Raw genomic sequence first — 115343 nt, forward strand, 5'->3', positions numbered from 1 at the left:
GGAGATGATCGGGCAGGGCGTCTCCAACGTGGTCGGCGGCTTCTTCCAGTGCTACGCCGGGTCCGGTTCCTTCACCCGCAGCGGCGTGAACGCGACGGCTGGGGCGGTCACGCCCATGTCCGGTATATTCGCCAGCGGGTTCCTATTGCTGATCCTGATCTTCATTGCCCCGTGGGTCGCTTATATCCCGAAACCGGCGATGGCGGGTCTGATCCTTCTGGTGGCCTACCGCCTGATCGAGTTTTCAGAACTGCGCCACATCATCACCAGCAGCCGTCCCGAGACCGTCATCCTGGTTCTGACACTCGCCGCTGGTCTGTTCATCGAGCTGGACTTTGCGATTTACGTCGGCGTGATCGCATCGCTTTGTGTGTTCATCTACGAAAGCTCCCATCCCGAATTGCCGGTAACAGCGCCGGTGCTGCAATCCGATGGCACCCGCAAGTTTCGCAACGTAGAGCATAAGGGCGTGACCGAATGCCCGCAGTTGATGATCTTCCGGCTGGATGGTCCGCTTTACTTTGGCAGCGTCGAAAACGTGGCCAAATCCTATAAGAAGAACTGCGCCCGTGATCCGCGCCAGATACACAAGATCCTGTATATGAAGGGCGTTGGCAAAACCGATCTGGCAGGGGCGGATTTCCTGATACAGGCGATACGGGATGCCAAGGCCGAAGGCGGGTCGTTCCGCATCGTCGCTCTGTTTCCGCCGCTAGTGGACAGTCTCTACCGCTTCCACGTGATCGACGAGTTGGGGGAGGAGAACCTCCACTCCAACAAGAGCGATGCGGTGAGCGCGGCGATGAATGATCTCAGCCGGAACATCTGCGAAGGGTGTTTGCGCGATGTATTCTGGGAATGCGATAACGTGATGCGCAAGGAAGACTGACCCCTGCGCATCCTCTACTGCGGCTAGAGCGCCTTGGCGATTTTGCGCAGCTCGAATTTCTGGATTTTGCCGGTGCTGGTCTTGGGCAGTTCCTGATAGATCACTGTCTTGGGGCATTTGAAGCCGGCCAAATGGGCGCGGGTGTGGGCGATGATGTCTTCCGGTGTAGGGGCTGTAGCCCCGTCTTTCAGCTCGATAAAGGCGCAAGGGGTTTCGCCCCATTGTTCATCCGGCCTTGCCACAACCGCACAAAGTGAAACGGCAGGGTGGGACATCAGCGTGTTTTCCACCTCAACAGATGAAATATTCTCGCCGCCTGAAATGATGATGTCCTTCATCCGGTCGGTGATCTGGATATAGCCGTCTGGATGGCGCACAGCGATGTCGCCGGACCGGAATGCTCCGCCCTCAAAGGCTTCGGCTGTAGCTTTGGGGTTCTTGTAATAGCCCTTCATCACCGCATTGCCGCGGATGACGATTTCCCCGATGGTTTTGCCATCGCGCGGCACCGGTTTGCGGGAGTCCTGATCCACCACGTCGATGTCTTCCATCATCGGATATTGCACCCCGACGCGGGCCATTTGTGCATAACGTTCTTCGGCAGGCAGGGTGGCCCAATCGTCCGGTTCAACGCATTCGGTGACATGGCCATAGGTCTCGGTTAGCCCGTAAACCTGCATCACACGAAAGCCCAGCGCCTCGGCCCCTTTGATGGTCGCGGGAGAAGGCGGCGCACCGGCGGTGATGACGTTGACGGTGTGATCAAACGCGGCGCGGTCTTCTGGCTTGGCGTTGATTAACGTGTTCAGAACGATGGGTGCCCCGCCAAAATGGGTGATCTTTTCCGCTGCAATGGCGGCGAAAATCGCCTTGGCCGTCATATCGCGGCAAAATGTGATCTGCCCGCCAAGGGAGGGCATCATCCATGTGTGGTTCCAGCCGTTGCAGTGAAACAACGGCACGATGGTCAGGTATTTCGGGTACAGCCCGATCTCCCAGCTGAGCGCGGTGCCCATAGTCATCAAATAGGCGCCGCGATGATGGCAAACCACGCCTTTGGGCCGCCCCGTCGTGCCAGAGGTGTAGTTCAGCGAAATCGCGTCCCATTCATCGTCCGGCAGATGCCATTTGAAGTCCGCATCGCCAGTGGCAATGAAATCTTCATATTCGGTATATTCCCCACTGGCGGGGAAGCCTGCCAGCGGGTCAGCCACTTCGATGATCTCGGGCGGGGTGCTGTCCATCAGTGCAATCGCCTCTTGTGCGGCGGGCAGGAACTGGCTGTCCACCAGCACGATTTTGGCTTCGGCGTGAGCAAAGATATAGGCGATGGTATCTGCATCCAGCCGCGTGTTGATGGTGTTCAGGACCGCACCGCACAAAGGAACGCCGAAATGGGCCTCGGCTATGGCGGGGATATTGGGGCAAAGCGTAGAGACAACATCGCCAGGTTTGATGCCTTTCGCAGCAAGCGCAGATCCAAGCTGCGTACAGCGCGCATGAAGCTCGCGGTAGCTGTGACGGCGGTCATGATAGACCGAGGCGATGCGGTCGGGAAACACATCACGCGCCCGTGCAAGATGGCTTAGCGGGGTAAGGGGGATGAAGTTTGCCGGATTTTTATCCAGTCCGGTTTCATCTGCCATCTGCGCCATATGTGTTCCTCCCAAAGCGTCGAAGTGCGAAAGCAACGATGCCCCGCGTCCGGCTGTAATTCAACAAAATTTTCGCGACGGCGCAGGGTTTTCAGGCGGTTCGGGGCGGAAACGATCCCCCCCTTTCGCGATTGCCTTGCGGTCTGCAGCGGGATCGCTAACCTGCCGCTATGATTATTTCCCACGGTCGTCAGTTCATCTTTGTGCATATCCCCAAAACAGGGGGAACTTCCCTCGCGCTTGCGCTGGAGCGAAAGGCGATGAAGGATGACATTTTGATCGGGGATACCCCCAAAGCGCAACAGCGGCGCAAGCGTTTGAAGGACGTAAAGACCAGCGGACGTCTGTGGAAGCATTCCAAGTTAGTGGATGTTTACGGTTTGGTGGAGCAGGATCAGATAGAGCGTTACTTCGTGTTCACATTGGTGCGCAACCCGTGGGACCGGATGGTAAGCTATTATCACTGGCTGCGGGGGCAGAATTTTGACCACCCCGCTATTGCGCTGGCCAAAGGGGTGGATTTTTCGGCATTCCTGAACGATCCCACCACCCGCGCGTCCCTTTCAGGGGACGGGGCAGCGCGCTATGTCAGTGACAAGGACGGGGTGGAGCGTTGCAACCTGTTCCTGCGGCTTGAACATCTGGCCGAGGATATGGCGCGGCTTGAGGCGGGGATCGGTGTCAAACTGCCCCTGCTGCCCCACGAAAACAAATCAGATCGCGGGGCCTATCAACAGTATTATAACGGCAGCGATCAGGTGTTGGTGGCGGATATCTTTGCCGAGGATATCACGCGTTTCGCCTATCGGTTTGACGAATAGGCAAAGCGGATTAATCCCCCAGTTTGGCGTGGATTTCATCCATATCCGGTTCGGAAAGAGGTTCCTTCCGGCTCGGGTCGGTGGCGTCGTATTTGAACAGAACAAAGTCCCGTTTGTAGATTTCATAGACCAGATGCATCGACAAATCGTCGAAGTAGTCTTCCACCGGATGAGCGCGTTTGGGGCCGTGGCCTTCGCTTTCGTTAAAACGGGGCATGGTGTCGATATCAAGGGGATGCTTCACCTCGATGTTTTTCATCACCTCTTTCATACCCTCTTTGAAATTCTCGGTGGTGATCACCTTGTCATAGCGCCCGCCGTTCACAATCAGCGTAGAGGCATGGCCGGACACAGCGGACCAGTGAATGTCCGGGTCCATCGGGCGGCGGTATTTGATGGTGTCCCGTGCAAACAGCAAAAAGCGGCGGAAAGATTGGATCTGGTCGAAATCGCCTTCCACTTCGACGCCGTACTTGCGGATAATGTTGGGCACCAGATTGCCGCGATAGCGTCTGCCGTTGCGCTGGATGCCGCAGATTTTGTCAAAGAACGCGGACAGCACGCGGGTGTAAGGGTTGCGCACGCAGGTGAAGGTGTAGGTGTCTTGCGCTGTGACACGATCGGTGATCGGCTGCTGGGAATAGTCCTGGCTCCACTTGTGCAGCCCTTGGGTGCTGTCGTGGATGTCGCCATCAAAATAATGCCCGTGATCGGAGTAATACATGATCTGCCCGATGGTCGAACATGCACACTTCGGAATCACGCGATACACTAAGCTTTCGCTCTCGGTCATCCAGGTTCCTGGAAAGCCCATATCTATACTACTCCTGCTGCGGCCCCTGTGGTGCCGGACCTTACGGTTTGTTGGCTGTGTCTGATCTACCTTTTGGGCGGAAGATTGCCAAGAAAAAGTGTTTATTGAGGCGATTTTTGCAGATAAACCAACCCATGAGCTAGCATGACAACAAACAGGCGCTGACACTGATGGCAAAAATTGCCTATATCCTTCTATGCCATAAAGATCCCGAGGCGATTATCCAGCAAGCCGAGGGTCTGACCTCTGCGGGGGATTGCATCGCAATCCATTTCGACGCCAGCGCAAGTGCGGCGGATTACAAGGAAATCACCCAAGCACTGTCCGCAAACTCCAATGTCACTTTTGCCAAACGGGTCAAATGTGGCTGGGGGGAATGGTCCCTTGTGCAAGGCTCGCTTAACGCGATGATTGCAGCGGATGCGGCATTCCCTGATGCGACCCATTTTTACATGGTGTCAGGGGATTGCATGGCAATCAAACCGGCCAGCTTTGCGCACCGCTTCCTTGATGAAAACGATGTGGATTTTATCGAGTGTAACGACTTCTTTGAAAGCGACTGGATTAAAACCGGTATGAAAGAGGATCGGCTGCATTATCGCCACTTCTTTAACGAGCGTAAGAACAAGGCGCTGTTTTATAACGCGTACCGGCTGCAAAAAACGTTGGGATTAAAGCGCGATGTGCCCAAGGGTATAGAGATTAAGATCGGCTCCCAGTGGTGGTGCCTGCGGCGGCGCACCGTGGAGGCTGTGTTGCGCTTTGTGCGTGAGCGCAGCGATGTTGTCAGTTTTTTCAAGACCACCTGGATACCGGACGAAACTTTTTTCCAGACCGCAGTGCTGCATCTGGTCCCCAAGGAAGAGGTGATCAACCGCACGCTGACCTTTCTGATGTTCTCGGACTACGGAATGCCGGTGACGTTTTTTAATGACCAGTATGATTTTTTGCTGTCACAAGATGCCCTGTTTGCCCGAAAGATCTCACCCGATGCGCTGGATCTGAAAGAAAAGTTGGGGCTGCTTTATGCAGGCGGCGATAAGGAACTCAACATCACCAACGAGGGGCGCACGCTGTATAAGTTCCTGACCACGCGCGGACGGGAAGGGCGCCGTTACGCCACCCGTTTCTGGGAACGCGAGAGCACGATCGGGCGGGAACGGGAATTGCTGGTGTTGGTTTGCAAGAAGTGGCACGTGGCCAAGCGTCTGCTGGAATCAGCAGAGCGGGTGGCCGGCGTTCGCGGCTTTGCTTATCTGTTTGACGAACAGGACACCGTGCTGCCCGAACTCGGCGGGATTGAAAAGACCCTCGAAAAACGCGCCCGCCACCGCCGTGCTGTTATGCGGTTGCTGTTTGAGCAGGCTTCAACCGATCGCCTGCTGATCTGCGCTGATCCGGCCAATATTGCCTTGCTTGATGATTTTTATTCCGACCGCTGCACCACGCGCGTGCTGGAAATCGCCTGTAGCTTTGATGATGATTACCTTCGGGGGCATGCCATTCGCACCGGACTTGCGGCGCACAGCAGCTCGGACGATACGTTAAAGCGGATCATCCCAACCATTCGCATGGATTTCTCGTATGAGAGCAACGCGATACGGGACAGGAACTATCCCCATTTCTACAGTATTTCGGACCGGAACGAACCCGAAGATAACATCATGCAGATATCCACCTTTATGGATGTCACCGAAGACAAAGCGCGTGAGATCGCGCATACCCCCTATTTGTTTGCAGACTAAGGACGCCAGACATGCCCTATACTTATGACGATCAGAACATCTTTGCCAAAATCCTGCGGGGCGAGATCCCCAACACCACGGTGTTGGAAACAGACCATTCGCTGGCGTTTCGCGATATTGAACCCCAAGCGCCAGAGCATGTGCTGGTGATCCCCAAGGGCGCTTATGTGACCTATGATCACTTTGCCAACACTGCGTCGGATGCCGAAATCCTCGACTTTACGCGGGCGGTTGGCAAGGTTTGTGACATGCTGGGCGTCGCGCCATCAGACGGAGAGGGCTATCGTATGATCTCCAATGCGGGGGAAAACGGCGTTCAGGACGTGCCTCATCTGCATGTGCATGTGCTGGGCGGGCGGAACATGGGACGTATGGTGGCAAAAGCAGGGTCGTGAACCGGCTTTGCTGTAACGAAGAGCGCCAGAATACCCTTTTCCTTTAGGCCGTTTGACAGTATTTGAAGGGGAACACCAATTTGCAGGAACCAGTGATATGACTATCGAAGCACCGGAAGTGAAAGAAGTAGACAGCTACCGTGTGGCCTGTGACGGCGGCATCGGCGGCCACCCCCGTGTGTGGTTGCAAATCCCGTTGGACACCGGCTGGGTTGAATGCCCCTATTGCGACTGTAAATACGTGATCAAGGAAGGCGCTGACGCCGGACACTGATCCGGCGCGCGCAGATCAGTTCGGGACAGATTGCCGGCGAGGCAGTTGGCAGGCTTCAGCTGCCTTTTTCTGTTTTGGACAGATCAGGCAGTGGCACGAAGGTTTCACCGCACTGAATGCCGGATCTGGATTTGTCGGGGTATCTGACCTGCAGATAACCCTTAAGGTCGGCCCCAGCCCATGAAATCATCCGGCGGCCTTTATTAGAAATCGCCACGCCAGAGACCACATTGAAGTCGTTGCTGCGGGCAAAATACTTGAACCGTGCGCTTTCGGGTCCGCAAGTCAGCGTGCTGGCGCCGTTGTCTTTGCCCTCTTCATTGGCCCATGTGCCAAAGCAGGTTTCCCCTGCGCTGGTGCGGCCTGACAAAGTGCCCGAAGTCTGGCCGATATAGGTTCCGTGAAAGTATTCCCCCTCATCGTCGATGCACCCTACAAACCGCGAACAGCTTTGTGGGGAATCGGGATCAAAGACGCAGCTTCTAACTTGGGTGTCCGCAAAGGCAGAAGGTGCACAAAGCAGCAAAATGGCTATCGCCTTGGAGGGGAGGTTCATCTAATCTGGTCACTGACTGTTTGGTTCATAAAAAGGTAGGGTCGTGGGTAGCATCGGTAAAGGGCATCATCTGCATTTAATTGACGGTTCGGGGTTTATTTTCCGGGCCTATCACGCGCTTCCCCCCCTTACACGTAAGTCGGACGGGCTTCCCGTCGGTGCGGTCAGCGGCTTTTGCAACATGCTGTTCAAGTTTGTCGAGGACAATAAGGGCCATGATGCCCCGACGCATTGTGCTGTGATCTTTGACGCCAAGGGCAAAACCTTTCGCAGTGATATCTATCCCGAATACAAAGCGAACCGCCCGCCAGCACCCGAAGATCTTGTGCCTCAGTTCCCCCTGACCCGAGAAGCGACACGGGCGTTTAATCTCGCCTGCATAGAAGAAGATGGGTTTGAAGCGGACGACATCATCGCGACTTTGGCGGTTCAGGCGCGGGATGCCGGTGCGCGGGTCACGATCATCAGTTCGGACAAGGACCTGATGCAGCTTGTGGGCGGGGGCGTGGAAATGCTCGACGCGATGAAGAATAAACGGATCGGCGTAGAACAGGTTGAGGAAAAATTTGGCGTCGGACCGGACCGCGTTGTGGATGTGCAGTCCCTTGCAGGGGATTCGGTGGACAATGTTCCGGGCGCACCCGGTATCGGGATCAAGACGGCTGCGCTGCTGATTAATGAATACGGCGATCTCGACAGCCTGTTGGCGCGGGCCGAAGAAATCAAACAGCCCAAACGCCGCCAGACATTGATTGATTACGCCGACCAGATCCGCGTGAGCCGCGATCTTGTGACACTGAAGCAAGATATGACCGTGCCATTCGATTTTGGCGAAATGGAGGTGCGTGATCCTGATCCTGATACCTGTCTGGGCTTTCTGACTCAAATGGAGTTCCGCACGCTTTCAGCGCGGATTGCAGGCAAACTGGGCGTGGAACCACCCGTTGTTGCGGAGCCTGAAGTACTCGGCTCTGCGCCGGTGCCAGCCTCGGCTGCTGTTGGCTTTGATGCGGATAAATACGAATGCGTGCGTGATATGGCGGCCTTGCAGGTCTGGATCGACAGGATCAGGGATAAGGGCGTCGTGGCGGTTGATACCGAAACCACCGGACTGGATGAAATGGTTGTGGATTTGGTGGGGATCTGTCTGTCGGTGGAAGCTGGTGAAGCCTGTTATATACCGCTGGCCCATAAGGATGGTGAGGGCGATCTGTTTGGCGGTGCGGCGCTGGCAGAAGGGCAGATGGATGCGGCCGAGGCGCTGGCGGCGTTGAAGCCCATTCTGGAAGACCCTGCGATCCTGAAGATCGGTCAGAATATGAAATACGATCTGAAAATCCTGCGCCGTCAGGGGATTGAGATCGGACCGATTGATGACACCATGCTTCTGTCCTATGCGCTGCATGGCGGGTTGCACAATCACGGTATGGACGCGTTATCCGAACGGTATCTGGATCACAAACCGATCAGTATCAAATCGCTGCTTGGAACCGGCAAATCCGCCAAGACCTTTGATCTGGTGCCAATCGACGAAGCGGTGAAATACGCCGCCGAGGACGCAGATATCACCTTGCGTCTGTGGCAGATGTTTAAGCCGCAATTGCACAGTGCCAAAGTGACGACGGTTTATGAAACACTGGAGCGGCCTCTGGTCCCTGTTTTGGCCAGTATGGAGATGAACGGCATCAAGGTGGACCGCGATGTTCTGAGCCGGATGTCCAATAATTTCGCGCAGAAGATGGCGGGGTTGGAAGCGGAAATTCACGAACTTGCAGGGCGGTCCTTTAATGTCGGCTCACCCAAGCAGCTTGGCGAGATCCTGTTCGACGAGATGGCGTTGGAAGGCGGCAAAAAGGGGAAGACGGGCGCCTATTCTACAGGTGTGGATATTCTGGAAGATCTGGCTGCCGAGGGCCATGACCTGCCCGCGCGGGTGCTTGACTGGCGGCAGATGTCCAAGCTGAAGTCCACATACACAGATGCGCTACAGAACCACATCAATGCGGAAACCGGGCGGGTTCACACCAGCTATTCCATCGCAGGGGCGAGCACAGGGCGTCTGGCGAGTACGGATCCCAACCTGCAGAACATTCCGATCCGCAGCGAAGAAGGACGTAAAATCCGCGAGGCTTTTGTCGCGGAAGAGGGGAATGTGTTAGTGGCGCTCGACTATTCCCAGATTGAGCTGCGAATCCTTGCCCATATCGCCAAGATCCCCCAATTGCAGGACGCCTTTGCCGAAGGAATTGACATTCACGCGCTGACCGCATCCGAGATGTTTGGCGTGCCGCTGGACGAAATGACGCCGGATGTGCGCCGTCAGGCCAAAGCGATCAACTTTGGTGTGATTTATGGTATCTCCGGTTTCGGCCTGGCGCGGAACTTGCGCATTCCGCGCAAGGATGCGCAGGGGTTCATCGACCGGTATTTCGAGCGCTTCCCCGGTATTCGGACCTACATGGATGAAACGGTGGAATTCGCCAAAGAACACGGGTTCGTGCAAACGCTGTTCGGGCGTAAAATCCACACGCCAGAGATCAATGCAAAAGGTCCGCGGGCGGGATTCTCCAAACGGGCTGCGATCAACGCGCCGATCCAAGGAACAGCGGCAGATGTGATCCGCCGCGCGATGGTGCGTATGCCTGATGCGATCAAGGATTTGCCCGCGCGGATGCTATTGCAGGTGCACGATGAACTGCTGTTCGAAGTTCCGAAGGATGCCGCGCAAGAGACCATAGAGGTGGTGCGCGGCGTTATGGAAAACGCAGCAATGCCTGCGGTGCAAATCGACGTGCCGTTGATCGTGGATGCCGGGCAGGGGGCAAACTGGGCGGAAGCGCATTAGTTAAAGTAAACGGTTTTCGTGCCTGCGCTGGCAGCGTACGGCGTGCGAAAGAGATAGGTTTTTTTTGGAGAGGCCCGCGTCCGTATTGGCGCGGGCTTATTCATGAACAAAGTCTTAACCTTGAAGCTTCATAAATGAAGCTTCATACCACACGCTTCATAAATGAAGCTTCATATAAGACGCGTCTAGTAAGACGCTTCATATTTGCAGGGTCATCGAATTTATCCCCCTAAATCAAGAATTTAGATCTTACGAAGTCGCTCGAACTATCAAGCTCGTGCCCAACTCGCAGACAAAATAACAATCCTACTGTTGATCCAGATCCAACCCTAACGCCCTTAAATTGCGATAGGTGGTGTCGGAAATAACCTCGTCCAGCCGTTCGTAATCCATACGCGCACCCGACTGCGCCAGATCCGCTGCACCGTGGATCGCAGACCAGATATACCGGTTGTCGGCCACATCCGGACAGCGCGGCAGCAGGCCGTGATGGTAAAGATCGTTGCAAATCGCCATACCCACATCAAACGGCGTGTAGCGGGTCAATTCGGGGTCTTTCACCATCTCGTCGCGACAGATCATTCCGATCCGGCCAAACATCATATGCCATAGCGCATTGTTATCGTGGGCGAAGGTGATGTAGGCGCGGGCCACTTCAAAACACCGGTCGATTGCCTGTTGTGGCGTTTGCGCCACCGCGCCTTCGGGACGCACCGCCAAAAAACGGTCGCGCAAATCGAAAAATCCGATCTTCACAATCGCCCCAAGCAACGTGTCCTTATCGGCAAAATGGCGGTAGACGGCGCCGGAACTCACCCCGAGATCACGGGCCGCCTGTCGCAAGGACATCACCTCGATGTGACCTTGGCGTGCTGCCTCCAGCGCGTAGTCGATTAACGCATCATGAAGATCACCGCGTTTGAGTTTTAGTTGGTCCGGCATAGTTTTATGTACGCATTGCCTAAGAAACGGTCAATCACACCGTAGCGGTACAGTTGCAAAAACAGTGGCTTTTGGACTGGACAAGGGGGCGCCTTTGCTTTGCACTGGCGGCAATATGAAAGGAAGCAGACTATGGCGCATGTGGGACTGGTCGGGATCGGAGTCATGGGGCGGGAATTCGCGCTCAATCTGGCGGAAAACGGTCATACCGTCAGCTTGTTGGACCGCGATATCGAAAAATCCCGCGAGGTCGTTACCGCAGGCAGCGCGCTTGACGGAGAGTTAATCGCTTGCGCAGATGAGTCCACCTTCGTGAACGGCATGGCAGCACCCCGTTCTATTTTGGCGCTGGTTCCGTCGGGTGGACCGCTTGACGCCGTCATCGAAAGCCTGACGCCGCTGCTGGACGAAGGCGACCTGATCGCCGATTTGGGCAACTCCTATTATAAGGAAACCGAGCGTCGGGTGCTCGCCTGTGAAGCTGCGGGGCTTCAGTTTCTTGGCATGGGCATCTCGGGCGGTGCGGAAGGCGCGCGTCATGGACCGTCAATCATGGCGGGCGGATCGCCGGATAGCTGGGCGCGGATCAAAGGTCCGCTGCGCGATGCAGCTGCGAAATTCGAGGGTGAGCCCTGTTGTGACTGGTTTGGTCCGGGGGGCGCCGGGCATTTCATTAAAATGCTACACAACGGCATCGAATACGCCGATATGCAAATGATCGCAGAGGCTTACGGCATCATGCGCGACGGCTGGGGAATGGACGCCCCTGCCATCGGGGACGTTTTTGCAAGCTGGATGGAAGGGCCGCTCAACTCCTATCTGGTGGAGATTGCAGCCGAAGTCGCCCGTGCCAGCGATCCCGAAACCAACAAACCGATGCTGGATATGATACTGGATCGGGCAGGGCAGAAAGGCACCGGCCGCTGGTCCGTGATCGAAGCCCTGCATCTTGGGGCACCCGCCAGCATGATGCAGGCCGCTGTTGAGGCGCGGAATATCTCTGCCGATCTTGAGGGCCGACGGGACAGCGCCCTGCTGTTTGGCGCGGCGCCGGAGGGCAAGTTCGTTGCGCAAGGAAAAGATCAGGACAGCGGGCAAGAGGCTGGTCTTAGGCAACTTGAAAGCGCAATGATCGCGGCCAAGGTTTGCGCCTATACTCAAGGGTTCGAGGTGCTTCGCCGCGCTTCGGAAGCGTTTGACTGGTCCCTCGACCTTGCCGCAATCGCACGGGTCTGGCGGGCGGGATGTATCATCCGCTCCGTGCTGCTTGACGATATCTCCGACGCCTTTGAGGAGGACGCGACACGCAAGCTCAGCCATGCGCCGAAATTTACCGACCTGTTGCGCAATAACGTAGATGGTTTGAAAACTGTGGTGGCGCAATCCGTCGGGGGCGGACTGGAAACACCCGCGCTTTACGCAGCGCTGAGCTATCACAACGCCAGTCGAACCCAGCATTCTACTGCAAATATGATCCAAGGACTGCGGGATCGATTTGGCGCACATCGGTTTGAAAGGGTGGATGCCCACGGTGAGCTGGTGAACGGTCCGTGGCACGAACGCTAACCGCCATACCTGACGTGATGTCAGGATGCCTGCGGCGCGGATATTTTCAGAAAATGGAGTCGTGAAAGCTGCGTGCTACTGCTTGTAAGTTTTGATATTGAAGCCCTCGTCTTCGACGGGACGCTGGAAATGGGCGGCAATCTGGTCGAATTGTGCGTCTGTTACTGCAAATGGGTGTTCGCCGGAAGCGTTGCGGATCTGTAGCCGCGCTTTGCACTCCTCGGGTGGCGTATCGAGGAAGTGGAGCGTATGACTGCAACCGGCCTGTTCACTCAATCCGTGCAGCCAGAGCCTTTGCTCAGGGGTGTTGGCAGGGAAATCGAGCACCAGAGTCATATCAGCCGCCAGTAGTGACAACAGATGCGGTTGCAGAACGGTCTTCAGCCGTTGGGAATAGGTGACGTAATCCCGAAGTGTTTTCATTTCCGCACCAAAGAGTGGCGAGAGCCACTCGTCCTCGGCCAAAAGAATCCCGCGCTCCTTTGCCACAAGCCCTGATGCGACTGTGGATTTGCCTGCGCACACAAGACCGCACATAAAATGGAGGTGTGCCACCTGTTCAATCCAGATCTTTGGAAGGAATGATCGGGAAGAACTGACCGCCCGAGCGCACGCCGAACCAGCTTTGACCGTCAACGTCCACATGTACGCCAAGATCGACGAGGCGGTAGAACGACTTGCGGTCGATCAGGGCTTCGAGATTGGCACGCACAAGGATATAGGGGCTCGGCTCTCCGGTTTCCGGGTCCCGTTCCACGCGGATCGGGTTGTCAGGTCCGGCCACCACTTCGTCATCGACTTGCGTGGTGAAAGTCAGGGTCTGGTCCGGTCCGCTGTCGGTTACATCAAAATCAATCGCCACAAACGGCGCGTCTTCCACTGTAATTCCGACCTTCTCGACAGGCGTAACAAGGAAATAATCGTCGCCGTCCTTGCGAATAATAGAGGAAAACAGCTTTACCAGCGGTTTCCGGCCGATGGGCGTGCCAAGATAGAACCACGTCCCATCCCGCGCGATCCGCATGTCAAGATCGCCGCAAAAGGGCGGATTCCACAGATGGACGGGGGGTGGGCCCTTTTTGGCGGCCTTTGAGGCAGATTGCGCGATGCTGTCAGCACTGGGCTGGGCGGTTTTTTCGGGCTCTTTCGGATTTGTCATTTGTCCTTGCCACGTTAATTGGTCTTTAATGGGTTTGAAGGCTTCTGTTGCCTAGAAAGGTATGTGACATGTCCGCGAATGCAAGTGAATTAGAGAGTTTAGCCCAAGAGGTGGAAACCGCTACGGCGCTGTTGGCGCAATCCAAGGCGGGGATTGCCAAAAGGATTATCGGGCAGGATACCGTTGTGGAACAGACACTTGTGGCGCTGCTGTGCGGGGGACACGCGCTGTTGGTTGGCGCGCCCGGACTGGCAAAAACGCGGCTTGTGGATACGCTTGGGACAGTCTTTGGTCTGCACACCAATCGGGTGCAGTTTACGCCGGACCTGATGCCTGCGGATATTCTTGGGTCTGAAGTGCTGGAAAGCAGCGAAGACGGTGCGCGGTCTTTCAGGTTTCTTAAGGGGCCGGTGTTCAGCCAGCTTTTGATGGCGGATGAGATCAACCGCGCCAGCCCCAGAACCCAATCCGCACTGTTGCAAGCCATGCAGGAGCGGCAGGTGACGATTGCGGGACAGGAATACGATTTGCCAGCACCGTTTCACGTGCTTGCGACGCAGAACCCGATTGAACAGGAAGGCACCTATCCCCTGCCAGAAGCGCAGCTTGACCGGTTCCTTTTGCAAATTGATGTGGACTTCCCGAGCCGCGAAACAGAGCGCGACATCCTGCTGGCAACCACCGGCGCCACCGAGGAAACGGCCATGCAGGTCTTTACCCCCGAAACCCTGATGGCAGCGCAAGCGGCTGTGCGGCGGATGCCTGTGGGCGATGCGGTTGTCGAGGCGATCCTCGATCTGGTCCGCGCAGCCCGTCCCGAAGACGAAACCGCGCCGGATTTCGTGCGCGAATCCGTCAGTTGGGGGCCGGGTCCACGGGCAGCACAGGCGCTGATGCTGGCGACACGGGCGCGGGCATTGGTGCAGGGACGTTTGGCTCCGTCGGTGGATGACGTGGTGGCGCTGGCCTATCCGGTGTTGATCCACCGTATGGCGCTTGGCTTTGCGGCGCGGGCGAGAGGTGAAAAACTCTCCGAACTGATCAGACGGCTGACCGAACGCGCCATCAGTACAGAGGCGGCTGCCTAAAGTGACCCCAGCCGAACACACCACACCGGAACAATTGCGCCATGATGCCGAGGAAGCCGCCACAGGCTTTCCCGCGTTAATGGCGGCTGCGGACCAGTTGGCCGCGACCATCAGCCTTGGCGCACACGGGCGCAGGCGCTCTGGTCCGGGGGATGAGTTCTGGCAATACCGGGTCGCTGGGGCAGGGGATTCCTTGCGCGATATTGACTGGCGCCGGTCGGCCCGCGCGGATGCGGATTTTGTGCGCCAGATGGAGTGGCAGAACCTGCAAGCGGTGCATCTCTGGGTGGATCGCTCTGCGGCGATGGGCTATCGCGGGAAGGACAGCCTACCGACCAAAGGGGAGCGGGCGCGGATACTCGGCCTTGCCACGGCAATCCTGTTGGCAAAGGGGGGCGAAAGTGTTGGCCTGATGGAAGATCCGAGCCCGCCAAAGCACGGGCGCGGGCAGATCACGAAAATGGCCATGCGCCTTGCCACAACTGGCGGACACACCGAATATGGTGTGCCGCCGGGTAAGGATATGGGGCGGGGCAACCGCGCCTTGCTGGTCAGCGATTTTCTTGGAGATTGGGACCATGTGCTCGCGGCACTGTCCCGCGCAGCAGATCAGCGGGTGCAAGGGTGCCTTGTGCAGGTGCTCGACCCGAGCGAGGAGAGCTTTCCCTTTGACGGACGCACGATATTTGAAAGCATGGGAGAGACCATCAGCTTTGAGACCCGCCGCGCGCGTGCCCTGCGGGACGATTATCTCGCGCGGCTGGCAGAACGGAAAGACCAGCTGGAGTCTTTGGCCCGTCGCACCGGATGGATGTATACCTGTCATCATACCGACCAGCCTGCACAGGCAGCTTTGATGTGGATTTATAACGCGATTGCGGGGCCGTCACGATGATCGGATTCGCGTCTTTGGGATTTCTTGCGCCTTGGCTTTTGCTGGGGCTTCTGGCGCTTCCGGTACTGTGGTGGTTGCTGCGCGCTGTGCCGCCTGCACCGCTGCGGCGGAGGTTTCCGGCTGTCACCCTGTTGTTGGGGTTGGAGGATCGTGAAACCACGCCGGATCGCACGCCGTGGTGGTTGCTGTTGTTGCGCATGGCGGCAATTGCGGCGGCTATTCTGGCGTTCGCCCAGCCTGTATTGAACCCGACGGACCGGATCACAGGGCGCGCGCCGCTGCTGATCGCGCTTGATGGCAGTTGGGCCAGCGCCCAAAGCTGGGCCGCGCGGCAGGACAAGCTGGAGGAGATCTTGCAGTTTGCTACGCAGGACGGCCGCTCTGTGGCGGTGATCAACCTGAGCGACCGGCCAAGGGGGGAAAACCCGCTGTCCTTTGACAGTGCCGACAGTTGGCGGGGGCGGATCAAGGGCGAACAACCCCGCGCTTGGGAACCGGACTATGGCCTTTGGCAGGATGTGATCGCCGTGGCAGACCCGTTCGAAACGCTGTGGCTGTCCGATGGTCTGGCGCGCGATGGTCGTGCCGCGTTGTTTGATACGCTTTCAGACAAGGGCGATGTTGCAGTGGTGCAATCGGATCGGGACGTTCTGGCCTTGCGCGGGATTGATATAGAGGCGGGCGCGCTGAGCACGACTGCGCTGCGTCTTGGGGCGGGGACTGCAGAAGCGCGGACTGTGAAACTGCTCGCCGAAGGGCCTGATCCGGCTGGGATCACCCGCAGTCTGGCACAAGGTGAAGGGGTTTTTGAGGCTGGTGAGGGTGAAACAACCGCTTCGGTAGAGCTGCCGTCAGAGCTGCGCAATCGCGTGCGGCGGGTCACACTGGAAGGTGTACGCTCTGCCGGTGCGGTGGTGCTGACCGATGACAGTATCCAGCGGCGCAAGGTGGCGCTGATTGGTGGCGGCTCGGAACAAGAGGGCGCGGTGCTGGTGTCGCCGCTGCACTTTCTGCGAAAGGCGCTGGTGCCCACGGCCGATGTGATTGAAGCAGGTCTTGCCGATAGTTTGCAAGCGACGCCCGATGTGCTGATCCTCGCAGATGTGGCCGATCTGGGTGCTTCTGAAACGCAAGACGTGCTCGACTGGGTGGAAGACGGCGGCCTGTTGGTGCGGTTTGCCGGTCCCCGTCTGGCCGCCAGTGGTATCGGCCAAAGCGAAGAACACCCGTTGTTGCCGGTCCGTTTGCGGGCTGGCGGGCGCACGGTGGGCGGCGCGATGAGCTGGGGCGCCCCCAAAGCGTTGGAAGATTTCGCGGAAAGTAGCCCGTTTTTCGGGCTTGAGATACCGGATGATGTGCTGGTGGAAAGTCAGGTCATGGCGCAGCCTGATCCCAATCTTGCAGAGCGGGTTCTGGCGAGCCTGCAAGATGGCACGCCACTTGTCACTGCCAAAGATCAAGGGGAAGGCCGCGTGGTGTTGTTCCACGTCACCGCCAATGCCGAATGGTCGAGCCTGCCGCTGTCTGGGTTGTTCGTGCAACTGCTGGAACGGCTGGCCATTTCAGCGCGGAGCACGGACCTTAACAGCACAGCGCTTGAAGGTACGGTTTGGGTGCCCGAACAGGTGCTTGACGGTTTCGGCGTGCTGCGCGATGCGCCCGCTCTGGCGGGGGTGGATGGTGCCACGCTCGCGACGCGGGGCTTTGGTGCTGAGATGCCTCCTGGTGTTTACAAAAGCGCAGATCAGAGGGTGGCGTTGAACGTGTTGGCACCGGACCGCCAGATCAGCGCGGCGAATTGGCCATCAGGAACGCAGTTTTTGTCCATGACCCGAACCGAAGAACGCCCGTTGCAGGCTTTGCTGCTGATGGCGGCGTTGATCCTGTTGTGCATTGATATACTGGCGACCTTGCTTGTCGGGGGACGTTTACGGCTGCGCGGGGCGACCGCTGCGGCGATGCTTCTGGCGCTTTGGCCGCAGGGGGATGCGCTGGCGCAAACTGCGGCGCAGGATGATGCGGCGCTGTTAAGGGCGGCGAACAACACGGTGCTGGCCTATGTGGAAACCGGCGATACGCGGCTCGACGATATTTCGCGCGCTGGTTTGCTGGGCCTGTCCACCGAACTGTTCCGCCGCACGAGTGTAGAGCCTGTGGAACCGGTTGGGGTCAATCTTGAAACGGACGAGCTGGCGCTTTACCCGTTTCTCTACTGGCCGGTGACAGATACGGTGCGGATGCCGTCCGAAGCGGCGTTTGAAAAGGTGAACGCCTTTCTGCGTGGCGGCGGGTTGATCCTGTTTGATACACGGGATTCCAACATCGGTCGCGGCATCAGTGGTGGGACGCCAAACGGCAAGATGCTGCAAAATCTGGCGCGCAATCTGGATATTCCCGCCCTTGAACCTGTGCCCGAAGACCACGTGCTGACACGGGCGTTCTATCTGCTTCAGGATTTTCCGGGCCGGTACGGCGATGCCAATGTCTGGGTAGAGGCCGCGCCGCCGGATGCGGAACAGGTGGAGGGTATGCCGTTTCGCAACCTGAACGACGGGGTGACGCCTGTGGTGATTGGCGGCAACGACTGGGCAAGCGCTTGGGCCGTGACCGAAAATGGCCGCTTCGCCTATCCGGTGGGGCGGGGCGTGGCTGGCGAACGCCAGCGCGAGATTGCGATCCGCTTCGGGGTTAACCTGATTATGCATGTGCTGACCGGAAACTATAAGTCGGATCAGGTCCATGTGCCTGCACTTCTGGACCGGCTGGGGCAATGAACATGCAGATACTGGATTATGAAATCGCCTTTACGCCGTTGATCCCGCAGCAGCTTTTGCTGATCCTTGCGCTGATTGCGCTGGCCTTCACAACGCTTGCCCTGTGGCGGCGGCTGCCGGGCTGGGCGCTGCGGGGGCTGGCGCTGTGCCTTGTGCTTGGGGCGCTGGCACAACCGGTGATCCGGCAGGAGGACCGCGAGTATCTGAGCAACATCGTCTTTGTTGTCGTTGATAAAACCGAGAGCCAGTCCGTCGACATCCGCCCCGAACAGATCGCCCAAGGGGTTGCGGCACTGCGGGCAGAAATCGGCACGCTTGAAGGGTTTGAGACGCGCTTGGTAGAGGTCGAAAATGATCCGGGCGTGGCGGATGACGGCTCGATGATGCTGGGTGCACTGGCCAAAGCGGCGTCCGAGGTAGCAACGAACCGGATTGCCGGTGCGCTTCTGGTAACGGACGGGCAGATCCATGATGCCCCCGCGCTCGACAGTTTTCCTGCCCCTGTCCATGTGTTGCTGACAGGGCAGAAAACCGATTGGGACCGGCGGTTGGTGATCACCAACGCGCCTGCGTTTGCGATTGTCGGGGAACCTGTGACCTTGCAATTGCGCGTGGAAGATCAGGGCGCGGTGCCGGCCGCTGTGCAAGGTATGGCGCATCTGTCGATTTCCGTGGACGGTGGTCCGGCGCAGGAATTTGATGTTGAAACGGGACGCCAGTTCGAACTGCCCCTGACCTTGCCTCACGGCGGGGCCAATGTGTTGCAATTTACTGTGCGCACCGAAGCCGGAGAGTTAACCGACCGGAACAATGCCGCAGTTTTGTCGATCAACGGGGTGCGGGACCGGCTGCGCGTGTTGCTGGTGTCCGGTGAACCCCACGCGGGGGAGCGGACATGGCGCAACCTGCTGAAATCCGACAGCGCGGTGGATCTGGTGCATTTCACCATCCTGCGCAGCCCCGACAAACAGGACGGTGTGCCAGTGCGCGAACTGTCCCTGATTGCCTTTCCAACCCGCGAGTTGTTCCTTGAAAAGATTGACGAGTTCGACCTGATCATCTTTGACCGCTACCGCCGCCGTGGCATTCTGCCCAACCGTTACATGCAGAATGTGGCCGATTACGTGCGCCGTGGGGGTGCGGTTCTGGTGGCATCGGGTCCGGCCTTTGGGGGCACGGAAAGTATCGCGCGGACGCCGTTGAACAGCATCCTGCCCGCCGCGCCCACTGCGCGCGTGATAGAAAAAGGATTTGTGCCGCGGATTTCAGACCTTGGCCAGCGCCATCCCGTGACAGAATCGCTCGATGATTTCGCACCTCGTCCGGTGGCCGAGGATGGAACGCCCGGCTGGGGGCGCTGGTTGCGTCTGATCGAAACGGTCGCACCGGAAGGGCAAACCGTCATGACCGGTGCGGATGATAAGCCCCTGCTGGTGCTGGATCGCGTGGACGAGGGGCGCATCGCCATGTTGATGTCGGATCATGCGTGGCTGTGGTCTCGTGGTTTTGAAGGGGGCGGACCGCAACTGGAATTGCTGCGCCGTCTCGCCCATTGGACAATGAAAGAACCCGAGCTGGAGGAGGAGCGTCTGTCCGGCACTGTCGAGGGCGACGCGATCACCGTGACACGGCGGTCTTTGACGCAAGAACAGGCGGACATTACGGTCACTGGGCCGGATGGCAGCGCGCGACCCTTGGAGACGAGCGAAGTGTCACCGGGGCGTTGGGTCGGGCGGTTTAAAGGGGAAGAAAACGGGCTCTACCGGCTGAGTGACGGGGATATGGAGGCCGTAGTGGCCATCGGCCCGACTGCACCTCGAGAGTTCGAGCAAACCATGGCGGACCTGTCCCGATTGCAACCGGTTATGGCCGCAACGGGAGGTGGTTCATTGCGGTTGGAAGATTACGCAACGCCCCAATTGCGGCAGGTGCGCGAAGGGCGAACCGCTGCAGGACGCGGCTGGCTTGGGGTCACACCGCGCAATGCCTATATCGCCACGGACATCCGCCAAACTCCGGCGTTGCCCGCGTGGCTGTTGCTGGTTCTTGTGGCCGGTGTGATGGTGGCTGCGTGGCGCTGGGAAGGGCGCTAGGGCGCGTTAATCGAGTATTTTTGGAACATTGAAGCTGGTTTCGTTCGGTTCACGATGCGAGCGCTGCGCGGGAGCGGGAGTTGAATTCCCGTCGGTAGAGCACGACCGTGGTGGTTATCGCGGCGATGATCAGGGGGATCGGGCCGATGAGCCATGTGAGTGTAGCAATCGTGAAATAGACGCTGCGCAAGCCGCGGTTGAAACTGCGGGCTGCGTGGTTTGAAATGTCGGCGGCTTTGCGCGCAGTTGGCGTGGCCTCTGGGTCATTGGGATCGTTTGGCACAGAGGCCATGACGATGGCGCAATAGCCGAACAGGCGCACAGACCAGACGAATTTCAGAAAGCCGTTGCCCAGAAATCCCATCAATACGAGGATTTTGACCTCCCAAACGATTTTCGGAACCACCAGCGCGTCCGACAGGTCAGAGGCCAGAACGGTCAGTTGTTCCGCACCGCCCAATAGGGCAACACAGCCGCCAATGGCGATCATGCAGGAACTGGCGAAAAAGGTTGCGCCGTTGCGCATGATGCCAAGGATCGCGCTGTCAAAGATACGCGGTTGGCGGGTGATCATCTGTTCCATCCAGCGGATGCGATAGGATTCCATCAGCATGTGGGTAGAGAGTTTAGCGGCGCTGCGCCGTTCGATTACATGGGCGCAATAGAACCAGCAGAGCAGCAGGCTCAGCAGGGCGATCCCGTCGAGCAGGGTAAAATGGAGTAAAAGGTCAGGTAATCTTTCGCGCATAGGCTGTCTCTAGCGCAGGATATGGTACAGAGAAAGAGGTTTTGCAGCGGGTATTGCTTGCAATTTGATGAATTGGTAATATTAAGTTACCAAAACCGCAAGGAGTGTTGATCATGGAAATGCCTGTGCCTAAGGGATCGGTGCTAAACCGGAAGCAGGAACTTGTCGCGCGGTTGCAAGCTGTGCTGCCCGATGAAGCCGTGATCCACGAACCTCATGAGACGCGGGTTTATGAGTGTGACGCCCTGACCGCCTATAAATGCGCACCTCTCGCGGCGGTTTTGCCGTCTAGCACAGGTGAAGTGTCCGAAGTCCTGAAAATCTGCCATGATATGGGTGTGCCTGTGGTGCCGCGCGGGGCGGGGACGTCCCTTGCGGGGGGGGCGCTGCCGACTGCGGATTGTGTGATCCTTGGCGTGGCAAAGATGAATGACGTGCTCGAAACCAACTACGCGGACCGGTACATTCGCGTGCAAACAGGGCGCACCAATCTGAGCGTTACCGGCGCGGTGGAGGAAGAAAATTTCTTCTATGCTCCCGATCCGTCAAGCCAGCTTGCCTGTGCCATTGCCGGAAATATCGCGATGAATTCCGGCGGGGCCCATTGTTTGAAATACGGGGTGACGACCAATAATCTGCTGGGCGTTACGATGGTTCTGATGGATGGCACCGTGATCGAACTGGGCGGTGCGCATCTGGACGCGGGGGGGCTGGACCTGCTTGGGGTTGTGTGTGGGTCGGAAGGACAGCTAGGCGTCGTGACAGAGGCGACCCTGCGGATTTTACGCAAACCGGAAGGGGCGCGGCCCGTTCTGATCGGGTTTGACAGCAACGAGGTGGCTGGCGCCTGCGTGTCTGACATCATCAAGGCGGGCGTTCTGCCGGTGGCGATCGAGTTCATGGATCGCCCCTGCATAGAGGCAACGGAAGCTTTCGCCAAAGCCGGATACCCGATGTGCGAGGCGCTTTTGATTGTCGAGGTCGAAGGCTCCGACGCGGAAATCGACATGCAGCTTGGTGTGATCAGCGGCATTGCGCGACAGCACAATCCGGTGGAACTGCGCGAGAGTACGTCTGCCGAGGAAAGTGCCGCGATCTGGCTGGGCCGAAAATCCGCATTCGGTGCGATGGGGCAGATCAACGATTACATGTGTCTCGACGGTACGATCCCAGTGTCGAGCCTGCCCTATGTGTTGCGCCGGATTTCCGAACTGTCAAAGGAGTACGGGCTGGGCGTTGGCAATGTGTTTCATGCTGGCGATGGCAATATGCACCCGTTGATCCTGTTTGATGCCAATAAGTCGGGCGATCTGGAGCTGTGCGAGCAGATGGGCGCGGATATCCTGAAGCTTTGCGTGGAGGTGGGCGGCTGTCTGACGGGCGAACACGGTGTCGGGGTGGAAAAACGCGACCTGATGCAGACCCAGTTCGACGCGGTGGATCTTGAGGCGCAGCTGCGGGTGAAGGATGTGTTTGATCCGGACTGGTTGCTGAACCCCTCCAAGGTATTCCCGCTTTCCGTCACACAAAGCCGCCGCGAGGATGCTGCCTGAATGGCAGTGCGACAGGGCACAGTAGAAAGACATCAGATGATACGGCCAGAGAACGAAGCAGAATTGAGCGCGGCTATTGCGGGGGCAAACGGCCCGTTGCGCATCATTGGCGGGGGGACGCGGACCGTCGGGCGTGCGCAGGGCGAGGTTCTGTCCACCGCCGGATTGTCCGGCATATCGCTTTACGAGCCGGGCGCTTTGACGATTGTGGCAGGGGCCGGAACCCCACTGGCAGAGATCGAAGCGGCGCTTGCAGCGGAAAACCAGCGGCTGCCGTTTGAACCTCCGGTGATGGGGGCGCTGACGGGGGCGGCAGGGGAATCGACCATAGGCGGTGTGGTTGCTGCAAATGCCTCGGGGCCGCGCCGGATACAGGCGGGTGCCTGTCGGGACAGCCTGATCGGTGTGCGTTTCGTGGACGGGCGCGGCGATATCATTAAGAACGGTGGCCGTGTGATGAAGAACGTTACCGGCTATGATCTGGTGAAACTGTTGGCCGGATCGCACGGCTCCCTTGGGGTGATCAGCGAGGTTGCGTTTAAGGTGCTTCCCGGCGTCGAGGCTGTAACAACTGTCGTGCTTCACGGGCTGGATGATCAAACGGCTGTCGCCGCCATGTCAGCAGCATTGTGTTCCCCTTACGAAGTGTCCGGCGCTGCCCACGATCCGCATCACCAAAAGACAATGCTGCGGTTGGAAGGTTTTGCGGAATCTGTGGCCTATCGGTCTGACAAGCTGTGTGAAACGCTCGCGCGGTTTGGCGATGCTGCCGTGGATGATGCTGTGGATTGGGCGGTGGTCCGTGACGCGGATATGTTTGACGGTGGCACTGGCGATTTGTGGCGTATTTCGGTGAAGCCGTCGGACGGTCCGCGCGTAGGTGCTGCCATAGGCGCAGGGCGTCGGCTTTATGATTGGGGCGGCGGGTTAATATGGGCTGAAGTGCCCGCAGGTTTTGATCTGCGCGAGGCTATTAACGGCATCGGGGGGCATGCAACGCTTGTGCGGGGGCAGGGGTGTGGTCCTGTGTTCCACCCCGAACCAGCGCCGGTTGCTGCGCTTTCCAAAAGCGTGCGGGCGCAGTTTGATCCGCGCGGAATATTAAATGCGGGGATTATGGACTGATGCAAACCACCTTCACACCGGAGCAACTGGCCGATCTTTCCACCGCGCGCAGTAACGAAATTTTAAGAGCATGTGTGCATTGTGGATTTTGCACGGCGACCTGTCCGACGTATCAGGTGCTCGGGGATGAACTCGACAGTCCGCGTGGGCGGATATACCTGATCAAGGACATGCTGGAGGCTGGCCGCCCTGCGGATGAAAAGACGGTCAAACATATCGACAGATGCCTGTCCTGTCTGGCTTGTATGACGACCTGCCCAAGCGGGGTGCATTACATGCATCTGGTGGATCACGCGCGGGCGCACATTGAAGAGACTTACAAGCGGCCATTGATGGACAGGCTGTTGCGTTGGACGCTGGCGCGGATTCTGCCTTATCCGGGGCGGTTTCGGGTGGCATTGCTCGGGGCTAAAATCGGGCGGCCCTTTGCGCGGTTCATGCCTGATCCGCGTTTGCGAGCGATGTTGGAGATGGCGCCGAAGCACATTCCGCCGGTTAGCCGGAATGACGATGCGCAGGTCTTTCCAGCCATCGGCGCACGCAAGATGCGGGTGGCTCTTATGACGGGCTGTGCGCAAAAGGCGCTGAACACGGATATCAATGACGCAACCATCCGGCTGTTGCGGCGATTGGGGTGTGACGTGGTGATTGCCAAAGGGCAGGGGTGCTGCGGGGCATTGGTGCACCACATGGGCAAGGTTGATGAAAGCCACTCGGCGGCGGCAAAGAATATTAAGGTCTGGGCGGGGGAACTGGATCGCGACGGGCTTGATGCTGTCGTAATCAATACTTCGGGGTGTGGCACCACCGTGAAGGACTACGGCCACATGTTCAGCAATGACCCGCTGGCAGAAGATGCGGCACGGATCAGCGCGCTGGCAATGGATGTGTCGGAGGTGTTGATGAAGCTGGAGATGCCAGAAACACACGAAGAAGCTGCGAAAGGGATGCGCGTCGCCTACCACGCTGCGTGTAGTTTGCAGCACGGACAGCAGATTAAAACCCATCCGAAAACCCTGCTGAAAAGGGCAGGATTTGAGGTAGTCGAACCTGCGGACAGCCATCTATGCTGTGGCTCGGCAGGCACTTATAATCTGATGCAGCCAGAAATCTCTGGCCAGCTAAAAGAGCGCAAGGTCAAAACGCTAGAAGCCAAGGCGCCGGATGTGATTTCCGCAGGGAATATCGGCTGCATGATGCAAATTGGCAGTGCTACCGGTGTGCCGGTTGTTCACACGGTAGAGCTGCTGGACTGGGCATCAGGGGGGCCGAAACCGGCTGCGCTGGGCGCGTGAAATCCCGCTGCCTGACAAGCGGGATCAACGGAACAGTCGATGTGCCCCAACCTTGACACAATTTTTGGCGGTTCCCGACATGATTTAGACCAAGTGTTCGGGCAAAGTTGCAGGGTCGAACAACGGGTAGCTGTCATGATCGCGCGTCTATTAACCATAATCTCGGTAATTTTTGCCTCGGGTGCCACCGCGCAAAACGATGATCCCTTGCGCAAACTCATGACCGCCGACGAGGCGCGCGCCTGGCAATCGGTTGGTCGTGTGAACACCGCAAGCGGCGGATTTTGCACGGGTGCTTTGATCGCGCCCGATCTGGTCCTGACTGCGGCGCACTGCGTTTTTGATCCGCGCACTGGCGATGTGCTTGATGCTGGGCAGATCACGTTCGCGGCGGGGTGGCGGCAGGGTCGTGCTGCGGCCCACGGGGTCGGACGGCGCGTTGTTGTGCATCCGGCCTACGCCCATCAAGGGGCCGCAGAATTTAACAATGTCGGCCATGATATTTCCATCATAGAATTGCAGCACCCCATTCGGAACACCACCATTATGCCCTTCGACCGCGCCCCGCGCCCGACCATTGGGACCTCTGTAAAGGTGGTCTCTTACGGCCGTGACAGGGATGACTGGCCTTCGATCGAAGAGCCTTGCGAAATTCTCGGGAAAAGCCTCTCGGTACTGGTTCTGTCCTGCCTTGCCACCTTCGGGGCGTCCGGATCACCGATTTTTGTTATGGAAAACGGCTATCCGAAGATTGCTTCTGTGATCTCTGCTAAAGCGACATGGAACAACCGCGAAGTTGCGTTGGGCACCTCTCTTGGACGGCCTTTGGAAGAACTGATGGGGCAGCTGAGATCAGACAACGGTGTTTTCAAATCCAAGCGCCCCTCTACCAAATCCCTGAGCGAACAATTGGGTCGCTCTGATCAGACAAGTTTTTTGAAATACTGATCTTGAAAGGGTGAAATCCGCCTCCTAGATTGTGTGTTACCGGATGCCCATAACGGGGTCCGGTGTCAGAAAACGGCCTGTCCATAACGGAAGGCCATACCTGAAGTATCGCTTCTCAAGGAGGATGTTTCCCTATGCGAACTTATGATTTTGCACCCCTGTACCGTTCCACCGTCGGCTTTGACCGTTTGGCGTCCATGCTGGACCGTGCCATGACTGTTGATGTCAACACAAACGGCTACCCCCCCTATAACATTGAAAAAACCGACGAAAACGCTTACAAAATTTCTGTAGCTGTTGCCGGATTCACGGATGACGAACTTTCCATCGAAATGCGCGATGGTCAGTTGGTGATCTCTGCTAAAAAAGCGGACGCCGAGGGTGAAACCACTGATGTGACCTACCTGCATCGCGGTATTGCGTCCCGTGCTTTTGAAAAGCGGTTCCATCTTGCCGATCACGTCCGTGCCACTGGCGCGAAGACGCAAAACGGTATCCTGCATGTGGATCTGGTGCGCGAAGTGCCTGAGGCGTTGAAGCCGCGGCGCATTGAAATCGCCGGTCCAGGCAAGGCTATTGAAGCCAAAGCCGACAAGAAGGTGACCAAAAAAGAAACCGCTTAAGCGAACCTCCGGCGCTCCGTTTCCTCCCCCCTTGGGGCGCCGGATCCACGCCTGTCTCCTTAAAAGACTGGCTGCGCCGTCGTGTTGCTGAACTGTCCCTTCCAAAGCTGCGCGACCTGTTAAGACAGAGCCCCCGTTGTGACACACAGCGGGGGTTGGCTTTTGTGGGGGCAGGGCGTCGGCCTTGTTCTGATGGCTGCTGTTTCATTCGAAATCCGCTGGCGGATTGGTTCGGGTCCACACTTCGGCGTCTTCTACCGAGCTAACGCAAATCTTTGGTATTGTCCTAAGGCAACCGATCAAGGCGGGCTTGGAGCTAGGTTGCCAGTTTCCCGACAGGTGGTGCGCTTTGCGCGGCAGGTGCTTGATCCGAAGGGCCCAGACCTGAATTTCTTTACTTGTAGATCACATGCTGCAACTATCGTTCTAGACCAGCTCACCCGTGTGAGACTTCAAGGGCCATCTGCGTGGCCACCAAGTAATTTACAATAAATTCTAATTTTAAGTAAGGGAACGGCGGCTATGGATACGTTTGACAGGGTATTAATTATTGCGAAGAATAATCGGGGTACGGGATACCCTTTTTGCGCGGGTATTGATGGTAAGAACATCGTGATTGGCGGCAGCATACAGGCGGGCAAAGCCCCCAAAAGCCTCAAGTCCGAAATGCCAGCGGACAAACACATCGCTTGGGGGCATATCGTTTGGTCTGACGACGGCGAGGTGCGGTTTCAGTGTGAAAAGCTCGAACCGCGTTTCAAGCCGCGGGATGTCAAGGAACTCAGCCCATTGCTAAAGGTGGCCCCCACCATCGTTAAAGGCGGGGCCGATGACGATGCACCACCACGGCCAAGCGGCCCCGCACCTCTGCCTCCGGGGGTTGCGCCACCCAGACCCACGGGCAAAGCGCCGGAACCGCCCAATGCTGCTGCAAACCCGGACGGCAAAAAAGACGAAAAGTTGGTGCTTCTTTGGCAAAAGTCCCTTCGCGCGGCATTGGAAGAGGAAGATGTCGATCCCACGTTTCTGGCCCAGACCAAGGGGCTGATGGCACCCTATCAAGTGGCGTTTCCCGCACATATGATAAAGGCATTTAAGGAGGCCGGAAAGCAGGCGTTTCTCCAACAGGTCATGGATAATTTAAACGCGCGGCTGAAGGCGGATGCGATCAAAATTAAAAAGGTTTTGGAATCCGACGCCGCGCCTGCCAAGAAAATTGCGGCTTTCGAGAAGGTGAAATCCGGTCTTGATGCCCATATTGAAACGGTGGTCGACAAGACGTGGATCCGATACGTGTCTTCCTTCGATGTTCCTGGAAAAACAGCGCAGCGGTTCAATAAGGCCAAGGCCGTCGTGATACCTGCTATCGGTTTTGCGGCCAGTGTCGCCAGTGCCGCAACCGCTGCCAGCGGTGTGGCAGCGGTTATTGCCATACCGGCTGTGTTGGCTGCTATGCGCTCTGCCAGTGCGGGGATCAAAGGGTATCAGGTGTATCTCGGCTCGCTCGGTAAAGCATCCGAGAGGGTTAAGAATTCTACAGAGGCGCTCCAAAGGACCGTGGGTGCTGCCAAGGACGAGATCACCGGTTCAGAAGCTGGCAAAGCGGGAGCCAAAGCAATCCTGAACGCGCTTGCGGGGGCGGGCTGGAGTGCAACGATCAAAAGTGTGAAGGACGACATTCGCGCATTAAGCGATAGAATTGGCCAAAGTGAAGCTGTGCGCGACAAAGCCTTGGCGCCTGTGTTGAAGTCGATAGAATTGCTAACGGATGCCGAACAGGAGCTGAAAGACGGGATTGCAGCAGCCAAGCAGAATGGGGACGGCGGACGGGCAGGGGTATTGTCCGGCATGATGAAACAAATACAAATTGAAGGGCCAAAACTGTCGGAGGAATTGGATGCAATAATTGAAAATCACAAAAAAATTGCGCCTTATCGCACTAAGGTTGATGGGGCAGCTGATATTGTAGTTTCCATGCAAAAGGCGCTCGGTCCCGACCTTCAAAACCTCGAGCTGTTGGAAAAAGGCGCAACCGCCGCGGTGAGCGCCGGACTCGGAGCTTATAATGGAGTTGGTGGCGCTATATCTTCCCTTGGGGAAGCACCAGGAGTGGTTATCACGACACTAGGGGGGCTCGTCGATGTGCTTGGCACTGCCGAGGATGTCATAGCTGTTGTTCAAGACGGCTGAGTGCGCGACCGGCTTGACGCTCTTTCCTGACTGGCCGCATCCGGTGGAAAACGTGGCCGGAATGGTGCGTTTTGGGGGTGACCCATTTATGTTCCAATTAAATTCAATAATTACTTATCATAGTACTTGACGACTATATCAGCTTCGTAGTTCCTTTCTTGGAACGACTTAAGTTGGTTGGGTTCGCGCGACCTTCGGAGACCAAAATTATTGTTAACCATGAAGTTGAAGATATAATTGATAGTGTTGGGTTCTGTCCAAGTGGTCGATTTAATTTAATACCGACCTAGGATAGATTTATGACCGCCCCAACATTGACCGACCTGAACGATGTGACCTTCGCCGAGAACACGGTAAACGCCTCGCCGCAATTGATTGATGTTGACGTTGACTTTGCAGATGCCGAGGGCGATTTTGACGGGGCAGCCTGCGCCTGACGGGGCTTTTGGCCGAAGATACGGTATCACTTCGCAATCAGGGAACGGACACGGGGGAGATCGGGTTTGACGGCACCAACGTGACCTATGGCGGTGTGGCTATCGGCACGGTGTCGAGCGGCGCTGCTGGCGCGGATCTGTCAATCAGCTTCAACGCGGCAGCAACCTCCGCCGCAGTGGATGCGCTGATCCAGAACCTGACTTATGCCAACAGCTCTGACACACCAACCAGCAGCCGCGATTTGTTTTTGAATGTAAGGGATGCATTAGGGGACAGTTTTGTCGAAACTTCCTTCGCGCGGATAGATGGCGCGGCCAACCCGTTCGATAGCGTCTATGTGGTTTCCAACAGCACCCCCAGCTTTGTCGATCTGGACGGAGACGGCGATCTGGATCTCGTTGTAGGGGATTACGGTGGCACATTGCACAGTTTTGAAAACACAACGCCGCATGGTGCCTAATTTACCGTTTCAATCACTCCCGAAAACGATGCGCCGACAGCCACAGTGCTTCCTTCAACGCTTAGAGGAACAGAAGATGCCCCTTTAAATGTTGATCTGTCAGGTGTTCAGTTTAGCGATCCGGAGAATGACATACTTGCGCTGCGTTTGACCGCATCAGAAGGACGGATCGATCTGGGCGCTGCGACATCCGGTGTGACGGTGTCCCAGACCGGCACAGCGACAGCGGCCCTCTATGGCACGGCAGCTGCATTGGAAGCTTATCTTCAAACAGTGAATGCGGTGCAATACACTGGCGCGCAGGATGTCTTTGGTGACGCAGCCGCAACCTTGACCTTGACGGTAAGTGACGGCGATGCGGAAACGATTGCTGGCGTGATCAGCATTGATCTGGCCGATGCGGTCGATTCACAGACAGCAGTCGATGGAGAAAATCACTTGATTGGGGGGCTGGGCAGGACATTCTGACCGGCCTTGGTGGCAACGATGTAATTCGTGGCAATGCTGGCGCGGATGTTCTTAGCGGCGGGGAGGGTCGTGACAAGTTTGTCTTCCGCGAAACCGGTCACGTCGATAAAATTGTTGATTTCAGTGTAAGCGACGGAGATGTGTTGCGGTTGGACGGGCGCCATTTTTCAACGCTGGAGGCTGGGGAATTGCAAGAAACCCAATTCCGGATCAACACAACCGGCCTTGCCGAAACAGAGGACGATGCGATCATTTACAATAGCACCACCGGCCAGTTGTACTATGATGTGGGCGGATCTGGCGGGGCGGATGCAATTGAATTTGCCGTATTGGAAAACCTTGAACTGATAGACCACAGTGACATATTTATTTTCTAACAGCGTCAAAACAAGGCACCGCCATTGGAAACCAGTTGGCGGTGTTCCTGCAATTCCACGCAATCTTTGCCGTACGCTGGGCGGGTGACGCCCGGCATATGGTCTGCCACGAACCACGGATCGTCCGCTTACAATGGAGGCTTGGGGCAGGTACCTAATGTCCCCGACGAGAGTGCTTTAATCCAAAAGCAGGCTTTAAGATTTTGGCCGGTGGTTCTGCGGGTCGTAAAGACAGGGATCGGCAACAGTCGCACGGATCGGTTGTCCGATGACCTCGACCTCTAGATCGCCGGTCAGATTGGGCACAACAAAGGCCATTGCGATGTTTTTTCCGGTACGGTGGCCCCAGTCTGCCGAGGTGACAGTGCCGACGACTTTGCCATTTTGCAGCACGCTATCGCCGGGTTGGGCGGGGGCGTGGGTGCAGTCCAGCGCCAAGGTCACGAACGTGCGCCGGGGGCCGGTTTCAAGGCGTGCTTCCAACGCGGTTTTGCCGATGAAATCCCCCTTTGCCAGATGAACAAACCGATCCAGTGCGGATTCTATCGGGTCAAACTCGGTGATCAGATCGGCCTTCCAATGACGATACCCTTTTTCGACTCGCATACTGTCCACAGCGCGGGCCCCAAACAGGGTCAATCCGTGCTGTGCGCCCGCTTTTCGCAGCGCCAGATAGGCGGCGTAAAGCTGTGCGTTCGGGACGTGGATTTCATAAGCCAACTCGCCGGAAAAACTGACCGACATCACAACGGCAGGGGCAAAGCCGATGAAGGCATTGCGCACCGAAAGCCAAGGGAACGCCTGTGCCGACCAGTTGCCACGGGAAACTTCGCAAAGAACCTCTCGCGCCAAGGGGCCGGCCAGAACGAGGATCGTGTGCGCGTTGGTCAAGCTGTGGATTTGCACATCTTCGCCTTGTCGAATGTTTTGGGTTAGCCAATCCATGTCGTGATATTCCGAAGCCGCAGCAGAGCCGTACCAGACACGCCCGTCCGGCAGGTTCGCAATGGTCGCTTCGCCCTTCACATTGCCCTGATGGTTCAGCAGATAGCCGAGCCCCACGCGCCCTGCTTTTGCAGTGATCCGGCCACAGAACATGCGATCAAGAAAGGGCCGTAGATCCGCACCCGACAGTTCAAACCTGTTGAAACCGCTCACCTCTGTCAGGCCAACGCGCGTTTGCACAGCTTTGATTTCGGCGGCGACCAGATCGAAGGTTTCGTTAAAATAATAGCCGTGGGTTTCGTTGAAGTCCGCTGTCGGTTTTACGTAGTCCATCCGCTCCCATCCGTTCACCACAGTGAACTCCGCCCCTTCACTGGCAAGGATCGGGGTCAGTGGTGTCGTCTTGGCAGGGCGTCCGGCGGGGCGGTGTTCATGGGGGAAGTGGAAGCGGAATTCATTCTGGTAATCCTCTACCGCTTTCAGGGCTGTCAGCTCTGTATTGGCATGGCCGGTAAAGCGGCGCGGATCAATGCACCATGTGTCATAACAGGCCTCGCCATGAACGATCTGTTGGGCCAGCAACCAGCCGTGGCCGCCGCCTTCACCGATACCTGCACGCAAACCGATGATGCAAAAGGCGTTGCGTTTGCCCGGAATCCGCCCCACCAGCGGCGCACCGTCTATGGTATAGGTGATCGGTCCATTCACGACCGTATGAATGCCGGTTTCCATCAGGGCAGGCATCCGCGCGAAGGCCCCTTCAAGAACATCTGTCACGCGGTCCAGATCATCTGGACACAATGCATTGACGAACTTTGGATCAATCCCGTCCATACCCCACGTTTTACAATCCTGTTCATAAAACCCGACCAACAAACCGTTTTTCTCCTGCCGGCAATAATAATCGCTGATCGGACAGCGCAACAGCGGCATCCGGTGGCTGGCTTCTTTAATTGCAGGGATTTCCTCGGTCAGGAAATACTGGTGCTCCATTGATGTCACGGGGTGCTGCACCCCCATCATCGAGGCCACTTCGTTCACGCGGTAGCCGCATGCGTTAACCACGATTTCGCAATCAATATCGCCTTTTTCGGTGTGAACGGTCCAGCTGTGATCCTTGTGCTGGGACAGTCCCGTCACCGCAGTATTGCGGTAGACTTCGGCTCCGGCCTTGCGCGCCCGTCGCGCCAATGCCTGACACAGTTGCGCCGGATCAATGTCCCCGTCCAACGGATCCCACAAGCCGCCAATCAGGTTGTCGGTAGAGATCAGCGGATGACGTCGGGCGCATTCCTCGGCGTCGATCACCTCAAAGTTCACATCCATACCCTTGGCAACGCTGGTGAAATGGGCGTACCCGTCCATTTGCGCCCGGGTGTTGGCCAAGCGAATGCCCCCATCACCGTGATGATAGTTGATCGGATAGTCCGGATCCCCCGCCAGTTCCTGATACAGCGCAATCGAATGGCTTTTCAGCCCGATCATCGTCTGGTTCATGCCGAAATTTGTGACCTGCGCAGCAGAATGCCAAGTTGTGCCGGAGGTCAGTTCATCCCGCTCAACAAGCACGACATCGCTCCAGCCCTCTTGCGTCAGATGATACAGTGTCGAGCAGCCGGCAATGCCGCCGCCGATCACAACAACGCGGGCTGTGGATTTCATTGTGGTTTCTCCTATTGGAACGTCCCCTTCAATAGCCCGCCGCGCCGTGCCTGCGTCAACGTCCGCTGACAGTTTCCGATTTTCCGATAGATGCGGTTTTTGTTTGTGAAACTTTGCGCAGGATGGGAAAAGGGGGCAAATCGCAAAAGGCAGCTGTCATGAACCACCTCACCATAGTCGACCATCCCCTTGTTCAACACAAACTGTCGGTGATGCGCCGGACTTCGACTCCGTCCAATCAGTTCCGTCAGTTGTTACGTGAAATCAGTCACTTGCTGGCCTATGAGGTGACACGCGACCTGCCGATGACGACCGTCGCGATCGACACGCCGGTCTGCCCGATGGATGCGCCGATGCTGGATGGCAAAAAGCTCGCTCTGGTATCGATTCTGCGGGCTGGTAACGGGTTGCTGGACGGGGTGTTGGAATTGATCCCCTCGGCGCGTGTCGGCTTTGTCGGGCTTTATCGCGACGAGGAAACCCTGCAACCGGTGCAGTATTACTTCAAAGTGCCCGAAGGCATGGACGAACGGGTCGTGATCGCAGTGGACCCGATGCTCGCCACGGGCAACTCTTCCGTCGCGGCTATTGACCTGCTGAAAAAAGCCGGCGCTACCAACATCAAATTCCTGTGCCTGCTTGCAGCGCCCGAGGGCGTTGCACGGATGAAAGAAGCCCACCCTGACGTGCAAATCGTCACCGCGTCACTGGATGAAAAGCTTGACGAGAAAGGCTACATCGTACCGGGTCTCGGGGATGCAGGTGACCGGATGTTCGGCACCAAGTAACGTCAGCCCGCACGGGTTTCAATGTTCCCTAAGCACTCCCGCCGGAGGCATTTGTTTTTCGCAGCGCCATAACGGGGTGTGGGGGCTGGCATTTTACTACGCCTTAGGGCAAAACGTGGCTGAAAACCAGATTTCCACGCGAGGGCAGACCTATGATTCCGTATCGTTCAAGAACTTCCACCCATGGTCGCAATATGGCAGGGGCCCGTGGGCTCTGGCGGGCGACGGGTATGACGGATGACGACTTTGGCAAACCGATTATCGCGGTTGTGAACTCTTTCACACAGTTTGTGCCCGGTCACGTGCATCTCAAAGACCTTGGTGGTCTGGTGGCCGAAGAAATCCACGCCGCGGGCGGTGTTGCGAAGGAATTCAACACGATTGCCGTGGATGACGGGATTGCGATGGGTCACGACGGGATGCTTTACTCCCTGCCGAGCCGCGAAGTTATCGCCGACAGTGTTGAATACATGGTGAACGCCCACTGTGCCGATGCGATGGTGTGTATTTCCAACTGTGACAAGATTACGCCCGGTATGATGATGGCGGCGCTGCGGCTGGATATTCCGGTGGTGTTTGTCTCTGGCGGTCCGATGGAGGCTGGTAAGGTCGATATCGACGGCGAATTGCAGGCGATCGATCTGGTGGATGCGATGATGCAGGCCGCCAACCCTGATCGCACCGACGAAGAAGTGCTCGCGATTGAGGAAAGCGCCTGTCCGACTTGTGGGTCCTGTTCGGGGATGTTCACAGCCAATTCGATGAACTGTCTGGCCGAAGCGCTTGGGCTGGCATTGCCTGGAAACGGGTCGACGCTGGCGACACACTCTGATCGTGAGATGTTGTTCCGCAAAGCGGGCAAGCGGATTGTAGAGCTGACCAAAGACTACTATGTGAACGGCAACAAAGCTGTGTCTGCCCGCGGGATCGCGACCAAAGCGTCGTTTGAAAATGCCATGCGTATGGACATCACGATGGGTGGCTCCACCAACACCATCCTGCATCTTCTGGCGATGGCGCAAGAGGCGGAAGTGGACTTTACGGTGGACGATATCGACCGTCTGTCCCGCAACACTCCGTGCCTGTGTAAGGTCGCGCCGGCTGTTGCGAACGTCCATATGGAAGATGTCCACCGCGCAGGCGGTATCTTTGCGCTGCTGGGTGAAATGAACCGTGCGGGGATGCTCGACACGTCTGTTGGCACCATCCACGAACCGACGCTGGGCGATGCGATTGCCAAATGGGATGTGCGCACCACCAATGACGACAGCGTACGCGAACTGTTTATGGCCGCGCCGGGTGGTGTGCGCACGACGCAAGCGTTCTCGCAGTCTCGCCGGTACAAAGAACTGGATCTGGACCGCGAAAACGGTGTGATCCGCGAAGCCGCACATGCCCATTCCCAAGAAGGCGGTCTTGCGGTTCTGTTCGGGAACCTCAGTCAGGAAGGCTGTGTGGTGAAAACCGCTGGTGTGGACGAGAGCATTCTCAAATTCAACGGTCGCGCGGTTGTGTGTGAGTCACAGGAAGAAGCTTGTAACCGCATTCTGGGCAAGGAAGTGAAAGAAGGCGATGTGGTCGTCATTCGCTATGAAGGGCCACGGGGCGGGCCGGGGATGCAGGAAATGCTGTACCCGACGACTTACCTCAAATCCATGAAACTTGGCAAAGCCTGCGCCCTGATCACGGATGGCCGGTTCTCGGGCGGGACGTCGGGTCTGTCGATTGGGCACGTGTCCCCTGAAGCAGGCGAGGGCGGCAATATCGCGCTGGTCGAAGAAGGTGACATCATCGAGATCGACATCCCGAACCGCAGCATGAATGTGAAGCTGACAGACGAACAACTGGCAGAGCGTCGCGCCGCGATGGAAGCGCGGGAGAACCCTTGGGCTCCGGCAGAGCCACGCAAGCGCAAGATCAGCCGTGCGTTGCGGGTTTATGCGGCGAATGTGGGGAATGCCTCACAAGGGGCGGTTCGTCTGGAACCCTAAGCTTTGTGAGTATTTAATGAACATTGAAGCCCCGCTGACGTGATGCCAGCGGGGCTTTTTCATGGTTATGCGGCGGGCATGGATTTTTCGATGATGCCAGCCCAGAGAGAGCAGCCAGCCGGAATGACTTCGTCGTTGAAGTTATATTCAGGGTGGTGGACCATCGCGCCTTCGCCGTTGCCCACAAGGATATAGGCGCCAGGGCGGGATTCCAGCATGAAGGCGAAATCCTCGCCGCCCATGGTGGGTTCCATATCAGTGTTGACGTTATGGGCGCCGGCCACGTCTTTGGCCACATCGGCCATGAACTCGGTCTGGGCTTCGTGGTTTACCATCACCGGATAATTGCGCTGGTAGTTGACCTTGGCTGTGGCGCCAAAGGCTGCGGCTGTGTTTTCCGCGATGCGCTTGATTTGTTCTTCGGCCATATCCCGCATAGCAGGTGAAAGGGTGCGCACGGTGCCGCGCAGTTCTACCTTTTCAGGGATCACATTGAAGGCTTTGCTTTCGGTTTCAAAGCTGGTGACAGAGACCACTACGGATTCAAGCGGATCGGCCACCCGCGAGGCGATGGTTTGTAGGGCAATCACGATGTGAGAGGCGACCACAGTAGTGTCGATGCCGTCATTGGGTTTGGCGGCATGGGCACCTTTGCCGGTGACTTCGATTTCAATCAGATCGGCGGCGGCAAAGAAAGACCCCGGGCGGATGCCAAAGCTGCCAACGGGCAAGCCGGGCCAGTTGTGCATGCCGTAAACTTCCTGAATGGCGAAGTCTTCCATGATGCCTTCCTCGACCATTTCACGGCCACCGCCACCGCCTTCTTCAGCGGGTTGGAAGATAACCACGGCAGTACCGTCAAAATTGCGGGTTTCGCACAGGTATTGCGCTGCGCCGAGCAGCATGGCGGTGTGGCCGTCATGGCCACAAGCGTGCATCTTGCCTTCGGTTTTGGAGGCGTAATCAAGGCCCGTTGCTTCAAAAATCGGAAGCGCGTCCATATCGGCACGCAGGCCGATGACCTTGCCGGACGTGTTCTGTTTGCCTTTGATGACCGCCACAACGCCGGTCTGGCCGATGCCGGTCTTAACCTCGTCGCAGCCCCATTCCCGCAGTTTGTCCGCCACGATACCAGCGGTGCGGTGACAGTCGAATTGCAGTTCGGGGTGTTCGTGCAGATCGCGGCGGATCGCGGTGATTTCTGCGTGGGTTTCGGCGAACCTGTTGATCACGGGCATGGTCTGTTCCTTATGAAAGTGCGTTGATCAGGTCGCGCATGAACCGCGCTGCCTGATCGAGTTGGTCGATTGAGATATATTCATCCGCCTGATGGGCCTGTTCGATAGATCCCGGTCCGCAAATGATTGTGGAGATGCCTTCAGCCTGAAAATGTCCGGCTTCCGTGCCGTAGCTGACCACATTGCTGGAGTTGTCCCCTGTCAGACGGCGGGCGAGGGCTTCTGCCTTGCCGTTCTTTTCAGGGGCCAGTCCGGGCATGTCGTACTGGCGCGTGATGCGGATTCCGGCCTCGGGGCGCACCGCTTTGATCTTGGCCTCAAGATTGGCAGCATAGGCGCGGTATTCGTTCGCGGCTTGTGAAACGTCAACGCCCGGGAGCAGGCGAAAGTCGTTGATAAAGCGGCAGGTCTTGGCGGTGATATTGCCAGCGGTTCCGCCGTTAATGATGCCCACATGATAGGTGGAGAAGGGGGGCTCGAATATACAGTCGGGGTCTTGGCTGGCAACGGCATCCGCGTTTTTGTGGTTGTGCCATTCCACCAGCGTGGCAGCCGTCATGATGGCAGAGACGCCTTTATGGGCCAGCGATGAATGAACTTCATAGCCGGTGACTTCGGTTTCAAAGCCGATGCCGCCCTTGTGCCCTGTGACCACTTTCATCAACGAGGGTTCCCCGACGATGCAAATATCCGCCTTTGGCATTTTGCCCGCCAGTTCCTTTACCATCGGAATAACGCCTTCGCAGCCAACTTCTTCGTCATAGCTGAGGGCGAGTTGGATCGGTGTCTTCAGACCGGCGGCCAGCATTTGGGGCACATACGCCAGCGCTATGGCGAGGAAACCTTTCATATCGCAGCTGCCACGGCCAAACAGTTTGCCGTCTTTTTCAGTCAGGGCAAAAGGGTCTGTGGACCAATTCTGCCCTTCAACCGGCACCACATCCGTATGGCCGGACAGGATCACGCCGCCGGGGTCCATTGGGCCGATATGGGCGTAGAGGTTCGCCTTGTCGCCGGCTTCATTATAAACCCGCGTGCTCTCGACCCCGTGGGAGGTCAGGTAGTCTTCAACGAAAGAGATCAGTTCAAGATTGGAGCGTTGCGAGACTGTGTCAAACCCCACCAGCTTTTCGAGCATCTCGCGCGGTGTATAGGTGTCAGCCATCTTTAAAGTATCCTGTTCGAAGTGGCCGGAGTTTGGAAAGACTGGGGCAGGGCGTCAAGCGCAAAACCGCGTGGCATTCCCTTGGGGCAAGTCATTGAGAAAGCAGGCTGTCTTTCGAAGTTTAAGAAAAAACGTTGTGTGATAGGAATTTATCGGTTTAGTCTTTGCCATGGTCTGTCAGCCGGAAACCGATTCCGGCGCCCACACGTATCAGGAGAAGCTGTTGCAAAACCTCTGTTTGGTTTGTTCCCCTCAAAGCGATCAATCGAAACGACTGCCGGTTTTGGCAAATTCAGCCCCTGTGAGCTCTGCACCTTGCGCCGGAATGGCGCCGGATGAAGCAGATTCTAAGGCCTAAAACACAACAATTGGGAGTTATGTAACTATGAAATTTAAATCATTGACCGTTGGCAGCGTTCTTGCGCTGTCGATGGCGACTATGGGTCAGGCAGAGCGCGGCTCCGATGGCCATGTGAACGTCATTTACTGGCAGGCGCCGTCCATTCTGAACCCCTACCTTTCCGCAGGGACCAAGGACGTGGAAGCCTCTTCTTTGGTGGTCGAGCCTTTGGGCCGCTATGACCAGGACGGTGCGCTGGTGCCTTATCTGGTTGACGAAATTCCCACAGTTGCCAATGGCGGTGTGAGCGAGGATCTGACCTCTATCACGTGGAAGCTGAAGGAAGGGCTGAAATGGTCAGACGGCACGCCGGTGACATCTGCGGATGTAAAATTCACTGCTGATTACTGTATGCACCCTGAAGGGGGCTGCGCGCAGGCGTCGTTCTTTGACGGTGTTGTTTCGGTTGAAGAAATCGACGAGCTGACAACCAAAATCACCTTCAACCAACCAAAACCGAACCCTTATGGTCCGTTCATGGGCGGCCAGTCTCCGGTTCTGCAAGCGGCGCAATTTGCTGATTGTCTCGGGGCGAAAGCACCTGAATGTACTGACGCGAACTTCAATCCTGTCGGCACTGGCCCGTTCCGCGTTAAGGATTTCCGTCCCAATGACGTGATCCAGATGGAGGCTAACCCACACTATCGTGATGCTGCGAAACCGGCATTTGCGACACTGACCCTGAAGGGTGGTGGTGATGCGGCTGCTGCGGGTCGTGCGGTGCTTGAAACCGGCGAGTTCGACTATGCCTGGAACCTGCAACTTGCCCCTGACGTGATTGCCAAAATGGCAGAAGGCGGCAAGGGCAAGCCGATTGCAGCCTTTGGTTCGTTGGTGGAACGTCTGGAAATGAACCTGACTGACCCATCGCCGGAACTGGATGCAGACACACGTGCAACCACCAAGGCACCGCACCCGATCCTGTCCGATCTGAAGGTGCGCAAGGCGCTTTCCATGGCGATTGATCGCGAGTTGCTGGTAGAGGTCGGCTATGGTCAGGCCGGTCGCCCGACGTGTAACCTTGTGCCCGCGCCAAAGGTTTTCGCTTCGCCGAATACTGATTGTATGACGCAGGACATCGAAGGGGCCAAAGCCCTTCTGGAAGAAGCCGGCTGGACGGATACCGACGGTGACGGCGTTCGCGACCGCGATGGCAAGAAACTGGCTCTTTTGTACCAGACATCCACAAACGCTGTTCGTCAGGATTTTCAGGCGCTGATCAAACAGTGGTGGTCTGAAATCGGTGTTGAAACCGAACTGCGCAACATTGATGCGTCTGTGTTCTTTGGCGGTGATCCGGGGTCCCCTGATACCTTCCAGAAGTTCTATGCGGACGTGGAAATGTACGCCAACAACTTCAACGGCACAGACCCGCAACAGTATCTTGCGGCCTACCGTTGTGGCGGCGAACCCAAGCCCGAGAGCCAGTGGCAGGGTGAAAACATCAACCGGTTCTGTGATCCGGCCTATGATGCGATGATCGACAAGCTGGCCAACACCGGCGATCTGAACGAGCGCGGCAAGCTTGGCATCCAGATGAACGAGATGCTGACCAAAGAGACATACACAATTGTGCCTTTGGTGGATCGTGGCCGCGTGTCTGCCCATTCCAACACATTGGGCGGCGTTGTGCTGAACACTTGGGACAGCGAGCTGTGGAATGCAGCGGACTGGTACCGCACAGAGTAAACCGACTTATCGGCCCCGGACCTGACGGTTCGGGGCCTTTTCCGGTTGCACGCACAAAGACATAAACCGAGGCGTTCATGCTCACATACACGATCCGTCGTCTGCTTTTTTCTATCCCGACCCTTCTGTTTATTTCTTTAATCATATTTTTGCTTCTTGAACTGGCGCCCGGTGATCCGATGGCGCAGGTGCCCCTGACGGTGCCCCCTGAAGTGAAACAAAAAATGCGCGAGGCGCTGGGCCTTGGAGAGCCGTTGCACGTGCGCTATGTCAAATGGCTGATCCAGTTCTTCTGGGTTGAACCGCAGGTCTTTGTCGATTGGCTGACACGGGACACATGGCTGTTCGGCTGGCTACCCGACACCGCCTTTTCCGAAGGAAAACTGCGCGTGATCAGCTGGCAGACACGTTCGCCTGTGATGGACATCGTGATCCAGCGTATTCCACAGACTTTGTGGGTGGTGGGGCTGGCCTATGTGGTCGGCATCCTGATTGCGCTGCCGATTGGTATCTATTCTGCTTACCGCCAATATTCGGTGTTCGATCAGGCGGGGACGTTTGTCACCATGATTGGTTTTTCCATCCCACCATTTTTCACAGGGCCGCTGCTGATTGTGGTTTTTGCTGTGGGTCTGGGTTGGTTTCCGTCGATCTATGACACCACACATGTGGTGCGGGACTGGGCGTCATTCAAAATCCAGCTTCAGCAGATGATCATGCCGGTGATGGTGCTGGCACTGCAAACCACGGCGCAGATCAGCCGGTTCATGCGTTCGTCCATGCTCGATAACCTCAATCAGGATTATGTGCGCACGGCGCGGGCCAAGGGGCTGAAGGAAAGCGTCGTTGTCATGGTGCACGTGCTGCGTAATTCCATGATCCCTGTTGTGACGGTGATTGCGCTGGGCATACCGTCGATCTTTGGTGGAGCGATCATCACGGAGAACGTGTTCAAGGTGAACGGGGTCGGGCAGTTGCTGCTGACTGCGCTTTTCGCCAACGATTTGCCGATGGTGCAGACCCTGACCTTTATCTTTGCGCTGCTGATTGTGGTGTTCAACCTGATCGCCGATATTCTCTACGGCCTGCTAGACCCGAGGATCCGATATGACTGATCAATCCGCGACCCCGAAGTCATTCGAGCCGGTGCCAACAGCACCACCGCGCAGCCAGTGGGCCGATGTTTGGCGTCAGTTCCGCCGCCACAAGGGCGCATTGTTCGGCGGTGGCTTTCTGTTGTTCATTACACTTGCGGTGCTGATTGGTCCCTACCTGTGGACGGTCGATCCGCAAAAGCTGAACATCCGCTTCAAAGATATTCGCCCCATTTACACCGCGCTTTGGGACGGGGATGCGAAGGTGAACTGGGCGCATCCGCTTGGCTCTGACAATCTGGGGCGCGATATTCTGGCGAACCTTTTGTCGGGTGGTCGCGCCTCTATGGCGGTGGGCTGGGCGGCTATGGTGATCTCGGTCGTGATCGGCACGGTGATCGGCGTGGTTGCGGGGTTCTTCAAACGGCTGGACGGGTTGTTCATGCGTTTCACCGATCTGGTGCTGTCCTTGCCGATCCTGCCCTTGCTGCTGGTGGCTGTGACCCTGTTCCGCCAGCCCCTGCGCAAGAATTTTGGACCGGAAACCGGTATGTTTATCCTGATCGTGGCGATTATCGGCATCACAAGCTGGATGCAAACCGCACGGATTGTGCGGGGCGAAGTGCTGGCGCTGAAGGAGCGGGAGTTTGTCCTTGCAGCCCGTTCTATCGGAACGAAGCCGTTCAAGATTATTACTCGTCACCTGCTGCCAAATGTGCTCTCGCCGATCATGGTGTCTGCCACGTTGGGGCTGGCTACCGCGATCATTACCGAAAGTGCGCTGTCGTTTCTTGGGGTCGGCTTTCCGTCGGATTTCCCGACTTGGGGCAAATTGCTTTCGGATGCGGTGCCACGGATGGAGGAGTTTCCTGAACGTGTCGTGCTGCCGGGGCTGATGATTTCTTTGACCGTGCTGTCGGTAAACTACATCGGTGACGGGTTACGGGACGCGCTCGATCCACGTATACGCGGGCGTTAGGGAACTGAGTATTTCAGGAACATTGAAGCGATCGGGTGCGTCACAATTTGATCATCATTTTTCCTGAAATCGTCCAATTGTGGTCCTTACGGCGCCGCCTTCCTCTGGGATATTTGTGTTGGATGCGGCCAATTCCGTGTCCAAACCTGTAGAGTTGAGGTGTATAATATGAGTAATTCTCCCCTACGTCTGGAAAGAGAGATGATGACCAGTGTTGTTGTCAGTGCTGCTGAAACGGCTTCGGAGCGTGTCTATGCGCTGGTTGGAAGCCCGATCCCTACGGTGATGACGCGGTTGCGTCACACGCCGCTGCGGTTTTCTCTTACGGCCCAGCCGGCGCGCAAAATTCGCGTTGCGGCCTGACGCCAATCCAATCAATCATGCAACAGAGCGCGGGCCAATCGGCCCGCGTTTGTCGTTTCAGCCGCCCTTGTTTTTCAAAGCCCGCTCGCGTTGTGCGATGTAAAGCGTGGAGGCAACGATGATCGAAGCGCCCACCAGTGTCGGTCCGTCGATGGTTTCAGAGAAAAACATATACCCCGCAGTGCCAATGAAGACGAGCCGGAGGTAAGTGATCGGCGTCAACAGGGCAGCATCGGCGTAGCGATAGGCCTCTATGTCGGCAATGCCCCGAACGGAGCCGGTAATCACCAGCGCCGCAAGCGCAAACCACGTGAAGGTCACATCCGGCAGCGCAAAGACAGGTGCCGCGATTGGTACGGATAACACGGCCATAATGGCTGTTGAGGACAGATAGGTCGACATCGGCCCGTCCGCATTGGCCAGATTGCGCGACATGGTAAGCGCCATCGCGAAAGTCAAAGAGCTGAGGATCGCCGTGATCAACCCGATTTCAAGTGCGTCCACGCCCGGTCTGAGGATTATCAGGACACCCGAAAACCCTGCGAAAATCGCGCCGATCCGACGGGGGCCAATGGATTCCTTGTGGATGAATACAGCCAATACGGTGGCAAAGATCGGTGCGGTGAAGAACAGCACCGTGGTTGTGGCCAGCGGTACGGTGGCGATGGTGAAAAATCCGAAATGGGTGGACGCTGTGATCAACACACCCCGAATAATGTGGGCCATCGGCTGGGAGAAGCGTATCTTCTGCCGTATGCGCGAGGAAGCCCCCAGTATGGCGAGTAGCACCGCGACCGTCATCAGCCCCCGCATCAACACAACAACGCGGCTGTCCAGTTCGAGCGAGGCATAGCGGGCGGCGATCGTCATGGCCGATGACGATAGCACTGAAAGCATCATCCATTTCAAGCCGCGCCAGTTGTCTTTATCCTTTCCGGCAGACACCGGCATGGGGGATGGGCCGGGGCCGATAATAAAATTGTTGCGATTGCTCATAAATGGTCTTTCGGTTCTTCGGGCTTTTCCTGATCTGGATCAAGGCACGCCGGATGCCATCGTCGTAAAGCCGCTGTGACAGACCTAGACTCTTGGCGCGAGGGGTGCAATGACCTCTGGCCAGAGACTGCGGGTTGGCTGGACTGGAAGGATGCACAAGAATGGCAATGGAAGAGAACAAGATACGGGCCGCAAACTGGTTTTCCGCGCTCAGAGACGAGATCGTTGCCGCGTTTGAAAAGCTGGAAGACACGCAGGGAAGCGGGCCCTTCGCAAGCCAGCCTGCGGGGCGGTTTGAGCTGCGCGAAACAGAGCGGGACGGTGGTAAAGGTGGCGGCGGGCTGATGTCCGTAATGCGGGGCGGTCGGGTGTTTGAAAAGGTCGGGGTGAATATCTCGAGCGTACATGGCCAGCTTGGCGAGCGGGCGCAGATGGCAATGGCCTCGCGTCCGGGAATGGCAGGAATGGCGGAAGATCCGTCGTTCTGGGCTTCGGGGATTTCGCTGGTGGCGCATATGCAAAACCCGCAAACTCCGGCGGTTCATATGAACACGCGGATGTTCTGGACGCCGCATGGCTGGTGGTTCGGGGGCGGGGCGGACCTGAACCCTTGTCTGGAATATACCGAGGACACCGCGTCCTTTCACGACGCTTTGAAAGCGCGCTGTGATCTTCACGATGCGGGCTATTATCCGCGCTTTAAGGAATGGGCGGACCGGTATTTCTATATCCCCCACCGCAAACGGGCGCGGGGTGTGGGTGGCATCTTTTACGACGATCTGAATACCGGCGACTGGGAGGCGGATTTTGCCTTTACGCAAGACGTAGGCCGCGCGTTCCTAGAAGCATTCCTGCCGGTGACAGAAAAGCGGCGCAATGACGGGTGGTCTGATGCCGACAAAGAGGCGCAACTGGTTCATCGCGGGCTATATGCGGAATATAACCTCGTTTATGATCGGGGCACGAAATTCGGTCTGGAAACGGGTCACGATCCTGACGCGGTTTTGATGAGCCTGCCGCCTTTGGCCAAATGGATCTGATCCCTTAAACTTGCGGCGCTGCTGACAGGTGGCGTCCGCAGGATTTGGATATTTGAACCAAAAAGAGCTGGGCGCCGCCTTTCTGGCTGCGGGGACTTTAACCGCTGCCGGTTTCGCCCTATGTCTTTGCCATGAGAAAATACATTCCCGGGCTGAAAAGCCACCCCGCTGTTTCTGTAGTACGCCTGTCCGGCGTGATTGGTGGCGCTTCCCGATTGGGCGGAAGCGGTTTGAACGATGCTGGCGTGGCGCCGCTGCTGGAGAAGGCCTTTCGCAAGGGCAATCCAAAAGCTGTGGCGCTGGTGATCAATTCACCTGGCGGATCGCCGGTGCAGTCGTCCCTGATCGGGGCGCGTATTCGGCGGTTGGCTGAAGAAACCGACACCAAAGTTTATGCCTTCTGCGAAGACGTGGCCGCGTCGGGTGGCTATTGGCTGGCCTGTGCTGCTGATGAAATCTATGTGGATGCGTCTTCGGTTGTCGGATCGATTGGCGTGATTTCCGCATCGTTCGGGTTTACCGGATTGCTCGAGAAACACGGGGTCGAACGGCGGGTGCATACTGCGGGTGAGGATAAGTCCATGCTGGATCCGTTCCGCCCCGAACGGGCTGAGGATGTGGAGCGGCTGAAAGACCTGCAGCGGGTGATCCACGGAAATTTCATTGATCACGTTAAATCGCGGCGCGGTGGAAAACTGTCGGGCGACGATCTGTTCACCGGTGAAATCTGGGTGGGGCAAAAGGCTGTTGAGGTCGGACTGGTAGACGGCGTGGCCCATCCGGTGCCTTTCCTGAAGAAGCAGTTTGGTGATAACGTGAAGTTCAATGTTCAGGGCCAGCGCAAATCTCTTTTGCAGCGGTTTGGATTGGCAGCGGCGGCGCAGGATGTGTTGGGCGGTGTCGAGGATCAGATGCTTTGGTCCCGCTACGGGGTAAACGTATGATTAAGGTTGTCACACTCTTTCTGGTCTTCATTCTGGTGCTGGCCATGTTCGGGCGCTTGCGGATGCCCAAGCTGCCGAAATCACTGAAGCGCAAGGGTGTGCAGTCCGGCGTGAAGTGCAAAGCTTGCGGACGCTACAGTCTGGCGGGTGAAAAATGCCCCTGCGGTGGCGCGGGAGGTAAATCATGATCTATCGGGCAGCGCTGGTCACAGGGGGCGCACGCCGCTTGGGGCGGGCGATGGTTCTTGCCTTGGCCGAACGGGGCGTTGATGTGGCGGTCCATTATGCCGGCTCTGCGCAGGAGGCGGAAGAAACCGTGGCCGAGGCACAGGCGTTTGGGGTGAAGGCGGTGGCCTTGCAGGCGGATTTGTTGAATTGGGATGACACCCAAGGGTTGATCCCCCGTGCGGTTGGGGCCTTGGGGCAACCTTTGGATGTGCTGATCAACAATGCGTCTGTTTTTGAGTACGATAGGTTGGAGACAGCCACTGTTGAGGGGTGGGATCGGCACATGAATTCCAACCTGCGGGCGCCGTTTTTCCTGACGCAGGCCTTTGCCGAACAGGCGCCAGAGGCCCGCAATGTTGAGAACGGTGAGATGATCGCCACAAGTGCGGTGATCAACATGCTCGATCAAAGGGTACGCAAGCTGACACCGGAGTTCATGACCTATACGCTAGCGAAGATGGGGCTGTGGGCTTTCACACAGACCGCTGCCCGTGGGTTAGCACCGGCTGTGCGGGTCAACGCCATCGGGCCGGGACCTACGATGATCGGCGAACGACAGAGCGACTCCCACTTTGCGAACCAGCGTCAGAACACGGTTTTGCAACGCGGTTCCAATCCTGAAGAGATCGTCGCGGCGATGAATTATCTGCTGGATAGTCCGGCCACCACGGGCCAGTTGCTTTGCGTGGACGGGGGGCAGCATCTGGGATGGCAGACACCCGACATCCAAGGTTCCGCAAGGGAAATGAGCTGAAAAGACGGTTGACACCATTGGTTTTGTCCACGGGATTGCAAAACATTAAATTCGAGTAACAAATTTGTTAACGATTTCAGGAATTTGACCCGCGACAAAGTTTTTTTCGTTTAGAATCAAGGGGTGTCGGCGGTGCCTAAAAAAGAGGCAAACCGCTGAAACCCGCCGAAACAAAGGGGAAAAGCCATGTGATCAGGAGTTATCCGCAGACTTATCCACAGGTATGGTGGACAAAGAAATGCTTGTCCAGCCTTGCGGTTCGGTGCAGCTACTTCGGGAATCAGGCATAAGAGTGATATGACAGACGCGCCAATCGACAAGCTGCCCGAAGAAGAGGGGCAGGCCGGAGAAAATACCCCCACAGGGGCCAAGGTCATTCAGGGCTACCTCAAGTCTTTGGATAACAGTCCGGGGGTGTACCGGATGCTCGATCAGAAGGGCGATGTGCTTTACGTGGGTAAAGCACGCAACCTGAAGAAGAGAGTGTCGAATTATGCGCAAGGCCGCGGGCATTCGGCACGGATTGGGCGGATGATTGCATCGACTGCGGCGATGATGTTCCTGACCACGCGCACAGAAACCGAGGCACTTCTGTTAGAGCAGAATCTGATCAAACAATTGAAGCCGCGCTACAATGTGCTGCTGCGCGACGACAAGAGCTTTCCGAATATTCTGGTGACCAAAGATCATGATTACCCGCAGATCACCAAACATCGCGGCGCGAAAACCGAAAAGGGCGATTATTACGGACCTTTCGCCAGTGCGGGTTCTGTTAACCGCACGTTGAATCAGCTGCAAAAGATCTTTCTGTTGCGCAATTGCTCTGACTCGATGTTTGCAAGCCGCACGCGGCCCTGCCTGCAATACCAGATCGCGCGGTGTTCTGCGCCCTGTGTCGGGCATATCAGCACCGAAGACTATGCGGCACTAGTGCGCGATGCGAGCCGGTTTTTGCAAGGCAGTTCTACTTCCGTGCAGGAAACGCTGGCCAAGGATATGGCTAAGGCCAGTGCTGAGATGGAATTCGAGCGGGCCGCTGCGCTGCGGGACCGCATCCGTGCGCTGACGCAGGTGCAGCAAACCCAAGGCATCAACCCCCAAGGGGTGGCCGAAGCGGATATTGTCGCCCTTCACATGGAAGGCGGGCAGGCCTGTGTGCAGGTGTTCTTTATCCGCGCCAATCAGAACTGGGGCAACCGCGCCTATTTCCCGCGCACCGGTTCGGGGGCAGGCGGGGCCGAGGTTCTGGAGGCGTTTCTGGGGCAATTTTATAGTAACAAAACGCCACCGCGTCTGGTGCTGTTGTCCGAAGGGATCGAGAACCGCGATTTGATGGAGCAACTGCTTAGCGACAAGCTGGAGCGGCGGGTGGAGGTTTCGGTCCCGCAACGGGGGGAGAAATCCGAATTGGTGGCAGGGGCCTTGCGCAATGCACGGGAGTCGCTGGCGCGGAAGATGGCGGAGACTGCAACGCAGACCAAACTGCTCGACGGGCTGGCAGAGGCCTTTGATCTGGAAGGTCCGCTGCGCCGCGTTGAGGTTTACGACAACTCCCACATCCAAGGCAGCAATGCCGTTGGTGGCATGGTGGTGGCGGGGCCGGAGGGTTTTATCAAATCCGCTTATCGGAAGTTTAACATCAAAGACACCAGCCTGACGCCCGGCGATGACTTTGGCATGATGAAAGAGGTTCTGACCCGCCGCTTCAAGCGCCTGTTAAAGGAAGATCCGGATCGCAAGTCGGAAAACTGGCCGGATCTGGTATTGATCGACGGTGGTGCGGGGCAGGTGTCTGCGGTTGCGCAGATTATGGAAGAGCTGGGGATCGATGATGTGCCGTTCATTGGTGTTGCGAAAGGGACGGACCGTGATGCGGGGAAGGAAGAATTCTATCGCCCCGGCCAACGGCCTTCGGCGCTGCGGTTCAACGATCCGGTGCTTTACTTTGTGCAACGCCTTCGGGACGAGGTGCACCGCTTTGCCATTGGCACCCACAGGGCGAAGCGCACCAAGGCTACGTTTGCCAATCCGCTGGACGAAGTGCCAGGGGTCGGTGCCTCGCGCAAACGTGCATTGCTGACCCATTTTGGCAGTGCCAAAGCAGTGTCTCGTGCCGATCTGGCGGATTTAAAAGCGGTTGAAGGCATTTCCAGTGCATTGGCGCAGGTGATTTATGACTTCTTCCATGACAAAGGCTAAGGCATTGGCTACATCTTCTCGCAGAACCGTTAAAGTGATTTGGAAGGCCTTGTGATGCAGTGGAACATACCCAATACGTTGACTGTCATGCGCCTTTTTGCGGCACCCGGTGTGGCGATCATGTTTTTGTATTTCCAGCGGCCTCTGGCGGATTGGTTCGCGCTGGTGCTGTTTGTTTCAGCCGCGATCACCGATTTCTTTGACGGCTATCTTGCGCGGCTTTGGAAACAAGAAAGCAAATTCGGCGCTATGTTGGACCCGATTGCCGATAAAGCGATGGTTGTGATTGCGCTGGTTGTGATCGTGGCCCTGTCCACCGCGGATAAGCTGGTGATGGACCCGTGGATTTTGCTGCCCGCAACGATCATCCTGTTCCGCGAGGTGTTTGTATCAGGATTGCGGGAGTTCGTCGGGGCGTCGATGGGGTCTTTGCCTGTGACTAACCTCGCCAAATACAAGACCACGGTGCAGATGATCGCCATTGCGGTTCTGTTTGCGAAAGGGGTGTTCGAGCATTATTACCTCAACCTCGTGCAGGGGATGGACGCCGAGATTTACAACGGTGTGATGGACGGCTCGATTGAAGATGTAAACGGCGTGCTGACCTACTGGACGGTGATGAATTCTACATGGACCGTTGGTGTGGTGTTGCTGTGGATTGCCGCTGTGCTGACGGCTGTGACTGGCTGGGATTACTTTTCTAAAGCGCGTCCTCATTTGGTGGAGCCGGGTAAATGAAGCTGGATGTGGTCTATTTCGCATGGGTGCGGGAACGTATCGGAGTGCCTCGCGAGACGGTTGAAACCGAAGCCGCGACGGTGGCGGAGCTGGTGACAGAACTGCGCGGGCGGGAGGATCGTTACGATCTGGCGTTCAGTGATGTGTCATCTGTAAGGGTTGCCTTGGACCAAAGCCTGTCGGCGTTTGACGCGCCTTTGACAGGCGTGCGCGAAGTTGCCTTTTTCCCACCTATGACGGGTGGTTAAGCCATGGCTGTGCGGGTTCAGTTGGAGAATTTCGATCTTGGCGATGAACTGGACAAGCTGCGGGCAGGCCGGACGGACATCGGTGCGCTGGTCAGTTTTACGGGGCTTGTACGCGATGACACCGGCGAACTGACGGCGCTTGAGCTGGAACATTACCCCGGTATGACAGAGGCCGCGCTGGCCGAGATAGAGACAGAAGCGCAGCGTCGCTGGGCGTTGAACGACAGTCTGATTATCCATCGCTATGGCGCGTTGAAGCCGGGCGAGCAGATCATGATGGTGGCAGCTGCCGCCCCCCATCGCAAGGCGGCCTTTGAGGCGGCGGATTATTTGATGGATTTCCTTAAATCCCGCGCCCCTTTCTGGAAGAAGGAACACGGGGTGGACGGGGCTAAATGGGTTGATGCCAAAGAAGACGACGAGGCCGCGTTAAAACGCTGGTAGCGCACAAAGCTGATCAGTCTGTGCCTTTGGTCGCCGCAGATTTGAGTATTTTGGCAACATTGAAGCGGTTTAGCTGGTCGTTTGCTGGGATTGGATTGCGTCCAGATGGGCCTGTAGTTCGCCGGCTTCGCGCCGTGCAGCCCCGAGACCTTCCATAGCGGCAGAGAGTTCGGCTTCGGATTGGGTCAACTGGTTGGTCAATTCCCATTCGCGTTGCTGGATGTAGGTCATTGCCTGATCGCGGGCTTCTTCGGCTTCGTGCAAGCGGTTCGCCAGATCGTCAATTTCCGTGACATTCACAGAATTCACGCTGTTCAAGCGGCTATAGGCCCAGCGGAACGCCCAACCGGCGACAAAGGTTAACAGCAAGACAATCGCAATTGTAACGATCAGTTCTGTTCTATTCATCGGTCTCTTCCTCGGTGGCCGGTGCATCCGGTGTGTCTTCTGTGATCAGGCGGAACCAGATACGGCGATTGGCGGCGCGCCCTTCTTCGGAACCATTATCCGCAATCGGCTGGTCCTCGCCATAGCCTTTTGCAGTCAGCCCTCCGATGAGCACGCGACGGGCGAGCAAGCCGTTCAAAACCGCTTCGGCCCGTTGCTGGCTAAGGTTGCGGTTCATTTCGGCGCCGCCTTGACTGTCGGTGTGACCTTCAATTTCAAAAGGTGCGTCTGGGCATTCCTTGATGATATCGGCGATGGCATCCAGAACGCCCTGACTCTCGGCCTCGATCGTGGTGGAGGAAGGGGCAAAGACGATTTGTTGGTCAATCAGCACAGCGCGGATTTGTGCCTCGCACTGGCGGTGATCAAGGGTTGAGGCCTTGGGGATCAGTTTTGGATCGTGCTTGACCGAGATCGTGTATTTGTCGCCTTCGATCCGCTGGGCGAGCAGGCCGCTAAGGTCCGATGTGATGTCGGGATTGGCACTGATGCCGCGGATTGTCAGTTTTTCCGGCTGTACCACTACGGAGCCGTGGTGCATGTCGGACAGTCCTTCGAGACCGGCGAGAACGCGGCCGGGCCAGCCGTCAGGCAGTTCGGGGTCGATGCGGGTTCTGTTGTCGACATTCTCTGATCCGAACAGCGCACGGGCAAAAGCGCCGACGCTTTGTTTGGCAAGTGCGCTCTGGATGCGGCCACGCAGTTGCAGTTGGCCTTCGGGGCTGAGTGTTGCGATGAATTCCGGCAGCTCGGCGTCCTTTTCAGCGCCGTCTTCAAGAATTTTCGGTGGCAGGATCGCGTGGAGCGAGAAGAGTTCGGGCAGGGCGTTTTCAAGGCTGCCGACCACGGTGTCAAAGTGGCTTTGGCCGATGTTGTCACTTGCAACCAGAGAAATATCGCTGTCGGCAACGGACAAGGTGCCGCCGCCAAGTTCTTTGAGCGCGCGCACACTTTGGATGATGGCTTGGTCCCACTCGGTGGTGGGGACGCCGAGTCCGACGTCGCAGGTCAGCGTGTCGATTGCGCCAGCGGCACGCACTGCGCGCAGGATGCGATCCTTGGAGGCGGTGGTGTCGGCCGAGCAGCTTTGCAATTCCAGTCCGTCCTCATCCATGCGCACGCGAAAGCGGAACGGAGAGATGACGGGGCGGGGGGCGGTGATGTCCATCAACAGGACCAGGCCTTCGGGTTTTGCCTCACGCACAGACTTTTCGACACGGCGCTGTTCTTCGTGGGATTCAGTGACCGCAGTGATGCGCACACTGTCCGGTGTGACGGATATTTTGGAGCGGGGCAACTGTTTAAGACTGGAGAGGCCGAAATCCAGATTGCGCGCCCAGCCTGATGGCACGCGGTGTTCGGTGCTTTCCAGCATGTCGGTGACAGTGCCGCCATCGGCAATCTTGGTCGCGCGGTCCAGAATGAAACTGCGTCCGACCCGCTCGGGTATCAGTCCGATCAGGGAGATCCGGTCCACGTTGCGCAGCATCTCAAGCGAGAAACGCGGCTCTACGATTTCAGAGGATTGCAGGACAGTTGTGCGGTCGGAAATCCGGCTGGCGTCGATCACCTGTCCCATAATTTCAATGGCTTGAAGGCGGGCGGCTTCATCCGGGGCAAGACCTGTCAGGTGTACGACCAGCCCGTCGGGGCGGATTGTGGCCCAGTTTTGGCCTGATGCCCGAAGGGCCGTGTCGACCTGTTCTTGGGTCGCGCTTTCGATATAATCCGCCGCACGGTTGCCCAGAAAGAGAGACCCTGCCGCAACCAGAATAAATCCGATTGCAGAAAACAGTAGTGCGGTACGATGCATTCAAAACCCCGGTGCCGGTTTGGCGTTACGGGATTGATGTAAATGAACACGGGCGCGGGTTCAAGCTAGGTCAGCAGCACCGCGAGCGCCCAGAAGACGACAGGGATCAATCCGGCCTCTCGGTTGGAGCGGAACAGGCGCAGGCAGACTTGTGTGTCGTCAATGTCCAGCCGGCGGAGTTGCATGGTCAGATGGGCGCCAAACCCCCAGATGCCAAGGAAAACCATGAGAAAAACAAGCGGATTGGGCAACAGTTGCGCCATCGCGGCAGGGGTGATCACGGCCAGCAGCAGCAGGGTCATGGCAACGACCTGAAAGATGAACAGCCAGCGCGGCGTGTTATCGGCGAAAAGCCGCGCAGTGGATTTTACCCCGATCAGCGCGTCGTCCTCTTTGTCCTGATGGGCGTAAATCGTGTCATAGAACAGTGTCCAGCAGATTCCCGCGAGGTAGAGCAGCACAGGCGTGATCGAGAGAGAACCGCTATGGGCGCCCCACATTAACAATGCGCCCCAGTTGAAGGCCACGCCAAGGAAAATTTGCGGCCACCAAGTAAAGCGTTTGGCAAAGGGGTAGATTGCAACAGGTGCAAGCGCGAGAATGCCAAGGAAGATCGCGAACCCGTTGTAGGTTAACAAGATGCTAAAGGCGAGCAGGGCCTGCACCACCATCCAGACCGCCGCCTGTTTGGTCGTGACCTGACCCGACGGGAGCGGGCGGGAGCGGGTGCGTTCCACCGAACCGTCGATGTTGCGATCTGCGATGTCGTTCCACGTACAGCCTGCGCCGCGCATCAGGAAGGCGCCTAAAGCACAGCTTATCGCCAGCCAGCCGTCGAACGGGCGCAAACCGGCCGGATCCAGAAGGATTGCCAGCAGCAGCCCCCACCAGCAAGGCAACAGCAGCAACCACGTGCCCGCAGGTCGGTCTGCGCGGGACAGGCGCAGGTAGGGGCGGGACCAACGGGGGCAAAATCTGTCCACCCAGTTGAGGTCCGTAGCATCCGCCACGCGGCCGCCATCATTTGGCAAATCGCTGCGTGGTGGCTCTGGCGTCTGGTTCGGATCGGTCATAAACTGGGCTCATGGATAAGACAGCAAAAATCAGGCTCTATGTAGACGCGGAGTTGGGCGCGGGGCAACCCGTAGCAGTGACGAAGGATCAGGCGCATTATCTGTTCGGGGTGATGCGGCTGAAAACCGGTGCGATGGTGGCCCTGTTCAACGGGCGCGATGGCGAATGGCAGGCCGAAGTGATCGTGGCCAATAAGCGCAACGCCGTGTTGGAGTGCCGCAGCCAGAGCAAACCGTTGCAGATGCCCCCCGATCTGTGGCTTTTGTTTGCGCCGATCAAAAAGGCGCGCACGGATTTCATCGTGGAAAAAGCCGCTGAAATGGGCGCGGCGCGGATCTGCCCTGTCGTGACTGATTATACCCAGTCCGAACGGATGCGGCAGGACCGTTTGCAAGCCCACGCGGTAGAGGCTGCCGAACAATGTGGCGGGACCTATGTGCCGGAGGTGGCCGATTTGACCCGGCTGGATAAAATGCTGGAGAACTGGCCACAGGACCGTCACCTGCTGTTTTGTGATGAAACGCGGGTGGGTGAGCCTGCTACAGACCTCGCGGCGTTGCCCAGAGGCCCTTGGGCTATTTTGATCGGGCCCGAGGGCGGGTTCTCTCCGGATGAAGTGGACTTTCTGCGCGGGTTGGATTTTGCCCATTCCATCAGTCTCGGGCCGCGGATATTGCGGGCAGATACGGCAGCGGTGGCGGCTTTGGCGCTGTGGCAGCGGGCGCTGGGGGATTGGGTATGAATTTCATCCGCCCCGAAGTGCGCGCCGGTTTGTGGCGCTGGCGCGAGGTTCTGATCACTGGCGCGCTGGTGGTGTATGGTGTTTATATACTGGGACGGGGAATTGACCGTTCCAGTGTGACCCTGACGGGGCTTGGTGCTGTAATCACGGGGCTTTTTGCCGTCCTTCTGTTTTGGGCGATCTTGCGGGCAAAGCTTTATAAACCGGTGTCAGCGGCCGGAGTGGTTGAGGTGAAAGAGCGGGAAGTCGGATATCTTGCGCCCGATGGCGGGGCTTATGTGTCGCTCGATAATCTGACGAGGCTGGAAATCGTGACCAACGACAAGGGACCAGCGCAGGACGATGTGTTTTGGGTGCTGACCCATTTGGGCGGAGAACCTTTGTATATTCCCGCCTCCGCACAGGGGAGCGATTTGTTGTTTGACGCATTTGCCGCCCTGAAAGGCGTGAACTTTGAAGAAGCAGTGCGTGCAATGGGCAGCACAGAAAACGCGCGCTTTGTAATCTGGGAAAAGCGGATACTGCACTAGTTCTGCAAGGTTGACCGTCTCGAATTAACGGCGATTGGGTGGGCTGTTCTGTGATACATTCCGATTTGGAGTGCAGATGTTCACAACATCCTGCCTTGACACCCCCCGCCATCCGTTTCAGGTCTAACCCAACCTTTGTTTCGGAGATCATCCATGTCAATCCCCCAGTCCGGTGGCGGCACCATCGAACATCACGACCAACTGGCGCAATATCTGTCTGACGGGTGCAAACCCAAAGAAGATTGGCGCATTGGTACTGAACACGAGAAATTCGGCTATGATACGGCCAACCTGCTGCCTCTGCCTTATGAAGGGGCGTGTGGTATCAAGACCATGCTTGAAGGGCTGCGCGATGCTTTTGGGTGGGCGCCTGTAGAAGAGGCGGGCAAGATAATCGGGCTGGAAAAAGACGGGGCCAATATCTCGCTTGAACCGGGGGGGCAGTTGGAACTGTCCGGTGCGCCGCTGGAGACAATCCACGAAACCTGCGACGAGGTGAACGAACACCTTAAAGAAGTGCAGCATATCGCAGATAAGATGGGCGCAGGCTTTATCGGGCTGGGTGCGGCCCCTGTCTGGACACACGAACAGATGCCCCTGATGCCCAAAGGCCGTTACAAGCTGATGGACGCCTATATGGGCACCGTTGGCACCCACGGCACGCAGATGATGCGTCGGACCTGTACTGTGCAGGTGAACCTCGATTTCGCATCCGAGGCCGATATGGTCCAGAAATTCCGCGTCGGTTTGGCGCTGCAACCTGTGGCAACGGCGCTGTTTGCCAACTCTCCGTTCTTTGAGGGTAAGGAAAACGGCCATAAATCATGGCGCTCCCGCGTTTGGCGAGGACTTGATAACGCCCGTACCGGCATGTTGCCTTTCGTCTTTGAGGACGGCATGGGATTTGAGCGATATGTGCAATATGCGCTCGATGTGCCGATGTATTTCGTCTACCGCGATGGCAAGTATCTGGACGCGCTGGGCATGTCTTTCCGTGATTTTCTGAAAGGCGAACTGGCCGCGCTCCCCGGTGAAAAACCGACGCTGAGCGACTGGGCAGACCATCTGACCACCTGTTTCCCCGAAGTTCGCATCAAGAAGTTCATGGAAATGCGTGGCGCGGATGGTGGCCCGTGGCGGCGGATCTGTGCACTGCCTGCGTATTGGGTCGGGTTGATGTATGATCAAAGCGCGCTCGATGCGGCGTGGGATTTGTGCAAGAACTGGGACGCAGAAACCCGCGAGGCGCTGCGCGTTGCTGCCAGTGTTGAAGGCATTGCAGCTGAAGTAAACGGCATCAAGATGGCAGATCTTGCCCGTGAAACCGTTGCGATTTCTAAGGCCGGTCTGGCCGCCCGTGCGCGATCAGGCGCTGGCGGGATGGTGCCGGACGAGACCCATTTCCTGAACGCGCTGGAAGAAGTGGTGGCCACTGGCCATTCCCCAGCTTGCGAGTTGGTCGAAAAGTTCCGCGGAGAGTGGAATGGCGATATTTCGCAAATATACAGCGAATATAGTTATTGAAGCATAAGGGTTTCTTTACCATTGGCGCATGATATTGGGTTTGCGCTGAAACAGTACAGCAGTGCAGGGGATGTACATCGCTTGCGCAGTTGTGCTCTGGTATGCTTGTGTGAAAACGGGGGCGCATCGAACGGAATTTAATGCAGGACACGCACATGGCCGTAGTTTCGGATTATACTGCACTGTTGCAGATAAATGACTCCGCGAGCGCCCGATGGAATGCAACTGCGGAGCTTGGGACCCCTATCATCGTGACCTATAGCTTTGCAGAAGGCGCGGAAATCCCCGCTGCCAGCGAAAGCGCCTATTCTGTTGCCCGTACCTTTGCCTTTACCGATCAGCAACGCCAGAACTTTCGCGATGCCGCAGATATCTACGAGCGCGCCGCCGGCGTGGTGTTTGTCGAAGTAGACAGCGGCGGCATGATCGACGTGTCCAATGCGGACGGGTCGTCCTATGGTGGATGGGCCAGCTATCCCAGCGCTTCTGCAGGGTACACCAGCAACGGAATCTTCGTTATCGACAGCGAAGGGGATTATGGCAAAGGAACCTACGGTTTTCAGATCATGTTGCATGAACTGGGCCACGCGATGGGGCTGAAGCACACCCATGACGGAAGCCTTATCCTGGACCCATCTCTGGACAACCAGCATCAAACGGTGATGACCTACAATAACACCTCGCCCTATACCACGCAATTGGGGCTGCTGGATTTGCAGGCGCTGGATTATCTTTACGGCACTGCGGTGGATTCCTCCGCGTGGTCCTTTGATCATGACGCTTTCAGCAATACCATGACCATTGCAGGCAGTAGTAAAGCTGATGTGTTGTTCGGGGTCGCCGGTTCAAATGTTCTTATTGGAGGGGCGCGGGGCGACCGGTTGATCGGGCGCAATGTTGAAGACAGTTTGTTTGGCAATCAAGGAAATGACACGCTATCTGGGGGAAATGGCGCAGACAAACTCGCAGGGAATGGCGGCAAGGATGCTTTGTTCGGTGATTATCACAATGATGTTCTGAACGGTGGCCGTGGTGACGACCAGCTTTATGGCGGGGCAGGGGCAGACGTATTGGAAGGCGGTCAAGGCGGCGATACGCTTTACGGGGAAGACTATAACGACAGTTTGTTTGGCGGACAGGGCAGTGACAAATTGTACGGCGGCGATGATCGGGACACGCTTTATGGGGAAGCCGGGAAAGACCGGCTTTTCGGAGGTGGCGACGGTGGCGATGTACTATATGGCGGGAATGGTAAGGACTGGCTCTACAGCGGTGCGGAAGACGGTTCCGGCGGCGGTTATGCGCGCGACTATTATGGTGGCAACGGAAATGACCGTATGTTTGGCGGTGACGGGAATGACTATTTCTATGGCGGTGCAGGCAAAGACACGATGACCGGCGGCGCAGGCTATGACGTCTTCCAATTCAGCGAAGAGGCTGGACGGGACCGGATCAAGGATTTTGAAAACGGTATCGACCGGATCAGCCTCTCCGGTGTGGGGTTCGAATTCGCTGACCTGAAGTTTGTCAGCAAGGCAGGCGGAGAGTCCACCTTGATTAAGGTGAACGGCTTTGGGTCATCTATCTACGTCAAAGATTTGGCTGTTGAAGAATTGGATGTCTGGGACTTCCTCACCTGAACCGGTGTGCGCAGTATCAGAGCGATGTCAGAGAAGTTTGCCCACAACCACCAGCGCCAACCCCATACCGGCAATGCTGACAGAGGCCAGATTGATCGGGATCAAACGGTGGAGCTGCGCCGTCATATCTTCCCCTTCAAGGCTGGAATTGCGAAGGCCATTGGCTTTCCAGATACAATAGAGCAGACCGCACAGGCCAAGAAGCGTCACAAAAATGCCAGGGTAAACAAGCCAGCCCATACCAGACTCCTTAATGGTTTTGGCGGCGGTATCACACTGATCGGGGTTTGTCCAAAGCGGAATTCAGCTCTTCAGCATTGGTTTCTCGTTTCAAAGGATAGAAACGACATTCGCAGTGTTGCGCAATGGTCCAAATTTGGCCGCGGGTACAGGGATTGGCGCAACGGGGCTTGTCGGGCGCGGGGCAGAGCGTTAGGCAAAGATCCTGAGAATCTATTTAGCGACAGGAGCACCCTATGGAAGATGTTTTGGATGACGCACAGGGGTTTGGCCAGAACTCTGCACCAGGCGAGGGGTCTTACCGTGTAGCCGCTGGCGAATTGCGCGCCTTTGTGGAGCGGTTCGAGCGTTTGGAAGCCGAGAAGAAAGACCTTGCAGAACAGCAAAAAGAGGTGATGGCCGAGGCGAAATCCCGTGGCTATGACACTAAAGTCTTGCGCAAGATCGTGGCACTGCGCAAGAAAGATCCCGCCGAGATTTCCGAAGAGGAAGCGGTGCTGGAGATCTATAAGGAAGCGCTTGGGATGTAAGGCTTTTTGCCTCGTGAAGTAATTTGAAGAGGGCGGCTTTGGCCGCCCTTTTTGCGTTTGGGCAGTGCGGTTTGGGTGGTGTGAGAACGAGTGGCTTCACCCGTATCACCCAGCAAATATGAAGCGTCATACAAGACGCGTCTTACAAGAAGCTTCATATAAGACGCTTCATAAATGAAGCTTCATGATTATGGGTTTGTTAAGATTTAAGCTCAGGCAAGCGCCAGCATCCCCGTAAAGCAGCCCTTTCAAATGCGCCCATCAGAACGGCCAACCCGCAACAGATTGGCCGCACCGGATTAAAGGGGGGACACTGCGTCCTCTCCGACCAGATGGCAGGCCACTTTGTGGCCGCCCTTCACATCGCGCAAAGCCGGATCCTGACTGCGACAGATATCCTGAGCCACCGGACACCGGTTCGCAAACCGGCACCCTGCGGGCAGGTTCACCGGATCAGGCGGGTCACCCGGAATAAGAATGCGTTTGGTCGCTTCGCGGCGCGCTTTATCCACACTTGGCACCGCAGACAGCAGGGCGGATGTGTAGGGATGCAGCGGGTTGTTGAACAAGTCCATCCGGGTGCCATGTTCCACCACGCGGCCCATATACATCACCGCGATGCTGTCACACATATGCTGCACCACACCCAGATCATGGGAGATGAACAGATAGGTCAGGTTCAGATCCGCCTGCAACTTGCGCAGGAGGTTGAGGATTTGCGCCTGCACCGCCACGTCCAGTGCGGAAACTGCTTCGTCGCAGATGATCAGATCCGGCTGGGTGGCTAGCGCACGGGCGATGCCGATGCGCTGGCGTTGACCGCCGGAAAACTGGTGTGGAAACAGGCGCTGTTGTTCGGGGCGCAGACCCACTTCGGCGAACAGACGATCGACGATCTCTTTCTTTTCAGCCTCATCCATCGTGCTCAGACTGTCGAGCGGTTCCCGCACGATCTGTTCCGCCCGCAATCGGGGATTGAGGCTGGAATAGGGGTCCTGAAAAATGAATTGCATTTTGGCCCGCGCCAGTCGCGATGCTTCGTCGTCCAACGACAGGAAATCCGTTCCGTCCAGATTAACCTTGCCCTGATAGGCCTCTACCAATCGGGCCACCGCCAGCGCCGTGGTGGTCTTGCCCGAGCCGCTTTCGCCCACGATCGCAAGGGTTTCGCCCCGTTTAATCTCAAAGCTGACATCATCCACAGCATAAAGATAAGAGGCCTTTCCCCAGCCGCCGCCCCGCTTTACCGCAAAGCGCACGCCAAGGTTTTCTACAGACACAAGTGTTTCGTTGCTCATGCTCATACCTCCTCTGCGAACCAGCAGGCCGCTTTTTGTCCGTTCGCGAAGGGTTTCTCCGGCGGTCTTTCATCGACACATTTCTGCGTAACCATGTTGCAGCGCGAAGCGAACAAGCAGCGGTTCTGACCAAAATCCGACAGGCTCGGGACGATGCCCGGTACTTCCGTCAGGGCATGGCGTTCTTGGGAGATACTGGACATAATATGGGGCACGCAGGAAATCAGACCGCGCGTATAAGGGTGGCGCGGGTGTTCGATAATCTGCTCAACGGGCCCTTCTTCGGCCTTGCGCCCCGCATACATCACAATCATCCGCTCGGCCATTTCGGCGACTGCGCCCATGTCATGGGTGATCATGATAATAGACGCGCCGGTCTGGCGTTTCATATCGTTCAGCAGGTCGAAAATCTGCGCCTGCACTGTCACATCCAGCGCTGTTGTCGGTTCATCGGCGATCAGGATTTTCGGCTCGCAGGCCAATGCGATGGCGATCATTACACGCTGGCGCTGGCCGCCGGACATCTGGAAAGGATAATCCGAAACCCGCCCTTTGGCATTCGGGATACGCACCGCATCAAGCAGCTCAACCGCTTGATTCCAAGCCGCTTTTCGGGACAGTCCCTGATGGGCGCGGATCACTTCGGCAATTTGTTCGCCCACAGTATAAACCGGATTGAGAGAGGTCATTGGCTCCTGAAAGATCATCGAGATGTCATTACCCCGAATATCCCGCAACCGCTTGGGTGAGGCCGTGGTCAACTCTTCCCCATTAAAGGTGATCGAACCAGAGGCAATCCGCCCCACTTTTTCCGGCAGCAATCCCATGATGCTGAGCGCGGTCATGGACTTGCCGCAGCCACTTTCCCCGACAAAACTGATGCTTTCACCAGCGCCGAGTTCAAACGAGAGGTTGTCAATCACAGGGGCAACGCCCGCCCGTGTGGTCAGTTCAATACGAAGGTTTTCGACTTTGAGTAGCGGTTCCATCAGCGCTGCCTTAATTTTGGGTTCAGCGCATCGTTCAATCCGTCACCCACCAGCGAGATACACAGTACGGTGACGAAAATAGCGAGGCCGGGAATTGTAACGGTGAAAGAGGCGTCCAGAATATATTGCCGGTTGGAGCCGATAACCTGACCCCACGACACGACATTCGGGTCGGTCAGCCCCAGAAAAGACAGGCCTGCCTCAAACAGAATCGCAGAGCCGACCATTAGGGCGGCCTGTACGATAATCGGGGGCAGGGCGTTGGGCAGAATGACACGGAACATCAGTTTGCCGTTCTTGGCACCCGACGCGCGGGATGCCGTGACATATTCCAACTCGCGGATGCGCAGGAATTCGGATCGGGTGATCCGCGCGACGGCGGTCCAGCTTACGACGCCGATGGCAAAGGTGATCATGGGCAAGGAGGCGCCGAACAGCGCGACAATGACCATAGAGAACAGCAATGTAGGTAAAACCTGAAAGAATTCGGTGATCCGCATTAACAGTTCTTCAACCCATCCGCGGTAAAACCCTGCCAGCGCCCCGACAGTGACGCCGATCACAACGGACACCACTGCCGCGGCCAGACCTATAACGATAGATACGCGCGCACCGTGGATCAGGGCGGCCAAAAGATCGCGGCCCAGATAATCGGTGCCTAACAGGAAACCATCGGCACCCGGTGGTGAAAACGGGGCCCAGACCATATCGAAAGGATCGACAGGATATAGATACGGACCAACAATCGCGGCTAGAATGATCAGGATCAGAACAACCAGCGCGACCATGGCGGCGTGATTGCGGCGGAACATTTCCCAGGCTTCGGCAAAAGGATGGCGTGCCTCTGGAATCTCTTCCTTTGGAATAAGGGGGGAGTCGGTCATCGTTTGCCTCCTACACGGGGGTCTACAAGGCGCAGGGCCAAATCGGTAAGCAGGTTGCCTGCGATCACCACAAGGGCCGAGAAGAACAGGATGCCAAGAATGGTTGGCGTGTCCCGCGCGATAATGGATTGAAAGGCAAGCGTCCCAAGACCCGGCCAGGAAAACACGGCCTCTACCAGTACAGCGCCCGAAATAACGGCGGAGAACTGCAGGCCGGCCAGTGTGATCACCGGAGAGAGAGAGTTTTTCAGCGCGTGCTTATAAACCACTTCCCGCTCTGTCAGGCCTTTGGCCTTGGCGGTGCGCACATAATCCGATCCCAGAACCTCCATCATGGTGGCACGGGCAAGCCGCGAATAAAGCGCAAGAAACAGAGAGCCGAGCGTGATGACCGGCAGCACAAGGTGCCTCGCGACATCAAGGGCATGGGTGAAGAAACCGCCCTCGATGGTTACATCACGCATACCGGCGACGGGGAACCACTGAATTTTAAGGGAGAATGCGATCAGCAGCAGGATACCGGTCCAGAATACAGGTGCAGAATACCCGAACAGCGCCAGCATGGTCACAAAGTGGCTGGCGATCCCATTGGGGCGCCGCGCCGAAATCACGCCAAGCACCACGCCGATACCAAGTGCGAGAATTTGCGCCGTGAACACCAGCAACAGGGTTGCAGGCAGTCTCTCAAGGATCAGATCGGTGACGGGGGCATTGTAAAAGAACGAATAGCCCAGATTGAATTGCAGCACATTGCCCATGTAGCGGCCCAGTTGGACCAGAAAGGGTTGATCAAGACCGTAATCGGCGCGGATCTGTGCCAGCACCTCTTCGTCGGCGCCGCCCATAGACTGGCTGATGGTGTCGGCCACGTCGCCGGGGGCAAGGTGCATCATTGAAAAGTTGAGAACCAGCACCGCTGCAAGCAGGATCACGGCATATAGCGTGCGGATAAGGAATTTCTGGAGGAAAGCCACGAGCGTTCTTCTTCTAAATAGAGGGAGGGAGGCGGCAGGCCGCAAGGCCCGCCGCGCTGGATGACTAGTCTTTGAGGTAAGTCATATCGATCGGGGTAGAAGTGCCCCAGATCCCCAGAGGCGGATTGCCCACCTTGTCGTTATAAACCGTGTGATACGGCAGCGCGTTTATGTGATAAACCGGCAGTTCATCCGCGATGATGGTCTGGAATTCGTCATAAAGCGCCTTGCGCTTGTCTTTGTCGGTTTCCACCGCAGCCATTTCCAGCAGCTCGTCTACACGTTCGTTGGAATAGCCCTGTGTATTGGACCAAACACCCTTGCCGATGTTGGAAGAGATATAGGTCCGCTGAACGCCGATCACCGGATCGCCCCAGTTAAACACAGAGTCCCAAGACATATCGAAGTCCATTTCACCCATGCGCTTGGCCCAGGTCGGGAAGTCTGCACTGGCGCGAACTTGCACGTCGATCCCAACCTTTTTCAAGGCAGCTTTGACGTATTCCGTTTGCGGTTTCACATCTGCCCAGCCGAAATCAATCGTCAGACTGAAGCGGCTGTCGCCGTCCATCGGGTAGCCAGCCTCATCCAGCAGAGCCCTGGCTTTGTCGAGATCAACTTCGTAAGCTTCTACATCTGCGTTATAAAACGGGCTGTCGGGGTGGATACCGGTTTTGGATTCAACTGCAGTGCCTTGCATCAGCGCCTTGAGAACAAAGTTCTTGTCCACGGCATAGGCGATGGCTTTGCGCACGCGCACATCTTTCAACGGGCCGCGCTGGGTGTTCATTGCCAACCAGTCCAACGGACCAACCGCACCATATCCATCGGGGGTGACTGTCAGGTTGTCCACTTTCTTAAGGCGGTTAATGATACGGGGGAGCAGTTCAAACGCGCCCATGTGTACTTCGCCGTTTTCATAGGCAATGGCGCGGGCGGCGGGATCAGGAATGATCCGCATTACAATTTTATCAAGATAGGGGCGACCTTCGATGAAGAAATCGTCGAACCGCTCAAGGATAACATGCTGGCCGTTCGCGAATTCAGTCAGCTTGAAAGGACCGGACCCGACCACATCTTCGTTATTGCGCGGATGGGTTTTGACCTCCTCAACCGGAACATCGCCGTAGATATGCTGCGGGATGATGGACATCAACTGGCCGGACATGGCCAACATCAGCGCGGGGTGAGGTTGGGACAGGTTCAGAACGGCAGTGTAGTCATCCGGTGTATCGACTGATGTAACAGGGGCAAACATGGCCTTGAACGGGTGGTTCGCCTTGATCACGTCAACCGAGAAAGCAACGTCCTTGGACGTCAGCGGCGTCCCGTCGTGGAACTTTGCGTTCTTCACCAGATTGAGAGTTACTTTTAGACCGTCCTCGGACACTTCCCAGCTTTCGGCAAGATAGGGTTGCGGCGTCCAGTTTTCGTCATAGCGCAGCGGCGAGGCGAACAATTGCGCGCCCGGAAAGCCGGTGACGATGCCCGATTGTACCGCAGAGTTCAGGTTACGTACGTTGGTGCCGAGCACTGTAACAAGCGTGCCGCCTTGTTTTGGTTCTTCAGCAATCGCGCTGGTTGCCATCATGGATGCCAATGCTGTCGCCGTCATCAAACCTTTGAATAAAGTTCTCACAGGGGAATACCTCCGGTTGGTTGATTCTTTTTTATTATGATCAAAGCCTAGCGCAGCCCGATTCATGCTAAAACCATTATATTAGAGGGTCATTCTTACATTTTACTGAGGAAGGAGTATTAAGCCTTTTAATTAAGGTGTTAAGTGTTTTTCTGCGGCGATAAGTAGGATTTAAACATTCCTATTGGACCACCAAATCACTGAAAACACCGGATTCCCGCAAGGAAATGCAGTGCTCTATGAAGGCGCTGACGATCTGGGGGCGGCGGCTTAGCTCACTCGTGACAATGCCAAACACCGGAGTATCTACAGTGTCCCGTATCGGCAGGATAGAGAAGGGCTGATTGCTGCCGCCATAGCCCGGCGGCAGGATGTTCAGGATAGAAAAACCGAACCCTCCTGATACCAGCGCCCTGACGATTTCCGACGATCGGGTCGAGTGCACAATATTTGGCGTTAGTCCCCGTTTCGTGAACATATTCGCGAAATAAGCGCGGGTACGCGGCAGATCCAACAACACCATCGGCAGAGAACACAGCTCTTCGTAGCTGACATCGGACTGTCCGCTCAGCGGGTGCTCCTGCGGAATAAGGGCATAGGGCGGGGCGCTGAACAAGGGAACGAAGCCCTGACCTTCTTCGACTGTTTCGTCATAGGAAAAGACAAGGTCAACATCCCCTTCGCTTAGGAATTTTGCGGCTGCATCCATGCTGCCTTCCAAAAGCATGATAGAGATCCCAGGGTGGTTTTCCGAAAAACTTTTCAAGATCAGAGGTAGAAACGATGGTGCAGCCGTAGCATAGCACCCGATCCGCACAGCGCCGGTGGCTTGCCCATCTACGGATTGGACTTCAGCCTCAAAATGGCGGCTTTGTTCGAGAAACCGGCGGACGGCCTGCAGGACCTCCCCGCCCAGCGCAGTTGGCTTCACGCCTTTTGCCGGTGTGCGTACAAATATATCGTAACCGATCTCTCGTTCCATTGCGTCTATTGCGGCAGATATAGAGGACTGGGAGATAGACAGATCCTCGGCAGCCATCGCAATTGATCCATGTCGTCCCGCCGCATCTAAATAGCGAAGCTGTTTTAACGTGTAGTTTTGCATGACGCTGCGACCTCGGGTTTGGTATTCTATAGACATTCAAACGCTTCCACTCGAAAAGCTCAAGCCTTTCAGGTGTTTATTCAGTGCATGCTGCCGTATGCGAAGAGCATACTAAGTTTTATTGGGCTAGATCTGCTGTGATTAAGGTACACTGCAGGCCGCCCTATAAGGGAGTTCTGGCTCTATAAATTCAATACGAGCAATTTATTGCGTACTCACAGATTCAATCTGAACCTTTTGCCGAGGCCCCGCGTTAAGGGGATGAATACACTCGAAAGGGAAATTGTGATGACTATGCAAAAATTGAAAAGCACCACTGCCGTAATCCTGAGCTTTGCTCTGGTATCGCCACATGTGGTAACAGCGCAAACTCTTGATGCTGGGAACAATGTATCAATCGCAGCAGACCTGAAGGTCGCGCAGGCGGACACCAGTGATGACAACGGTCGCGACAAGAAAAAGAAAAAGAAGAATAAAAATAAAGCGAATGCTGACGCAGAGCTGGAAGCAGAAATCGACCCTGAAACCGGATTGGCAGTAGAGGTAGACGCTGACTCCGATGCGCAGGCGGCGGCTGATAAGGCTGTTAAGAAGAATAAGAAGAAAGCAAAGAAAGCGGCCAAGGCCGAAGCCAAAGCCGAAGCCGAGGCTGAAGCGAACGCTCAAGGCCAAGTGAATGCTGTGACAGCCGAGCAAGTTGAGGAAGAAGCTCAAAAAGAGCGCAAGAAAAAGAAGAACAAGAACAAAGACAATCAACGGGTTGAGGCGACAACACAGCCCGACGGCACAATTGCGGCCGATGAGGAACTGACCAAGGAAGATAAGCGAAAGGCGAAACGCAAGGCCAAACGGCAGGAACGCCGCGAAGCCAGAGAAATGGAAGCCGTGCAGGTAGATACCGAAGCCAGCACAGAGGCGGCCAATCGCACGCCCAAAGTTGCCGCTACTCAGGATGGTGAGGCGGATGCCAAGGTTAAGAAGCGTAAAGAGAAGATTACCAAAAAGAACCGTCGTGCAAGCAACCAAGAGCGCGCCGAAGCTGCAGTTGTGGCCAATGACGATGATGGGCTGAACAACCTTGAGAAATTCCTCATCGGTGCAGCTGGTGTCGGTATCCTTGCGGCGGTCCTGAACAACAACGATAAGGTTGTTGAAACCGAAGGCGACCGCGTGGTCGTGCAGCGTGGTGATGGTGATTACTACGTGCTTAAAGACGACAATGCGCTGCTGCGCCAGCCAGGTTCCACTGTTGAAACAGAGACCTTTTCGGACGGTTCGTCCCGTCAGACCATTGTGATGTCTGATGGCACACAGGTCGTAACCGTGCGCGCCCCCAATGGTCAGGTGTTGAGCCGCACACAGTATCTGCCAAATGGCGAGACTGTGCGCCTGTTTGACGACACTGCCAACGAAACGCCGGTTCAGATTTCCGAACTGCCACAGGTTGAAGAGTTCTCATATGCTTCAACAGGCATGAGCGAAGCTGACCTGCGTGCGGCGCTCGCGGCTTCCAGCAGTCAGGATCTGGACCGCACATTCAGCCTGCAACAGGTGCGCCAGATTCGTGCCGTACGTGAGCTGATGCCCGTCATCGAGCTGAGCGCGATTACTTTTGACACCGGTTCGGCGATTATCGAGGCGGATCAAGCCCGTGCTCTGGCAACCGTTGGTACCGCAATTGCCGAGCGGATCTCCGAGAACCCGTCCGAGGTCTTCCTGATCGAAGGTCACACCGACGCGGTTGGTTCGGCGACGTCCAATCTGGCCCTGTCAGACCGTCGTGCGGAATCTGTAGCTTTGGCTCTGACCGAGTACTTTAATGTACCGGCACAAAACCTTGTGGTTCAGGGATACGGGGAAAGTAACTTGCGCATTCCGACAGAAACCTCGGAAGAAGCAAACCGCCGCGCTGCTGTACGCCGCATCACACCGCTGTTGAAATCCTCAACATCCGGTTAATGCGCGACTGCGCTAAGACATTGAAAACCATGATGCCGGTCTGGAAACAGACCGGCATTTTTCGAGGTTACACGCAAAGTTTCCCCTGACTATCAAATATTCCCGAATGATCCTTCATGCATTCAACCGCTTCCCAATTGCAGCCAAACTCGCGATTTTGACGGTAATTCTGTACTGGAGTTTTTAATGACCAAGACCAGCTATTTCGCCCCTACCGGCGGCCACCCCGACCAGACGCAACTTCTGTCGGATCGTGCTGTCTTCACGGATGCTTACGCGGTAATCCCCAAGGGCACCATGCGCGATATTGTAACCAGTTTCTTGCCCTTCTGGGAAGGCACGCGGCTTTGGGTTATTTCCCGTCCTCTGTCGGGTTTTGCCGAAACTTTCTCTCAATATATCATGGAAGTTCAACCCGGTGGCGGTTCGGATAAACCGGAATCCGATCCCGAGGCACAGGGTGTCCTATTCGTGGTGGAAGGCAGCTTCGAGCTGACTTTCAACGGAGAAACCCATACTTTGGAAGAGGGCGGTTATGCGTATCTGCCTGCGGGGATGGACTGGACGCTGCGCAACACGTCCGAACAGGTCACGCGGTTTCATTGGGTGCGCAAAGCCTATGAGGCGGTGGACGGTTTAGACCTGCCTGATCCCGTAATTGCGAATGAAAAAGACATTGCGCCGAATGTTATGCCGGACACGGATGGTGTCTGGGCGACAACCCGTTTTGTAGACCCGAACGATCTGCGCCACGATATGCACGTCACAATTGTGACCCTGCAACCGGGCGGCGTCATCCCGTTTTGCGAAACCCACGTGATGGAACACGGTCTTTATGTGCTTGAAGGTAAAGCGGTTTACCGGCTCAATCAGGACTGGGTTGAGGTTGAGGCCGGCGATTACATGTGGCTTCGCGCGTTCTGCCCGCAGGCTTGTTATGCGGGTGGCCCGGGCCCGTTCCGCTATCTTTTGTATAAGGATGTGAACCGGCACATGAAGTTGAAACTGTCTAAAAGTTAAGGTTTCGGGGGCTGGTCTGCGCTGGCCCCCATTGCCTGTGACACACGGGTCGCAGCGTTGATAACCTCAACGGCAAGCTCTTCGATTTGTGTCTCGTCGATCCGGCTGGTGGGGCCGGAGACGGAAATCCCCGCGATCACCTCTCCCAATGCGTTGCGGATCGGGGCCGCGATACAGCGCATGCCTGTGTTGCGCTCTTGATCGTCCACGGAATAGCCCCGCTCGCGCACCTGATCCAAATCCGCCTCTAGCGCGGGCAGCGTGTCGCGCGTATGAGGGGTGAACCGCTCCAGCCCTGACCGTGCAAAACGGTTCAGCCGCGCGGTGTCAAAATAGGCCAGAAGCACCTTGCCGATGCCAGAAGCATGCAGCGGCGAAAGCGTACCAGGTGGGAAGAAGGCGCGGATCGGTGCGTGGGTTTCGACCTGTCCTAAAAATAGCACATGACCGTCCTTTTCCACACCGAGGTTCGCAGTCTCTCCGGTGATTTCCATCAGCTCGCGCAGGATCGGGCGGCTGGTTTCAACCAGACTGGTCCGGCGCAAAAAAGCAGAGCCGATCAGAAACGCCCCCGCACCAATATGCCAGGTCTGGGTGCTATCCTTCGTTTCAACAATTTGATGCTGCGCGAGCGTGGTTAACACACGGTAAAGCGTGGCCGGAGATTCCCCGAGCCTGTTGGACAATTCGCTGAGCGAAGCACCGTCATAGGCCGCGACTTCTTCCAACACCACCATCGCACGATCCAGCGATTTGATGGTGTTTTGTTCGGTCTTTTCATTAAAGGCGCGGGGGCGGCCCCGTGGTTTACGCTCTTTGTTTTTGTCATTGTCTTGGAAAGCCATTAAATCTTCCTCATCGAAATTGAAATATGGTTTCACAATATGAAAAATGTAAGTTGCTGGCAAACAATAATAAATCTAATTATATGATTTTTGAAAAATGATTTCAAAAAAATTGTTAATTGGTAACGGAGAGCATAATCTGTGGGAAACAGTCTGATGGAGGACATTATGAGTTTTCAAAATCCCGTCTTTATTCCCGGCCCGACCAACATGCCCGAGGCGATCCGTCAGGCGTGCTACATGCCCACAATCGACCACCGCTCCCCCTTGTTTGGGGATATCCTGCACCCGTGTCTGGACGGTGTGCGGCGGGTGTTGAAGTCCGAAAGTGCCAGCATCTTTATCTTTCCGTCTACCGGAACGGGCGGTTGGGAAACTGCACTGACAAACACGCTTAGCGCTGGCGATAAGGTTCTCGCGGCGCGCAATGGTATGTTCTCCCATCGCTGGATTGATATGTGCCAGCGTCACGGTCTGGACGTGCAGGTGGTGGAAACGCCTTGGGGCGAAGGGCTGCCTGCGGACAAATACGAAGAGATCCTGCGCGCCGATACCTCCCACCAGATCAAGGTTGTGCTGGCGACCCACAATGAAACCGCTACCGGTGTAAAATCTGATATCGCCGCCGTGCGCCGAGCATTGGATGCAGCGGGGCATCCGGCGATGTTGTTTGTGGACGGGGTCAGTTCGATCGGGTCTATGGACTTCCGGATGGACGAATGGGGCGTGGATATTGCCGTAACCGGATCGCAAAAAGGGTTCATGTTGCCTGCCGGTCTCGCCATTGTCGGGGTCAGTGCGAAAGCGATGGAAGCGACAAAAACCGCCAGCCTGCCGCGCACTTTCTTTGATTTGGGCGATATGCAGAAGGGTTATGACAACAACGCCTTTCCTTATACGCCGCCTGTGGGTTTGATGAACGGGCTGAAACTGTCCCTTGAGATGTTGGAGGCTGAAGGGCTGGAAAGTGTTTTTGCCCGTCACGCGCGGATTGCTACGGGTGTTCGCAAGGCTGTGGACGCATGGGGCTTGCAACTTTGCGCGGCGTCGCCCGAGGTGTATTCCAACAGCGTTTCTGCCATTCGCACGCCTGAAGGGTTCAACGCGACTGGTATCGTTAATGTTGCCGCAAAGGATTACGGCATGGCGTTTGGCGTTGGTCTTGGCGAAGTTGCGGGCAAGGTGTTCCGCATCGGCCACCTTGGGATGTTGACAGATGCGATGATGTTGTCTGGGCTAGGTGTCGCTGAAATGGTGATGGTTGATCTGGGGTTGGACGTTAAGCTTGGCTCCGGTGTTGCCGCGGCGCAGGACTTTTACCGCCACGGCGGGCAGAGTGCGCGTCAGGCCGCTGCGTGAAGGGGCAAACCGAGATGATCATTCCAACTTTTGACGATATGCTGGCCGCCCACGAACGGGCCAGACCTTACATCCACCGCACGCCGGTTCTAACATCGTCTTATGTGAACACGCTTGCGGGCTGCGAGATTTTCTTCAAATGCGAAAATTTCCAGAAAGCGGGTGCGTTCAAGGTGCGCGGTGCTTCTAACGCGGTGTTCGGTCTGTCCGATGCCGAGGCGAAGAACGGTGTCTGCACCCATAGCTCCGGCAACCACGCGCTGTCCCTGTCATATGCGGCGGGACGGCGGGGGATTCCTTGCAATGTGGTGATGCCCCGCACAGCGCCAGAGGCCAAGAAAGCTGCCGTGCGCGGATACGGTGGCACGATTACTGAGTGCGAGCCGTCAACGTCTTCCCGCGAAGAGGTTTTCGCGCAGGTGCAGGAACAGACGGGCGGCAATTTCGTCCACCCCTACAACGATCCCCGCGTGATTGCAGGGCAGGGCACCTGCTCGCGGGAACTGCTGGAGCAGATGGAGGATTTCGGCGGCGAACTGGATATGGTTGTCGCCCCGATTGGTGGCGGCGGGATGATTTCGGGCACCTGTCTGACGCTGTCCAACCTTGCGCCCAAAGTGCAGGTTATTGCGGCGGAACCGGAACAGGCGGATGACGCCTATCGCAGTTTCAAGGCAGGCCATATCATCGCAGATGATGCGCCTGAAACGGTGGCAGACGGGCTGAAAGTGCCGCTGAAGGATTTGACGTGGCACTTTGTGAAAAACCATGTGTCCGATATTTTGACTGCCAGCGATCCTGAAATTGTCGATGCAATGAAGCTGATCTGGCAGCGTATGAAAATCGTGATGGAACCCAGCAGCGCCGTGCCGCTGGCTACCATTCTAAAGAACAAGGACATCTTCGCGGGCAAGCGCGTAGGCGTCATCATTACCGGCGGTAACGTCGATCTGGCAAAGCTGCCGTGGCTGTAAGAAAAGGAACGAACCGATGAAAGATATTAACTTTGAGCAACTGGAAGTTGGCTTTGACGTTCCCGCTGTGCCGGGCATGGATGCAGCCGATATTCAGACGCCTTGTCTGGTGCTTGATCTGGACGCGCTGGAACGGAACATCAAGAAGATGGGCGATTATGCCAAGGACCACGGGATGCGGCATCGCGCCCACGGCAAGATGCACAAATCCGTAGATGTGCTGAAGCTGCAACAGGACCTTGGCGCGGCGGTTGGCGTTTGCTGTCAGAAGGTTTCCGAGGCTGAAGTGTTCGCCCGTGGTGGCATCAAGGATGTGATGGTGTCTAACCAAGTGACCGATCCGGCCAAGATCGACCGGCTGGCAAAGATGCCGAAACTCGGCTGTCGTGTGTTGGTTTGTGTGGATGATCCCGAAAACGTCAAGGCGTTGTCCGAAGCTGCTGTAAAACACGGCACGCAGATAGAGGCGCTGGTGGAAATCGACTGTGGCGCGGGGCGTTGCGGGGTCAGCACGACACAGGACGTGGTAAATATTGCCAAGCTGATCGACAGTGCAGAAGGCCTGAAATTCGCTGGTATTCAGGCCTATCAGGGCGCTATGCAGCACATGGATCTTTACACGGATCGCAAGGAAAAGCTCGACGTGGCGATTGCGCAGGTGGCCGACGCGGTGCAGGGGCTGAAAAGCAACGGGCTGGACTGCGACATCGTCGGTGGTGGCGGTACAGGGTCCTATTATTTTGAGAGCGGCTCTGGCGTTTATAACGAACTGCAATGCGGATCATACGCATTTATGGACGCAGATTATGGCCGGATTTTGGATGAGGATGGCCAGCGGATTGATCAGGGCGAATGGGAAAACGCGCTGTTTATCCTGACCACAGTGATGAGCCACGCAAAGGCAGATAAGGCGATTGTGGATGCAGGGCTAAAAGCGCAATCCGTGGATTCCGGCCTGCCGTTTGTCTATGGCCGCGATGATGTGGAATACCTGAAATGTTCGGACGAACACGGTGTTGTTGCGGACCCGAATGGTGCCTTGAAGGTAAACGACAAGCTGCGTCTGGTGCCCGGTCACTGTGATCCGACCTGTAACGTGCATGACTGGTACGTGGGCGTGCGCGGTGACAAGGTGGAAACCGTCTGGCCGGTTTCGGCCCGTGGCAAAGCCTACTGAGCCTAACATCTATAATTCAAAACGGGGCCGGTTCGCTGGCCCCGACCCGTTCCAGACAGAAAGTACGCTCCCATGTTGATCGTCCCCGAAAAAGAAATCGCCAATCTGATGACACGCGCGGCAGCGTTTGACGCTGTGAAAGGGGTGTTTGCCTCTATGTCCGCAAAAACGGCGTATAATTTCCCTGTGATCCGCGAAGCGATCGGCCACGCGGATGCGCTTTACGGATTCAAGTCCGGCTTTGACAAAGCAGCGCTGAATCTGGGTCTGAAATCAGGGGGTTACTGGCCTGGCAACGCGGAAAAGGGGCTGACCAATCATCAATCCACGATCTTTCTGTTCGATGCGGATACCGGCAAATGTCGCGCCATAGTCGGTGGCAATCTGCTGACGGCATTGCGCACTGCGGCGGCGGCGGCTGTGTCAGTGGATTGCCTTGCGCGGCAGGAGTCCGAGGTTCTGGGCATTGTCGGGGCAGGTCATCAGGCCGCCTTTCAATTGCGCGCTGTGGCCGAACAGCGGGATTTCAAACGGGTGGTGGCTTGGAACCGCTCTCCCGAAAAACTCGACACCCTGCGCAGTGTTGCCGAAGAACTGGGGCTTGGCTTTGAGGCCGTCAGTCTTGATGAACTGGGGGCGCAAAGCGATGTGATTGTGACCATCACCTCCAGCTTTGACCCGATCTTGCAACAGGGCCAAATCCGCGCCGGAACCCATGTGGCTTGCATGGGAACAGACACAAAGGGCAAACAGGAGATCGCCGCTGCGCTGTCTGGCGATGCGCGGCTGTTTACCGACGAGATCGCCCAATCCGTCACCATTGGAGAGTTCCAGCACCCTGTCGCTGAAGGGCTGGTCGATCAGGACCGCATCAACGAGCTTGGCGCTGTGATCAATGGCACGACGGCGGGGCGAGCCTCGGACGAAGAGATTACGATTTTCGATGGCACAGGGGTTGGTCTGCAAGACCTTGCCGTGGCTTCGGCGGTTGTCGAACTGGCGGTGGGACAGGGCGTCGCGCAGGACGTGGAATTTTGATGCAGCCCCTTGGCAAGCTTGATAGGCTGTCCGGACGGCGCAGAGGCTGCCCTTAGGGAAACAGCCTCTGCATCGGTCCAGACGTAAGTTTCAAGCCTAAGAAAAGCCGCGCTTTTTTCGCGTGCCCAGCCATAAGAAAAGTGAATATGAAAAAGGTCCGTGTCGCAATTCACGGGTTCGGCAGGATCGGACGTTCGATCCTGCGCGCCCTCTCTACCAGCCGTCAGGATAGCGGAGTGGAGGTCGTGTTGATCAACGATCTCGCCCCGCTGGAGACCTGCGCCTATTTGTTCGAATTTGACAGCATCTTCGGCCCGTTCCCAGGCACGGTGGACACCCGCGGTAACGATCTGGTGGTGAACGGCGCAGCGATCCCTTTTCACCAGATTGATCCCGCAGCCCCGTTGCCGGACATGGCGGGGATCGACATTCTGCTGGAATGTTCGGGCCGTGCCACCAGTCGCGCTGTGGCGGAAGCCGGATTGCAGGCGGGGGCAGGGGCTGTGCTGATTTCCGGCCCGTCGGATGCTGCGGATGTGACGCTGGTGCTTGGTGCGAATGACGGGGCCTATACCGGCCAGCAGATCGTTTCTAATGCGTCTTGCACCACCAATGCGGTCGCGCCGCTGTTGCGTTTGTTAGAGGATAATTTTGGCGTGTCCGGCGGGCACATGAACACGATCCATTGCTACACCAGCAGTCAGCCGACGATTGACACGGCGGGCAAGGATCTGGCCCGCAGCCGTGCGGCGGCGCTGTCTATGGTGCCGACTACTTCCAGCGCGACAAGACTGATTGACCGTGTTGTTCCCGATTTGGCCGGACGTATCACCGGCAGCGCTGTGCGGGTTCCCGTGGCCAGCGTATCTGCCGTGGATCTTGTGGTGAAGCTGGACCGGCGTGATGCGGATTTTACCGAAGCGTTGCAAACGGCGGTTGAGGCTTGCCCCGTGCTCGGCTGGACCCCAAAACCGCTGGTTTCAACCGATTTGCGCAGCCGCCCCGAATCTCTTGTGCTGGCAGGGCCGGAGCTGATCACAGGCCCAGAGTTTACCCGCATTTTCGGCTGGTATGACAATGAATGGGGCTTTTCCAACAGAATGATCGACGTGGCCCGAAAAATGGGCGCGTCGCAATAACAAAGTAGAGGAGACAAGACATGGTTGACGAGACCAAAAAGGCCGTAGAACGGCAGGCGGCGCTGGATTATCATGAGTTCCCCAAACCCGGTAAACTGGAAATCCGCGCGACCAAGCCGATGGCAACGGGCCGTGATCTCAGCCGTGCGTATTCCCCCGGTGTGGCCGATGCCTGTCTGGAAATTGAAAAGAACCCCGCAGATGCCGTGCGATATACCGCCAAGGGCAATCTGGTCGCGGTGATTTCTAACGGGACAGCCGTGCTGGGGCTGGGCGATATCGGGGCGCAGGCCTCCAAGCCGGTGATGGAGGGCAAGGCCGTCCTGTTCAAGAAATTCGCCGGTGTGGATTGCTTTGACATTGAGGTGAACGAAACCGATCCCGAAAAGCTGGCCGATCTGGTGTGCAAGCTGGAACCGACTTTTGGCGCGATCAACCTTGAAGATATTAAGGCGCCGGATTGTTTTGTGGTGGAACGCATCTGCCGTGAACGCATGGGCATTCCGGTGTTCCACGACGACCAGCACGGCACAGCCATTGTTGCCGCTGCTGCTGCCACCAACGCGCTGCGGGTGGCGGGTAAGAACTTTGAGGACATCAAGATCGTTGCGCTGGGCGCAGGGGCGGCAGGGATTGCCTGCCTGAAAATGATGATGGTGATGGGCGCGAAGAAAGAAAACATCACCATGCTCGACAGCAAGGGTGTGGTGCATACATCGCGCAACAACCTGACGGAAGAGAAACAGGAATTCGCCCGCGACACCGAAATGCGCACCACGATGGATGCGATGGAGGGGGCCGATCTGTTCCTTGGCGTGTCCGGACCGGGGCTGCTGACACCAGAGATGGTTAAGAAAATGGCGGATCATCCGATCATCTTTGCGTTGGCCAATCCGACACCTGAAATCATGCCGGAACTGGCCCGCGAAGCCTCGCCAGATGCGCTGATCGCCACAGGGCGTTCGGATTATCCCAATCAGGTCAACAACGTGCTATGCTTTCCGTTCATCTTTCGCGGGGCGCTGGATGTCGGGGCGACCCAGATCAATGACGCGATGAAAGTGGCCTGCGTAGAGGCGATTGCCGGACTGGCGCGGGAAACCGCCAGCGCCGAACTTGGCGCGGCCTATCAGGGGGAGCGGCTGTCTTTCGGGCCGGAATACCTGATCCCGAAACCATTTGATCCGCGGCTGCTGCCTACCATCGCCGTTGCTGTGGCCAAAGCAGCAATGGACAGCGGAGTGGCTACGCGGCAGGTGGATATCAAGGACTACCGCGCAAGGTTGCAGTCACAGGTCTATCGTTCCTCCATGATTATGCGCCCCGTGTTTGAGGCCGCCCGCCTTGAAAAACGCCGCATTGTCTTTGCCGAAGGCGAAGAACCCCGCGTGCTGCGGGCGGTTCAGGCCATGTCCGAAGAAATGCACGTCAATGCCGTGATTGTTGGCCGCCCCGAAGTGGTGGAGCGCCGGATCGAACGGGAAGGGCTGTCGATCACGCCGGGCAAGGATTTTGAGGTGGTGAACCCTGAAAATGACAGTCGCTATCGCGATTACTGGGGCAGCTATCACAAGCTGATGGCCCGCAAAGGCGCGACGCCCGATTTGGCCAAGGCGATCATGCGCACCAACAGCACGGCGATTGCCGCAACGATGGTGCATCGCGGAGAGGCTGACAGTATGATCTGCGGCGTCTTTGGACAGTATCACTGGCATCTGAATTACATTCGTCAGATCCTCGAAACTCCAGACCTGCATCCCGCGGGTGCGCTGTCGCTGGTTATTCTGGAAAAAGGGCCGTTGTTTGTGGCGGATACACATGTCCACATCGAACCGACCGCGCAGCAACTGGCCGGAACGATGGTTGCAGCCGCCCGCCACGTCCGCCGCTTCGGGGTGACGCCGAAAGTGGCACTGTGTTCCAGTTCGCAGTTTGGCAATCTGGACAGCACCTCGGGCCGGTTGTCCCGCGATGCGCTGGCGATCCTTGATTCCGTTGAAACCGATTTCGAATATGAGGGCGAAATGCACACGGATGCGGCGCTTGATCCGGAACTGCGGGAATACCTGATGCCCAACAACCGGCTGACAGGGAAGGCCAATGTGCTGGTCTACACAAACTCTGACGCATCGGGTGCTGCGCGCAATCTGTTGAAATCTGTGGCTGACGGGCTGGAAGTTGGCCCGATCCTTATGGGCATGGGCAACCGCGCCCATATCGTCACATCCGGTGTGACCGTGCGCGGTCTGCTCAACATAGCCGCTTTGGCAGGGACACCGGTATCCAGCTATGGCTAACGGCGGGTTTTCCATTTTCTGAAAATATCCCCGCGCGGAGCGCAGGAATTTTGCCTTCGGCGAGGATATTTGAAGAAAATGGATCGGATAAGACACAAAAAAGGGCGCCTCAATCGGGCGCCCTTTTGATTGGATACGTCTGGATTTAGCCGCTCAACTTGCCAGAGCCATGTCCCGACATGCCGCCCGATACTTCTTCGGTCGACTCGTTGGACAGTTCCTCTGGCAGCACAAGGTTGAGGACTATCGCAATCACCGCTGCAGGCAGTAGGCCCGATGTCATCAGGATGCGCAGGGTGTCTGGCAGGTACTGCACGGCTTTGGGCTCCAGTTGTAGGCCAAGACCGACAGACAGGGCAATCGCGAAGATCACCATGTTGCGGCGGTTCCAGTTCACATCTGAAAGCATGGAAATACCGGCGGCAACGACCATGCCGAACATGACGATGACACCACCGCCAAGCACTTCGATCGGGATTGTGCGGATCAGGGCGCCCACTTTCGGCACGAGACCACAGATGATCAGGAAGATTGCGCCGATGGTCACCACATGGCGGCTCATCACGCCGGTCATGGCGATCAGGCCGACGTTCTGGCTGAACGATGTGTTCGGAAAGCCGCCAAAGATGCCTGCAACCGCAGAACCGACACCGTCTGCATAGGTCGCACCGGTGATTTCGGCGTCCGTTGCCTCGCGGCCAGCGCCACCACGGGTGATACCCGAAACGTCGCCTACGGTTTCAACCGCCGAAACGAAGGCCATCAGGCAGAAGCCCACGATTGCTGCAAAGCCGAACTCCAGCCCGTATTTGAACGGAACAGGCATTGCGATAGGTGCCGCGCGGGACCAGCTGGTGGCGATGCCGTCAAACGTGACCAATCCGAAGATCATCGAATAGAAATACCCCACGATAATGCCGATCACCACGGCGGAGACGGCCATCATCCCACGGGCAAAGAACTTTAGCCCCAGCGTCACAAGGACCACGACAAGGGCGACAGACCAGTTCAAAAGACTGCCGTATTCCGGTTTGTTAATAGCAGGCACACCGCCCGCGGCGTATTGAATACCGACTTTAACCAGCGCAAGGCCGATCATGGTTACAATCAGTCCGGTGACCAGCGGGGGCAGCGCGAAACGTATTTTACCAATGAACGTCCCGATGATTGCGTGGAACAAGCCACCCACCAGCACACCGCCAAAAAGGGCGGGCATGGCCTCTACGCCTTTACCGGCGACCAGCGGAATCATGATCGGGATAAAGGCAAAGCTGGTGCCCTGCACGATGGGTAGACGTGCGCCAACCGGACCCATGCCGATGGTCTGGAACAGTGTGGCGATCCCTGCAAACAGCATGGACATCTGGATCAGATAGGTCATATCCGGAAAGCCCTGCGCCCCCGCATCAGAGCCAAAGCCGAAACCGGCGGCCCCAGAGATGATGATCGCCGGTGTCACGTTCGACACAAACATCGCCAGAACGTGCTGAATCCCGAGAGGGATCGCCTTGTGCAACGGTGGCGTGAAATTGGGATCGCGGAGTTGTTCCGCTGTCCCGAGTGAATTGTCTGACATTTATGTGTCTCCCTATAAGACGTTTCCCTATTGCCCGCTCTTGACGGCGGTTCGATTAATCTGTGTCTGTGACCTCCCAAGGGTGGTCAAACCAGTGTTCCTGAAGATTTGCGCCGTCTCCGATGCGATCCACTACGGCGAACAGGCCGGGATCATGCAGCGGTGTCAGCACGCCGTGCCAGACGTTGCGGTGAAAGTTGATGCCTTGCCCCGGTGCGGTGATAAAGGCGACAGGCTCTGCCGGTGCGCCACCTGCATCCGGTGCCACGATCACAAGAAACGGGTTCTGGTGCATTGGCAGGAAGGCCTGACTGCCGTCGGGGTGGCGCTCCATCATGGTGAGCGTCAACGGCAGGTCGCGCTTTTGCGCGTTGAACAAGCTAACACCGGCGCGCCCTTCGTTGAACTCCAACGTGGCGCGGTCATGGTAACGTCCGCACAATCCTTCGTTGATAATTTTATCCGCCGGACCTTCGACATCCAGAACCTCGCCAAATGGGGCAAAAGCCGCGCTGGTGATAGGACTAACCTGGATGGTTCGGTGCATAACAGGGCTCTCCCGGATCTGTTCGGCTTTATCGGAATTGAAGAAACTGTCTAACGAATTTCAACCTATTGCAGGTATAGGACACAAACAGCGCCGCGTTTTTCAAGAAAAAACGAAAGCACTGTAAATTTTTACAGGATTTTTAGGGTAATTAGCTAAGATATTGACAGGGTTTGAATAATTTTACGCCACTGTTTCACCCTTCACAGCAAGGCCCAGTGACATTGTTGTCCCGCTTTTGAGACAGGCGGAAGGCAAGACTCTCCCATCGCCCCCTTGAAACCAAAAGGTTTTTCTGGTGTCTTTGGGGTTCATTCTACCTTAGGTTTTTAAAATAGTATTTACCCGTTTTAAAAGCCTTACCAATACCAAGTGAAGGCAAAGTAAAAATGGCGAACGTAACGATCTATTCCTCCGCAAACCACTGGACCTACAGTGACCTGTATTCAACCAATTTTGACGACGCACGTGTCAACAACTACTCTGGCAGCCATATTTCCGCTTCCGCAGGAGGCTTCAGTATCTATGCGACAGGGGCTTTTTATTACGACAGTTACGGGCTTTCAGGAGGCACGTTAAACACCATCAGCATGAGCTACGGCGGCAGTCAGCTTGTCACCGCTACAGGTTTTTCCCTAAACGTTTCCAATATGGCCTACGCCAGCCCGTCCCGCGTCGAGCAAGCGCTTCTCGCCGGTTCCGACACGATTGTTTCCGCATGGGAACAGGGTGATTCCTATCGCACATATGGCGGAGATGACTGGATCGAGTTGGGGAGTGGAAACGACAGTGTCGACGGTGGAACTGGCACCGATACATTTGTTGTGTCCGTGCATTCGTCAACCGCTTCGGTTTCGACAACAAACGCTGGTTTCCGCATCGAGAGTGCCTATGGAAAGGACAGCCTGAAAAATGTCGAGATCGTTTCCTTTTCGGATAAATCCGTTTCCCTTCAAAAAGGCGGATCATCAAGCGAGACTCTGACGGGGGACCGTGCTGCGGTTGCGCTGACGGATTACATCTCGGGCGGTTCGGGCAATGATAAGATCGACGGCGGGCGTGGCGAGGATTTTCTCTTTGGGGACGCAGGTGCAGACGTTTTGATTGGCAAGCAATCGGGCGACTATCTTTATGGCAATTCCGGCGGGGACAAGCTGCTGGGCGGGGCCGGTAAGGACGTTCTGAACGGGGCCAACGGGGCCGACACGCTGCTGGGCGGGAATAAAGCGGACAAGCTTTATGGAGGCCGTGGCAAGGATCTTCTGAACGGCGGCAAAGGCGCTGATGAGATGATTGGCGGGAACGGCAAGGATACGTTCAAAGGTGGTGCTGGTGACGACGAAATGACCGGCGGCAAAGGCGCGGACACATTCGTGTTCCAGAACAAATTCGGCGACGATGTGATCACCGATTTTGGGGCTCGCAACAACAGTGAGGTGATTGATCTTAGCAGCGTTACGCAGATCAAACACTGGAATGATCTTGCGAACAATCACATGGAACAGGCTGCTAACGGATCGGATGTTACAATCTCGCAAGGTGGCAATTCCATTACATTGATTGACGTGGATCTTGCTGATCTCGGGGCAAACGACTTCCTGTTCTGAGTGTCGTTATAGATGCGAAATGACTACCGGCATGTCTGGAACCTGCCGGTGGTATCAACTGACAGATTTGGTGCCGTTCAGCTTTGCACGTCAGGTCTGCTCGGTGGCGCGGATTGCGGATTCTATGCGCTCGATCATGAACTCCATAAACAGCCGCGCTTTGGGGTCTTGATGACGGCGGTGGGTATAAAGACAAGCCATCTGAACGGGCAGGGGCGGGGTCTCTTCCACCACGGGGACTAGTGCGCCACTGCGCAAATGCTCGGCGATTTCAAAAACGGGTTTCAGGGCGATGCCCGCACCGGCCAGCGCCCAATCCGTTAAAACATCCCCGTCATCACATTCTATCCGGCCCCGTACGTTGAATTTCTGCGGTCCGTCTGATGTTTCCAGCTCCCATTGAAACTCGGCCGCACCGGGGTAGCGCAGGTTCAGGCAGTTGTGCTGGCCCCGCTCGATCTCGGCGCCGGTTTTGGGGTGGCCGTGGCTTTCGATATAGGCGGGGCTGGCACAAAGAACGCGCTGGCAGTCGGCAATCTTGCGAATACGCAGGTTGGAATCTGCAGGTCGCCCCAGAAAGAACGAGATATCCAACCCCTCGGCTGTCAGGTCAATGTTGCGGTCACTCAGCCTAAGGCGCACATCCACAAGCGGATACTGCGCCGTAAATTCCGGCGTGTGGGGCGCAATCAAGCGCCGCCCCACCCCAAGAGGTGCCGCAATATAGAGTGTGCCACGGGGATTGTCCGTCACATCACCGATACTCGCCTCGGCAGATTCTACGGCTTCGAGCACGCCGCAAGCACCCTCATAGAACAACTGTCCCTGTTCGGTGGGGGTCAAACTGCGGGTGGTGCGCTGGAATAGGCGCACGTCAAGATGGGCCTCAAGCTGGGAAATCCGCGCCGAAGCCACCGCGGGGGATATCCGCTGGTCCCGCGCCGCCGCTGACATGCTGCCCAATTCATACACCCGTATGAAGGTTCTGATATTATCGAAATAAGACATTGTAAGTTTTTTTTTGACACTGTTTGCTGAATGTCAGGCGTAGCGCGAAAATCGGGCCGACGATAGGGTAAATACAAGTCAAAGGAGAACAGATTTATGTATGATATCGCAATCTTGTGGGATTGGTTTGCCTTCGCGGTCCGCTGGCTGCACGTTATTACGGCCATCGCATGGATCGGATCGTCGTTCTATTTTGTCGCACTTGATCTGGGGTTGCGTAAGGCGCCCGACTTGCCGGTTGGTGCCCATGGCGAGGAATGGCAGGTGCACGGGGGCGGGTTTTACCACATCCGCAAGTTCCTTGTCGCGCCCGAGAATATGCCCGATCATCTGATCTGGTTCAAATGGGAAAGCTACGCCACATGGCTGTCCGGTGCCGCCTTGCTGATGATCGTTTATTGGGTCGGGGCAGAGCTGTTTCTGATTGACCCAGCCAAAGCCGATCTCGCGGTGTGGCAGGCTATTCTGATTTCCGGCGGCTCCCTGACAATCGGTTGGATTTGTTACGATTTCCTGTGCAAATCCAAACTGGGTGAGACGCCGACCCTTTTGATGCTGCTGCTGTTTGTCATCCTTGTGGCCATGTCTTGGGGCTATAACCAGATCTTCACAGGGCGCGCTGCGCTGCTGCATCTGGGGGCGTTTACGGCGACAATTATGACGGCGAATGTGTTCCTGATCATCATGCCAAACCAGCGCATTGTGGTGAAGGATTTGCAGGAAGGCCGCACCCCTGATCCGAAATACGGCAAGATCGCCAAGCTGCGTAGCACCCACAACAACTATCTGACGCTGCCGGTTTTGTTCCTGATGCTGTCCAACCACTACCCGCTGGCCTTTGCGACAGAATACAGCTGGATTATCGCCTCTTTGATCTTCCTGACAGGCGTTACCATCCGTCATTATTTCAACACCATGCACGCCACCGGACGGGGACCAAGCTGGACATGGGCGGCGACTGTGATCCTGTTCGTGATCATCGCATGGCTGTCCACCGCTTCAAGCTGGGACGGGGAATATGATACGGTCGAGAACCAGCCGCTAACCAACTACGAACAGCGCTATGCCGAGGCTGAAGGCTTTGAAAAAGTCCACGAAATAGTCCTTGGCCGCTGCTCTATGTGTCACTCCCGCGAACCTGCGTGGGAGGGCATGCACTGGGCCCCCAAAGGCGTGCATCTGGAGACCAAATCCGACGTCGCCCGCGCCGCGCGCCAAATCTACCTGCAATCCGGCGTCACCCACGCCATGCCTCCCGCAAACATCACCTACATGCCAGACGAGGACCGCGTGAAGATCGTGAAATGGTTCCGCAGAGCGAATGAGAATACACTGGCGGGGGTATTGGAGTAGGGGGGGCTATATCATAATCGCCGAAGATTTAAGGTAAAGCCCACCCACTTGCGCGACCCATCAATTTCTGAGATTACAGCATTGATGTTCACAGTGCACTATTCGGTCGATGCAAGGTTTCTCATTCTATGATTAAAAATCTAGTTATTCACATTGGCGATCCCAAGAACGGTTCGAGTTCTATCCAAGATGCGGTGGCCAGAGGACTGTGGAAATGTGAAGCGAAAACGATTGCACAATCCCATTTCAGAAACGAAGTTGGGCTGGCTAAATCTGTCCGCCGAAAGGCATCAATTGAAATGCGTGAAAAGCGCTTTTCAGCTTTGTCTGAATGGGCTTTAAACACGGAAGCCGATTATGGTGTTGTGTCTTCGGAGTTCTTCTCACAGGTGAGACCGGAAATCTTCAAAGAAGTTTTGACGGAATATTTGCCTGAATTCGTAGAAAATATGCGCATACTGGCTTATGTGCGTCCTCACGCGGATCGGTTTGTGTCTACCTATGCTCAACGTGTCAAAAATGGTATGTTCGTGCGTGATATGGCACCGTTGCTTAATACTCTAAGCACAGATTCCGCTTTGAATTATCATTCTCGATTTTCTGATTGGAAAGACTCTTTTGGAGAAAGACTCACTGTTCGTCCGTTCATTCGCGATGCGCTAAATGACAATGATGTTGTATCCGATTTTTTCCATTTCGTGTTGGAGGGAACGCCGTTTGCGCTGCGCGACCCCGGGATCACCAATCGGTCTTTGAATGTTTCACAAATTGCCGCGATGCGTGTTTTCAGAGAACTCTAATTCAATGCGAAGTCCCAAAGAATGTTCGTACAACTGTCGGCGGTTCAGTTGGTTATTGTGTGGGTAAATTGCCGACTGAGACGGATGAAAAACTCGCTTTAGACAGAGATTTAATGATTAAGCTTGAAAAGCTTTTCCGGAACGATGCCAAACTGATGGATAAGTCATTTTTTGATGAACCTTGGCTGGAAAATGCATTGGACCGATCTTTGGAAAAAACTCTTCCTGAACCGCAGTCCACTAAGCCGCGTGATCATCTTAGTGCAGAGAGGATCAGAAAAATTGAGAAGTTGGCAAGTAGGGTAGCAAGTGAGATCGACCATACGCCGAGAGTTTGGCAAGCGGTAAATGGAATCTTGCGCGGGTATGGAACAGAAACAGAGTTGCAGTCCTTGGGGGATAAGCAGAAGATTCCCCGAGACCGAGCAATTATACTTGTAGAGAAAGCTGCGCAATTGATCGCTTGAGACGGCACAAGCGTCCGCAGACTTGAGTTGTTTTAACAGTACGTCTTCGATGATCCTGTATGCTAAATTGTAATTGTTAGCACGGTCGATCGATAACTGCCCCCTAATTTATTTCACAGACACGGAACCGATGGCGCAGTCAGCCGTTGCCCTTGCAGAGGGCCCCTTAAGGGGGGTGTCGCGCGTGGACGATTGGGTCCATGATGCAATCGACAACGGGAGTGCTGCAATGCCAAGTGATACCGATCCAAAGCCGAATCCCACTGCCCATGACGCCCCGACCGCGCTGCCGGAGGGGGCGTTGTTCACCGACGATACGACATGGCAGGTGGCGCGGGCGGATAAATTTGCGCTGATTGTGGATGCGGCGGATTATTTTCGGGTGCTTCGCAAGGTGTTTATTGGCGCCAAGAAAGAGCTGCTGCTGATTGGTTGGGACTTTGATTTTGAACTGGAAATGCTTCCCGGAGAGGGGGACGAAGACGGGTTGGCGCCTGATGGTCTGCCAAACCAGCTGGGCAGCTTTATCGAAGCCATTGTCGCGCGTTCACCGGATCTTAATGTTTACATGCTGAAATGGAACGGCGCAGTGCTGGCCGCCCCCGGGCGGTTGGCGCCTGCTATCGCGCTTAGCATGTTTGGCAGTGACCGGATTCACTTCGCACTGGACGGCCATCATCCGTTCGGCGCCTGCCATCACCAAAAGATTGTCGTGGCGGATGATGCGCTCGCATTCTGCGGCGGTATCGATGCAACGGAAAAACGCTGGGACACGTCAGAACATCTGCCAGATGATCCCCGCCGGATTTGCAAGGATGGGGCCCCCTCCGGTCCCTGGCACGACGCGACCTCGGCGCTGTCAGGTCCCGCCGCAGCCGCGCTGGCAGAGCTGTCCCGCAGGCGCTGGCACAGGGCCAACGGAGAGGCGCTGACCCCCCCGAGGGATACGCCACCGACCTCTTGGCCGGACGGGTTGGATGTGGACGCGACAAATATTGATGTGGCGGTCTCTCGCACAGAACCACCTTTTGACGAGAAGCCCCTGATCAACGAGATCGAACAGCTATACCTAGACGGGATTAAGGCGGCGAGGCAGGTGATTTACATTGAATCCCAGTATTTTGCCGCCGAGAGCATTTGCGCCGCACTGGAAGAGCGCCTGCACGAAGAAGGCGGGCCAGAGATAGTCGTGATCAATCCGGTGGAGGCGGAATCCCAGTTGGAAGACAATGCGATGCACGTACTGCGCCAACGTATGGTGGAGCGATTGGAAGCCGCGGATCACCAGAACCGCTTTCGCATATATTTCCCCGTTACCAAAGCAGGAGAGCCGATTTACGTTCATGCCAAAATTATGGTGGTCGATGACATCCTGCTGAAAATCGGGTCGAGCAATATTAACGATCGGTCTATGGGATTTGATACGGAATGCGATGTTGCTATCGCAGAACCGGCAGAGGTGATCGAAAACTCGCGGATTCGTCTTATTTCCGAACATCTTGACGTCACACCTAACGAATTTGCAGATGCGTTCGCCAGTGAGCGGCGGTTCATCCCCACGATCGAGCGTTTGAACCGGCAGGAGGGGCGCGGCCTGCGCAAAGTAACCCGTGACAGCGCCTCTGCCATCGGGGAGGTGCTCGCCGATACAAGGCTGCTTGATCCGCGTTATCACCCTGGTGAGGAAACGAACGCGGGCAGGGGGCTGCGCCCCCGCCACCTCGCAATCCTAGCCGGTGGTGTCGCCCTCAGCTGGCTCGCATGGCGTAAATGGGGCAAATAGAGGGGCTCTGGAAATAGCAAACCTCTAGCGTATTCCATGCCGCAATCGCTAAAGCGTTCCGCCTAGGCTGAATGAGCGGCGTATCTTAAGCGAGTTGCCCCATGTCACAGGAACGCAGACAACAACTTGGTTAATGCCCTTGAGCAACAAACAGAATTGAATCTGACCCGTTCCGCGTGGCGGAAATCAATGGCGTTTCGCTAGCAGTTTGTTCTGTAAAATGGTGCCCCCACACGGACTCGAACCGCGGACCTACTGATTACAAATCAGTTGCTCTACCAGCTGAGCTATAGGGGCACTGGGGGGGCTTTTGAGGCAAGTTGAGGGGGAATGCAAGAGGTTTTTTGCGGAGGTTTGCAAAAAATTAATCTCTGTTTGTCAGGCTCACAATTGCAACGGCAATCAGGCTTATCAGAACGATAACAAGTGCGGCTGGTGCGGCGCCCTCGATGTCTTCTAGAGAGGCGTGTTGATAGGCGGAGGTGGCCAATGTGGTCTTGGAATATAACAGTAATGTTGCAGGTAGTTCTTTTACGCTGTCGACGAATATCAGCAGGGCAGCGGTGGCGACCGCGCCTTTTATCATCGGGGCGTAAAGCCGTATCAATGTCTGGCGCGGCGACTGTCCCAAAGAGCGGGAGGCCATACCGAGAGAGGGAGAAATTTTTGTAAAGGCGGCATCGACTGTGCCCACAGCAATAGCAAAGAAACGCACGCAGTAGGCCAGCATAATAGCCCCCACCGACCCAACCAGCAGCAGGCCCGGATCAAAGCCTGTGAGCCACTGGATGCCGTCAGCAACGCGGTGATCCAGCATGGAGAGCGGTATCAAAAAGCCGAGGCCGAGAACTGCTCCGGGTGCGGCGTAACCGATTGTGGTGACAGGAAGGATACGGCTTAGCCCGTTGTGGCGGAATAGGCGGACGCTAAACACCAGTAGGACGCCTGCAACGACTGTAATGGCTGCAGCACCACCGGCAATCAGGACCGTGCGCAGAGTTGCCTGCCACAGGAAAGGATCGCTCCAGAGTTTGGCGCGGCCAAGGGCATGGTCAGCAAGTATAGCTATGGGCAGAACGAAACCGACCAACACAGGGAGGGTGCAAAACAAGGAAGCAACGATGCCTTTGGTGCCGCGCAGGTGTTGCCGTTCTGGCGGGCGCATATTGCGGGCGGTCTCGTGAAATTTAATCCTGCGGCGAGAGAGTTTTTCAAGGAGGACAAGAACGGTAACAAAGACAAGAATCACGCAGGCCAGTTGGGCGGCACCCCCAGCGTTGCTGGCTTCTAGCCAAACGGTAAAAATGCCGGTGGTCAGAGTTTGGACGGCGAAGAATTCCATCGCGCCAAATTCATTCAACGTCTCCATCATCACGATGGCGACACCTGCGGCGATGGCCGGACGGGCGAGGGGTAGGCCCACCCTTAGGAAACTTGCCACAGGTCCACAGCCAAGGGCGCGGGAGACCTCTATCGCGGCGCCGGACTGGGTGCGAAAGACACTGCGGGTGAGGAAATATACATACGGGTAAAGTGCGCCTGCTAAAACAATGATGGCAATGCCGCGAGATCGGATTTCAGGGAACATGTAGTCCCGTGGTGTGACCCAACCAAACAGCGCGCGTAGGCCGGTTTGCAACGGTCCGGCATACTCTAGGAAGTCTACGACCGCGAAAGCTGCGATATAGGCGGGGATGGACAGTGGCAGCAGCAATCCCCATTGCAGGACGTTGCGGCCTGGAAAACGGTACATGACAATCAGCCAGGCAGAGAGGGTGCCGACCACGCCCGCCAGCAATCCGACGCCGGCCATCATGATGACGGAGTTGGTCATATAGCGGGGCAGGGTCGTGGCAAGTAGGTGGGGCCAAATGTTTTCTCGCGGGAAGAAGGCGAGCCAGAATACTGTGGCCACAGGCAGTATGACGAGCAGGGCAATGCACAGCCCCAGCAGCGTCCAGCCGTCCAGACCGTATCGTCTGCGCCGTGGCGCAGAAGTGACAGGCGCTATATCTGATGTTTCAACCATTGATCCGCGCTTAAACCATAGCTATTTCGGTGTCTACACGTGTAACAGGCAGTCAATGGATTTCAGGCTTCACATCGGCGTGCATCGGAGCGCGACGCAACACCTCCGTAGGGTGCTCTGGCAGAACCGTGACTTGTTGCAGTCCGAGGGAATTTGTGTGCCATTGGCCGATCAGGCCGAGCGGGCGTTCTCACGGGCCATCAAGCAAATCAGCACCGGGGTTCCTTCGGCTGAAGTGAAGGGCGCACTGATTTCCGCGTTGACCAAAGATCAAAAGTATCGCCGTGTTGTGATGATAGATCCGAGTATTTCGGGAACATTGATGCGGCCAGTCGGGAAAGAATATTTCTATCCGCGGATTGCCACAACCATGTCGCGGATTTTAAATGTGCTGGACGGGGCGCCGTTAAGGATTTTCGTCGGTTTGCGTAATCCGGCGAGCTTTATTCCATCTTGTTACTGCGCCGGTATTCGGCACACTCCGGCCCTATCCTTCGAGGAATTTGTCGCGGATGCGAACCTGCAGGGGCTGCGATGGTCAGATTTCCTGCACCGCGCACAGATGAAAAAGGCCGATCTGCCGATCACCGCTTGGCGGTTTGAAGATTACCCCTTCATGTGGCGCGATGTGGCACAGGCCCTGACGGGGATCAAAAACCGCGAACTTCTGGTGAGCACCAGCACGCCGGTAAACAGCGGTTTGTCCTTGCGCGGAGCGATACTGATGCACTCCTATCTTAAGGAGCATCCCGTAGAGACACGGGCGGAGTTCGAGAAGTTGAACCGTGCGTTTGATAAGAAATTCCCGAGCACGCAGGGCTTCAATGATGAGCTGCACTGGCCTGAAGAATTGACCGAGGGTATGACTGAAAACTACGAAGATGATCTCTACTATATTGAGCGGATGGACAACGTCACGATGCTCTCACCGGAGCGCTACGACTGAGCCCGCGATGATTGCGCAAGGCATTCACCTCTTGTTGTTCCCATTATGAAGCCGCACGCAGCTGATCAATATTTTCGGTCTCTGTTTCGTCAAAGTTCTTATCAGTGTCATCTGCAAGCGGGCAGGTGAACCAGAATATGGTCTTCTGATCCGGAATGCTTTTGAAGCCGATAGTGCCGCCCATTGATTCCACCAGATGGCGAGAGATATTCAGCCCAAGCCCAGTGCCCACCTTCTTTTTGTTTGCCTTCGTGTCGGCCTGCGCAAAGGGTTGGAAGATACGGGGGTGGAATTCTTCGGGGATGCCTGGCCCGTGGTTCGTGACCGCAATCCGGACTTCACCAGACAAAAGCTGTGCGCTTAGGCGGACCCGTGTGCCCTGATCCGAGAACTTACAGGCGTTGGACAGCAGATTGGTCAGGACCTGAATAATCCGTTTCTGGTCAGTCCAAATGCGATAGTTGCCTTTGGGGATCGACACGTCCAGCCCGACACCGCATTGGGCTGCATAGGGCGCGATTTGGTCGGAAACCAGCACCAGCAGTTTGCTCAGACATTCGGCCTTTGCATCAATCTGCATCTGGCCGGCGTTCATTTTCTCCATGTCCAGAATATCGTTCACCAGAGTATAAAGCCGTTCGGAATTTGATTGTGCGATGTCTACAAGTCTCTTGGCCACCGGAAGGTTGGCTTCTGCCAGTTGGGATTCCAACAGGCCGAGCGATCCTTTGATGGACGTAAGAGGGGTGCGCAGTTCATGGCTTACGGTGGCAACAAAATCCTGTTTCATCCGCTCCACCCTGATGCGGTCGGTGATGTCCACTTGAGTACCGATCATGCGCAGCGCGGTGCCTTCTTCGTCCCATTCCACCACAATCGCATCGGATTGAATCCAGCGCCAGTCCGAGCCGCTGTCAGAAACGCGGAAGCGGGCTTCAGCCCGTTCGCAGCCCCCAACGATGCAGGCGCGATGGGCTTTGGTTAGATTTTCACGGTCATCGGGGTGGATGCGGTCGAGCAAATCCTTGAACGGATCGGCAGGGTCTATCGAACTGGTGATATTCATCATCATGCGCCACATTTTTGAAACGACGGACGTATTTTTCTCAAAATCGATATCGAATACGCCGATTTGGGCACCAATCAGCGCCAGATCCCAGCGCTCTTCCATTTTGGCAATCTGGCGCGCCTGACGTTCCCGTTTGGTGATGTCGCGCATCAGAAGGGTCACGCGGATTTCGCCGTCAGAGGTTAACCATGTGTTTTTCTCAACCTCCAGAATGGTCTCGCCATGGCTGTATTCTGTGGCAGGTAGGGTAAGTTTGAAACGGGAATCCGGTTCGCTCGGGTCCAGACCAGGCAGCACTTCGACAATGTTGCGGCTTTCCAGTCCAATGGTTTTGGGCGTCAGCAGAAGCGACTGTGCTGCGCCGTTAACCTGAAGGATCTGTCCGTTCGCATCTGTCGATACAATCGCGAGCATGGCGTTTTCGATGATAGAGCGCCGTTCGGTTTCCCGTGTCACCAGCTCGTTTGATTTTTCTTCCACGAGCCGTGTGATCGTACGTTCCCGCCGGTTCATAAAGCGCAGCATCGTAACAATGAGGGCTGTCAGTGCGAGGCACAGTGCCAGCATCACCCAAGGCGCGCGGAAGGGCTGGATAAGATCGAACTTGTTCGAACCTGTCCACAACAGACGGAGGGGGCGGCCAAAGCTCTCGACGTGCATATCCCGCACGAATTTCGGGTTCTGATTTGCATCTGCGGCAGGGATATTCTGGAATAGAGGGGGTGTCGCGGGCGTGCCTTCGGCAAACCATGCGCGCAGCTCTACAAGTTCGTTTTGTGCAGGAGACAACGTGGCAAAAGCCCTATTCATGTCAAGGATCGCAAAGACATAGCCAAGGAATTCGGCAGGACGTAGAGACCCGTCCGATGTGATGCGTTCGATCCGTGTTACCGGTCGCAACAGGATGCCCTTGCTGAGCAATTCGCCGTTGATGGGAAGCTTAATGTCAGGAACCAGTGCAAGCGTTCCGGTTTCTCGGGCTGTTTTTGCGGCTTTGACGATCTCGGGGTAGAGATTGAAGTCTGTGCCAATCACGGATTCACCGGGGGTGCGGGGTCTGATGCGACGTACAATCAAACTGTCCGGATCGGCCTCTCCATGAGACGCAAAGCCGATGGCATTGATGCCGGATTGGTTGCCGTGGATGTTAATGGCACGGGCGTAATCGTCCATTTCGACAAAGCTGATGTCTTGGGACGCAATGAACAAACCGGCGAGCCCGCCAAGGGTGCGTTCGTAAATCTCGGCGGTACGGCTGAGAGAGGTGACCGCTTGTTCGACAATAACCGAAAAATTGTCTTCCGATTTATGGTCGGCAATCCGTTTGACTGCAATTGTAGCCAGAATGGAAGCCGTCAGGCAGAACCCGATCACCAACCATTGTAACCAAAACGAACTTCGTTTTGAATTCATACCCGATCTGCCCATCGTTCCGGTGTCGTTACTGTGCTTTTCTATAATCGGCCAGCCGTACACGCATTTTATCTGAGTGGACTGTAAGCGGTTTTCAGCTGGTCGCGCAGCCTAAAATGCACCACCAAAGCGAGATTGCGTCTACCAAGGGGCTTGAATGTCACACCGTCGCGGGAAATCGGCCGTGGATGTGTGGCCTGAAGTGAGTGTTCCGATGGGCTATCCAATACCCGAGGCAATTTGCGTGACCCTATCCAGATCTTCTTGAATTGGCAGCTCGCGCTTTGCCCGTTCCAGTGCCAGTTTGGAATGCCGGCGGGCTTCCACGGACATACCAGGATAGTCCAGTGCCTGTATCGAGCCGAACGCTTTTTGCAGCCGAATGCCAACTTCCACGGTGCCAGCCCCGTCCCGAGCGAGCGGGGTGAAGGCATCGTCAAAAAGTTCGGATAGTTCAAGTGCAGGAACGATGATCCGGTTATAGACGACCTCCGGTTCACCTTGTTGCGCGGCGACTTCGGCCCAGTTTGCAAACAGGCGCACGAAGCTGCCGATTATAACAATCGCCGTTCCGGGATCATTCACAGCGGGGGACAGCGCGCGGGCTGCGATTTCGGCGAGAACGACCAGTCCGAAGCGGGGGTCTTCGTCAAAGGTGCGGTTAACGCCCATGACAAAGGCCTCTTGAATTTCGGTAATCACTTCGGGCTCGGGGTCTTCCAATGTGTCAAGAATGACAATCGGCTGATCAGGTGCCAGAAACTGTCCGGCCGGGGCGGCAATCATCATGCGCAGGTTGTGTTCCGCTGCAAGCTCCTGCAATGCGTTCATATTGACGTATTGCACATATCCAATTTCGTCACAGTAAATTTCCACCCCGTGCAGCGTATTCTTGACCGTTTGCTGCACGCCACCCATGAACGGGGCTTTCTGATGTTTCTCCATACATCTTTGCGCCGCGCTCTCGGCTTTGTTGATGGTGCTGCCCAACCGGCCCAATCGTGCGATGTTATCGACCCAGCGCACAAAGGTAAGAATGACCCAAGCGAATATTGCGAGGGTTAGCATGAACAGCACGAACAATCCGCCGCGTCCGTAAAAGCCTGTTTTCAGTGCTACGATAGATACGATGCTGAAGATGAAAGCGCCGATAAAGCTCGACAATGCGGTTTTGGAAACATCGTCTTCCAGCACCAATGTGAAAGCGCGCGGCGTGGCAGACTGGCTGGCGGAGGTGTAAGATGACAGCATCGATCCGACCGCGAAAGTTGCAACGGCGAGCATTGACGATGATATGATCGTTAACAGGGTTTCGATCGTGCCCGAAGTGATCTCGGGGAGTTGTTGGCTAAAGGGCAGGCTATCGGCGAATTGGGCAAACAGGGCGGTTGAAACCGCAATCAGGCAATAGACCAAAGGCTTGAACCAAAGCCGTTTACGCAGTTGCAAAACGGAATGGATAAATCGGGTTTTCATTGTTTTACCATCTTTGAATTAAGCCTTAACACCACATGGCGGGCTTGCCGGTCCACGCCCTAAGCCGTCCCGTGAAAATATTGATATTTAATGAAGTTAGCGGGGTTGAAGGGGAGGGCAAACATAAACATCCGCAGGGGTGCACACAGAATTTGAAATGGTGCAAAAATGATCTAGGTTTTAAAAAAGTTTCGTGTGTTTTTTGGTATCTTTATCAGTCTCTCACTCTTTACTTAAGAGACTGATAAGACGATATTATCAGGCCCGAATATTTTTTGGACTGACGGAGTTGTCGGAATGCAAATTAATCTGGACGCAATTTTTGCATCCGCCTTATCACCTTATGTTCTGCTCGACACAGATTTACGCATGGTTTGGGCAAATGAGGCTTATCTGAAAGTGACCGGACGCACCCGCGAGCGGTTGATCGGTCGCTTGATGACGGAAGAATTTCCCGCGCCGCCCGACTCTGTGTCAGACAAAATGCTGAAAGGGTCCTTTCGCAAGGTTATCGAAACGGGGAGGGCGGATCATCTGCCACTTATCCCGTATCCTATTGAAACTGAAGATGGAACAGTCGAGGATCGCTTCTGGAGCGCGACCCACACGCCGATCCTGCGGGACGATGGCAGCGTCGAGTTTATCCTGCAGAACACGATGGATGTAACGAATTTATACCGCGGCCGCGATGGTGGCGGGCTCGATCACCTGCCAGAACAGGTCGCGATGGTCCAGCGGGCAGAGGCGGTGGCAAACCAGAACCTCGCACTGGAAGCCATGACCGATTTTTTCAAGTCGGCATTTGATCAGGCTCCCAGCTTTATGGCGGTTTTGGACGGGCCGGATCATGTTTTCAAAATAGCGAACCGGACCTATATCGACCTTATCGGAAAACGGGACATTATGGGCCTGACCGTGCGGGAGGCATTGCCCGATCTTGAGGGACAAGGTTTCTTTGATCTGCTGGATCAGGTGTATTCTTCGGGGGAGCCTGTCTCCTTCAAGGGGATGCCAGCCACGCTTCAGGCGACACCCGAAGCGGAACCCGAGAAGTTCTACGTTGATTTCATGTTCCACCCGCTGAGGGATGTTGATGGTGGGGTCAATGGCATTTTTGTGCAAGGCCATGACGTGACCGGGCAAAAGACAGCCGAGGCAAATCTGGCGGCCACCCGTGAGAAATTCCGCACAATGGCGCAGTCCATGCCAAACCACGTGTGGACAGCCGATCGCGATGGCGGGTTGAACTGGTTGAATGACCGTATCTACGGGTACACAGGCGCTCCGGAGGGTTCACTATACGGGCCAGACTGGGTTAACGTTCTGCATCCGGACGATGTGGATGGTGCGGTTGCAGACTGGACCGACGCTATTCAGAACGAGGTGAATTACGAATCTGAATTTCGTATCCGCGCGGCGGATGGCAGTTATCGCTGGCACATCGTGCGTGCATCTCCTTTGCGGTCGGATGATGGCGCTTTAAGCGGCTGGGTCGGCACCAATACCGACATCGAAGAACGCAAAACTTCAGAAGAGCAAATAGAGCGGCTGAACGCCACTTTGGAAACCCGTGTATCACGGCGTAACCGCGAACTGGAAGAACTGCATGCCACCCTGCGCCAAAGCCAGAAGATGGAAGCCATCGGCGGGCTGGCTGGGGGAATCGCCCATGATTTCAACAACCTGCTTCAGGTAATTACAGGTAACTTGCAATTGGTGGCCCGCGAAATTGGGCCAGATTCTCCGGTGCAAGAGCGTCTGGAGCAAGCCACTAAAAGCGTTTCGCGCGGGGCGATGCTGGCGTCGCAGTTGCTGTCCTTTGCTCGCAAACAGCCCTTGTCACCGGTGCCTCTCAATCTGGGGGAGCTTCTGGCAGAAAATACTGATATTCTCGGCAGTGCCGTCGGGGAAGGGGTGGAAATTGAAACCTCGGTTGCGGACGGTTTGTGGAACACCAACGTCGACCCCAACAATATGGAAAACGCCCTGCTGAACCTTGCGATTAACGCACGGGATGCGATGAACGGGCAGGGCTGTCTGACGATCGAGCTTGGTAATGCGGAATTTGACGATGCCTATGCAGCGTCTCATCCGGTCGTGGATGCGGGGCAATACGTGGTGATCTCGGTGCGCGATACCGGTTGTGGTATGCCACCGGAAATCATCGAAAAAATCTTCGAGCCGTTTTTCACAACCAAAGAAGACGGACACGGCACCGGTTTGGGCCTGTCGATGGTATACGGCTTTGCGAAACAATCGGGTGGCCACATCACAATCACAAGCGCTGTCGGTAGCGGCACAGTGATCAACATCTATCTGCCGCGCACGCTGAAGGCGGTTGAAAGCGGCAGCACTGTGAACACCCAAGGGGTGATGTACGGCACCGAGACCATTCTGATGGTCGAGGATGACGACGAAGTGCGCGAAACAGCCCGCCTGATGCTAGAGGATCTCGGCTACGGGGTATTGCCAGCGGCGGATGCGGATGAGGCGCTGACCATTCTGGACCGGATTCACAATATTGATCTGCTGTTCACTGATGTGGTGATGCCGGGGAAAACCAACGGGCAGGAACTTGCCAAGCAGATACAGGAAATTCGCCCTGATCTGCCGGTTCTGTTCACCTCTGGTTATGTGCAGGATGCGATTGTGCATGACGGGCGTCTTGATGAAGGGGTGCAACTGTTAAGCAAACCCTACACGCAGTCCGAACTGCAACGAAAAATCCGACAGGTATTGGACACGGCCAGTGTAAGCGATGTGAGACAGCCCGAAGCCGGTGCACAGGGGGCCGTGGCCCAGTGCTCTTCTCAGGACACGGATGAGGGCGCGTCTCGCGGTCTGACGGTTCTCGTTTGCGAAGACGATTTCCTGATCCTTACCGACATCGCAGAAGGCCTGCGCGAGGCAGGATATACCGTGTTTGAGGCCACCAACGGTCCTGACGCGCTGAAAGTGTTGAACGCACAGGATGTCGGTGCGTTGATCACCGATGTGGGGCTGCCGGGGCAATCGGGCGAAGAGCTCGCCACGGAAGCACGGGCGACCTTTCCCGGCTTACCCATCGTTTTTGCCACTGGTGGCATAGAAGTACGGGCAGCCGAGGTTCTTGGGAATTGTGCGGTGCTGACAAAACCGTTTCAGGAAACCCAGTTGCGCGACGCCCTTGACCGTTTGGTAAGCAAGGCCGCAGCGGAATAGAACTGGTCGCGCGGGGGGCCTAGGGCTGTGTCGCCTCTTGCCCCGCGCGGTCCAGTACACCATCGGCCCAGCGTTCCGAGGACGCGCCAAAGCAATCGTGGATGGAATCGGCTGCGATCACGCTGCCAAGCGCTAACCGGCCGAGCATGGACAGCCCGTTACGGGGTGTTCCATCCTTGCCGACAACCTGCCCGTCAGGGGCCGTCACCGCGCCGGAGCTTTCATAGCGGGACTGTAGTGTGCCTTCGGATTTTAACTGCTCGAACAGTTCGTCTGACACGGCGTCAAGTGACGGGGGCGGCAAAACGGCGTCGATCATGACAGAGACATTTGCCTCTGCATCGTGTTCTTCCAGATGCCAACCGCCGTCAATCAATTGGATGTCGGGATCGTCGACCACTCGAAGGCTGACGAGTCCACAATCCAACAGCGCCAGCAGTTCTTTTGAGGACCGCAGCGGCGGGCCATAGGAATAACGTTTCAACCCTTCGTCAAAGCCGACAATCTTTTGGGCGGTTTCGGCTTCCATCCGCGCCGAATTAAAGTTCGCGCGCAATTCGTTCTGCATTTTGCGCCAGACCTGCCCGACGCAATAACCCACCGTCGGAGGGGTACTGCCTTGGGCCATCGCAATGCCATGTTCCAAGGTTTCCTGCGGCCCCTCACTTTCCTGATCTCCCGGAGCGTCGCGTTCGGTCCGGAGCCATTCCTTTACATCTGCTGCGTCAAAATCCGCCCCCATCGACGCGCCGATCCGCGCCACTGGGGGGACCAACGCCTCGCATATCGGGGAGAGCGCACGGTCTGGTCCTTGGGACACTGCCTCTTGGACTGCGATTTCAAACTGCTCTACCTCTTGCGCGGTTGGGTCGAACTTGCGGTCTAGCGAATTGTCCACGGGTTTGGGGAAGGGGGGCTGTCCGTTCAGCGAAAACGCATAGATCATCGCGGGTTCCTTGCCTGACGGGTGGTAGGCGCCATCCTCAAACCGCCCCCCGAGCCCTACGGTCAGAAACCGCATCACATCGCAAGTGGAGAGGCCCAAACCGCGAATGCCGACCCTGCGATCCGACCAATCCTGCGCCGCCGCCAGCAGTTGGCGGTCGGGGTAGGCGTTGATTACGCAGGCACCGGTATTTTCGGCATGATCCATCCAGTCCGCCCATTGCGGGTCCGGCGGGGTGCGCGGCTGTCCCGGAATAAGAAGGACCTCGTGGAAGGGGCCGAAATCCTGACCCTGCGCATTGATGTGCCAGCCTGCATCCGTTTGATCCAACCGCGAGGCTTTGGCCTTAAGGGCTGTCAGTTTGATGTCGACACCATCAAAGCGCGTCAGCTCGCGAAATCGTGCCATCAGATAGGCGCCAAGCTCTGCGCGGGGTGGGAACCTTTCGCTATCACCATGTCCGCGTTGGGACTGCCATTCAGCGAAATCACCGCAGGGCAGGGGCAGCGCAGGCGGGATATCAACCTCGCGCAGGGGGATGTTTAGAATGCTGTGGGGCGTTTGGGCTGGGTCGAAATTCGGACCCGCGCCGGGCAATTGCAAATCGTCAAACACCGTGAGGTCAAGCGCGGTGCCGCTGTCCTTCAGCCGTGTTACCAACGCTTCGAGCGCGCCAAGGCCACGCGGGCCGGCCCCAATCAGGGCGATACGAATATTGTCAGTCTCGCGTGTCATAAAAACTTCCTTGGTTCGACGGTCCAGCATCCGTTTGGGAGGTATCCGCACAGATTGGAACAGAATGTGGCGTGTCACAGGGGTTTGTCCAGCACAGGGCAGAAACTCACATTTGAGTGACTGCTCAAATTTAAGCATTGAGTGATCGCTCAAATACTCTAAGTAGGGCCCAATCCCGAAGCGGGGGACGGCAAACCTGCACTTTGACAGGAAAATCAAAAACTACGAGAGGAACGCCCTATGGCTGAATTTAAAATTCACACAATCGAATCCGCACCCGAAGCAGCAAAATCCCTGCTGGAAAAATCCTATAAAGCGAATGGCCGGATCCCGGGTCTGCACGGCACAATGGCCGATGCGCCACAACTGCTTGAGGCTTATCAGGTGACCCACGCGCAGTTCATGGCGACAAGCCTGACTGACGAAGAAAAAACTGTTGTCTGGCAAACCATCAACGTAGAGCACGAATGTCACTATTGTGTGCCGGCCCACACTGGTATCGCCAAGATGATGAAGGTGGATGACGCCATCACCGAAGCCCTGCGCAATGAAACTCCGCTGCCAACAGCCAAACTGGAAGCGCTACGCACTTTCACCTTGCTGGTAATCCGCAACCGCGGTTTTGTGGATGATGCTGACACCCAAACCTTCCTTGATGCAGGCTTTACCACGACCAACATTCTTGAGGTTATTCTGGGCGCTTCTCAGAAGCTGATGTCGAACTATGTGAACCACTTCGCCAAAACACCTGTAGATGAAGTGTTCCGCAAATTTGAATGGTCCCGCAACAAAGTTGCTGCGGAATAATCCGGTTCAACCCTGCGGCGTTCCTCCCGCGTTGCAGGGTTGATTTTGACAGCGGCGTTCGTTCCGCTATCTATGTAGCTAAACAGGGCGGCAGCATTGCCGCCTTTCCCGGACTCGCCCTGACGGGACCGGACCAACGATTTGAAAGGCCATACTATGACTGTTCCGCTCCGTATCGACATTATCTCTGACGTGATGTGCCCTTGGTGCATCATTGGCTATCGCCAGTTGGCACAGGCGCTGGAAGACACTGGTGTTGCACATGAAATTCACTGGCACCCGTTCGAATTGAACCCCGAAATGCCCGCAGAAGGGCAAAATATGCGCGAGCATATCGCCGAGAAATATGGTTCCACCCCCGAGCAATCGGAACAGAGCCGTCAGCAGATGACGAAACTTGGCGAGGATCTGGGGTTCACGTTCAATTTTGCCGAAGACATGCGGATGCATAACACGTTTAATACCCACCAACTGCTGCATTGGGCCGAAACCCAAGGCCGCAAGCATGATCTGAAAATGGCGCTGTTCGATGCCCATTTCACCCACCGCCGCAATCTGTCTGATTACAATGTGCTGGCTGATGTGGCGGGCGAGATCGGGTTAGACCGGTCCGAAGCAGCAGAGGTTCTGGCCGACCAGCGTTTCGCCGCAACCGTGCGAGAGTTGGAAGGTTTCTGGACCCAGCAAGGCATTCGCGGCGTTCCGGCGATGGTGTTCAATCGCAAGCATCTGGTGACGGGTGCGCAGGGTGTAGAGAATTATACCAACGTGCTGCGCCAGTTGACCGGCGAGACTGTCTGACGTGGCCCGCGCGGCCCCTTACGATCGTGAAACAGCGCTGGAGTCCGCTCTGGCGCTGTTTTGGGACAAAGGGTTTCACGCCACTTCTCTGAAGGATCTGGAAAAGACCCTGATGATGAAGCCTGGAAGTATTTATGCGGCTTTTTCATCAAAAGAGAACCTATATCTGTTGGCGTTGGAACGGTATTTTAACGCTTCCCGTGCACGGTTGCAGGATCAGGTGAAAAACGCGAATTCCCCCCTTGCCGCGCTGGCGGATTATCTGCGTTCCTTTGCTCGGCTGGCACCGGATGATCGGGCGCGGCAGGCCTGTATGCTGACCAAAACGCTGGTGGATACCCGCAGCACCGAACCGTCTATCGCCGTGGCAACGCAGAGGTATCTGTCTGAAATCCAAGATGAATTTTCTGCGGTTTTCAGGATGTCCCAATCCTGTGCGGAATTGTCTGACCAACTGGACGCCAACCGGTTGGCACGTCGGTTTCAGGCCAACGTAACAGCCCTGCGGTTGGCCCTGCATCAGGGGATGGAACCTGCGGCCTTCGCGGAATTGGCCGAAGATATGGCCCGCGAAATCGAAGATATGCGCCTGCCACAAAACGGTTAAGGTTCAGACCAGTTTAGACAGCAGCGCGACGGTTTGCTTTTCAAATTTCTCGGGGGCATTGTGATCGCCGCACAGATACTTCTGCAAATGAAAGCGGAAGGTCGCGTCAAGCACAAGGTAAAGCGGTTCTGCCTGTTCCACCGGAATGTTCAGGCGCTTCAACAAATCTGCCACAAGCTTTGTTAAATCGCTCTCGATGCTGTCCACCACTTTCTTAAACACGGGATCAAACATCGCCTGTGAACGGATGTCATACCACAGCCGATGGGTTTCTGCCTCTTGCCGGATCGACAGGGCCAGCCCGCGGATAAAATGATCGACAAGCTTGTCCACGTCCACATCCGCAAAAAGGATGCTGTTCATATCGGTAATGAAATCAGCTTTGTAGCGGCGTACGCAATAGCTGATCAGATCGGTGCGATCTTCAAAGTAGTAATGCAATGTGCCAACCGCAACGCCGGAAGCTTCGGCAATATCGCGCAGGCTGGTGCGAGCGTAGCCAAGCCTCTTCAAAGTAGTGATGCCGTAATCGGCAAGCTGGTCTTTTTTGCGCGCCCTGCGGCAGGATTTGGCTTCGGCCTTTTCGGCAAGTCGGTTCATCTTGGTCAAATGGATCATGTTAGTTGCACCCTTCTCTGTTGGCGGTGCCTGTCCCGCAGATCATATCAGCGGCCCGTTCAGCAATCATAATAGTGGGCGCGTTGGTGTTGCCCCCGATAAGCGTCGGCATGACGGAGGCATCCACCACCCGCAGACCCTCCATCCCGTGAACCCTTAGCTGCGCGTCCACCACCGCCATATCGTCCACACCCATCTTGCAAGTGCCAATAGGGTGGTAGATCGTGTCGGCGCGCGCGCGGATATGGCTTTCCCATTCGGCGTCAGTCATGTTGTCGGTCACGCCGAACAATTCCTTGTCGCGGTAGGGGGTCAGGGCAGGGGCCTGCAAAATATTGCGGGCCATTCTCGCCCCTTTGATCGTCGTCTCAAGATCACGCGGGTCGCTGAGGTAGCGGGGATCGATTCCCGGCGGGGCACGCGGATCGGCGCTTTGCAAAAAGACCTCGCCACGGCTGTAAGGACGCATCGCACAGATGTGACAGGAAAATCCGTGGCCCCAATGCAGCTTGCGGGCGTGATCATCGACTATTGAAATCACAAAATGCAGCTGGATGTCCGGACGTGACAGCCCCGGATCGGTTTTGAGAAAGCCTGCACCTTCGGCAAAGGGGCTGGCGATCATCGAATTCCCATCTCTACGCCACTTAAAGATATGTTTGGTCAAATTAATCGATGCGGTCAGACCTATGCCAAAATTATCTGAATCTTTAGATTTATGGGCGAGAATGAAATCCAGATGGTCCTGAAGGTTTTTGCCAACACCGGGCAAGTCGTGCACAACTTCGATGCCTTGGCGCTGTATTTCGTCCGCGGCCCCTATCCCCGAAAGTTGAAGCAGCTGCGGGGAATTAAAGGCACCGCCCGATAGAATAACTTCTCGCCGTGCCTTAACGTGATGGACTGCGCGCCCTTTGTGATAGGCCACACCTGTGGCGCGTTTGCCTTCGGTCAGAATTTTACTGGCGTGGGCGCGGGTGATAATAGTCAGATTATCGCGGGTTTTTCGTATCGGGTGCAGATAGGCCGCCGCCGCCGAGCAGCGTTCGCCGTTGCGGGCTTTGTCGTGGAATTGCGTCACTTGGTAAAGCCCGACACCTTCGTTGTCGCCTTTGTTGAAATCATCGACTTCTCGGTGCTGGCATTGCGTTGCAGCCTGCACAAAGGCATGGCTAATCGGGCGCGGTGCTTTTTGGTTTGAAACCTGAAGCGGCCCGCTGTTCCCGTGCAGCGCGTCCCCGCCGCGTTCGTTGTTTTCGGATTTTCTGAAATAGGGCAGGCAGTCGTCCCATGACCAGCCCTCGCAGCCCAGATCAGCCCAGCCGTCGTAATCGGATTTATCGCCACGGATGTAGAGCATCGCATTGATCGCGCTCGACCCGCCCAACGTCTTGCCGCGCGGCTGATATCCTTTCCGCCCGTTCAGTCCGGACTGTGGCACCGTAGTGTAGGCCCAGTTGGACAGTTTGCCGTACCCGGGCAACATCGCCACAGCCCCGGTGGGTGCGCGGATCAGCAGGTGGTCCCCGTTGCCCCCGGCCTCTAGCAGGCAGACAGTGACAGAGGCATCCTCGCTCAACCGCGCGGCTAGCGTGGAACCGGCCGAGCCGCCGCCAATGACGACGTAATCAAATTCCTCTGCTGTTGGCATGCTGTCCCCTCCCGAGCGGAGCCTCTGGTTTCTGTCTGATCTGACCACTGTTTCTGGACACCTGTCCAGTAAAATGGCAGAATTTTGCACGTTAAAATTGAAAGTTATTTATTAATAATATGTTGAGTGAGTTTTTAGGGGGGTGATTTTCTCTGAAATGCACCCCGATTTTCCTCCCCATACAACGGGGAGTTACCGATAAACCACACTGCCACTCCGATCCGGCGCGCCCGTGAGGCGTTGGCGTTTGGCGAAAATTCCCTTGGTTAACCAGCTGTCACAACGTTAGACTATCGGGACGATTGATCCGTTAAAGGAGTAGTCTCATGACTGATAAACACATTGTATATCACATTCCGGTCTGCCCGTTTTCCCAACGTCTGGAGATTTTGCTGGCGCTTCGGGGGCAGGAAGACGCGGTGGAATTCTGCGTTGTGGATATCACCAAGCCCCGCGACCCTGCGCTTTTGAAAAAGACACGCGGCACGACGGCGCTGCCGGTGCTTGAAACACCGCAGGGTGCGATCGTGAAAGAAAGCCTCGTCATTCTACGGTATCTGGACGAGGTGATCAAAGGCGCGCCCTTGCGGCGCAGTGATCCCACAGAACATGCAGTGGAATCCATGCTGGTTGCCCAAGAAGGTCCGTTTACGATGGCGGGTTATATGTTTGTGATGAACCGCGACCCTGAACAACGAAACGCCCATCTGGAAAAACTGCTCGGTCTGTACCGGACAATGGATGATTTCCTGCAGGCCCATAGCCCCGAAGGTCCGTTCCTGTTCGACAGTTTCGGGCTGGCCGAAGCGGTGTTCACACCGATGTTCAAACGGTTCTGGTTTCTCGACTATTACGAGGATTTCGAATTGCCCGATGCGCCGGAATACGCGCGGGTGCGCAGATGGAAAGAGGCCTGCATGGCCCATGATTCAACCAACCAGGTGAGCAAGGAAGAAATCGTAAAGCTGTACTACGATTACGCGCTGGGTGCCGGAAACGGGGCGCTGGTTGGGGGGCGCAAAGTGTCCAGCTTTGCGTTCGACCCGTCTTGGCAGACGCGCCCTTGGCCTCCGGCAGATAAATACACCACATCTGCCAGCGATGCGGAATTGGGGCTGGTTGGCTGAATGTGCGCAAGCAACCCGTCGGCGACCGGCACGAAAGGCGGCTTTGGCATGGAAACTTGAGCCAAAGGAGAGGCGAATGGCAGACCACAGCCACACAACAGAAGCCATTGCAGCACGGATCGGCGCACCACCGGGGCGGGGCGTGTTGCGGGATGCTGTTTACGGCGCAATTGACGGCGCAGTCACCACTTTTGCCATTGTTGCAGGCGTAGCAGGAGCCGGTCTTTCACCCTTCGTCATTATCGCGCTGGGCATCGCGAATGTTCTGGCTGACGGGTTTTCTATGGCAGCGGCGAATTATTCCGGCACCAAGGCCGAGCTTGACGATATGCGCCGCCTTCGCAGTATCGAAGAAAGCCACATAGAGCGGTTCCCCGAAGGCGAGCTGCTGGAAGTGCGCGCTATACTGGCACAAAAAGGCCTGTCAGGTGATGTGCTTGATCAGGCGGCGCTACAGATTACTGGAAACCGTGAAAACTGGATCGCGTTAATGATGGAGGGGGAATACGGGCTAAGCAGCATTGACCCTCATCCTTTGAAGTCCGCCGCCACCACGTTTTTGGCCTTCCTGCTTGCTGGAATTGTTCCGCTGTTCCCGTTCATTCTGGGTTGGAATAATGCCTTCGCAATCTCTGCCGTGATGACGATGTTAACCTTCCTGTTCATCGGCGCGCTGAAAAGCCACTGGTCGCTCAGCCCGTGGTGGCGCTCTGGGTTGGAGACTTTGCTTATCGGCGGTGCGGCAGCAACGATCGCCTACTACGTGGGCACGCTTTTTCATGCTTGACGCAGGGGCGGTCTTAAGGTGGGAACAGTCGCGCTTAAGCGAGGCTAAATCAGCGCGCGTCAGTTGGTAAGCCGATCAAGCGCGTGCAGATCACCCAACCGCCGAAACGCTTCGGCGGGTGATCAGTTTAACTGTCTGAAAGTTTTGGTAGCGGGAGAGGGACTTGAACCCCCGACACGCGGATTATGATTCCGCTGCTCTAACCACCTGAGCTACCCCGCCGTACCGTGGCGCTGTTTAGGCAAAGGAACGGCAGGCGTCAAGCGGGGAATTGGCGGTTATTTGCGCTCTTTTGCACTTTCTTTTGTCCGGCGCTGGGAAGGGGCTTAAAAACAAGGGGATCGGCGTTGTGGCGCGCGTTTAAGACAACTTGACCGCGCAGGGGCGGTGCCGCTAGGGCTTGAGTATGGCTTCAACTTCGCTCGATCTTGTCTTCTCTGCTTTGTCCGATCCGACCCGTCGGGCGATTCTCAGCCTGTTGCTGGAGGATGATATGGCGGTGACGGATGTGGCGGAGCCGTTCGAGATGTCTCTGGCGGCGATTTCCAAGCATTTGCAGATTTTGACCCGTGCGGGGCTGATCGAACAGGAACGGCGCGGGCGGGTAAAGTGGTGCAAGCTGGTGCCCGAAGCGCTGCGGGAGGCTTCGGTCTGGATGGAAGGCTTTGGCCAGTTCGAGGCGGTTAACCTTGACCAGTTCGAGCGGTTTCTGGCCGCAGAGGTTAACGCGCCGGAGTAAACGGTTTCAGCGCTCCTGTAGCAGCATAACCAAGGCCAGTATGGTTGCCGCGATGCCGATCAGGATCACCGCAGATGGTACGCTGCCCCCTAGGGCCAGTTCCCAGACGATCACCCAGCTTGGGGTAAGATATGTGTAGGCCATGACTTTGGCCGAAGGCAGGGACAGTGTAGCGTATTGCACCAGAAAGAAGGTGATCGCGGTGGAGCTGATCGACAGATAGGCCAATCCGATCCAGAAGATCGGGGGCAGGGCGGACCAGTCAATTGCTGCAAGGTCGCGGAACGACAGGGCCAACAGGATAATGCCCCCTGCGATCAATGTGCCAAGCGTAAAGACGGCAGGGTGTTCCCCCCGGTTCAGGCGGCGCACCAATGGTGTGTAAAACGCATGGGCAAAACAAGCGATAAAGAAGATGACCTCGCCGCGTCCCACGTCAAAGCGCAGCAGGGCGTTCAGATCGCCGCGAAAGATCACCCAAACCGCGCCGCTGCCCCCGACCGCCAGCGCCAGTGCCATCCAGCGAGTCGTTATCTGGCGCAACAGCATGTAACCGAACACGGCGGACATGATTGGCGTGAGTGTAAAAATGGCGGCGGTTGAAACAGAGGAGGCAGTTTTCAGCGCCTCGAACATCAGCACGAAATAGATCGAGAACACACCGCCAAGCAGCAGATACCGCCACGGCGCCTTGAAGTCGGATCGTTTGATCCCCGGACCAAGCCCCGCAAATACCCCCACCACAACCGAAGCCAGCACAAAGCGCAGGGCGGTCAGGGGCAGCGGGTCAACCAGATGGGCGATCCGCACGCCAAGGGGAAATGATCCTGCCACAAGGACGGAAAATACCAGCATGGCCAGATGGCCGCGCCCTTGGCCTGTTTGTGCGGGGGAACTTGCGATTGTCATAACTCTTTTTATCCCATCAATGCTGCTTGGCAATCGTCTGTTGCACGGGCGGTGGGGGTGGTGTTGCAAAACATGCAACAGTGCTTTGCACCGCTTCGGGGTTATCGCGGGCCGCGTTGGGGGCTAACTGTCGGGTAACAGAATTTGGAGAATTACCATGACACATACCATCCTTAAAATGAACGCATCCGCCCGAATCGCTGACAGTGCTTCCCGTCCCCTTGTGGAGCGTGCAGTTGCCAAACTGTCCAAGTCCGGTTCCCGCGTAATTGAACGGGATCTGGCAGCGCCTCTGCCTGCCGTGAACGAGCAGTGGTTGAACGCCAACTGGACCCCGGCAGAAAGCCGCACGGCTGAACAGTCCGCCGTGCTGGAGCTGTCCGATGCCCTGATTGCCGAGCTGAAAGAAGCTGACACGATCGTGCTCGGCCTGCCCATGTATAATTTCGGTGTTCCGGCCAGTTTTAAAGCGTGGGTGGACCTTATTGCCCGCAACGGCGAGACTTTTGCCTATACCGACGAAGGCCCAAAAGGTCTGCTGGAGGGCAAACGCGCGGTTGTTATCGTCGCAACAGGCGGTGTTCCCATTGGCAGCGCAGCTGATCACGCCACACCGTTTGTGACCACCGTACTTGGCTTTGTCGGGATCACTGATATCACCTTCGTTGACGCGGCAAATCTGGTGGCCAACTCGGACACCGTTGTACCCAAAGCCGAGGCTACAATCGACGCTTTGGCAGCATAACTTGACAAGGGGGCTTCGGCCCCCTAAACGCTGCTTTATCCATTGGAAGCACCAGCCTTCCGGTCTCAGGATCGCCACCCGTCAGCGAGTTTCGCCCACGGGTGATTTTGTCGTATGGGCAATTGCATCTTGGGGCTGGGAATGCCGGGCGGGCTGCTTACATAGACTGCAACCGCGTTAACTGAAAGGACGCCAAGGCCATGTTCGAAAGTCTCTCCGACCGCCTCTCTGGCGTTTTAGACAAGCTGACCAAACAGGGTGCGCTGTCTGACGCTGATGTGTCCACCGCCCTGCGCGAAGTCCGCGTGGCCTTGCTGGAAGCAGACGTTTCCCTGCCGGTGGCCCGTGATTTCATCAAGGCAGTGCAGGAAAAGGCGACCGGCCAGAATGTTACCAAATCGGTGACGCCGGGCCAGCAGGTCGTCAAGATCGTGCACGACGAGATGGTGCATTTCCTTGCCGGTGACGATGCCAACGCGGGTCAGCTGAAAATCGACAACGCCCCTGCACCGATCCTGATGGTCGGTTTGCAAGGTTCCGGTAAGACCACAACGACAGCCAAGCTTGCCAAACGTCTGGCAGAGCGGGACAAAAAGCGGGTGCTGATGGCCTCGCTTGACACAAACCGTCCGGCGGCGATGGAACAATTGGCGATTCTCGGGACGCAGATCGGCGTGGACACGCTGCCGATCATCAAGGGGGAAACCCCTGTGCAGATCGCCAAACGGGCCAAGCAACAGGCCACGTTGGGCGGTTACGATGTTTATATGCTCGACACTGCGGGTCGTTTGCACATCGATCAGGAACTGATCCAGCAAGCCGCAGATGTGCGCGATGTGACTAAGCCACGCGAAACCCTGTTGGTGGTCGATGGCCTGACAGGTCAGGACGCGGTGAACGTTGCTACGGAATTTGACGACAAGATCGGCGTCTCCGGCGTCGTTCTGACCCGTATGGACGGCGACGGGCGCGGTGGTGCGGCCCTGTCCATGAAAGCCGTGACTGGCAAGCCGATCAAATTCGTCGGTCTGGGCGAAAAGATGGACGCGCTTGAGGAATTCCACCCCGAGCGTATCGCGGGCCGTATCCTTGGCATGGGCGACATCGTCAGCCTTGTGGAAAAGGCGCAGGAAACCATCGAGGCCGAACAGGCCGAAAAGATGATGAAACGGTTTGTCAAAGGGCAGTTCAATATGAACGACCTTAAGGGCCAGCTGGAGCAGATGCAGAAAATGGGCGGTATGGAAGGCATCATGGGAATGATGCCGGGCATGAAGAAGATGGCCAAACAAGTGGAAGACGCCGGTTTTGATGATTCCGTGCTGAAACGTCAGGTGGCCCTGATCCAGTCCATGACCAAGAAAGAACGCGCCAACCCGGCGATCCTGCAAGCCAGTCGCAAAAAGCGGATTGCGCGCGGGGCAGGGATGGAAGTGTCCGATCTGAACAAGCTTATCAAAATGCACCGGCAGATGGCCGACATGATGAAAAAGATGGGTAAGATGGGCAAAGGCGGCATGATGAAACAGGCCATGAAGGGCATGATGGGCAAGGGCGGCGGTCTGCCTGCTGGTATGCCTGCAGATATGGACCCTAAACAGCTTGAAGCGACAGCGAAGAAGCTGGGCGGCAAAATGCCCGGTGGTTTGCCCGGTCTGGGCGGCGGCGGTTTGCAACTGCCCCCCGGTCTGTCCGGTTTCGGGAAGAAGAAATGAGCCTGACGAACGCCCCCACACTGGAAACAGAACGGCTGGTGCTGCGCGGTCCGCAAGTTGCGGATTTTGAGCCGCTGGCCGCGTTTTATGCATCCGATCACTGTGTCGGTTTCGGTGGGCGTCTGGAACGGGACGAGGCATGGCGCTGGTTTGCGTCCAACGTGGGTCACTGGCACATTCACGGATACGGCTATTTTTCCATCGTGGAAAAAGCCAGCGGTGATGTTGCCGGACTGACCGGCATCTGGAACCCCGAAGGCTGGCCCGAACCCGAACTGGGCTATGCCCTGTTTGAGGCGTTTGAAGGCCATGGCATTGCCGGTGAAGGCGCAGAGCGCGCACGGCAATGGGCGTTTGAAGATCTGGGTTTCAAAACTCTGTCGTCCCATATCATACCGGGCAATGCACGTTCTATCGCACTGGCGGAACGGATGGGCGGCACCTTCGAGCGGGCCTATCAAAACCCGCATATGGGCGAAGACCATATCTACCGTTACCCCACACCGGAGCACGCCCAATGAGCAGCGCAACCGATAATGCCGTGACCAAAGCTGCCGAGGTGCTGAAAGAGCATCGCAACAGCATCGACCGTCTCGACGCGATCCTTGTCTATACTCTGGGCGAGCGGTTCAAACACACACAGGCCGTGGGCAAGCTGAAAGCGACCCATGACCTCCCGCCATCTGATCCAACCCGTGAAGCCAGCCAGATAGACCGTCTGGAACGTCTGGCCCGCGAGGCGGATCTTGATCCCGAATTCGCCAAGAAGTTCCTGAACTTCATCATCAGCGAAGTCATCCAGCACCACAAACAACATCAATCCTAATTCCCGAATGTAGGGTGGGGTGCGCCCCCCCGACCAAGCCATCTAAAGGAGATACACCCATGGCAATGAAGATCAGACTGGCCCGCGGCGGTTCCAAGAAACGCCCTTTCTACCGCGTTGTTGCAGCCGACTCCCGCATGCCGCGCGACGGCCGCTATGTTGAAAAACTCGGTACATACAACCCGCTGCTGGCCAAAGACGACGAAAACCGTGTTCAACTGAACATGGAACGCGTTCAATACTGGCTCGGTGAAGGCGCACAGCCATCCGACCGCGTTTCCCGTTTTCTGGAAGCTGCCGGCGTTGTTGAGAAAAAAGAACGTGCGAACATGAAGAAAGCCGAGCCTGGCAAGAAAGCTGTAGAGCGCTCCGAAGAAAAAGCTGCTAAAGTTGCTGCTGCAAAAGAAGCTGCTGCTGCACCTGCTGAAGAAGCCAGCGAAGAAGCTGCTGCTGAATAAGACAACGGAGATCGGAACAACATGCATAAATTTACCGCTGAGTTCCGATCCGAGTTTGTAAATTTGTTGAAGTGGCGCCGCGATGTGCGCCACTTCAAAACCACACCGGTTCCCCAAGACAGCCTTGCCGAATGTCTGGACGCGTTTCGCCTGTCCCCTTCTGTTGGCCTGTCCGAACCCTGGCGCATTGTCAGCCTTGATACTGACGCTGCACGGGCCAAAGCCTATGACAACTTTCAAATCCAGAACGATGCGGCCCTTGCGGGATATTCCGGCGATAAGGCGAAAACCTATGCCAGCCTGAAGCTTGCCGGTATGAAGGAAGCCCCCGTCCAATTCGCGATTTTCTGTGATGAGGAAACGGAAAAAGGGTCCGGTCTTGGGGCGGCTACTATGGCGGAAACCCGTCGCTATTCTGTGGTGTCAGCAATCATGTCTTTCTGGCTGGTCGCGCGGGCCTATGGTCTGGGGGTCGGCTGGGTGTCCATTCTGGACGCAGACCAGTTGCGCGCGGATCTTGGCGTGCCGGAAAGCTGGTCTTTGGTGGCCTATCTTTGTGTTGGCTATCCGACAGAGGAAAGTCTGCAACCGGAGTTGGAAGCTAAGGGTTGGGAAGAGCGGGCGGAAACCGTCGACGTGATGTCCCGCTAAGGCCGCAGGATTAGGGGCGCTGCCCCTGAAACCCCGGGATATTTCCCCCAAAAAGAGCTGTGACGCGGGTCAGGCGGCGAAACCGTCGGTCTGTCTTGCCCAGAAACCGGCGTAAGGGCCGTTCAGATCCAGCAGTTCTTCGTGGGTTCCAGTTTCAACGATCCGGCCTGCATCAAGCACGACAATCCGGTCCATCCGCGCGATTGTGGACAGACGGTGTGCAATGGCGAGAACGGTTTTGCCTTCTACCACCTGATCAAGCGCGGTTTGAATGGCGGCTTCCACTTCGGAATCAAGCGCGGAGGTGGCCTCGTCCAGCACCAGAATCGGCGCGTCCTTCAGGATTGCACGGGCAAGGGCAATCCGTTGGCGCTGGCCGCCGGAGAGTTTGACACCGCGCTCTCCCAAATGGGCATCATAGCCACGGCGGCCTTTGTGGTCTTCCAGTCCAAGGATGAAGTCATGGGCCTCGGCGCGTTTTGCAGCGGCGATCAGGTCGTCTTCTGTGGCATCGGGGCGACCATAAAGGATGTTATCGCGGGAGGAGCGGTTGAACATGGCGGTGTCTTGCGTGACCATACCGATCTGGCGGCGCAAGTCTTCCTCGCTTGCCTCACGGATATCTTGGCCACCGATGCGGATTGCGCCTTTTTCGACGTCATAGAGCCGCAACAGCAGGGCAACGAGGGTGGACTTGCCAGCACCGGACGCGCCGACGATGCCGATTTTCTCGCCCGGTTTGATCGTCAGGTTAATGTCTTCGATGCCGTTGCCGTCGCGGCCATAGCCAAAGCTGACGTGGTCAAAAGCGATGTCCTTGCGCCCGTCCAATCCTTTGGGGGCGTTAGGCTGGTCCAGACGGTGGCGCGGAGTGAGGGTGCGCATGCCGTCCTCGACCTCTCCGATATTGGCCCAGATCGCCATCAAGGTGAAGCTGACCCAGCCGGTCATCTGTGCGATGCGGATGGAGATCGTACCTGCAGCAGCGATGTCACCGGGGGAAGCCAGTCCACGGGACCAGAGCCAGAGCGTGCCGCCAATCAGGGCAACCGGCAGCAATCCGGCGACTGTCATCAGCGTCAGGCGGAAACCGGCAGAAAGCAGGCCGAAATCAAGCGCGCGGTCGCGAAACTCCGAGATTGCCCCGATCGCGGCGCGGTCTTCGTGTTCGGCATGGGCGAAGAGTTTGACGGTTTTGATGTTGGTGATTGTGTCCACCACTTGGCCGGACACCATCGCCCGTGTGCCTGCCCGCGCCTTGGAACGTTCGCGGATGCGGGGCATGAACCAGCGGATCAACAGCAGATACACCACCAGCCATACCGCCAGTGCCACAGCAATCGACCCGTTAATTGAGGTCAGAAGTAACACCGACCCAACCAGCGAGGCGAGCGCGAAGAACACCACGTTGATGACTTCGACTGCCACATCTGTCATGGCGCGGGCCGCCTGCATTTGTTTTTGGGCGATACGGCCTGCGAAATCATCGTCAAAAAAGCTGACAGTCTGCCCCAGTGTCCAGCGGTGTAGACGGGTCAGCACCAGCGGATTCACGTTGGGCGCGACCAGCACGGAATTGGCGGTGGACGACGCGCCGAACGCCAGTGGACGCAGGATCAGGAAGAAACCGGCGGCGAGTATCAGGAGCATCAGGTTCTGATCCCAGAACACCTCCGGCCCGCTGGCCAGTGCGGCGTCAATCACCTTGCCAAGCAGGATCGCGGTCACAACTTCCAGAGTGCCAACCAACGCCGAGAGCAGAGCCGCCACGGAGAGCCAGCGGAATGCACCGCTCAGCGCCCAGCGGAAGAACGCGCCGAGGGTTTGGGGCGGTGGTCCTTCGGCCCGTGCGAACGCGTCTATCAGCCCTGCAAATCGTCTCATTCTGTGTCCAGTCCCAACATTTCACCCGATTGGCGTGACCAGAAGCCGGCATAAAGCCCACCTTTGGCCAACAGTTCGGTGTGCGTTCCGATCTCGGCAATTTGTCCGTCATCCAGCACCACAATTCTGTCCATCCGCGCGATGGTGGACAGGCGATGGGCAATAGCGATGACGGTTTTGCCTTCCATCACACCGGAGAGGGCGTTCTGGATCACGGCTTCGCTTTCACTATCTAGCGCGCTTGTGGCTTCGTCCAAGACCAGTATCGGCGCATCTTTCAATACAACACGGGCGAGTGCAATGCGCTGGCGTTGACCCCCCGACAGTTTCACGCCCCGTTCGCCAACAAAGGCCTTCATCCCGCGCCGTCCCTTGGGGTCTTCAAGGTCAGGGATGAAATGAGCCGCATCCGCTCGGGTGATGGCGCGTTCGATGTCTGCGTCGCTGGCATCCGGCGCCCCGAGCACGATGTTGTCGCGCACAGAGCGGTGCATCAGACCGGGTTCCTGTGTGACCATGCCAATGGCGCTGCGCAGGCTTTCCTGCTGCACCACAGAAATATCCTGCCCGTCGATTTCAATGCGCCCCGTTTCAGGGTCCATAAACCGCAACAGCAGGTTCACAAGTGTGGTTTTCCCCGCACCGGACCGCCCGACCAACCCAACCTTTTCGCCCGCGGCAATGGTCAGGTTGATGCCGTTCAAACCGCCCTGATCCTTGCCGTAATGATGTGCGACATCGACCAGTTTGATTTCTCCGGCTGTGACGCTCAGTTCAGGGGCGGTGTCTGCATCGGTGACAGTGTGATCCTTGGCGATGGATTCCATACTTTCATGGATTTTACCTGCGTTTTCAAACAACAACGTAGAGACCCACATGATCCACGCTGTCATAGCAGACAGCCGCATTACCAGCGCAGTCACGGCGCTGATCTCTCCGACGGTAACGCGGCCCATGCTCCAATAGTAGAGGGACAGACCGACCACACCCACAATAAGGACACCCGTCAGAAGCCCCAGATCAAGCCTGATCCGTGTCCAAAGCCGCATGAAAACCATGAACCGCTCGCGGTCCTGTTGGGCGGCTTGCAGTGCGAAGTCCTTTTCGCGGCTGTCACCGGAGAAAAGCTTCACGCTTTCGATGTTGGTATAAGCATCGACCACCCGCGCTGTCACCATCGAACGGGTCTGGGACATTTCCTCGGACGCTTTGGAAATCCTGCGTCCCATGTGCAGGATATACAGCACAAACGCGCAGAGCCAGAGCAGCATCGGAAAGGCAAGGGCCGGTGTCACCGAGGACATGATCCACAGTGCGCTGATGAAGTAGATGGATACGAACCAGACTGCCTCAAAAAAGGTATAGACGTTATCTTCAACAGCAGGGCCGATCTGCATCACGCGATTGGCCAGTCGGCCAGCGAAATCATTGTGAAAGAACTCGCGGCTTTGCCCGAGCATATGGGTGTGGGCCCGCCAGCGCACCTGATCGCGCATCGCGCTCGACAGGGCCTGATGTTGTAATAAACCATTTAGAAAAAAGGCGAGCGGTCGTCCAAACAGCAACAGCGCCGCCACAGCTAGCAGTTCCAGTCCATGGCGCCCCCAAAGGGCATCGCCATCGGACTGGTTCACATAGTCGATGATCTGCCCGCTATAGCTGATCAGCCATGTTTCCAGCAGGGCAACCACAAGACCACCGATCAGCAACCACGGCAAAAGCCTTTTGAAGGGGCGGAGTTCACTTCGGATGAAGGCCCAGATATTGCGGGGCGGGGTGCCGAGATCCCGTTTGGCAAAAGGATCGACGATAGATTCAAAAAGACGGTACATAATAGTATTCCAACGGACAAAGAGAATTGCGCCACGGGCAGATATAGACAGGGAATGTCAGGATATGGCCGCTGGGGCCAAGGCAACAACGTGGCTGATTGAGGGCAGACGGAAAAACGCCCGCATCAAGGGGCTATAGGGTCTTCCCGGCCTTCTTGATTTTCCAGCAATTCATGCAGCACCTCTAGGTTAATGAAAAAGATGTAGCACCGCGCGGATAGGCTGTCACCTTTTTCTTTAATTGGGGCCGTGCAAGCGCCCTTAGGGTTGGGGCATGCGGAATGTGAAGGTAGTGCCATCATTGTCAGAGTGGACTTCAAGCGTGCCGCCGTGGGCTTCAGCGATACCAGAA

Annotated in this window: 102 protein-coding genes and 2 tRNA genes (2 of these 104 cut by a window edge); 67 read left to right on the top strand and 37 right to left on the bottom strand. The window is 56.5% G+C overall.

Features of this window, described 5'->3' with window-relative positions; translation table 11 throughout:
* Positions 1-889, top strand: partial view of a SulP family inorganic anion transporter gene (locus IEX10_RS01510; RefSeq protein WP_188670236.1) — the 3' portion only. It extends 863 nt beyond the left edge of the window; the window shows 889 of its 1752 coding nt (coding positions 864-1752); the start codon falls outside the window, past its left edge; it ends in the stop codon at positions 887-889.
* A 23-nt stretch (positions 890-912) separates the two neighbouring features.
* On the opposite strand, the gene IEX10_RS01515 is transcribed toward IEX10_RS01510, so the two are convergent.
* Entirely contained in the window at positions 913-2544 is a 1632-nt protein-coding gene (locus IEX10_RS01515; protein WP_188670238.1) for an AMP-binding protein, read from the bottom strand.
* Positions 2545-2714: 170 nt separating this feature from the next.
* Here IEX10_RS01515 and IEX10_RS01520 point away from each other — a divergent pair, with 170 nt between their 5' ends.
* Positions 2715-3365 carry a sulfotransferase family 2 domain-containing protein gene (locus tag IEX10_RS01520; RefSeq protein ID WP_188670240.1) on the top strand — a complete coding sequence of 217 codons (651 nt, stop codon included), beginning with the start codon at positions 2715-2717 and terminating at the stop codon, positions 3363-3365.
* A 10-nt stretch (positions 3366-3375) separates the two neighbouring features.
* On the opposite strand, the gene IEX10_RS01525 is transcribed toward IEX10_RS01520, so the two are convergent.
* Positions 3376-4179 (bottom strand): sulfotransferase family protein, encoded by an 804-nt coding sequence (locus tag IEX10_RS01525; protein ID WP_188670242.1) that lies wholly within the window; start codon positions 4177-4179, stop codon positions 3376-3378.
* Between the two features lie 170 nt (positions 4180-4349).
* Here IEX10_RS01525 and IEX10_RS01530 point away from each other — a divergent pair, with 170 nt between their 5' ends.
* The 3 genes from IEX10_RS01530 to IEX10_RS01540 all read left to right on the top strand — a co-directional run bounded on the left by IEX10_RS01530 (position 4350) and on the right by IEX10_RS01540 (position 6593).
* Positions 4350-5924 carry a DUF5928 domain-containing protein gene (locus IEX10_RS01530; RefSeq protein ID WP_188670244.1) on the top strand — a complete coding sequence of 525 codons (1575 nt, stop codon included), beginning with the start codon at positions 4350-4352 and terminating at the stop codon, positions 5922-5924.
* A gap of 11 nt (positions 5925-5935) precedes the next feature.
* Positions 5936-6319: an HIT domain-containing protein gene (locus IEX10_RS01535; protein WP_188670246.1), complete on the top strand. Its 384-nt coding sequence runs from the start codon at positions 5936-5938 to the stop codon at positions 6317-6319.
* Between the two features lie 97 nt (positions 6320-6416).
* A complete protein-coding gene (locus IEX10_RS01540) occupies positions 6417-6593 on the top strand; it encodes a zinc-finger domain-containing protein (RefSeq protein ID WP_188670248.1) in 177 nt (58 codons plus the stop codon).
* Positions 6594-6648: 55 nt separating this feature from the next.
* Here the strand turns inward: IEX10_RS01540 and IEX10_RS01545 are convergent, their stop codons facing one another.
* On the bottom strand, positions 6649-7149 hold the full coding sequence (locus tag IEX10_RS01545; RefSeq protein WP_188670250.1) for a hypothetical protein: 501 nt from the start codon (positions 7147-7149) through the stop codon (positions 6649-6651).
* Positions 7150-7192: 43 nt separating this feature from the next.
* Between IEX10_RS01545 and polA the strand changes: the two genes are divergently transcribed.
* Complete coding sequence (gene polA / locus IEX10_RS01550; RefSeq protein WP_188670252.1) at positions 7193-9994, top strand: DNA polymerase I; 2802 nt, start codon at positions 7193-7195, stop codon at positions 9992-9994.
* 306 nt (positions 9995-10300) lie between these two features.
* Here the strand turns inward: polA and IEX10_RS01555 are convergent, their stop codons facing one another.
* Positions 10301-10936 (bottom strand): TetR/AcrR family transcriptional regulator, encoded by a 636-nt coding sequence (locus IEX10_RS01555; RefSeq protein ID WP_188670254.1) that lies wholly within the window; start codon positions 10934-10936, stop codon positions 10301-10303.
* 132 nt (positions 10937-11068) lie between these two features.
* Between IEX10_RS01555 and gnd the strand changes: the two genes are divergently transcribed.
* Entirely contained in the window at positions 11069-12502 is a 1434-nt protein-coding gene (gnd, locus tag IEX10_RS01560) for an NADP-dependent phosphogluconate dehydrogenase (RefSeq protein ID WP_188670256.1), read from the top strand.
* 75 nt (positions 12503-12577) lie between these two features.
* On the opposite strand, the gene IEX10_RS01565 is transcribed toward gnd, so the two are convergent.
* Together IEX10_RS01565 and IEX10_RS01570 are read right to left on the bottom strand one after the other, a co-directional pair.
* The gene (locus IEX10_RS01565; protein WP_188670258.1) at positions 12578-13147 is read right to left on the bottom strand and encodes a P-loop nucleotide/nucleoside kinase family protein; all 570 of its coding nucleotides are present in this window, start codon (positions 13145-13147) and stop codon (positions 12578-12580) included.
* Positions 13062-13661 (bottom strand): DUF1285 domain-containing protein, encoded by a 600-nt coding sequence (locus IEX10_RS01570; RefSeq protein ID WP_188670260.1) that lies wholly within the window; start codon positions 13659-13661, stop codon positions 13062-13064. The genes IEX10_RS01565 and IEX10_RS01570 overlap by 86 nt, the downstream gene beginning before the upstream one ends.
* 68 nt (positions 13662-13729) lie before the next feature.
* On the opposite strand from IEX10_RS01570, the gene IEX10_RS01575 reads away from it, so the two are divergent.
* The 4 genes from IEX10_RS01575 to IEX10_RS01590 are packed head-to-tail and all read left to right on the top strand — an operon-like array spanning position 13730 to position 20511.
* The gene (locus IEX10_RS01575; RefSeq protein ID WP_188670262.1) at positions 13730-14749 is read left to right on the top strand and encodes an AAA family ATPase; all 1020 of its coding nucleotides are present in this window, start codon (positions 13730-13732) and stop codon (positions 14747-14749) included.
* A gap of 1 nt (position 14750) precedes the next feature.
* Positions 14751-15644 (top strand): DUF58 domain-containing protein, encoded by an 894-nt coding sequence (locus IEX10_RS01580; protein ID WP_229678390.1) that lies wholly within the window; start codon positions 14751-14753, stop codon positions 15642-15644.
* Positions 15641-18418 carry a DUF4159 domain-containing protein gene (locus IEX10_RS01585; RefSeq protein ID WP_188670264.1) on the top strand — a complete coding sequence of 926 codons (2778 nt, stop codon included), beginning with the start codon at positions 15641-15643 and terminating at the stop codon, positions 18416-18418. The genes IEX10_RS01580 and IEX10_RS01585 overlap by 4 nt, the downstream gene beginning before the upstream one ends.
* A complete protein-coding gene (locus IEX10_RS01590) occupies positions 18415-20511 on the top strand; it encodes a hypothetical protein (protein ID WP_229678391.1) in 2097 nt (698 codons plus the stop codon). The genes IEX10_RS01585 and IEX10_RS01590 overlap by 4 nt, the downstream gene beginning before the upstream one ends.
* 49 nt (positions 20512-20560) lie before the next feature.
* Here the strand turns inward: IEX10_RS01590 and IEX10_RS01595 are convergent, their stop codons facing one another.
* A complete protein-coding gene (locus tag IEX10_RS01595) occupies positions 20561-21259 on the bottom strand; it encodes a DUF599 domain-containing protein (protein WP_188670266.1) in 699 nt (232 codons plus the stop codon).
* A gap of 113 nt (positions 21260-21372) precedes the next feature.
* Between IEX10_RS01595 and IEX10_RS01600 the strand changes: the two genes are divergently transcribed.
* The 10 genes from IEX10_RS01600 (at position 21373) to IEX10_RS19915 (ending at position 30736) form a co-directional block, all read left to right on the top strand.
* Positions 21373-22812 carry an FAD-linked oxidase C-terminal domain-containing protein gene (locus IEX10_RS01600; protein WP_188670268.1) on the top strand — a complete coding sequence of 480 codons (1440 nt, stop codon included), beginning with the start codon at positions 21373-21375 and terminating at the stop codon, positions 22810-22812.
* Between the two features lie 39 nt (positions 22813-22851).
* Positions 22852-23937: an FAD-binding protein gene (locus tag IEX10_RS01605; protein ID WP_188671566.1), complete on the top strand. Its 1086-nt coding sequence runs from the start codon at positions 22852-22854 to the stop codon at positions 23935-23937.
* Positions 23937-25232 carry a glycolate oxidase subunit GlcF gene (glcF, locus tag IEX10_RS01610; RefSeq protein WP_188670270.1) on the top strand — a complete coding sequence of 432 codons (1296 nt, stop codon included), beginning with the start codon at positions 23937-23939 and terminating at the stop codon, positions 25230-25232. Before IEX10_RS01605 ends, glcF begins: the two co-directional genes overlap by 1 nt.
* A gap of 135 nt (positions 25233-25367) precedes the next feature.
* Positions 25368-26180 carry a trypsin-like serine peptidase gene (locus tag IEX10_RS01615; RefSeq protein WP_188670272.1) on the top strand — a complete coding sequence of 271 codons (813 nt, stop codon included), beginning with the start codon at positions 25368-25370 and terminating at the stop codon, positions 26178-26180.
* Between the two features lie 134 nt (positions 26181-26314).
* A complete protein-coding gene (locus tag IEX10_RS01620; RefSeq protein ID WP_188670274.1) occupies positions 26315-26803 on the top strand; it encodes an Hsp20 family protein in 489 nt (162 codons plus the stop codon).
* Positions 26804-27325: 522 nt separating this feature from the next.
* A complete protein-coding gene (locus IEX10_RS01625) occupies positions 27326-28993 on the top strand; it encodes a hypothetical protein (protein ID WP_188670276.1) in 1668 nt (555 codons plus the stop codon).
* 299 nt (positions 28994-29292) lie between these two features.
* Complete coding sequence (locus IEX10_RS01630) at positions 29293-29430, top strand: hypothetical protein (RefSeq protein ID WP_188670278.1); 138 nt, start codon at positions 29293-29295, stop codon at positions 29428-29430.
* A gap of 8 nt (positions 29431-29438) precedes the next feature.
* The gene (locus IEX10_RS01635) at positions 29439-29891 is read left to right on the top strand and encodes a hypothetical protein (protein WP_188670280.1); all 453 of its coding nucleotides are present in this window, start codon (positions 29439-29441) and stop codon (positions 29889-29891) included.
* A gap of 147 nt (positions 29892-30038) precedes the next feature.
* The gene (locus tag IEX10_RS01640; protein ID WP_188670281.1) at positions 30039-30359 is read left to right on the top strand and encodes a hypothetical protein; all 321 of its coding nucleotides are present in this window, start codon (positions 30039-30041) and stop codon (positions 30357-30359) included.
* Positions 30360-30502: 143 nt separating this feature from the next.
* A complete protein-coding gene (locus IEX10_RS19915) occupies positions 30503-30736 on the top strand; it encodes a hypothetical protein (protein ID WP_229678392.1) in 234 nt (77 codons plus the stop codon).
* A 195-nt stretch (positions 30737-30931) separates the two neighbouring features.
* Here the strand turns inward: IEX10_RS19915 and IEX10_RS01650 are convergent, their stop codons facing one another.
* Entirely contained in the window at positions 30932-33343 is a 2412-nt protein-coding gene (locus IEX10_RS01650; RefSeq protein WP_188670284.1) for a GcvT family protein, read from the bottom strand.
* Positions 33344-33501: 158 nt separating this feature from the next.
* Here IEX10_RS01650 and upp point away from each other — a divergent pair, with 158 nt between their 5' ends.
* Complete coding sequence (gene upp, locus IEX10_RS01655) at positions 33502-34131, top strand: uracil phosphoribosyltransferase (RefSeq protein ID WP_229678393.1); 630 nt, start codon at positions 33502-33504, stop codon at positions 34129-34131.
* Positions 34132-34283: 152 nt separating this feature from the next.
* On the top strand, positions 34284-36122 hold the full coding sequence (gene ilvD, locus IEX10_RS01660; protein WP_188670288.1) for a dihydroxy-acid dehydratase: 1839 nt from the start codon (positions 34284-34286) through the stop codon (positions 36120-36122).
* Positions 36123-36187: 65 nt separating this feature from the next.
* On the opposite strand, the gene IEX10_RS01665 is transcribed toward ilvD, so the two are convergent.
* Positions 36188-37360: a M20 aminoacylase family protein gene (locus IEX10_RS01665; protein WP_188670290.1), complete on the bottom strand. Its 1173-nt coding sequence runs from the start codon at positions 37358-37360 to the stop codon at positions 36188-36190.
* A gap of 10 nt (positions 37361-37370) precedes the next feature.
* Positions 37371-38525, bottom strand: coding sequence for an acetylornithine deacetylase (argE, locus tag IEX10_RS01670; RefSeq protein WP_188670292.1), 1155 nt, complete (start codon positions 38523-38525; stop codon positions 37371-37373).
* 385 nt (positions 38526-38910) lie between these two features.
* Between argE and IEX10_RS01675 the strand changes: the two genes are divergently transcribed.
* From IEX10_RS01675 to IEX10_RS01690, 4 genes are all read left to right on the top strand, one after another.
* Positions 38911-40614 (top strand): peptide ABC transporter substrate-binding protein, encoded by a 1704-nt coding sequence (locus tag IEX10_RS01675; protein ID WP_188670294.1) that lies wholly within the window; start codon positions 38911-38913, stop codon positions 40612-40614.
* Positions 40615-40691: 77 nt separating this feature from the next.
* Positions 40692-41729: an ABC transporter permease gene (locus IEX10_RS01680; protein ID WP_188670296.1), complete on the top strand. Its 1038-nt coding sequence runs from the start codon at positions 40692-40694 to the stop codon at positions 41727-41729.
* A complete protein-coding gene (locus IEX10_RS01685) occupies positions 41722-42687 on the top strand; it encodes an ABC transporter permease (protein ID WP_188670298.1) in 966 nt (321 codons plus the stop codon). Before IEX10_RS01680 ends, IEX10_RS01685 begins: the two co-directional genes overlap by 8 nt.
* Before the next feature lie 168 nt (positions 42688-42855).
* Positions 42856-43050 (top strand): hypothetical protein, encoded by a 195-nt coding sequence (locus IEX10_RS01690; RefSeq protein WP_188670300.1) that lies wholly within the window; start codon positions 42856-42858, stop codon positions 43048-43050.
* 57 nt (positions 43051-43107) lie between these two features.
* Here the strand turns inward: IEX10_RS01690 and IEX10_RS01695 are convergent, their stop codons facing one another.
* The gene (locus IEX10_RS01695; protein ID WP_188670302.1) at positions 43108-44046 is read right to left on the bottom strand and encodes a DMT family transporter; all 939 of its coding nucleotides are present in this window, start codon (positions 44044-44046) and stop codon (positions 43108-43110) included.
* A 167-nt stretch (positions 44047-44213) separates the two neighbouring features.
* Here IEX10_RS01695 and hemF point away from each other — a divergent pair, with 167 nt between their 5' ends.
* The 8 genes from hemF to IEX10_RS01735 all read left to right on the top strand — a co-directional run bounded on the left by hemF (position 44214) and on the right by IEX10_RS01735 (position 50641).
* Entirely contained in the window at positions 44214-45086 is an 873-nt protein-coding gene (hemF, locus tag IEX10_RS01700; protein ID WP_373287418.1) for an oxygen-dependent coproporphyrinogen oxidase, read from the top strand.
* 131 nt (positions 45087-45217) lie between these two features.
* Positions 45218-46030 carry a S49 family peptidase gene (locus tag IEX10_RS01705; RefSeq protein ID WP_188670306.1) on the top strand — a complete coding sequence of 271 codons (813 nt, stop codon included), beginning with the start codon at positions 45218-45220 and terminating at the stop codon, positions 46028-46030.
* Entirely contained in the window at positions 46027-46218 is a 192-nt protein-coding gene (locus IEX10_RS01710; protein WP_188670308.1) for a hypothetical protein, read from the top strand. Before IEX10_RS01705 ends, IEX10_RS01710 begins: the two co-directional genes overlap by 4 nt.
* Entirely contained in the window at positions 46215-47012 is a 798-nt protein-coding gene (locus IEX10_RS01715; RefSeq protein WP_188670310.1) for an SDR family oxidoreductase, read from the top strand. Before IEX10_RS01710 ends, IEX10_RS01715 begins: the two co-directional genes overlap by 4 nt.
* Before the next feature lie 297 nt (positions 47013-47309).
* Positions 47310-49211, top strand: coding sequence for an excinuclease ABC subunit UvrC (uvrC, locus tag IEX10_RS01720; RefSeq protein WP_188670312.1), 1902 nt, complete (start codon positions 47310-47312; stop codon positions 49209-49211).
* Positions 49212-49265: 54 nt separating this feature from the next.
* Positions 49266-49949, top strand: coding sequence for a CDP-diacylglycerol--glycerol-3-phosphate 3-phosphatidyltransferase (gene pgsA / locus IEX10_RS01725; protein WP_188670314.1), 684 nt, complete (start codon positions 49266-49268; stop codon positions 49947-49949).
* Positions 49946-50197 carry a molybdopterin converting factor subunit 1 gene (gene moaD / locus IEX10_RS01730; protein WP_188670316.1) on the top strand — a complete coding sequence of 84 codons (252 nt, stop codon included), beginning with the start codon at positions 49946-49948 and terminating at the stop codon, positions 50195-50197. Before pgsA ends, moaD begins: the two co-directional genes overlap by 4 nt.
* 3 nt (positions 50198-50200) lie before the next feature.
* Positions 50201-50641, top strand: coding sequence for a molybdenum cofactor biosynthesis protein MoaE (locus tag IEX10_RS01735; RefSeq protein ID WP_188670318.1), 441 nt, complete (start codon positions 50201-50203; stop codon positions 50639-50641).
* A gap of 69 nt (positions 50642-50710) precedes the next feature.
* Here IEX10_RS01735 and IEX10_RS01740 read toward each other — a convergent pair whose 3' ends face one another.
* The 3 genes from IEX10_RS01740 to ubiA form a co-directional block, all read right to left on the bottom strand.
* Positions 50711-51049 (bottom strand): hypothetical protein, encoded by a 339-nt coding sequence (locus IEX10_RS01740; RefSeq protein ID WP_188670320.1) that lies wholly within the window; start codon positions 51047-51049, stop codon positions 50711-50713.
* On the bottom strand, positions 51042-52901 hold the full coding sequence (locus IEX10_RS01745; protein ID WP_188670322.1) for an OmpA family protein: 1860 nt from the start codon (positions 52899-52901) through the stop codon (positions 51042-51044). Before IEX10_RS01745 ends, IEX10_RS01740 begins: the two co-directional genes overlap by 8 nt.
* 65 nt (positions 52902-52966) lie before the next feature.
* Complete coding sequence (ubiA, locus tag IEX10_RS01750; protein WP_188670324.1) at positions 52967-53974, bottom strand: 4-hydroxybenzoate octaprenyltransferase; 1008 nt, start codon at positions 53972-53974, stop codon at positions 52967-52969.
* Between the two features lie 11 nt (positions 53975-53985).
* Between ubiA and IEX10_RS01755 the strand changes: the two genes are divergently transcribed.
* The 4 genes from IEX10_RS01755 (at position 53986) to IEX10_RS01770 (ending at position 58411) form a co-directional block, all read left to right on the top strand.
* Complete coding sequence (locus tag IEX10_RS01755; protein WP_188670326.1) at positions 53986-54717, top strand: 16S rRNA (uracil(1498)-N(3))-methyltransferase; 732 nt, start codon at positions 53986-53988, stop codon at positions 54715-54717.
* Entirely contained in the window at positions 54714-55247 is a 534-nt protein-coding gene (locus tag IEX10_RS01760; protein WP_188670328.1) for a hypothetical protein, read from the top strand. Before IEX10_RS01755 ends, IEX10_RS01760 begins: the two co-directional genes overlap by 4 nt.
* A 153-nt stretch (positions 55248-55400) precedes the next feature.
* Positions 55401-56771, top strand: a complete 1371-nt coding sequence (locus tag IEX10_RS01765; protein ID WP_188670330.1) for a glutamate--cysteine ligase — start codon at positions 55401-55403, stop codon at positions 56769-56771.
* Positions 56772-56926: 155 nt separating this feature from the next.
* Positions 56927-58411, top strand: coding sequence for a M10 family metallopeptidase C-terminal domain-containing protein (locus IEX10_RS01770; RefSeq protein WP_188670333.1), 1485 nt, complete (start codon positions 56927-56929; stop codon positions 58409-58411).
* Positions 58412-58438: 27 nt separating this feature from the next.
* Here IEX10_RS01770 and IEX10_RS01775 read toward each other — a convergent pair whose 3' ends face one another.
* Positions 58439-58651 carry a hypothetical protein gene (locus tag IEX10_RS01775; protein WP_069301324.1) on the bottom strand — a complete coding sequence of 71 codons (213 nt, stop codon included), beginning with the start codon at positions 58649-58651 and terminating at the stop codon, positions 58439-58441.
* A 236-nt stretch (positions 58652-58887) separates the two neighbouring features.
* Between IEX10_RS01775 and IEX10_RS01780 the strand changes: the two genes are divergently transcribed.
* Complete coding sequence (locus tag IEX10_RS01780; protein WP_101655468.1) at positions 58888-59181, top strand: DUF2312 domain-containing protein; 294 nt, start codon at positions 58888-58890, stop codon at positions 59179-59181.
* Between the two features lie 299 nt (positions 59182-59480).
* Here IEX10_RS01780 and IEX10_RS01785 read toward each other — a convergent pair whose 3' ends face one another.
* The 6 genes from IEX10_RS01785 to IEX10_RS01810 all read right to left on the bottom strand — a co-directional run bounded on the left by IEX10_RS01785 (position 59481) and on the right by IEX10_RS01810 (position 66106).
* Positions 59481-60479, bottom strand: a complete 999-nt coding sequence (locus IEX10_RS01785) for an ABC transporter ATP-binding protein (RefSeq protein WP_188670335.1) — start codon at positions 60477-60479, stop codon at positions 59481-59483.
* A 2-nt stretch (positions 60480-60481) separates the two neighbouring features.
* Positions 60482-61468 carry an ABC transporter ATP-binding protein gene (locus IEX10_RS01790; protein WP_188670337.1) on the bottom strand — a complete coding sequence of 329 codons (987 nt, stop codon included), beginning with the start codon at positions 61466-61468 and terminating at the stop codon, positions 60482-60484.
* Positions 61468-62352: an ABC transporter permease gene (locus tag IEX10_RS01795; RefSeq protein WP_188670338.1), complete on the bottom strand. Its 885-nt coding sequence runs from the start codon at positions 62350-62352 to the stop codon at positions 61468-61470. Before IEX10_RS01795 ends, IEX10_RS01790 begins: the two co-directional genes overlap by 1 nt.
* Entirely contained in the window at positions 62349-63326 is a 978-nt protein-coding gene (locus IEX10_RS01800) for an ABC transporter permease (protein WP_188670340.1), read from the bottom strand. Before IEX10_RS01800 ends, IEX10_RS01795 begins: the two co-directional genes overlap by 4 nt.
* A 64-nt stretch (positions 63327-63390) precedes the next feature.
* On the bottom strand, positions 63391-64965 hold the full coding sequence (locus IEX10_RS01805; protein ID WP_229678394.1) for an ABC transporter substrate-binding protein: 1575 nt from the start codon (positions 64963-64965) through the stop codon (positions 63391-63393).
* 181 nt (positions 64966-65146) lie between these two features.
* Positions 65147-66106: a LysR substrate-binding domain-containing protein gene (locus tag IEX10_RS01810; RefSeq protein WP_188670342.1), complete on the bottom strand. Its 960-nt coding sequence runs from the start codon at positions 66104-66106 to the stop codon at positions 65147-65149.
* 252 nt (positions 66107-66358) lie between these two features.
* On the opposite strand from IEX10_RS01810, the gene IEX10_RS01815 reads away from it, so the two are divergent.
* Positions 66359-68029, top strand: coding sequence for an OmpA family protein (locus IEX10_RS01815; protein WP_188670344.1), 1671 nt, complete (start codon positions 66359-66361; stop codon positions 68027-68029).
* Between the two features lie 186 nt (positions 68030-68215).
* Positions 68216-69049 carry a bifunctional allantoicase/(S)-ureidoglycine aminohydrolase gene (locus IEX10_RS01820; RefSeq protein WP_188670346.1) on the top strand — a complete coding sequence of 278 codons (834 nt, stop codon included), beginning with the start codon at positions 68216-68218 and terminating at the stop codon, positions 69047-69049.
* Here IEX10_RS01820 and bhcR read toward each other — a convergent pair.
* Entirely contained in the window at positions 69046-69894 is an 849-nt protein-coding gene (bhcR, locus tag IEX10_RS01825) for an HTH-type transcriptional regulator BhcR (protein WP_188670348.1), read from the bottom strand. The genes IEX10_RS01820 and bhcR overlap by 4 nt on opposite strands.
* A 168-nt stretch (positions 69895-70062) precedes the next feature.
* Here bhcR and bhcA point away from each other — a divergent pair, with 168 nt between their 5' ends.
* The 6 genes from bhcA to IEX10_RS01855 all read left to right on the top strand — a co-directional run bounded on the left by bhcA (position 70063) and on the right by IEX10_RS01855 (position 77878).
* Positions 70063-71253 carry an L-aspartate--glyoxylate aminotransferase BhcA gene (gene bhcA, locus IEX10_RS01830; protein ID WP_188670350.1) on the top strand — a complete coding sequence of 397 codons (1191 nt, stop codon included), beginning with the start codon at positions 70063-70065 and terminating at the stop codon, positions 71251-71253.
* Between the two features lie 14 nt (positions 71254-71267).
* A complete protein-coding gene (gene bhcB / locus IEX10_RS01835; RefSeq protein ID WP_188670351.1) occupies positions 71268-72227 on the top strand; it encodes a beta-hydroxyaspartate dehydratase BhcB in 960 nt (319 codons plus the stop codon).
* Between the two features lie 16 nt (positions 72228-72243).
* Positions 72244-73404 (top strand): 3-hydroxy-D-aspartate aldolase BhcC, encoded by a 1161-nt coding sequence (bhcC, locus tag IEX10_RS01840; protein ID WP_188670353.1) that lies wholly within the window; start codon positions 72244-72246, stop codon positions 73402-73404.
* A 72-nt stretch (positions 73405-73476) separates the two neighbouring features.
* Complete coding sequence (bhcD, locus tag IEX10_RS01845) at positions 73477-74442, top strand: iminosuccinate reductase BhcD (RefSeq protein ID WP_188670355.1); 966 nt, start codon at positions 73477-73479, stop codon at positions 74440-74442.
* Between the two features lie 146 nt (positions 74443-74588).
* Positions 74589-75581, top strand: a complete 993-nt coding sequence (locus tag IEX10_RS01850) for a type I glyceraldehyde-3-phosphate dehydrogenase (RefSeq protein WP_188670357.1) — start codon at positions 74589-74591, stop codon at positions 75579-75581.
* Between the two features lie 20 nt (positions 75582-75601).
* Positions 75602-77878 (top strand): NADP-dependent malic enzyme, encoded by a 2277-nt coding sequence (locus IEX10_RS01855; RefSeq protein WP_188670358.1) that lies wholly within the window; start codon positions 75602-75604, stop codon positions 77876-77878.
* A 145-nt stretch (positions 77879-78023) separates the two neighbouring features.
* Here the strand turns inward: IEX10_RS01855 and IEX10_RS01860 are convergent, their stop codons facing one another.
* The gene (locus IEX10_RS01860) at positions 78024-79454 is read right to left on the bottom strand and encodes a uracil-xanthine permease family protein (protein WP_188670360.1); all 1431 of its coding nucleotides are present in this window, start codon (positions 79452-79454) and stop codon (positions 78024-78026) included.
* 55 nt (positions 79455-79509) lie between these two features.
* Positions 79510-80001, bottom strand: a complete 492-nt coding sequence (locus IEX10_RS01865) for an ureidoglycolate lyase (protein ID WP_188670362.1) — start codon at positions 79999-80001, stop codon at positions 79510-79512.
* A 389-nt stretch (positions 80002-80390) separates the two neighbouring features.
* Here IEX10_RS01865 and IEX10_RS01870 point away from each other — a divergent pair, with 389 nt between their 5' ends.
* On the top strand, positions 80391-81608 hold the full coding sequence (locus IEX10_RS01870; protein WP_188670363.1) for a calcium-binding protein: 1218 nt from the start codon (positions 80391-80393) through the stop codon (positions 81606-81608).
* A gap of 90 nt (positions 81609-81698) precedes the next feature.
* On the opposite strand, the gene IEX10_RS01875 is transcribed toward IEX10_RS01870, so the two are convergent.
* Positions 81699-82616 carry a LysR family transcriptional regulator gene (locus IEX10_RS01875; RefSeq protein ID WP_188670365.1) on the bottom strand — a complete coding sequence of 306 codons (918 nt, stop codon included), beginning with the start codon at positions 82614-82616 and terminating at the stop codon, positions 81699-81701.
* A 96-nt stretch (positions 82617-82712) separates the two neighbouring features.
* Here IEX10_RS01875 and IEX10_RS01880 point away from each other — a divergent pair, with 96 nt between their 5' ends.
* The 4 genes from IEX10_RS01880 to IEX10_RS01895 all read left to right on the top strand — a co-directional run bounded on the left by IEX10_RS01880 (position 82713) and on the right by IEX10_RS01895 (position 87019).
* Entirely contained in the window at positions 82713-83969 is a 1257-nt protein-coding gene (locus IEX10_RS01880) for a urate hydroxylase PuuD (RefSeq protein ID WP_188670367.1), read from the top strand.
* Between the two features lie 128 nt (positions 83970-84097).
* The gene (locus IEX10_RS01885; RefSeq protein ID WP_188670369.1) at positions 84098-84769 is read left to right on the top strand and encodes a hypothetical protein; all 672 of its coding nucleotides are present in this window, start codon (positions 84098-84100) and stop codon (positions 84767-84769) included.
* Between the two features lie 113 nt (positions 84770-84882).
* Complete coding sequence (locus tag IEX10_RS01890; protein WP_188670371.1) at positions 84883-85236, top strand: hypothetical protein; 354 nt, start codon at positions 84883-84885, stop codon at positions 85234-85236.
* Positions 85237-85420: 184 nt separating this feature from the next.
* Positions 85421-87019 (top strand): phospholipase D-like domain-containing protein, encoded by a 1599-nt coding sequence (locus tag IEX10_RS01895; RefSeq protein WP_229678396.1) that lies wholly within the window; start codon positions 85421-85423, stop codon positions 87017-87019.
* Positions 87020-87240: 221 nt separating this feature from the next.
* On the opposite strand, the gene IEX10_RS01900 is transcribed toward IEX10_RS01895, so the two are convergent.
* Positions 87241-87316 (bottom strand) — tRNA-Thr (locus IEX10_RS01900).
* A 67-nt stretch (positions 87317-87383) separates the two neighbouring features.
* Entirely contained in the window at positions 87384-89048 is a 1665-nt protein-coding gene (locus IEX10_RS01905; protein ID WP_188670373.1) for an ABC transporter permease, read from the bottom strand.
* Between the two features lie 55 nt (positions 89049-89103).
* Here IEX10_RS01905 and IEX10_RS01910 point away from each other — a divergent pair, with 55 nt between their 5' ends.
* Positions 89104-89994: a hypothetical protein gene (locus IEX10_RS01910; RefSeq protein WP_188670375.1), complete on the top strand. Its 891-nt coding sequence runs from the start codon at positions 89104-89106 to the stop codon at positions 89992-89994.
* A 43-nt stretch (positions 89995-90037) separates the two neighbouring features.
* On the opposite strand, the gene IEX10_RS01915 is transcribed toward IEX10_RS01910, so the two are convergent.
* Both IEX10_RS01915 and IEX10_RS01920 read right to left on the bottom strand, forming a co-directional pair.
* Complete coding sequence (locus IEX10_RS01915) at positions 90038-92476, bottom strand: ATP-binding protein (protein WP_188670377.1); 2439 nt, start codon at positions 92474-92476, stop codon at positions 90038-90040.
* Between the two features lie 219 nt (positions 92477-92695).
* Positions 92696-93952, bottom strand: coding sequence for a DUF2254 domain-containing protein (locus IEX10_RS01920; RefSeq protein WP_188670380.1), 1257 nt, complete (start codon positions 93950-93952; stop codon positions 92696-92698).
* A 297-nt stretch (positions 93953-94249) separates the two neighbouring features.
* On the opposite strand from IEX10_RS01920, the gene IEX10_RS01925 reads away from it, so the two are divergent.
* Positions 94250-97153, top strand: a complete 2904-nt coding sequence (locus IEX10_RS01925; protein ID WP_188670382.1) for a hybrid sensor histidine kinase/response regulator — start codon at positions 94250-94252, stop codon at positions 97151-97153.
* A gap of 19 nt (positions 97154-97172) precedes the next feature.
* Here the strand turns inward: IEX10_RS01925 and IEX10_RS01930 are convergent, their stop codons facing one another.
* A complete protein-coding gene (locus IEX10_RS01930; protein WP_188670384.1) occupies positions 97173-98834 on the bottom strand; it encodes an FAD/NAD(P)-binding protein in 1662 nt (553 codons plus the stop codon).
* Positions 98835-99074: 240 nt separating this feature from the next.
* Between IEX10_RS01930 and IEX10_RS01935 the strand changes: the two genes are divergently transcribed.
* The 3 genes from IEX10_RS01935 (at position 99075) to IEX10_RS01945 (ending at position 101049) form a co-directional block, all read left to right on the top strand.
* Positions 99075-99641, top strand: a complete 567-nt coding sequence (locus IEX10_RS01935; protein WP_188670386.1) for a carboxymuconolactone decarboxylase family protein — start codon at positions 99075-99077, stop codon at positions 99639-99641.
* A gap of 156 nt (positions 99642-99797) precedes the next feature.
* Entirely contained in the window at positions 99798-100442 is a 645-nt protein-coding gene (locus tag IEX10_RS01940) for a DsbA family oxidoreductase (protein ID WP_188670388.1), read from the top strand.
* 1 nt (position 100443) lies between these two features.
* Complete coding sequence (locus tag IEX10_RS01945; protein ID WP_188670389.1) at positions 100444-101049, top strand: TetR/AcrR family transcriptional regulator; 606 nt, start codon at positions 100444-100446, stop codon at positions 101047-101049.
* Positions 101050-101052: 3 nt separating this feature from the next.
* Here IEX10_RS01945 and IEX10_RS01950 read toward each other — a convergent pair whose 3' ends face one another.
* Together IEX10_RS01950 and IEX10_RS01955 are read right to left on the bottom strand one after the other, a co-directional pair.
* Positions 101053-101667, bottom strand: a complete 615-nt coding sequence (locus IEX10_RS01950; protein ID WP_188670392.1) for a TetR/AcrR family transcriptional regulator — start codon at positions 101665-101667, stop codon at positions 101053-101055.
* Between the two features lies 1 nt (position 101668).
* Positions 101669-103318, bottom strand: a complete 1650-nt coding sequence (locus IEX10_RS01955; protein WP_188670394.1) for a GMC family oxidoreductase — start codon at positions 103316-103318, stop codon at positions 101669-101671.
* A gap of 326 nt (positions 103319-103644) precedes the next feature.
* Here IEX10_RS01955 and IEX10_RS01960 point away from each other — a divergent pair, with 326 nt between their 5' ends.
* Positions 103645-104445 carry a glutathione S-transferase family protein gene (locus IEX10_RS01960; protein ID WP_188670396.1) on the top strand — a complete coding sequence of 267 codons (801 nt, stop codon included), beginning with the start codon at positions 103645-103647 and terminating at the stop codon, positions 104443-104445.
* Positions 104446-104521: 76 nt separating this feature from the next.
* A complete protein-coding gene (locus IEX10_RS01965) occupies positions 104522-105232 on the top strand; it encodes a VIT1/CCC1 transporter family protein (RefSeq protein ID WP_188670398.1) in 711 nt (236 codons plus the stop codon).
* A gap of 145 nt (positions 105233-105377) precedes the next feature.
* Here IEX10_RS01965 and IEX10_RS01970 read toward each other — a convergent pair.
* Positions 105378-105454: transfer RNA gene (locus IEX10_RS01970), tRNA-Met, on the bottom strand.
* A 184-nt stretch (positions 105455-105638) separates the two neighbouring features.
* Here IEX10_RS01970 and IEX10_RS01975 point away from each other — a divergent pair.
* Positions 105639-105971, top strand: coding sequence for an ArsR/SmtB family transcription factor (locus IEX10_RS01975; protein ID WP_188670400.1), 333 nt, complete (start codon positions 105639-105641; stop codon positions 105969-105971).
* A gap of 6 nt (positions 105972-105977) precedes the next feature.
* On the opposite strand, the gene IEX10_RS01980 is transcribed toward IEX10_RS01975, so the two are convergent.
* On the bottom strand, positions 105978-106880 hold the full coding sequence (locus IEX10_RS01980; RefSeq protein ID WP_188670402.1) for a DMT family transporter: 903 nt from the start codon (positions 106878-106880) through the stop codon (positions 105978-105980).
* Between the two features lie 157 nt (positions 106881-107037).
* On the opposite strand from IEX10_RS01980, the gene IEX10_RS01985 reads away from it, so the two are divergent.
* The 6 genes from IEX10_RS01985 to bluB all read left to right on the top strand — a co-directional run bounded on the left by IEX10_RS01985 (position 107038) and on the right by bluB (position 111275).
* Positions 107038-107625, top strand: a complete 588-nt coding sequence (locus tag IEX10_RS01985; RefSeq protein ID WP_188670403.1) for an FMN-dependent NADH-azoreductase — start codon at positions 107038-107040, stop codon at positions 107623-107625.
* Positions 107626-107825: 200 nt separating this feature from the next.
* Positions 107826-109340, top strand: a complete 1515-nt coding sequence (ffh, locus tag IEX10_RS01990; RefSeq protein WP_188670405.1) for a signal recognition particle protein — start codon at positions 107826-107828, stop codon at positions 109338-109340.
* Entirely contained in the window at positions 109337-109861 is a 525-nt protein-coding gene (locus IEX10_RS01995; RefSeq protein WP_188670408.1) for a GNAT family N-acetyltransferase, read from the top strand. Before ffh ends, IEX10_RS01995 begins: the two co-directional genes overlap by 4 nt.
* Positions 109858-110166, top strand: coding sequence for a chorismate mutase (locus IEX10_RS02000; RefSeq protein ID WP_188670410.1), 309 nt, complete (start codon positions 109858-109860; stop codon positions 110164-110166). The genes IEX10_RS01995 and IEX10_RS02000 overlap by 4 nt, the downstream gene beginning before the upstream one ends.
* 59 nt (positions 110167-110225) lie before the next feature.
* Entirely contained in the window at positions 110226-110624 is a 399-nt protein-coding gene (gene rpsP / locus IEX10_RS02005; protein ID WP_188670412.1) for a 30S ribosomal protein S16, read from the top strand.
* A gap of 21 nt (positions 110625-110645) precedes the next feature.
* On the top strand, positions 110646-111275 hold the full coding sequence (bluB, locus tag IEX10_RS02010) for a 5,6-dimethylbenzimidazole synthase (RefSeq protein WP_188670414.1): 630 nt from the start codon (positions 110646-110648) through the stop codon (positions 111273-111275).
* A gap of 69 nt (positions 111276-111344) precedes the next feature.
* Here the strand turns inward: bluB and IEX10_RS02015 are convergent, their stop codons facing one another.
* From IEX10_RS02015 to IEX10_RS02025, 3 genes are all read right to left on the bottom strand, one after another.
* The gene (locus tag IEX10_RS02015) at positions 111345-113159 is read right to left on the bottom strand and encodes an ABC transporter ATP-binding protein (protein WP_188670415.1); all 1815 of its coding nucleotides are present in this window, start codon (positions 113157-113159) and stop codon (positions 111345-111347) included.
* Positions 113156-114991 (bottom strand): ABC transporter ATP-binding protein, encoded by a 1836-nt coding sequence (locus tag IEX10_RS02020; RefSeq protein ID WP_188670417.1) that lies wholly within the window; start codon positions 114989-114991, stop codon positions 113156-113158. Before IEX10_RS02020 ends, IEX10_RS02015 begins: the two co-directional genes overlap by 4 nt.
* A 261-nt stretch (positions 114992-115252) precedes the next feature.
* Positions 115253-115343, bottom strand: partial view of a GAF domain-containing sensor histidine kinase gene (locus IEX10_RS02025; RefSeq protein WP_229678397.1) — the final stretch only. The gene runs 1100 nt beyond the window's last position; the window shows 91 of its 1191 coding nt (coding positions 1101-1191); the start codon falls outside the window, past its right edge; its stop codon occupies positions 115253-115255.

It is taken from the genome of Neptunicoccus cionae, from assembly GCF_014643735.1.
GTDB lineage: Bacteria > Pseudomonadota > Alphaproteobacteria > Rhodobacterales > Rhodobacteraceae > Amylibacter > Amylibacter cionae.

Coding starts and splice junctions, on each gene's coding strand:
- IEX10_RS01930 (WP_188670384.1), bottom strand. CDS start 98,834: ATGACACGCGAGACTGACAATATTCGTATCGCCCTGATTGGGGCCGGC.
- IEX10_RS01620 (WP_188670274.1), top strand. CDS start 26,315: ATGCGAACTTATGATTTTGCACCCCTGTACCGTTCCACCGTCGGCTTT.
- bluB (WP_188670414.1), top strand. CDS start 110,646: ATGCATAAATTTACCGCTGAGTTCCGATCCGAGTTTGTAAATTTGTTG.
- IEX10_RS01755 (WP_188670326.1), top strand. CDS start 53,986: ATGGATAAGACAGCAAAAATCAGGCTCTATGTAGACGCGGAGTTGGGC.
- glcF (WP_188670270.1), top strand. CDS start 23,937: ATGCAAACCACCTTCACACCGGAGCAACTGGCCGATCTTTCCACCGCG.
- IEX10_RS01595 (WP_188670266.1), bottom strand. CDS start 21,259: ATGCGCGAAAGATTACCTGACCTTTTACTCCATTTTACCCTGCTCGAC.
- IEX10_RS01745 (WP_188670322.1), bottom strand. CDS start 52,901: ATGCATCGTACCGCACTACTGTTTTCTGCAATCGGATTTATTCTGGTT.
- ubiA (WP_188670324.1), bottom strand. CDS start 53,974: ATGACCGATCCGAACCAGACGCCAGAGCCACCACGCAGCGATTTGCCA.
- IEX10_RS02015 (WP_188670415.1), bottom strand. CDS start 113,159: ATGAGACGATTTGCAGGGCTGATAGACGCGTTCGCACGGGCCGAAGGA.
- IEX10_RS01855 (WP_188670358.1), top strand. CDS start 75,602: ATGGTTGACGAGACCAAAAAGGCCGTAGAACGGCAGGCGGCGCTGGAT.
- IEX10_RS02000 (WP_188670410.1), top strand. CDS start 109,858: ATGAGCAGCGCAACCGATAATGCCGTGACCAAAGCTGCCGAGGTGCTG.
- IEX10_RS01850 (WP_188670357.1), top strand. CDS start 74,589: ATGAAAAAGGTCCGTGTCGCAATTCACGGGTTCGGCAGGATCGGACGT.
- IEX10_RS01885 (WP_188670369.1), top strand. CDS start 84,098: ATGATTAAAAATCTAGTTATTCACATTGGCGATCCCAAGAACGGTTCG.
- IEX10_RS01770 (WP_188670333.1), top strand. CDS start 56,927: ATGGCCGTAGTTTCGGATTATACTGCACTGTTGCAGATAAATGACTCC.
- IEX10_RS01680 (WP_188670296.1), top strand. CDS start 40,692: ATGCTCACATACACGATCCGTCGTCTGCTTTTTTCTATCCCGACCCTT.
- IEX10_RS01925 (WP_188670382.1), top strand. CDS start 94,250: ATGCAAATTAATCTGGACGCAATTTTTGCATCCGCCTTATCACCTTAT.
- IEX10_RS01880 (WP_188670367.1), top strand. CDS start 82,713: ATGTATGATATCGCAATCTTGTGGGATTGGTTTGCCTTCGCGGTCCGC.
- IEX10_RS01860 (WP_188670360.1), bottom strand. CDS start 79,454: ATGTCAGACAATTCACTCGGGACAGCGGAACAACTCCGCGATCCCAAT.
- IEX10_RS01940 (WP_188670388.1), top strand. CDS start 99,798: ATGACTGTTCCGCTCCGTATCGACATTATCTCTGACGTGATGTGCCCT.
- moaD (WP_188670316.1), top strand. CDS start 49,946: ATGAAGCTGGATGTGGTCTATTTCGCATGGGTGCGGGAACGTATCGGA.
- IEX10_RS01735 (WP_188670318.1), top strand. CDS start 50,201: ATGGCTGTGCGGGTTCAGTTGGAGAATTTCGATCTTGGCGATGAACTG.
- IEX10_RS01625 (WP_188670276.1), top strand. CDS start 27,326: ATGGATACGTTTGACAGGGTATTAATTATTGCGAAGAATAATCGGGGT.
- IEX10_RS01965 (WP_188670398.1), top strand. CDS start 104,522: ATGGCAGACCACAGCCACACAACAGAAGCCATTGCAGCACGGATCGGC.
- IEX10_RS01790 (WP_188670337.1), bottom strand. CDS start 61,468: ATGGAACCGCTACTCAAAGTCGAAAACCTTCGTATTGAACTGACCACA.
- bhcB (WP_188670351.1), top strand. CDS start 71,268: ATGATCATTCCAACTTTTGACGATATGCTGGCCGCCCACGAACGGGCC.
- IEX10_RS01775 (WP_069301324.1), bottom strand. CDS start 58,651: ATGGGCTGGCTTGTTTACCCTGGCATTTTTGTGACGCTTCTTGGCCTG.
- IEX10_RS01615 (WP_188670272.1), top strand. CDS start 25,368: ATGATCGCGCGTCTATTAACCATAATCTCGGTAATTTTTGCCTCGGGT.
- IEX10_RS01780 (WP_101655468.1), top strand. CDS start 58,888: ATGGAAGATGTTTTGGATGACGCACAGGGGTTTGGCCAGAACTCTGCA.
- IEX10_RS01740 (WP_188670320.1), bottom strand. CDS start 51,049: ATGAATAGAACAGAACTGATCGTTACAATTGCGATTGTCTTGCTGTTA.
- IEX10_RS01630 (WP_188670278.1), top strand. CDS start 29,293: ATGACCGCCCCAACATTGACCGACCTGAACGATGTGACCTTCGCCGAG.
- IEX10_RS01985 (WP_188670403.1), top strand. CDS start 107,038: ATGACACATACCATCCTTAAAATGAACGCATCCGCCCGAATCGCTGAC.
- IEX10_RS01545 (WP_188670250.1), bottom strand. CDS start 7,149: ATGAACCTCCCCTCCAAGGCGATAGCCATTTTGCTGCTTTGTGCACCT.
- IEX10_RS01525 (WP_188670242.1), bottom strand. CDS start 4,179: ATGGGCTTTCCAGGAACCTGGATGACCGAGAGCGAAAGCTTAGTGTAT.
- IEX10_RS01915 (WP_188670377.1), bottom strand. CDS start 92,476: ATGAATTCAAAACGAAGTTCGTTTTGGTTACAATGGTTGGTGATCGGG.
- bhcC (WP_188670353.1), top strand. CDS start 72,244: ATGAAAGATATTAACTTTGAGCAACTGGAAGTTGGCTTTGACGTTCCC.
- IEX10_RS01910 (WP_188670375.1), top strand. CDS start 89,104: ATGGATTTCAGGCTTCACATCGGCGTGCATCGGAGCGCGACGCAACAC.
- IEX10_RS01960 (WP_188670396.1), top strand. CDS start 103,645: ATGACTGATAAACACATTGTATATCACATTCCGGTCTGCCCGTTTTCC.
- IEX10_RS01905 (WP_188670373.1), bottom strand. CDS start 89,048: ATGGTTGAAACATCAGATATAGCGCCTGTCACTTCTGCGCCACGGCGC.
- IEX10_RS01810 (WP_188670342.1), bottom strand. CDS start 66,106: ATGTCTATAGAATACCAAACCCGAGGTCGCAGCGTCATGCAAAACTAC.
- IEX10_RS01705 (WP_188670306.1), top strand. CDS start 45,218: ATGAGAAAATACATTCCCGGGCTGAAAAGCCACCCCGCTGTTTCTGTA.
- IEX10_RS01935 (WP_188670386.1), top strand. CDS start 99,075: ATGGCTGAATTTAAAATTCACACAATCGAATCCGCACCCGAAGCAGCA.
- pgsA (WP_188670314.1), top strand. CDS start 49,266: ATGCAGTGGAACATACCCAATACGTTGACTGTCATGCGCCTTTTTGCG.
- IEX10_RS01865 (WP_188670362.1), bottom strand. CDS start 80,001: ATGCACCGAACCATCCAGGTTAGTCCTATCACCAGCGCGGCTTTTGCC.
- IEX10_RS01565 (WP_188670258.1), bottom strand. CDS start 13,147: ATGTGGACGTTGACGGTCAAAGCTGGTTCGGCGTGCGCTCGGGCGGTC.
- uvrC (WP_188670312.1), top strand. CDS start 47,310: ATGACAGACGCGCCAATCGACAAGCTGCCCGAAGAAGAGGGGCAGGCC.
- argE (WP_188670292.1), bottom strand. CDS start 38,525: ATGGCTGACACCTATACACCGCGCGAGATGCTCGAAAAGCTGGTGGGG.
- ffh (WP_188670405.1), top strand. CDS start 107,826: ATGTTCGAAAGTCTCTCCGACCGCCTCTCTGGCGTTTTAGACAAGCTG.
- IEX10_RS01690 (WP_188670300.1), top strand. CDS start 42,856: ATGAGTAATTCTCCCCTACGTCTGGAAAGAGAGATGATGACCAGTGTT.
- IEX10_RS01590 (WP_229678391.1), top strand. CDS start 18,415: ATGAACATGCAGATACTGGATTATGAAATCGCCTTTACGCCGTTGATC.
- IEX10_RS01955 (WP_188670394.1), bottom strand. CDS start 103,318: ATGCCAACAGCAGAGGAATTTGATTACGTCGTCATTGGCGGCGGCTCG.
- IEX10_RS01890 (WP_188670371.1), top strand. CDS start 84,883: ATGATTAAGCTTGAAAAGCTTTTCCGGAACGATGCCAAACTGATGGAT.
- IEX10_RS01950 (WP_188670392.1), bottom strand. CDS start 101,667: ATGATCCATTTGACCAAGATGAACCGACTTGCCGAAAAGGCCGAAGCC.
- IEX10_RS01870 (WP_188670363.1), top strand. CDS start 80,391: ATGGCGAACGTAACGATCTATTCCTCCGCAAACCACTGGACCTACAGT.
- IEX10_RS01515 (WP_188670238.1), bottom strand. CDS start 2,544: ATGGCGCAGATGGCAGATGAAACCGGACTGGATAAAAATCCGGCAAAC.
- IEX10_RS01520 (WP_188670240.1), top strand. CDS start 2,715: ATGATTATTTCCCACGGTCGTCAGTTCATCTTTGTGCATATCCCCAAA.
- IEX10_RS01710 (WP_188670308.1), top strand. CDS start 46,027: ATGATTAAGGTTGTCACACTCTTTCTGGTCTTCATTCTGGTGCTGGCC.
- IEX10_RS01875 (WP_188670365.1), bottom strand. CDS start 82,616: ATGTCTTATTTCGATAATATCAGAACCTTCATACGGGTGTATGAATTG.
- IEX10_RS01795 (WP_188670338.1), bottom strand. CDS start 62,352: ATGACCGACTCCCCCCTTATTCCAAAGGAAGAGATTCCAGAGGCACGC.
- IEX10_RS01995 (WP_188670408.1), top strand. CDS start 109,337: ATGAGCCTGACGAACGCCCCCACACTGGAAACAGAACGGCTGGTGCTG.
- IEX10_RS01715 (WP_188670310.1), top strand. CDS start 46,215: ATGATCTATCGGGCAGCGCTGGTCACAGGGGGCGCACGCCGCTTGGGG.
- IEX10_RS01535 (WP_188670246.1), top strand. CDS start 5,936: ATGCCCTATACTTATGACGATCAGAACATCTTTGCCAAAATCCTGCGG.
- IEX10_RS01665 (WP_188670290.1), bottom strand. CDS start 37,360: ATGCCCGTGATCAACAGGTTCGCCGAAACCCACGCAGAAATCACCGCG.
- IEX10_RS01980 (WP_188670402.1), bottom strand. CDS start 106,880: ATGACAATCGCAAGTTCCCCCGCACAAACAGGCCAAGGGCGCGGCCAT.
- bhcA (WP_188670350.1), top strand. CDS start 70,063: ATGAGTTTTCAAAATCCCGTCTTTATTCCCGGCCCGACCAACATGCCC.
- IEX10_RS01695 (WP_188670302.1), bottom strand. CDS start 44,046: ATGAGCAATCGCAACAATTTTATTATCGGCCCCGGCCCATCCCCCATG.
- IEX10_RS02020 (WP_188670417.1), bottom strand. CDS start 114,991: ATGTACCGTCTTTTTGAATCTATCGTCGATCCTTTTGCCAAACGGGAT.
- IEX10_RS01815 (WP_188670344.1), top strand. CDS start 66,359: ATGACTATGCAAAAATTGAAAAGCACCACTGCCGTAATCCTGAGCTTT.
- IEX10_RS01685 (WP_188670298.1), top strand. CDS start 41,722: ATGACTGATCAATCCGCGACCCCGAAGTCATTCGAGCCGGTGCCAACA.
- hemF (WP_373287418.1), top strand. CDS start 44,214: ATGGAAGAGAACAAGATACGGGCCGCAAACTGGTTTTCCGCGCTCAGA.
- IEX10_RS01675 (WP_188670294.1), top strand. CDS start 38,911: ATGAAATTTAAATCATTGACCGTTGGCAGCGTTCTTGCGCTGTCGATG.
- ilvD (WP_188670288.1), top strand. CDS start 34,284: ATGATTCCGTATCGTTCAAGAACTTCCACCCATGGTCGCAATATGGCA.
- IEX10_RS01600 (WP_188670268.1), top strand. CDS start 21,373: ATGGAAATGCCTGTGCCTAAGGGATCGGTGCTAAACCGGAAGCAGGAA.
- IEX10_RS01540 (WP_188670248.1), top strand. CDS start 6,417: ATGACTATCGAAGCACCGGAAGTGAAAGAAGTAGACAGCTACCGTGTG.
- IEX10_RS01570 (WP_188670260.1), bottom strand. CDS start 13,661: ATGACAAATCCGAAAGAGCCCGAAAAAACCGCCCAGCCCAGTGCTGAC.
- gnd (WP_188670256.1), top strand. CDS start 11,069: ATGGCGCATGTGGGACTGGTCGGGATCGGAGTCATGGGGCGGGAATTC.
- bhcR (WP_188670348.1), bottom strand. CDS start 69,894: ATGGCTTTCCAAGACAATGACAAAAACAAAGAGCGTAAACCACGGGGC.
- IEX10_RS01585 (WP_188670264.1), top strand. CDS start 15,641: ATGATCGGATTCGCGTCTTTGGGATTTCTTGCGCCTTGGCTTTTGCTG.
- IEX10_RS01650 (WP_188670284.1), bottom strand. CDS start 33,343: ATGAAATCCACAGCCCGCGTTGTTGTGATCGGCGGCGGCATTGCCGGC.
- upp (WP_229678393.1), top strand. CDS start 33,502: ATGAACCACCTCACCATAGTCGACCATCCCCTTGTTCAACACAAACTG.
- IEX10_RS01575 (WP_188670262.1), top strand. CDS start 13,730: ATGTCCGCGAATGCAAGTGAATTAGAGAGTTTAGCCCAAGAGGTGGAA.
- IEX10_RS01765 (WP_188670330.1), top strand. CDS start 55,401: ATGTCAATCCCCCAGTCCGGTGGCGGCACCATCGAACATCACGACCAA.
- IEX10_RS01760 (WP_188670328.1), top strand. CDS start 54,714: ATGAATTTCATCCGCCCCGAAGTGCGCGCCGGTTTGTGGCGCTGGCGC.
- IEX10_RS01555 (WP_188670254.1), bottom strand. CDS start 10,936: ATGCCGGACCAACTAAAACTCAAACGCGGTGATCTTCATGATGCGTTA.
- IEX10_RS01920 (WP_188670380.1), bottom strand. CDS start 93,952: ATGAAAACCCGATTTATCCATTCCGTTTTGCAACTGCGTAAACGGCTT.
- IEX10_RS01785 (WP_188670335.1), bottom strand. CDS start 60,479: ATGAGCAACGAAACACTTGTGTCTGTAGAAAACCTTGGCGTGCGCTTT.
- IEX10_RS01530 (WP_188670244.1), top strand. CDS start 4,350: ATGGCAAAAATTGCCTATATCCTTCTATGCCATAAAGATCCCGAGGCG.
- IEX10_RS01820 (WP_188670346.1), top strand. CDS start 68,216: ATGACCAAGACCAGCTATTTCGCCCCTACCGGCGGCCACCCCGACCAG.
- IEX10_RS01975 (WP_188670400.1), top strand. CDS start 105,639: ATGGCTTCAACTTCGCTCGATCTTGTCTTCTCTGCTTTGTCCGATCCG.
- bhcD (WP_188670355.1), top strand. CDS start 73,477: ATGTTGATCGTCCCCGAAAAAGAAATCGCCAATCTGATGACACGCGCG.
- rpsP (WP_188670412.1), top strand. CDS start 110,226: ATGGCAATGAAGATCAGACTGGCCCGCGGCGGTTCCAAGAAACGCCCT.